The organism is Niveispirillum lacus (assembly GCF_002251795.1).
In the GTDB taxonomy this organism is placed as follows: domain Bacteria; phylum Pseudomonadota; class Alphaproteobacteria; order Azospirillales; family Azospirillaceae; genus Niveispirillum; species Niveispirillum lacus.
The window spans coordinates 115,344-225,764 of record NZ_NOXU01000024.1 but is presented as its reverse complement, the minus strand read 5'-3'; the positions used below and the strand labels follow the sequence as shown (position 1 = coordinate 225,764).

At 63.0% G+C, this 110,421-nt stretch carries 114 protein-coding genes and 6 tRNA genes (2 of these 120 running past the window's edge); 59 read left to right on the top strand and 61 right to left on the bottom strand.

The genetic code is table 11. The features are described from left to right. Together phhA and CHU95_RS06790 are read right to left on the bottom strand one after the other, a co-directional pair. On the bottom strand, positions 1 to 538 hold the 5' portion of the coding sequence (gene phhA, locus CHU95_RS06795; protein WP_094455008.1) for a phenylalanine 4-monooxygenase. It extends 374 nt beyond the left edge of the window; only the first 538 of its 912 coding nucleotides appear in the window; its start codon is at positions 536 to 538; its stop codon lies off the left edge, out of view. A gap of 147 nt (positions 539 to 685) precedes the next feature. Then, positions 686 to 1,162, bottom strand: coding sequence for an Lrp/AsnC family transcriptional regulator (locus CHU95_RS06790; RefSeq protein ID WP_094455006.1), 477 nt, complete (start codon positions 1,160 to 1,162; stop codon positions 686 to 688). Positions 1,163 to 1,303: 141 nt separating this feature from the next. On the opposite strand from CHU95_RS06790, the gene hppD reads away from it, so the two are divergent. Beyond that, positions 1,304 to 2,419, top strand: coding sequence for a 4-hydroxyphenylpyruvate dioxygenase (gene hppD, locus CHU95_RS06785; protein WP_094455004.1), 1,116 nt, complete (start codon positions 1,304 to 1,306; stop codon positions 2,417 to 2,419). 151 nt (positions 2,420 to 2,570) lie between these two features. On the opposite strand, the gene CHU95_RS06780 is transcribed toward hppD, so the two are convergent. After that, complete coding sequence (locus tag CHU95_RS06780; protein WP_094455002.1) at positions 2,571 to 4,397, bottom strand: ABCB family ABC transporter ATP-binding protein/permease; 1,827 nt, start codon at positions 4,395 to 4,397, stop codon at positions 2,571 to 2,573. 166 nt (positions 4,398 to 4,563) lie between these two features. Between CHU95_RS06780 and CHU95_RS06775 the strand changes: the two genes are divergently transcribed. From CHU95_RS06775 to CHU95_RS06760, 4 genes are read left to right on the top strand one after another with little or no spacing between them, the layout of a single operon-like run. Further along, on the top strand, positions 4,564 to 5,556 hold the full coding sequence (locus tag CHU95_RS06775; protein ID WP_094455000.1) for a zinc-dependent alcohol dehydrogenase: 993 nt from the start codon (positions 4,564 to 4,566) through the stop codon (positions 5,554 to 5,556). Positions 5,557 to 5,568: 12 nt separating this feature from the next. Continuing rightward, a complete protein-coding gene (locus tag CHU95_RS06770; RefSeq protein ID WP_094454998.1) occupies positions 5,569 to 5,982 on the top strand; it encodes a 6-pyruvoyl trahydropterin synthase family protein in 414 nt (137 codons plus the stop codon). After that, a complete protein-coding gene (locus CHU95_RS06765; protein ID WP_094454996.1) occupies positions 5,982 to 7,067 on the top strand; it encodes a glycosyltransferase family 4 protein in 1,086 nt (361 codons plus the stop codon). The genes CHU95_RS06770 and CHU95_RS06765 overlap by 1 nt, the downstream gene beginning before the upstream one ends. Then, the gene (locus tag CHU95_RS06760) at positions 7,064 to 7,933 is read left to right on the top strand and encodes a hypothetical protein (RefSeq protein ID WP_094454994.1); all 870 of its coding nucleotides are present in this window, start codon (positions 7,064 to 7,066) and stop codon (positions 7,931 to 7,933) included. Before CHU95_RS06765 ends, CHU95_RS06760 begins: the two co-directional genes overlap by 4 nt. Before the next feature lie 142 nt (positions 7,934 to 8,075). Here CHU95_RS06760 and truB read toward each other — a convergent pair whose 3' ends face one another. From truB to CHU95_RS06745, 3 genes are all read right to left on the bottom strand, one after another. After that, positions 8,076 to 9,014 carry a tRNA pseudouridine(55) synthase TruB gene (truB, locus tag CHU95_RS06755; protein ID WP_094454992.1) on the bottom strand — a complete coding sequence of 313 codons (939 nt, stop codon included), beginning with the start codon at positions 9,012 to 9,014 and terminating at the stop codon, positions 8,076 to 8,078. Next, complete coding sequence (gene rbfA, locus CHU95_RS06750; RefSeq protein WP_094454991.1) at positions 9,004 to 9,468, bottom strand: 30S ribosome-binding factor RbfA; 465 nt, start codon at positions 9,466 to 9,468, stop codon at positions 9,004 to 9,006. Before rbfA ends, truB begins: the two co-directional genes overlap by 11 nt. 200 nt (positions 9,469 to 9,668) lie before the next feature. After that, positions 9,669 to 10,718, bottom strand: coding sequence for a hypothetical protein (locus CHU95_RS06745; protein WP_094454989.1), 1,050 nt, complete (start codon positions 10,716 to 10,718; stop codon positions 9,669 to 9,671). Positions 10,719 to 11,041: 323 nt separating this feature from the next. Here CHU95_RS06745 and CHU95_RS06740 point away from each other — a divergent pair, with 323 nt between their 5' ends. Further along, positions 11,042 to 11,926 (top strand): prephenate/arogenate dehydrogenase family protein, encoded by an 885-nt coding sequence (locus CHU95_RS06740; protein WP_094454987.1) that lies wholly within the window; start codon positions 11,042 to 11,044, stop codon positions 11,924 to 11,926. A gap of 69 nt (positions 11,927 to 11,995) precedes the next feature. Here the strand turns inward: CHU95_RS06740 and CHU95_RS06735 are convergent, their stop codons facing one another. Genes CHU95_RS06735 through trxA form a run of 4 tightly spaced genes read right to left on the bottom strand, consistent with a single transcriptional unit; the run spans position 11,996 to position 14,219 of the window. Continuing rightward, entirely contained in the window at positions 11,996 to 12,385 is a 390-nt protein-coding gene (locus CHU95_RS06735) for a gamma-butyrobetaine hydroxylase family protein (RefSeq protein ID WP_094454985.1), read from the bottom strand. A 1-nt stretch (position 12,386) separates the two neighbouring features. Next, positions 12,387 to 12,596 carry a Trm112 family protein gene (locus CHU95_RS06730; RefSeq protein WP_094454983.1) on the bottom strand — a complete coding sequence of 70 codons (210 nt, stop codon included), beginning with the start codon at positions 12,594 to 12,596 and terminating at the stop codon, positions 12,387 to 12,389. A 43-nt stretch (positions 12,597 to 12,639) separates the two neighbouring features. After that, entirely contained in the window at positions 12,640 to 13,302 is a 663-nt protein-coding gene (locus CHU95_RS06725) for an LON peptidase substrate-binding domain-containing protein (RefSeq protein WP_094454981.1), read from the bottom strand. Next, positions 13,299 to 14,219 (bottom strand): thioredoxin, encoded by a 921-nt coding sequence (trxA, locus tag CHU95_RS06720; RefSeq protein ID WP_094454979.1) that lies wholly within the window; start codon positions 14,217 to 14,219, stop codon positions 13,299 to 13,301. The genes CHU95_RS06725 and trxA overlap by 4 nt, the downstream gene beginning before the upstream one ends. Positions 14,220 to 14,461: 242 nt before the next feature. Between trxA and CHU95_RS06715 the strand changes: the two genes are divergently transcribed. From CHU95_RS06715 to CHU95_RS06700, 4 genes are all read left to right on the top strand, one after another. Further along, positions 14,462 to 14,536, top strand: a tRNA-Gly gene (locus CHU95_RS06715). Positions 14,537 to 14,578: 42 nt separating this feature from the next. Continuing rightward, positions 14,579 to 14,653 (top strand) — tRNA-Gly (locus CHU95_RS06710). 42 nt (positions 14,654 to 14,695) lie between these two features. Then, positions 14,696 to 14,770 (top strand) — tRNA-Gly (locus CHU95_RS06705). 42 nt (positions 14,771 to 14,812) lie between these two features. Then, positions 14,813 to 14,887: transfer RNA gene (locus CHU95_RS06700), tRNA-Gly, on the top strand. Between the two features lie 257 nt (positions 14,888 to 15,144). Here CHU95_RS06700 and rpmG read toward each other — a convergent pair. Both rpmG and CHU95_RS06690 read right to left on the bottom strand, forming a co-directional pair. Then, on the bottom strand, positions 15,145 to 15,312 hold the full coding sequence (gene rpmG / locus CHU95_RS06695; protein ID WP_029012212.1) for a 50S ribosomal protein L33: 168 nt from the start codon (positions 15,310 to 15,312) through the stop codon (positions 15,145 to 15,147). A 140-nt stretch (positions 15,313 to 15,452) separates the two neighbouring features. Then, the gene (locus CHU95_RS06690) at positions 15,453 to 17,006 is read right to left on the bottom strand and encodes a S41 family peptidase (RefSeq protein ID WP_165772052.1); all 1,554 of its coding nucleotides are present in this window, start codon (positions 17,004 to 17,006) and stop codon (positions 15,453 to 15,455) included. A 268-nt stretch (positions 17,007 to 17,274) separates the two neighbouring features. Here CHU95_RS06690 and CHU95_RS06685 point away from each other — a divergent pair, with 268 nt between their 5' ends. Genes CHU95_RS06685 through panD form a run of 3 tightly spaced genes read left to right on the top strand, consistent with a single transcriptional unit; the run spans position 17,275 to position 20,097 of the window. Further along, complete coding sequence (locus CHU95_RS06685; protein ID WP_165772051.1) at positions 17,275 to 18,273, top strand: TAXI family TRAP transporter solute-binding subunit; 999 nt, start codon at positions 17,275 to 17,277, stop codon at positions 18,271 to 18,273. Next, entirely contained in the window at positions 18,274 to 19,611 is a 1,338-nt protein-coding gene (gene deoA / locus CHU95_RS06680) for a thymidine phosphorylase (RefSeq protein ID WP_245837925.1), read from the top strand. Between the two features lie 27 nt (positions 19,612 to 19,638). Next, positions 19,639 to 20,097, top strand: coding sequence for an aspartate 1-decarboxylase (panD, locus tag CHU95_RS06675; RefSeq protein WP_094454971.1), 459 nt, complete (start codon positions 19,639 to 19,641; stop codon positions 20,095 to 20,097). Positions 20,098 to 20,102: 5 nt separating this feature from the next. On the opposite strand, the gene CHU95_RS06670 is transcribed toward panD, so the two are convergent. The 9 genes from CHU95_RS06670 to CHU95_RS06635 all read right to left on the bottom strand — a co-directional run bounded on the left by CHU95_RS06670 (position 20,103) and on the right by CHU95_RS06635 (position 25,593). After that, on the bottom strand, positions 20,103 to 20,795 hold the full coding sequence (locus CHU95_RS06670; protein ID WP_094454969.1) for a hypothetical protein: 693 nt from the start codon (positions 20,793 to 20,795) through the stop codon (positions 20,103 to 20,105). After that, on the bottom strand, positions 20,792 to 21,373 hold the full coding sequence (locus CHU95_RS06665) for a YcbK family protein (RefSeq protein ID WP_094454967.1): 582 nt from the start codon (positions 21,371 to 21,373) through the stop codon (positions 20,792 to 20,794). Before CHU95_RS06665 ends, CHU95_RS06670 begins: the two co-directional genes overlap by 4 nt. Further along, positions 21,370 to 22,050 carry a response regulator transcription factor gene (locus CHU95_RS06660; protein ID WP_094454965.1) on the bottom strand — a complete coding sequence of 227 codons (681 nt, stop codon included), beginning with the start codon at positions 22,048 to 22,050 and terminating at the stop codon, positions 21,370 to 21,372. Before CHU95_RS06660 ends, CHU95_RS06665 begins: the two co-directional genes overlap by 4 nt. 11 nt (positions 22,051 to 22,061) lie before the next feature. Then, positions 22,062 to 22,364, bottom strand: a complete 303-nt coding sequence (gene fliN, locus CHU95_RS06655) for a flagellar motor switch protein FliN (protein WP_094454963.1) — start codon at positions 22,362 to 22,364, stop codon at positions 22,062 to 22,064. Between the two features lie 85 nt (positions 22,365 to 22,449). Beyond that, positions 22,450 to 23,187 (bottom strand): trypsin-like serine peptidase, encoded by a 738-nt coding sequence (locus CHU95_RS06650; RefSeq protein ID WP_094454961.1) that lies wholly within the window; start codon positions 23,185 to 23,187, stop codon positions 22,450 to 22,452. A 10-nt stretch (positions 23,188 to 23,197) separates the two neighbouring features. Further along, positions 23,198 to 23,323, bottom strand: coding sequence for a hypothetical protein (locus CHU95_RS23030; protein ID WP_281255150.1), 126 nt, complete (start codon positions 23,321 to 23,323; stop codon positions 23,198 to 23,200). A gap of 132 nt (positions 23,324 to 23,455) precedes the next feature. After that, the gene (locus CHU95_RS06645) at positions 23,456 to 24,571 is read right to left on the bottom strand and encodes a calcium-binding protein (RefSeq protein ID WP_165772050.1); all 1,116 of its coding nucleotides are present in this window, start codon (positions 24,569 to 24,571) and stop codon (positions 23,456 to 23,458) included. Between the two features lie 357 nt (positions 24,572 to 24,928). Beyond that, positions 24,929 to 25,004: transfer RNA gene (locus CHU95_RS06640), tRNA-Ala, on the bottom strand. A 127-nt stretch (positions 25,005 to 25,131) separates the two neighbouring features. Then, the gene (locus tag CHU95_RS06635; protein ID WP_245837923.1) at positions 25,132 to 25,593 is read right to left on the bottom strand and encodes a TIGR02300 family protein; all 462 of its coding nucleotides are present in this window, start codon (positions 25,591 to 25,593) and stop codon (positions 25,132 to 25,134) included. Between the two features lie 135 nt (positions 25,594 to 25,728). Between CHU95_RS06635 and CHU95_RS06630 the strand changes: the two genes are divergently transcribed. After that, positions 25,729 to 26,379, top strand: coding sequence for a 3-phosphoshikimate 1-carboxyvinyltransferase (locus CHU95_RS06630; protein ID WP_094454957.1), 651 nt, complete (start codon positions 25,729 to 25,731; stop codon positions 26,377 to 26,379). Positions 26,380 to 26,409: 30 nt separating this feature from the next. On the opposite strand, the gene CHU95_RS06625 is transcribed toward CHU95_RS06630, so the two are convergent. The 7 genes from CHU95_RS06625 to CHU95_RS06595 form a co-directional block, all read right to left on the bottom strand. Then, complete coding sequence (locus tag CHU95_RS06625) at positions 26,410 to 27,165, bottom strand: SDR family NAD(P)-dependent oxidoreductase (protein ID WP_165772049.1); 756 nt, start codon at positions 27,163 to 27,165, stop codon at positions 26,410 to 26,412. Between the two features lie 89 nt (positions 27,166 to 27,254). Beyond that, a complete protein-coding gene (locus tag CHU95_RS22690) occupies positions 27,255 to 28,235 on the bottom strand; it encodes a GNAT family N-acetyltransferase (protein WP_094454953.1) in 981 nt (326 codons plus the stop codon). Positions 28,236 to 28,245: 10 nt separating this feature from the next. Next, positions 28,246 to 28,806 (bottom strand): helix-turn-helix domain-containing protein, encoded by a 561-nt coding sequence (locus CHU95_RS06615; RefSeq protein WP_094454951.1) that lies wholly within the window; start codon positions 28,804 to 28,806, stop codon positions 28,246 to 28,248. A 109-nt stretch (positions 28,807 to 28,915) separates the two neighbouring features. After that, positions 28,916 to 29,452 (bottom strand): hypothetical protein, encoded by a 537-nt coding sequence (locus tag CHU95_RS06610; protein WP_094454949.1) that lies wholly within the window; start codon positions 29,450 to 29,452, stop codon positions 28,916 to 28,918. A gap of 142 nt (positions 29,453 to 29,594) precedes the next feature. Next, the gene (purS, locus tag CHU95_RS06605) at positions 29,595 to 29,837 is read right to left on the bottom strand and encodes a phosphoribosylformylglycinamidine synthase subunit PurS (protein WP_054167928.1); all 243 of its coding nucleotides are present in this window, start codon (positions 29,835 to 29,837) and stop codon (positions 29,595 to 29,597) included. A 34-nt stretch (positions 29,838 to 29,871) separates the two neighbouring features. Further along, entirely contained in the window at positions 29,872 to 30,636 is a 765-nt protein-coding gene (purC, locus tag CHU95_RS06600) for a phosphoribosylaminoimidazolesuccinocarboxamide synthase (RefSeq protein ID WP_094454947.1), read from the bottom strand. 148 nt (positions 30,637 to 30,784) lie between these two features. Beyond that, positions 30,785 to 31,537 (bottom strand): NRDE family protein, encoded by a 753-nt coding sequence (locus tag CHU95_RS06595; RefSeq protein ID WP_094454945.1) that lies wholly within the window; start codon positions 31,535 to 31,537, stop codon positions 30,785 to 30,787. A gap of 141 nt (positions 31,538 to 31,678) precedes the next feature. Between CHU95_RS06595 and CHU95_RS06590 the strand changes: the two genes are divergently transcribed. After that, complete coding sequence (locus CHU95_RS06590; protein WP_094454943.1) at positions 31,679 to 31,999, top strand: DUF1476 domain-containing protein; 321 nt, start codon at positions 31,679 to 31,681, stop codon at positions 31,997 to 31,999. A gap of 35 nt (positions 32,000 to 32,034) precedes the next feature. On the opposite strand, the gene CHU95_RS06585 is transcribed toward CHU95_RS06590, so the two are convergent. After that, the gene (locus CHU95_RS06585; protein ID WP_094454941.1) at positions 32,035 to 32,613 is read right to left on the bottom strand and encodes a regulatory protein RecX; all 579 of its coding nucleotides are present in this window, start codon (positions 32,611 to 32,613) and stop codon (positions 32,035 to 32,037) included. A gap of 100 nt (positions 32,614 to 32,713) precedes the next feature. Between CHU95_RS06585 and CHU95_RS06580 the strand changes: the two genes are divergently transcribed. The 4 genes from CHU95_RS06580 (at position 32,714) to CHU95_RS06565 (ending at position 36,075) form a co-directional block, all read left to right on the top strand. Further along, a complete protein-coding gene (locus CHU95_RS06580) occupies positions 32,714 to 33,517 on the top strand; it encodes an ABC transporter permease (protein WP_094454939.1) in 804 nt (267 codons plus the stop codon). A 79-nt stretch (positions 33,518 to 33,596) separates the two neighbouring features. Next, positions 33,597 to 34,415: an ABC transporter permease gene (locus CHU95_RS06575; RefSeq protein WP_165772048.1), complete on the top strand. Its 819-nt coding sequence runs from the start codon at positions 33,597 to 33,599 to the stop codon at positions 34,413 to 34,415. A gap of 140 nt (positions 34,416 to 34,555) precedes the next feature. Continuing rightward, a complete protein-coding gene (locus tag CHU95_RS06570) occupies positions 34,556 to 35,842 on the top strand; it encodes a GIN domain-containing protein (RefSeq protein ID WP_094454935.1) in 1,287 nt (428 codons plus the stop codon). A gap of 11 nt (positions 35,843 to 35,853) precedes the next feature. Beyond that, complete coding sequence (locus CHU95_RS06565) at positions 35,854 to 36,075, top strand: hypothetical protein (RefSeq protein WP_094454933.1); 222 nt, start codon at positions 35,854 to 35,856, stop codon at positions 36,073 to 36,075. Between the two features lie 52 nt (positions 36,076 to 36,127). Here CHU95_RS06565 and CHU95_RS06560 read toward each other — a convergent pair whose 3' ends face one another. Continuing rightward, positions 36,128 to 37,630 carry a PAS domain-containing sensor histidine kinase gene (locus CHU95_RS06560; protein WP_094454931.1) on the bottom strand — a complete coding sequence of 501 codons (1,503 nt, stop codon included), beginning with the start codon at positions 37,628 to 37,630 and terminating at the stop codon, positions 36,128 to 36,130. Between the two features lie 163 nt (positions 37,631 to 37,793). Between CHU95_RS06560 and CHU95_RS06555 the strand changes: the two genes are divergently transcribed. The 5 genes from CHU95_RS06555 (at position 37,794) to CHU95_RS06535 (ending at position 41,601) form a co-directional block, all read left to right on the top strand. Further along, complete coding sequence (locus tag CHU95_RS06555; RefSeq protein ID WP_133065455.1) at positions 37,794 to 38,807, top strand: NAD(P)/FAD-dependent oxidoreductase; 1,014 nt, start codon at positions 37,794 to 37,796, stop codon at positions 38,805 to 38,807. Beyond that, on the top strand, positions 38,804 to 38,998 hold the full coding sequence (locus tag CHU95_RS06550; protein WP_342744703.1) for a DUF1289 domain-containing protein: 195 nt from the start codon (positions 38,804 to 38,806) through the stop codon (positions 38,996 to 38,998). The genes CHU95_RS06555 and CHU95_RS06550 overlap by 4 nt, the downstream gene beginning before the upstream one ends. Positions 38,999 to 39,166: 168 nt before the next feature. After that, positions 39,167 to 40,186, top strand: coding sequence for a hypothetical protein (locus CHU95_RS06545; RefSeq protein WP_094454925.1), 1,020 nt, complete (start codon positions 39,167 to 39,169; stop codon positions 40,184 to 40,186). Positions 40,187 to 40,357: 171 nt separating this feature from the next. After that, positions 40,358 to 40,942: a sigma-70 family RNA polymerase sigma factor gene (locus tag CHU95_RS06540; RefSeq protein ID WP_094454923.1), complete on the top strand. Its 585-nt coding sequence runs from the start codon at positions 40,358 to 40,360 to the stop codon at positions 40,940 to 40,942. Continuing rightward, positions 40,939 to 41,601, top strand: a complete 663-nt coding sequence (locus tag CHU95_RS06535) for a ChrR family anti-sigma-E factor (protein WP_094454921.1) — start codon at positions 40,939 to 40,941, stop codon at positions 41,599 to 41,601. Before CHU95_RS06540 ends, CHU95_RS06535 begins: the two co-directional genes overlap by 4 nt. A 123-nt stretch (positions 41,602 to 41,724) precedes the next feature. On the opposite strand, the gene odhB is transcribed toward CHU95_RS06535, so the two are convergent. Together odhB and CHU95_RS06525 are read right to left on the bottom strand one after the other, a co-directional pair. Then, complete coding sequence (gene odhB / locus CHU95_RS06530; protein ID WP_094454919.1) at positions 41,725 to 42,951, bottom strand: 2-oxoglutarate dehydrogenase complex dihydrolipoyllysine-residue succinyltransferase; 1,227 nt, start codon at positions 42,949 to 42,951, stop codon at positions 41,725 to 41,727. A gap of 55 nt (positions 42,952 to 43,006) precedes the next feature. After that, entirely contained in the window at positions 43,007 to 45,946 is a 2,940-nt protein-coding gene (locus CHU95_RS06525) for a 2-oxoglutarate dehydrogenase E1 component (protein WP_094454917.1), read from the bottom strand. A gap of 245 nt (positions 45,947 to 46,191) precedes the next feature. Here CHU95_RS06525 and CHU95_RS06520 point away from each other — a divergent pair, with 245 nt between their 5' ends. From CHU95_RS06520 to CHU95_RS06500, 5 genes are read left to right on the top strand one after another with little or no spacing between them, the layout of a single operon-like run. Then, positions 46,192 to 46,800 carry a TetR/AcrR family transcriptional regulator gene (locus CHU95_RS06520; RefSeq protein WP_094454915.1) on the top strand — a complete coding sequence of 203 codons (609 nt, stop codon included), beginning with the start codon at positions 46,192 to 46,194 and terminating at the stop codon, positions 46,798 to 46,800. 36 nt (positions 46,801 to 46,836) lie between these two features. Next, positions 46,837 to 47,097 carry a type II toxin-antitoxin system RelE family toxin gene (locus tag CHU95_RS06515; RefSeq protein ID WP_245837913.1) on the top strand — a complete coding sequence of 87 codons (261 nt, stop codon included), beginning with the start codon at positions 46,837 to 46,839 and terminating at the stop codon, positions 47,095 to 47,097. After that, on the top strand, positions 47,094 to 47,486 hold the full coding sequence (locus CHU95_RS06510; RefSeq protein WP_094454911.1) for a helix-turn-helix domain-containing protein: 393 nt from the start codon (positions 47,094 to 47,096) through the stop codon (positions 47,484 to 47,486). The genes CHU95_RS06515 and CHU95_RS06510 overlap by 4 nt, the downstream gene beginning before the upstream one ends. Continuing rightward, positions 47,483 to 48,760: a hypothetical protein gene (locus CHU95_RS06505; RefSeq protein WP_094454909.1), complete on the top strand. Its 1,278-nt coding sequence runs from the start codon at positions 47,483 to 47,485 to the stop codon at positions 48,758 to 48,760. The genes CHU95_RS06510 and CHU95_RS06505 overlap by 4 nt, the downstream gene beginning before the upstream one ends. A 58-nt stretch (positions 48,761 to 48,818) precedes the next feature. After that, on the top strand, positions 48,819 to 49,721 hold the full coding sequence (locus tag CHU95_RS06500) for a peptidylprolyl isomerase (protein WP_094454907.1): 903 nt from the start codon (positions 48,819 to 48,821) through the stop codon (positions 49,719 to 49,721). Between the two features lie 153 nt (positions 49,722 to 49,874). Here CHU95_RS06500 and CHU95_RS06495 read toward each other — a convergent pair whose 3' ends face one another. Together CHU95_RS06495 and CHU95_RS06490 are read right to left on the bottom strand one after the other, a co-directional pair. Beyond that, entirely contained in the window at positions 49,875 to 50,168 is a 294-nt protein-coding gene (locus CHU95_RS06495; RefSeq protein WP_094454905.1) for a hypothetical protein, read from the bottom strand. 46 nt (positions 50,169 to 50,214) lie between these two features. Beyond that, positions 50,215 to 50,991, bottom strand: a complete 777-nt coding sequence (locus tag CHU95_RS06490) for a class I SAM-dependent methyltransferase (RefSeq protein ID WP_207762401.1) — start codon at positions 50,989 to 50,991, stop codon at positions 50,215 to 50,217. A 79-nt stretch (positions 50,992 to 51,070) separates the two neighbouring features. On the opposite strand from CHU95_RS06490, the gene CHU95_RS06485 reads away from it, so the two are divergent. After that, positions 51,071 to 51,889 carry a helix-turn-helix transcriptional regulator gene (locus CHU95_RS06485; protein WP_094454903.1) on the top strand — a complete coding sequence of 273 codons (819 nt, stop codon included), beginning with the start codon at positions 51,071 to 51,073 and terminating at the stop codon, positions 51,887 to 51,889. Here CHU95_RS06485 and CHU95_RS06480 read toward each other — a convergent pair whose 3' ends face one another. Beyond that, positions 51,890 to 52,363 (bottom strand): Lrp/AsnC family transcriptional regulator, encoded by a 474-nt coding sequence (locus tag CHU95_RS06480; protein ID WP_094454901.1) that lies wholly within the window; start codon positions 52,361 to 52,363, stop codon positions 51,890 to 51,892. It abuts the gene before it with no gap. A 143-nt stretch (positions 52,364 to 52,506) separates the two neighbouring features. Between CHU95_RS06480 and CHU95_RS06475 the strand changes: the two genes are divergently transcribed. Then, positions 52,507 to 52,863, top strand: coding sequence for a hypothetical protein (locus CHU95_RS06475; RefSeq protein ID WP_094454899.1), 357 nt, complete (start codon positions 52,507 to 52,509; stop codon positions 52,861 to 52,863). 5 nt (positions 52,864 to 52,868) lie between these two features. After that, positions 52,869 to 53,219, top strand: a complete 351-nt coding sequence (locus tag CHU95_RS06470; RefSeq protein WP_245837911.1) for a hypothetical protein — start codon at positions 52,869 to 52,871, stop codon at positions 53,217 to 53,219. Positions 53,220 to 53,253: 34 nt separating this feature from the next. Here the strand turns inward: CHU95_RS06470 and ugpQ are convergent, their stop codons facing one another. Continuing rightward, a complete protein-coding gene (gene ugpQ, locus CHU95_RS06465; RefSeq protein WP_094454897.1) occupies positions 53,254 to 54,054 on the bottom strand; it encodes a glycerophosphodiester phosphodiesterase in 801 nt (266 codons plus the stop codon). Between the two features lie 94 nt (positions 54,055 to 54,148). Between ugpQ and CHU95_RS06460 the strand changes: the two genes are divergently transcribed. Together CHU95_RS06460 and CHU95_RS06455 are read left to right on the top strand one after the other, a co-directional pair. Further along, on the top strand, positions 54,149 to 54,475 hold the full coding sequence (locus CHU95_RS06460; RefSeq protein ID WP_094454895.1) for an ArsR/SmtB family transcription factor: 327 nt from the start codon (positions 54,149 to 54,151) through the stop codon (positions 54,473 to 54,475). Beyond that, on the top strand, positions 54,472 to 54,951 hold the full coding sequence (locus tag CHU95_RS06455) for an SRPBCC family protein (protein ID WP_094454893.1): 480 nt from the start codon (positions 54,472 to 54,474) through the stop codon (positions 54,949 to 54,951). The genes CHU95_RS06460 and CHU95_RS06455 overlap by 4 nt, the downstream gene beginning before the upstream one ends. Here CHU95_RS06455 and CHU95_RS06450 read toward each other — a convergent pair whose 3' ends face one another. The 5 genes from CHU95_RS06450 to rpsT all read right to left on the bottom strand — a co-directional run bounded on the left by CHU95_RS06450 (position 54,952) and on the right by rpsT (position 61,249). Then, complete coding sequence (locus CHU95_RS06450; RefSeq protein ID WP_094454891.1) at positions 54,952 to 56,016, bottom strand: BsuBI/PstI family type II restriction endonuclease; 1,065 nt, start codon at positions 56,014 to 56,016, stop codon at positions 54,952 to 54,954. Next, complete coding sequence (locus CHU95_RS06445; RefSeq protein ID WP_207762400.1) at positions 56,016 to 57,728, bottom strand: HsdM family class I SAM-dependent methyltransferase; 1,713 nt, start codon at positions 57,726 to 57,728, stop codon at positions 56,016 to 56,018. The genes CHU95_RS06450 and CHU95_RS06445 overlap by 1 nt, the downstream gene beginning before the upstream one ends. A 150-nt stretch (positions 57,729 to 57,878) precedes the next feature. Further along, positions 57,879 to 58,784: a substrate-binding periplasmic protein gene (locus CHU95_RS06440; RefSeq protein WP_165772047.1), complete on the bottom strand. Its 906-nt coding sequence runs from the start codon at positions 58,782 to 58,784 to the stop codon at positions 57,879 to 57,881. A 93-nt stretch (positions 58,785 to 58,877) separates the two neighbouring features. Further along, positions 58,878 to 60,302 (bottom strand): chromosomal replication initiator protein DnaA, encoded by a 1,425-nt coding sequence (gene dnaA / locus CHU95_RS06435; protein WP_094454885.1) that lies wholly within the window; start codon positions 60,300 to 60,302, stop codon positions 58,878 to 58,880. A gap of 683 nt (positions 60,303 to 60,985) precedes the next feature. Next, positions 60,986 to 61,249, bottom strand: coding sequence for a 30S ribosomal protein S20 (gene rpsT / locus CHU95_RS06430; RefSeq protein ID WP_094454883.1), 264 nt, complete (start codon positions 61,247 to 61,249; stop codon positions 60,986 to 60,988). 341 nt (positions 61,250 to 61,590) lie between these two features. Between rpsT and CHU95_RS06425 the strand changes: the two genes are divergently transcribed. The 3 genes from CHU95_RS06425 (at position 61,591) to CHU95_RS06415 (ending at position 64,560) form a co-directional block, all read left to right on the top strand. Further along, positions 61,591 to 62,445 carry a sterol desaturase family protein gene (locus tag CHU95_RS06425; RefSeq protein ID WP_094454881.1) on the top strand — a complete coding sequence of 285 codons (855 nt, stop codon included), beginning with the start codon at positions 61,591 to 61,593 and terminating at the stop codon, positions 62,443 to 62,445. Positions 62,446 to 62,544: 99 nt separating this feature from the next. Continuing rightward, the gene (locus tag CHU95_RS06420) at positions 62,545 to 64,125 is read left to right on the top strand and encodes a lysine--tRNA ligase (RefSeq protein WP_094454879.1); all 1,581 of its coding nucleotides are present in this window, start codon (positions 62,545 to 62,547) and stop codon (positions 64,123 to 64,125) included. A 192-nt stretch (positions 64,126 to 64,317) separates the two neighbouring features. Further along, on the top strand, positions 64,318 to 64,560 hold the full coding sequence (locus CHU95_RS06415; RefSeq protein WP_094454877.1) for a hypothetical protein: 243 nt from the start codon (positions 64,318 to 64,320) through the stop codon (positions 64,558 to 64,560). A gap of 7 nt (positions 64,561 to 64,567) precedes the next feature. Here CHU95_RS06415 and rnr read toward each other — a convergent pair whose 3' ends face one another. Together rnr and CHU95_RS06405 are read right to left on the bottom strand one after the other, a co-directional pair. Further along, the gene (gene rnr, locus CHU95_RS06410) at positions 64,568 to 66,859 is read right to left on the bottom strand and encodes a ribonuclease R (RefSeq protein WP_094455144.1); all 2,292 of its coding nucleotides are present in this window, start codon (positions 66,857 to 66,859) and stop codon (positions 64,568 to 64,570) included. Positions 66,860 to 67,194: 335 nt separating this feature from the next. Continuing rightward, positions 67,195 to 67,857 (bottom strand): sulfite oxidase-like oxidoreductase, encoded by a 663-nt coding sequence (locus CHU95_RS06405; protein WP_094454875.1) that lies wholly within the window; start codon positions 67,855 to 67,857, stop codon positions 67,195 to 67,197. Positions 67,858 to 68,025: 168 nt separating this feature from the next. Between CHU95_RS06405 and CHU95_RS06400 the strand changes: the two genes are divergently transcribed. The 10 genes from CHU95_RS06400 (at position 68,026) to CHU95_RS06355 (ending at position 80,573) form a co-directional block, all read left to right on the top strand. Then, positions 68,026 to 70,323 (top strand): mechanosensitive ion channel domain-containing protein, encoded by a 2,298-nt coding sequence (locus CHU95_RS06400; RefSeq protein ID WP_245837910.1) that lies wholly within the window; start codon positions 68,026 to 68,028, stop codon positions 70,321 to 70,323. Then, positions 70,320 to 70,964 carry a LysE family translocator gene (locus tag CHU95_RS06395; RefSeq protein WP_245837909.1) on the top strand — a complete coding sequence of 215 codons (645 nt, stop codon included), beginning with the start codon at positions 70,320 to 70,322 and terminating at the stop codon, positions 70,962 to 70,964. Before CHU95_RS06400 ends, CHU95_RS06395 begins: the two co-directional genes overlap by 4 nt. 18 nt (positions 70,965 to 70,982) lie before the next feature. Next, positions 70,983 to 74,129: a ligand-binding sensor domain-containing protein gene (locus CHU95_RS06390; protein WP_094454873.1), complete on the top strand. Its 3,147-nt coding sequence runs from the start codon at positions 70,983 to 70,985 to the stop codon at positions 74,127 to 74,129. A gap of 138 nt (positions 74,130 to 74,267) precedes the next feature. Continuing rightward, positions 74,268 to 74,978 (top strand): carbonic anhydrase, encoded by a 711-nt coding sequence (locus tag CHU95_RS06385; protein WP_094455138.1) that lies wholly within the window; start codon positions 74,268 to 74,270, stop codon positions 74,976 to 74,978. Positions 74,979 to 75,008: 30 nt separating this feature from the next. Further along, positions 75,009 to 75,650, top strand: a complete 642-nt coding sequence (locus tag CHU95_RS06380; protein WP_094454871.1) for a LolA family protein — start codon at positions 75,009 to 75,011, stop codon at positions 75,648 to 75,650. A gap of 22 nt (positions 75,651 to 75,672) precedes the next feature. Then, positions 75,673 to 76,446: a gamma-glutamyl-gamma-aminobutyrate hydrolase family protein gene (locus CHU95_RS06375; RefSeq protein WP_245837908.1), complete on the top strand. Its 774-nt coding sequence runs from the start codon at positions 75,673 to 75,675 to the stop codon at positions 76,444 to 76,446. Between the two features lie 103 nt (positions 76,447 to 76,549). Further along, the gene (locus CHU95_RS06370) at positions 76,550 to 77,791 is read left to right on the top strand and encodes a metal-dependent hydrolase family protein (protein WP_165772046.1); all 1,242 of its coding nucleotides are present in this window, start codon (positions 76,550 to 76,552) and stop codon (positions 77,789 to 77,791) included. A gap of 107 nt (positions 77,792 to 77,898) precedes the next feature. Then, entirely contained in the window at positions 77,899 to 79,170 is a 1,272-nt protein-coding gene (locus tag CHU95_RS06365; protein ID WP_245837906.1) for a 3-phosphoshikimate 1-carboxyvinyltransferase, read from the top strand. 151 nt (positions 79,171 to 79,321) lie between these two features. Further along, on the top strand, positions 79,322 to 80,164 hold the full coding sequence (gene mutM / locus CHU95_RS06360) for a bifunctional DNA-formamidopyrimidine glycosylase/DNA-(apurinic or apyrimidinic site) lyase (RefSeq protein WP_094454865.1): 843 nt from the start codon (positions 79,322 to 79,324) through the stop codon (positions 80,162 to 80,164). A gap of 22 nt (positions 80,165 to 80,186) precedes the next feature. After that, positions 80,187 to 80,573: a hypothetical protein gene (locus tag CHU95_RS06355; RefSeq protein ID WP_094454863.1), complete on the top strand. Its 387-nt coding sequence runs from the start codon at positions 80,187 to 80,189 to the stop codon at positions 80,571 to 80,573. A gap of 40 nt (positions 80,574 to 80,613) precedes the next feature. Here CHU95_RS06355 and CHU95_RS06350 read toward each other — a convergent pair whose 3' ends face one another. From CHU95_RS06350 to CHU95_RS06335, 4 genes are all read right to left on the bottom strand, one after another. Then, complete coding sequence (locus CHU95_RS06350) at positions 80,614 to 81,042, bottom strand: DUF4167 domain-containing protein (RefSeq protein WP_094454861.1); 429 nt, start codon at positions 81,040 to 81,042, stop codon at positions 80,614 to 80,616. A gap of 279 nt (positions 81,043 to 81,321) precedes the next feature. Beyond that, entirely contained in the window at positions 81,322 to 81,705 is a 384-nt protein-coding gene (locus CHU95_RS06345; protein ID WP_094454859.1) for a VOC family protein, read from the bottom strand. A 79-nt stretch (positions 81,706 to 81,784) separates the two neighbouring features. Then, positions 81,785 to 82,645 (bottom strand): peptide chain release factor N(5)-glutamine methyltransferase, encoded by an 861-nt coding sequence (gene prmC, locus CHU95_RS06340; protein ID WP_425435950.1) that lies wholly within the window; start codon positions 82,643 to 82,645, stop codon positions 81,785 to 81,787. After that, the gene (locus CHU95_RS06335) at positions 82,642 to 85,248 is read right to left on the bottom strand and encodes a helicase-related protein (protein WP_245837904.1); all 2,607 of its coding nucleotides are present in this window, start codon (positions 85,246 to 85,248) and stop codon (positions 82,642 to 82,644) included. Before CHU95_RS06335 ends, prmC begins: the two co-directional genes overlap by 4 nt. Before the next feature lie 81 nt (positions 85,249 to 85,329). Between CHU95_RS06335 and CHU95_RS06330 the strand changes: the two genes are divergently transcribed. From CHU95_RS06330 to CHU95_RS06310, 5 genes are all read left to right on the top strand, one after another. Continuing rightward, a complete protein-coding gene (locus CHU95_RS06330) occupies positions 85,330 to 86,679 on the top strand; it encodes a hypothetical protein (protein ID WP_133065454.1) in 1,350 nt (449 codons plus the stop codon). A gap of 395 nt (positions 86,680 to 87,074) precedes the next feature. Then, positions 87,075 to 88,088: a quinolinate synthase NadA gene (gene nadA, locus CHU95_RS06325; protein WP_094454853.1), complete on the top strand. Its 1,014-nt coding sequence runs from the start codon at positions 87,075 to 87,077 to the stop codon at positions 88,086 to 88,088. 46 nt (positions 88,089 to 88,134) lie between these two features. After that, positions 88,135 to 89,745, top strand: a complete 1,611-nt coding sequence (locus CHU95_RS06320) for an L-aspartate oxidase (protein WP_094454851.1) — start codon at positions 88,135 to 88,137, stop codon at positions 89,743 to 89,745. Further along, positions 89,745 to 90,596 (top strand): carboxylating nicotinate-nucleotide diphosphorylase, encoded by an 852-nt coding sequence (gene nadC, locus CHU95_RS06315; protein ID WP_094454849.1) that lies wholly within the window; start codon positions 89,745 to 89,747, stop codon positions 90,594 to 90,596. The genes CHU95_RS06320 and nadC overlap by 1 nt, the downstream gene beginning before the upstream one ends. Positions 90,597 to 90,677: 81 nt before the next feature. Next, the gene (locus CHU95_RS06310; protein ID WP_165772045.1) at positions 90,678 to 91,130 is read left to right on the top strand and encodes a nuclear transport factor 2 family protein; all 453 of its coding nucleotides are present in this window, start codon (positions 90,678 to 90,680) and stop codon (positions 91,128 to 91,130) included. Positions 91,131 to 91,345: 215 nt separating this feature from the next. Here CHU95_RS06310 and CHU95_RS06305 read toward each other — a convergent pair whose 3' ends face one another. The 4 genes from CHU95_RS06305 to aceA all read right to left on the bottom strand — a co-directional run bounded on the left by CHU95_RS06305 (position 91,346) and on the right by aceA (position 96,989). After that, positions 91,346 to 93,070 (bottom strand): alpha-keto acid decarboxylase family protein, encoded by a 1,725-nt coding sequence (locus CHU95_RS06305; RefSeq protein WP_165772044.1) that lies wholly within the window; start codon positions 93,068 to 93,070, stop codon positions 91,346 to 91,348. Positions 93,071 to 93,157: 87 nt separating this feature from the next. Continuing rightward, complete coding sequence (locus CHU95_RS06300; RefSeq protein ID WP_094454843.1) at positions 93,158 to 94,867, bottom strand: flavin monoamine oxidase family protein; 1,710 nt, start codon at positions 94,865 to 94,867, stop codon at positions 93,158 to 93,160. Between the two features lie 272 nt (positions 94,868 to 95,139). Further along, the gene (locus CHU95_RS22360; RefSeq protein ID WP_165772043.1) at positions 95,140 to 95,277 is read right to left on the bottom strand and encodes a hypothetical protein; all 138 of its coding nucleotides are present in this window, start codon (positions 95,275 to 95,277) and stop codon (positions 95,140 to 95,142) included. A 425-nt stretch (positions 95,278 to 95,702) separates the two neighbouring features. After that, positions 95,703 to 96,989 (bottom strand): isocitrate lyase, encoded by a 1,287-nt coding sequence (gene aceA / locus CHU95_RS06295; RefSeq protein ID WP_094454841.1) that lies wholly within the window; start codon positions 96,987 to 96,989, stop codon positions 95,703 to 95,705. A gap of 284 nt (positions 96,990 to 97,273) precedes the next feature. Between aceA and CHU95_RS06290 the strand changes: the two genes are divergently transcribed. Both CHU95_RS06290 and CHU95_RS06285 read left to right on the top strand, forming a co-directional pair. Continuing rightward, on the top strand, positions 97,274 to 97,615 hold the full coding sequence (locus CHU95_RS06290) for a hypothetical protein (protein WP_133065453.1): 342 nt from the start codon (positions 97,274 to 97,276) through the stop codon (positions 97,613 to 97,615). A gap of 4 nt (positions 97,616 to 97,619) precedes the next feature. After that, a complete protein-coding gene (locus tag CHU95_RS06285; protein WP_094454837.1) occupies positions 97,620 to 99,062 on the top strand; it encodes a helix-turn-helix domain-containing protein in 1,443 nt (480 codons plus the stop codon). Between the two features lie 37 nt (positions 99,063 to 99,099). On the opposite strand, the gene CHU95_RS06280 is transcribed toward CHU95_RS06285, so the two are convergent. Genes CHU95_RS06280 through CHU95_RS06260 form a run of 5 tightly spaced genes read right to left on the bottom strand, consistent with a single transcriptional unit; the run spans position 99,100 to position 102,643 of the window. Next, positions 99,100 to 99,828 (bottom strand): capsid assembly protein, encoded by a 729-nt coding sequence (locus CHU95_RS06280; RefSeq protein WP_342744701.1) that lies wholly within the window; start codon positions 99,826 to 99,828, stop codon positions 99,100 to 99,102. Between the two features lie 10 nt (positions 99,829 to 99,838). Further along, on the bottom strand, positions 99,839 to 100,105 hold the full coding sequence (locus CHU95_RS06275; RefSeq protein WP_094454835.1) for a Bbp19 family protein: 267 nt from the start codon (positions 100,103 to 100,105) through the stop codon (positions 99,839 to 99,841). Continuing rightward, on the bottom strand, positions 100,098 to 101,603 hold the full coding sequence (locus CHU95_RS06270) for a portal protein (RefSeq protein WP_094454833.1): 1,506 nt from the start codon (positions 101,601 to 101,603) through the stop codon (positions 100,098 to 100,100). The genes CHU95_RS06275 and CHU95_RS06270 overlap by 8 nt, the downstream gene beginning before the upstream one ends. 3 nt (positions 101,604 to 101,606) lie before the next feature. After that, positions 101,607 to 102,260: a hypothetical protein gene (locus tag CHU95_RS22685; RefSeq protein WP_207762399.1), complete on the bottom strand. Its 654-nt coding sequence runs from the start codon at positions 102,258 to 102,260 to the stop codon at positions 101,607 to 101,609. Next, complete coding sequence (locus tag CHU95_RS06260; RefSeq protein WP_245837901.1) at positions 102,257 to 102,643, bottom strand: hypothetical protein; 387 nt, start codon at positions 102,641 to 102,643, stop codon at positions 102,257 to 102,259. Before CHU95_RS06260 ends, CHU95_RS22685 begins: the two co-directional genes overlap by 4 nt. A 137-nt stretch (positions 102,644 to 102,780) precedes the next feature. Between CHU95_RS06260 and CHU95_RS06255 the strand changes: the two genes are divergently transcribed. Further along, positions 102,781 to 103,437 (top strand): S24 family peptidase, encoded by a 657-nt coding sequence (locus tag CHU95_RS06255; protein ID WP_094454831.1) that lies wholly within the window; start codon positions 102,781 to 102,783, stop codon positions 103,435 to 103,437. 514 nt (positions 103,438 to 103,951) lie between these two features. Here the strand turns inward: CHU95_RS06255 and CHU95_RS06245 are convergent. The 3 genes from CHU95_RS06245 to CHU95_RS06235 form a co-directional block, all read right to left on the bottom strand. Further along, positions 103,952 to 104,395 carry a hypothetical protein gene (locus CHU95_RS06245; RefSeq protein WP_133065452.1) on the bottom strand — a complete coding sequence of 148 codons (444 nt, stop codon included), beginning with the start codon at positions 104,393 to 104,395 and terminating at the stop codon, positions 103,952 to 103,954. A 219-nt stretch (positions 104,396 to 104,614) separates the two neighbouring features. Continuing rightward, on the bottom strand, positions 104,615 to 104,968 hold the full coding sequence (locus CHU95_RS06240; RefSeq protein WP_094454826.1) for a hypothetical protein: 354 nt from the start codon (positions 104,966 to 104,968) through the stop codon (positions 104,615 to 104,617). 115 nt (positions 104,969 to 105,083) lie between these two features. Beyond that, positions 105,084 to 105,159, bottom strand: a tRNA-Ala gene (locus CHU95_RS06235). A gap of 230 nt (positions 105,160 to 105,389) precedes the next feature. Between CHU95_RS06235 and CHU95_RS06230 the strand changes: the two genes are divergently transcribed. From CHU95_RS06230 to CHU95_RS06215, 4 genes are read left to right on the top strand one after another with little or no spacing between them, the layout of a single operon-like run. Further along, complete coding sequence (locus CHU95_RS06230) at positions 105,390 to 105,683, top strand: YggT family protein (RefSeq protein ID WP_094454824.1); 294 nt, start codon at positions 105,390 to 105,392, stop codon at positions 105,681 to 105,683. Then, complete coding sequence (locus CHU95_RS06225; RefSeq protein WP_094454822.1) at positions 105,683 to 106,006, top strand: DUF167 domain-containing protein; 324 nt, start codon at positions 105,683 to 105,685, stop codon at positions 106,004 to 106,006. The genes CHU95_RS06230 and CHU95_RS06225 overlap by 1 nt, the downstream gene beginning before the upstream one ends. Positions 106,007 to 106,041: 35 nt before the next feature. Then, positions 106,042 to 106,956, top strand: coding sequence for a bifunctional methylenetetrahydrofolate dehydrogenase/methenyltetrahydrofolate cyclohydrolase FolD (folD, locus tag CHU95_RS06220; RefSeq protein ID WP_094454821.1), 915 nt, complete (start codon positions 106,042 to 106,044; stop codon positions 106,954 to 106,956). Continuing rightward, positions 106,953 to 108,008, top strand: a complete 1,056-nt coding sequence (locus CHU95_RS06215; protein ID WP_094454819.1) for a magnesium transporter CorA family protein — start codon at positions 106,953 to 106,955, stop codon at positions 108,006 to 108,008. Before folD ends, CHU95_RS06215 begins: the two co-directional genes overlap by 4 nt. A 52-nt stretch (positions 108,009 to 108,060) precedes the next feature. Here CHU95_RS06215 and CHU95_RS06210 read toward each other — a convergent pair whose 3' ends face one another. Then, positions 108,061 to 108,696, bottom strand: a complete 636-nt coding sequence (locus CHU95_RS06210) for a MarC family protein (RefSeq protein WP_165772042.1) — start codon at positions 108,694 to 108,696, stop codon at positions 108,061 to 108,063. A 155-nt stretch (positions 108,697 to 108,851) separates the two neighbouring features. After that, on the bottom strand, positions 108,852 to 110,421 hold the 3' portion of the coding sequence (gene secA, locus CHU95_RS06205; RefSeq protein WP_094454816.1) for a preprotein translocase subunit SecA. The gene runs 1,178 nt beyond the window's last position; the window shows 1,570 of its 2,748 coding nt (coding positions 1,179–2,748); its start codon lies beyond the right edge, outside the window; it ends in the stop codon at positions 108,852 to 108,854.

Sequence of the window (110,421 nt, the reverse complement as noted above, 5' to 3'; positions counted from 1 at the left end):
GCCCGTTGAGCGCGATGGCCTTGGCCCCACCAATGCCATAGGCCTGCAGATAGTCCGCGAAGACCGGGTGGGTCAGCAACGGCACATGGCCGAAGAAATCATGAAACACGTCGGGTTCGACGAGATAATCCATCTCTTCCGGCTTGCGGATCCAGTTGGTGACCGGGAACCGCCGGGCGGCCAGATGTTCAAAAAATTCCCGCTCCGGGATCAGGCCCGGCACGGCGACCAGTATCCAGCCGGTGGCGCGGTCCAGCACGTCCGACGCGCGCCGGAAATCGGGAATGCCGTCGCGCACATCCAGTCGGGTCAGACCTTCCAGGAATTCCCGGGCAGCATAGCGCGGCAATAGTGCCGATTGCCGGTCATACAGCGTGCGCCAGAGGGCGTGATCGGCGCTGCTATAGGCGTCCCAGCCCTGGTCGATGGTGAAGTCCGGCTGCACATGGCGGTAATCGCCGCGCAGGGCCGTGTCGGTCTTGCCGCTGTCGGTGACGCGGGTGGCAAAGTCGCTGGCCGGTGCGTTGGTCTGGTTCATGGCTTCCTCCCCAAATCATGTGGGAATTGTTGGAAACCATGATAGCGCCAGGGGCGGGGCATTTCCTTGCGGATGTGCTGGGGTAGTGGGGTGCTTTCGCAATTCCTGCGGCAATATTGACCAGTATTGCGCCATATTCTGCTTTGTTCAGGTTGGTTTCGGCAATGGCACGGCGGTGGAGTGTTTGACCACATCCAGCACGAAGCTGGACCGCACCTCCTTCACGCCCTTGATCGACAGGAGTTTGCGCATCGACAGGTCGGCGAAACTGTCCAGATCCTCCACGATCACCTGCAACAGGTAATCCATGGTGCCGGTCATCACGAAGCAGGAGATAACTTCTGGCAACAGCAGGATGCCGCGTCGGAAATCGGCGTCGCCCTCCGCATTCTGGTCGATCTTCACCTCAACAAAGGCAACCACCCCCATGCCCAGCTTCTTGCGGTCCAGGATGGCGGTATAGCCCTGGATATAGCCCTGTTCCTCCAAGTCGCGTACCCGGCGCAGGCAGGGGCTGGGTGACAGGCCTACCTGATCAGCCAGATCGACATTGGAGAGGCGGCCATTGCGCTGCAATGCAGCAAGTATGCGGATATCTGCCGCGTCTAAACTGCTGTTGCCCATATTCTGCCTCTGATCTCTGGATCGGCGCAATTTCCCACCGAACACTGCCAGAATCCGGGGGCAGTTCGCAAGGACATGCCCCTGGCTTCGGCCCTATCATGCCAACAATTCCCCAACCGATAGATTATCAGGGAGATCAAGATGGCGGACGGCGGCACGGCGCGCGTGGAAAACGGCCAGATCGTGGGCGATCTGTGGGACAATCCCATGGGCACCAACGGCTTTGAATTCGTGGAATACACGGCCGAAGATACGGCAGCACTGGACAGCCTGTTCACTGTCCTGGGCTTTACCAAGGTGGCCCGCCACCGCTCCAAGAATGTCACGCTGTATCGTCAGGGCGGCATTAACTTCATCGTCAATGGCGAGAAGGACAGCATGGCGCAGCAGTTCGCGCGCGACCATGGGCCCAGCGCCTGTGCCATGGCCTTCCGTGTCAAGGATGCTGCCTTTGCCCACCGGCGTGCCCTGGAACTGGGGGCCAAGGATGTGAAGGGTTCTGTCGGCCCGATGGAACTGAACATCCCCGCCATCGAAGGTATCGGCGGCAGCCTGATTTATCTGGTGGACCGCTACAAGGCCCCGACCTCCATCTATGATATCGACTTCGTGCCTGTCGACGGTGCCGATCAGAACCCCGTGGGCTGCGGCCTGGTGGAGGTTGACCACCTGACCCACAATGTCCATCGCGGCCGCATGGACCATTGGTACGATTTCTATGCCAAGCTGTTCAGCTTCCGGCAGATCCGTTACTTCGACATCGAAGGCAAGCTGACGGGTCTGAAGAGCCGGGCGCTGACGGCGCCGTGCGGCAAGATCCGTATTCCCATCAATGAGAGCGCGGGTGTCGAGGGCCGTGTCGATCAGATCGAGGAATATCTGCGCGAATACAAGGGCGAAGGCATCCAGCATATCGCGCTCTCCACCAACGACATCATCAAGACTTTCGACGCGCTGAAGGCCAATGGCGTCACCTTCATGACCCCACCGCCCGGCACCTATTACGACATGCTGGAAGAGCGTCTGCCTGGCCATGGTCAGCCGACCGAAGAGCTGCGCAAGCGCGGCATCCTGCTGGACGGTGCGCCCGGCGGCGGTCTGCTGTTGCAGATCTTCACCAGCACCGTGATCGGCCCGATCTTCTTTGAGATCATTCAGCGCAAGGGCGATGACGGCTTTGGCGAGGGCAATTTCCGCGCCCTGTTCGAGAGTATTGAACGCGATCAGGTCGAGCGCGGCGTGCTGACGGCGGAGTAATGCCCATCCGTCGAAGGTTTGACCTATGGCCGCCCGGCGTTTTGGGGAAAAACGAAATCTCCCTTGATCGGTCACGATGAAGAGAGATTGGCATAGGGTAAAAATCGGCCCGGGCAGCGCATGATGACGCGCTGTCCGGGCTTCTGATTGATTACACGGCCTCCTGCTGCTTGGCCCACAGGGCCGCATACGCGCCCCCCATGGCCAGCAGAGCCCCGTGACTGCCGCGTTCGGCGATGCGCCCGGCTTCCAGCACAATGATTTCGTCCGCATCCACGACGGTAGACAGGCGATGGGCGATGACAAGCGTGGTACGACCGCGGGCGGCATCGCGCAGGGCCGCCTGGATCTCCCGTTCCGTATGGGTGTCCAGGGCCGACGTCGCCTCATCCAGGATCAGAATCGGTGGGTCTTTCAAAAGGGTTCGGGCAATGGCCACCCGTTGCTTCTCCCCGCCCGACAGTTTCAGGCCACGTTCACCCACCATCGTGTCCCAACCATCCGGCAGCGCCTTGATAAAATCCAGAATCTGCGCGGCTTCGGCCACACGATCCAGGTCTTCCTGCACAGCACCGGGACGGCCATAGGCGATGTTGTAGCGGATTGTATCATTGAACAGGACCGTGTCCTGCGGGACGATCCCGATGGCGGCGCGCAAGCTTTCCTGTGTGACGTCCCGTACATCCTGACCGTCGATGCGGATGCTGCCCGCCGTTGTATCGTAAAACCGGTAAAGCAGGCGGGAGAGGGTGGATTTGCCGGCCCCGGTTGGCCCGACCACGGCCACCGTATGGCCGGCCTGGATCGTGAAATCCAATCCTTTCAGGATGGGGCGGCGAGGGTCATAGGCAAATTCCACGCCGTTGAACCGCACTTCCCCGCCGCGTGGAGCCAGGGCGGGCGCAGCAGGGGCATCCTGCACCTCCCGGTTCACGGACAGCAGTTCAAACATCCGCTCCATCTCATTCAGGGATTCCTTAATCCCGCGATAGACGAAGCCAAAAATATTCAATGGCTGGTAGAGTTGCAGCAGATAGGTATTGACCAGTACAAAATCGCCGATGGAAAGCTGGCCTTGCACGATCCCATCGGCCGCCATCCACATCACAGCCACAACACCCACAGCAATGATGATGCCCTGGCCTACATTCAGCAGTGACAGGGAAGATTGGGTGCGTACTGCGGCATCTTCATAGGCGCGCAACGCCTTGTCATAACGACGAGCTTCAAACGCCTCATTGCCGAAATATTTGACGGTTTCAAAATTCAGCAGACTGTCGATGGCCTTGGCGCTGGCACGGGTATCGGCGTCCAGCATGTCGCGGCGGATGCGCGTACGCCAGTTGGTGACGGCAATCGTGTACCAGATATAACCCGCAACAGTCCCGAAGGTGACGGCGGCAAAACGCACATCGAACAGATGCCAGAGAATACCCGTCACCAGGGCAATTTCCAGCAGGGTGGGAAGGATATTGAACAGCGATGTACTCAGCAGGCTGTCGATGGCCTTGGTCCCGCGTTCGACGACCCGCGACAATCCACCCGTCTGCCGTTCCAGATGGAAGCGCAGTGACAAGGCATGCAGATGCTGGAAGACATTCAGGGCGGCCACCCGCATGGCCCGTTGGCTGACACGCTCAAAAATGGCGTCGCGCAGTTCTCCGAACGCCAAGCTGAGGACGCGTGCCAGACCATAAGCCAGGATAAAGCCCAACGGGATGACCAGCATTGGGTTGCTGGCGGCGTCCACACCTTTGGTCAGCGTATCGACCGCCCCCTTGTACCAGATGGGGACGGAAACATTGGCTCCCTTCGCCGCCGCCAGGAACAGCAGGGCGGTGACCACCCGTGCCTTGATACCCACCTGTCCCGCTGGCCACAGATAGGGCAGCAATTGACGCAGGACCTGGCCATCGGACAGGCGTGGAGACTTGGTCTGTGACGGGTCGTGGCCGGAAGGGCGGTCGTGGCGGCGCATGGGGGTCCGGGGATCGGGTCGCGAAGGCGGTCAGATGATATGGCCGGAGCGGGGGCGATTGACAGCGCGGTGACATCTCATGGCTGCCATCCGTGCGTGACCGGACTTTATTCCGACATGCGTTCTACCTTATGTTCCCCTAGCCCATTACGGAGGTCGCCCGCGCATGCCGCTCCTGCCCGACCGTGCTACTGCCTTCTGGACCCTTGCCCCTGGCAAGGGGGCGCTTTGTCAGCAGGAACTGCCGGAACCGCTGGCCGGTGATGTGCTGGTCCGCACCTTAGTCACGGGTATCAGTCGGGGGACCGAATCCTTGGTCTTTCGGGGTGGGGTTCCGCCCGACCTTTACCCGATCATGCGCTGCCCATTCCAGGATGGCGATTTTCCAGGGCCGGTGAAATATGGATATGCCCTGGTTGGTATCGCCGATTACGGCCCTGCCAATCTGGCTGGTCGGCGTGTTTTTTCCCTGCACCCACATCAGAATGTGGCGGTGATCCCGGTGGAGGGCTGCCGGCCTGTACCGGATAATGTGCCTACCGAACGCGCCGTCCTGGCCGCCAATATGGAAACGGCCTTGAACATCCTTTGGGATGGCGGCGCGGCACCGGGCCAACATATTGCGATTGTCGGCGGCGGTCTGGTCGGTGGACTGGTCACCTATCTGGCGGCCCGCATGCCCGGGGCCGATGTGACCATGGTTGATATTGATCCGACCCGTGCCTCCATCGCCCATGCCTTTGGCGCCCGTTTCGCCACGCCAGACACGGTCGACGCTCTGGAGTGCGATCTGGTGATCCATGCCAGCGCCACGGGCGAGGGGTTGGAGACAGCCCTGCGTCTGGCAGGCATGGAGGCAATAGTGGTGGAAGCCTCTTGGTATGGCGACCGGCCCGTTACCGTGGCGCTGGGCGGTGGGTTTCATCCCAACCGCCAGCGCATCATTTCTTCGCAGGTAGGCAAGGTGTCACCGGCGTTCCGTCCACGATGGACCCTGTCCCGCCGACTAGACAAAGCGTTGTCACTGTTGGCCGATCCGGTGCTGGACCTTCTGCTGGGGCCGCGTATCGATTTCGCTGATCTACCGCAGGCAATGGTCGACCTGTCCAGCCTGCCGTTCGGTTGCCCCATTGTCCGTTATCAGCGCTCCGTTCCTTGAAAGGTCCGCCCAATGTATTTCCTGTCGGTGCGAGAGCACATCATGATCGCGCACAGTTTTGTCGGCGCCATTTTTGGCCCGGCCCAGGCGCTGCATGGCGCCACCTTTGTGGTCGATGCGGAATTCCGGCGGCGGCAGTTATCGCCAGAGGGATTGGTGGTGGATATCGGGGCGGCATCGGTGCTGCTGAAGCAGGTGCTGGCGCCCCTGAATTACAAGAACCTGGATGAACTTCCGGAATATCGCGGACGTAACACGACCACCGAATTCCTGGCAGGCGACATCCATCGCAAGCTGGCGGCGGGTATCCGGGCCGGCGCTCTGGGGGCGGACGGGCCGGCACTGGACAGTCTGCGTGTCACCTTGTCAGAAAGCCATGTGGCCTGGGGCGCCTTTGAGGCGCCACTGACCGGGGACGGCGCCTGATGCCTGATCGGAGCCTGCATATTATCTGCCCCGGCGATATCAACCAGTTGACCGGCGGTTATGGCTATCTGCGCCAACTCGTGGACGGCCTACGAAAACTGGGCGAAACGGTCGAGTTGCATGAACTGCCGGGGCCGCATCCGTTTGTAGATGATCCATCCCGTAATGCTGCCGACGCGATGATGGCCGCCATCCCGGATGGGGCCCGCGTCCTGATCGACGGTTTGGCCCTGCCCGTCGCGGCACATGCCGTCTGGGTCGACCGGTACCGGCTGCGCTTTGCCGCGCTGGTACATCATCCGCTGCATCTGGAAAATGGTCTGTCGCCGGAACAGGCTGACACCCTGTTTCGTATCGAACGCGACGCCCTGGCCCATATGTGCCACGTCATCGTACCATCACGGACCACAATGCAGGGAGTGATCGACCTGTCGGTCCCGGCTGGCCGTATCACTATCGCCAATCCTGGCACCGACGCGGCCAAACCGGCCACAGGGGGGAACGGGGGCAATGGCCCTACCATCCTGTGTGTGGCTACCCTCACCCCGCGCAAGGGGCATCTGGTGCTGATAGAGGCGTTGGCGCGCCTTAAACACCTGCCCTGGCGCCTGCATCTGGTGGGCAGCGATGCCCGCCATCCTGGACAGGCCGCCGCCATTGCTCAGGCTGTATCGGTACATGGTTTATCTGACCGTGTCCGCCTGATGGGTGAATTGTCGGGGCCCGCGCTGGACGCGCAATGGCAGATCGCTGATCTGTTCACCCTGGTCAGTTACCATGAAGGATATGGCATGGTGGCGGCTGATGCGTTGAAACGTGGCCTGCCCTGTATTGTCACCGATGCCGGCGGATTGGCGGAGGTGGTGCCGCCCGCCGCCGGGGCCGTTGTTCCGCCAGGCGACGTCGATGCTCTGGCGACAGCATTTGACCGGCTGCTGTCCGATCCTGCCAACCTGGAAACGGCCCGCCGAGCGGCATTGAAGGCGGGTGAACAGTTGCCGACATGGCAACATTCTGTGTCGTTGATACGCAACGCCCTCTCCGGCATGGTAGTTTCCGGGGAAAGTGATCGGATACGGGCATGACTCTGGAATTCGATGCCGACTGGCTGCGTCTGCGTGAACCACTGGACGAAGCGGCGCGGGCTGTAGGGTTGGCCTGGGCCTTTGGCCGGTTGCTGCCCGCGCAGCCGATGATCATTGATCTGGGGGCGGGGACTGGCAGCAATGTCCGTCAACTGGCCATGAAGCTGGGCCGGCCGGTTCAGGATTGGACCCTGATCGAGAAGGACCGTAAGCTTCTTTCCAAGGCACCGGGAGAGATCGGACGCTGGGCTGACCGTAATGGCTGGGAACATAAGGAACAGCGCCGGGCCTATATGATCACCTGCGACGACATGGCCGTACGGGTGGAGATGCGCAGTTTCGATCTGGCCCAAGACCCATCCGATCTTGGTCTTGACCAGTATGACGGGGTGACGGCCAAGGCGCTGTTTGATCTGGTATCGCTCACTTGGCTGGAGCGGTTTGTGAAGGAACTGACCAATTGCGGGTATCCCCCGGTCCTGGTCACGCTGACCGTCGATGGTCGGGTCGATTTCTCCATGTCCGACCCGGATGACGGGTGGGTGCTAGACCTGTTCCATGCCCATATGAACCGGGCCAAGGGGCTGGGCGGCCCGGCCTTGGGGACAGTGGCACCGCAGGCGCTGATCACGGCCCTCACCGGGGCAGGCTACAAGGTCGAGACCGCACAGTCTGACTGGAAGATCGGACCGAAACAGATTGCCGCCCATCTGGCCATGATCAGCGGTTACGAAAGGGCGGCCATTGAACAGGACCCTGTCAGCGCACCGCGTATCCAGGCATGGGCTGAACGCCGCCGGCTTCTGGCCAGCGAAAAGGGCGCGCGTCTGACGGTGGGGCATCAGGATCTACTGGCCCGGCGCTAACCCCAACAGCCAACTTCCTGACCGCCGGGGAGGCGGTAACCGCCGCCGCTTTTATCCGATTGGCCTGGCTTAAGCCTGTGGATGCCAGTGGCATAAGATCAGGACAGGCCCCGTTAGGACGCAGGTTGGTTGTTTGGGACGCCTACAGGTTCAAGACACGGGCGGGCCGAACCTCGGCCCCGTCCAAGCGTACCAGAGCCACGGGATGGCCAGCGCAAAGCGCCAGCGCCGTTCCCTCTTCCCCGGCCGCACCGCGCAGCGCTTCCAAGCGCTCCTGGTCGGTTCGGCGCAGCAACGACACGCCCTGCCCATGGCGCAAACGGTCCGCCTCCAACGGGGTCAGATCAATGGCCGGCAGTCGGTTCAGCGGTGCTGCGACCGGCATCAGTAGCCGATCCGGATCGCCTTCCGCCACGATCTTTTCCAACTGTTCCAGCGTCACTGCATTGGCCAGCGTGAAGGGCCCCACCGACAGTCGGCGCAGCACGGTGATATGACCCACAGTGCCCACTGCCAGTGCCAGATCGCGGGCCAGCGAGCGCATGTAAGTGCCCTTGCCGCATTCCACCTCGAACTCGGCATGGTCGGTGTCGGGCCGACCCGTCAGATGGAACCCGTCGATCCGCACGGTACGGGCGGCCAGTTCCACCGCTTCCCCCTCACGGGCCAGATCATAGGCACGCTCACCATCCACCTTGATGGCGGAATATTGCGGCGGCACCTGGCTGATCAGACCCTGAAAGGTCTCCAGCGCCGTTTCGATCTGTTCATCTGTGGGACGCACATCGCTGGTGGCGATGACTTGGCCGGCGCGGTCGTCGGTATCGGTCGCTTCGCCGAATTTCATCACGAAACGGTATGTCTTATGTCCGTCCATGGCGTACTGGACGGTCTTGGTTGCCTCCCCAAAGGCGATGGGCAGGATGCCGGTGGCGATAGGGTCCAGCGTACCACCATGGCCCGCCTTTTCCGCATTCATCATCCAACGCACTTTTGCCATGGCCTGGGTGCTGGTCATGGTGCCGGGTTTGTCCAGCACCAGCCAGCCGTGACGGGGCACGCCCTTGCGCTTACGCGCCATGGTTCTGATCCCCGTCCTCTTCCTTGTCCTTCTCGACATGCTTGCCGGTATCAACGATGCCGGTCATATCACGCGCGACATGCGGATCGTGCAGGATCCGATCGATCTTTTCCGCGTAATCGAAGCTGGTATCCAGTTGGAATGACAGGCGCGGGGCATAAGGCAGACGGATTTCATGCGCCACCTGGGTACGCAGGAAGGCCGACGCACGGTTCAAGGCGGCCACCAGTTCCGGCTTGGACCCACCCAACGGCATCACAAAGGCGGTGGCGTTTTTCAAGTCGGGGCTGATGCGCACTTCCGACACGGTGACGTTAAGGTCCATCAGTTCCGGGTCGCGGAATTCCCCGCGGCGGAAGATATCGGCCAGGGTGTGGCGGATTTCCTCGCCTACGCGCAATTGGCGCTGGCTGGGCCCTTTGGCGGCATGGCCGCTGTCACGTCGTTTGTTCATCACGTCAATCCTTTGCCCTGGCGGGGGATGGGACCCCGGACCGGGCGTTGCTGCGCTTGGTCAAGGGACCGTGCGTAGCATAGCGCCATGGCGGTGAGGCAAGGAAGTTACGCATGGAAGGGGTGGGCGCCCTCGCGGTATCCCGGATGCCGGCCCCCGGCATCCGGTGGCCAGGTTATGGCCACCGGACTTGGTTGTGTTCACCGTGCGACGGGCAGCATGTCCCGCATGCTACCCGGCAGTTGCGGGATCAGCAGGCGCCGGGCCGCTTCCCAACGGGTGGACAGCAGCAGCAGGCCCGATCCAATGACCAGAGCTGCCAGGGCCATGTTCATTTCCTTGGCCGTACCGGCCATGGAAAAAAGCTGCCCCATGGCGTACAGCACATAGACCAGCGCGGAGACCAGCATCGCGCGGCGGTCGATCGCCAGGGAAACCAGGGCGATCACCAGATAGGTGGCGATGCAGGTGGCCAGCGCCAGGCCGGGGCTGACCATCTGTACCGCCCCATTGGCGCCCACCCAGGAGAAGACCGGGTGGATGATCATCGGTGAGGCTGACAGGTGCAGCCAGAAAGCAACATCCGACCGGCGGGTGCTGCGTTCGCGGTCCTGGCTATCCCAATGCATGGCAATGGCAAACATCACCAACCCGCCGATCAGAACCAGCACCCGGATACTGTCGCGCAGCGACGGTATGGCCAGCACTAACAGGGCGAAGGCGGCAACCAGGGCAATGGCGGAACCCGCCGCCACCGTAATCGGCACCATGAAGCGTCGCCAATGGGCATAGGCACCAGCACCCGCCAGAAGGGTGGCGCCGGCCACTGCCCCTGCGGCGTCGGCCGGGTCCTGGATGTTGGCCCCATCCAGCCCCATCAGATCGACCAGCCCCGTCAGACCTGCCAGAAGCGTGCCCCCGGCAAAGCCGATCAGCAGCACGATACTGGACAGGGAAAGGCGCAGACGCCGGGTGAAATATTCGGCCAGTCCCCAACTGACCGCCGCTGCCGCCAATCCGCCCACCATTGGATGCAGCCGCCCGCCCAGATAGGCGGCGGCGGCCAGGATCAAACCGCAGCAGACAGCGACAAACACGTCATTGAAGCCGGTCAGCAGCCGGAAACGTTCATGTTCCGTCGCATCAATCTGTCCCCTTCGTGCCGCCACGAAATGACGAAAGTCCACGACATTCTGGTCGGGCAAGATACCTGCCGCCGCAGCGGCATCGAGTTCTTCGTCTGTGTACATGGTTCCCCCCTCCCTATTTGGTGGGACAAGTATGTGGGGGGATGGTAGTCCCCGCAATCACTGGTACTAATTGTTTCGGTGCAGACAAGAAACAGTCACCAACGATACGGATCTGTTGCAATCTGGAACTTCCAACTGGCGTTCCCACGCTGCCAGGCCTTTTCTGCAAGGGGCAGTCGGCCACGGGCAGGGTTCTACAAAGCTCGCTCATCCGCATCGCCGGTCACCGATGATGCGCCTCGCCAACTCGGCTCTACACGTAACCGGGGTTCGCATGATAGTGAACGCCCGTCTTGTCTTTTCCGGATACAAGGTTTCGTCCCATGACCGCCCCGCTGTTCAACAAGGTTGCCATCGTCGGCTTCGGCCTGATCGGTTCCTCGATCGCGCGGTGCGTGGCCGAATATCCCGGCTTGGCCAATGGTGTGATATGCGTGGACCGGTCGCAGGCTGTTTGTGATCGGGTACTGGCTTTAGGGCTCGCACAGCAGGCTGGAACCGACCCGGCCCTGGTGTCGCAATGCGATCTGGTGGTGTTGGCCACACCCATTGGCGCCTTCGCCGATCTTGGCGCCGTGATCGGCCCCCATCTGCGGGAAGGTACGATCCTGACCGATGTTGGGTCGGTTAAACAGTCGGTGATCCGTGATATTGCCCCGCATGTCCCCGACGGGGTGCATTTTATTCCAGGCCACCCGCTGGCCGGTACCGAACATTCCGGTCCCGACAGCGGTTTCGCGCTGCTGTTTAAGGGCCGCTGGTGCATCCTGACACCCACACCCGGCACCAACCAGGCGGCGGTTGATAGGCTGTCCGCTTTTTGGAGCGGATGCGGCAGCATGATAGAGGTGATGGAGCCCGGTCATCATGACCGGGTGCTGGCCATTACCAGCCATCTGCCCCACCTGATTGCCTATACAATCGTTGGGACCGCCACGGATCTGGAAGACCATCTGCAGTCCGAAGTGATCCGGTTCAGTGCTACCGGTTTCCGGGATTTCACCCGTATTGCTGCATCCGACCCCACCATGTGGCGGGACATCTTCTTGAACAACCGCGAAGCGGTTTTGGAGGTTATCCAGCGTTTTACCGAAGACCTTACGGCCTTGCAGCGGGCCATCCGCTGGGGAGAGGGCGACAAGCTGCACGAATTGTTCACCCGCACCCGTGCCGTCCGCCGCTCCATCATCGACGCCAAGCAGGCTTAAGGCTGTTCGGTTGCCTGCAAACGGTTCTAGCAGCCTCTGCTGCCGTGCGCGCCAGAGATGCCAGGGTAATCAGCCGCGCTCCAAGCCGCGTGCAGCCAGGGCGGCTAAGTAGCTCTGCCACAGGCTGTCATGGTCCCGTCCTAGCCGGTGCAGCAAGGTCCAGCTGTAGATGCCGCTATCATGGCCATCGTCAAAGGTCAGGCGCACTGCGTAATTGCCGACGGGGTCAACGCCGGTAATGGCCACCCGTCGTTTGCCATGCACCAGTTGCTTTTGCGCCGGTGTATGACCCTGCACCTCTGCTGAGGGGCTTTCCACCCGCAGGAATTCCGCCGGCAAATCGAAATGGCTACCATCGTCAAAGCGGACGGTGAGCACCTGCGCCGCCCGGTTCAGGCGCAGTTCGGTGGGCCAGTAACGTGACCCTGTCGCCTCGCTGGCAAAGCGTTCGTCCGCCATGTCAGGCGGCATCGTCCAGGCGGCGCGCCTCATCCACCAGCATGATGGGGATGCCGTCACGAATCGGATAGGCCAGTTTCGCCTGATCGGAAATCAGCTCCTGCGCGGCGGCATCATAGCGCAACGGCCCCTTGGTCAACGGGCAGACCAGGATTTCCAGCAAGCGGGGATCAACGCGGGCGCCGTCGGTCGGGCTGGTAGCATCGGTCATTGCAGGGTCCTTTTTGAGTCAAGTCTCAAGGTCAATAACAGGCTCAATGGCGGGCCGTGCCGCCACTGTCGCCATCCTGATGCACCGCCATCTCAACCAGCGCCAGCAGTAACTGGGCACGGCTGTTCAGGTCAGGGCTTTCCAGCAGGGCCTGCTTTTCCGGGGCATCAAAGGGGCAGATCATGGCCAAAGAAGTGACCAGGCGGTCCAAAGGCGCCTGGGCGACGGATTCCCAGTTGGCACTGATGCCTTGCTGCTTGAAATAGGCGCGCAGCACACCATCCAGGCGACCCCGGTCCATTTCACAGGGGGTGTCATCCTCCAGATCGACGGCAAACCCGGACCAGTCGGCAACAACCCGCCGATAGCCGCGCGTGGTTGCCACTTCCTGCATGATATGAAACCGGCTGACCCCTGTCAGGGTAATCAGGAAACGGCCATCCTCCGTCTCGCTGAAGCTGGTGATCCGACCGGCACAGCCGATCTCATAGAGCGGCGGATTATGCCCGGCCCCGCCATCGCGTGGCTGGATCATACCGATCATCCGGTTCGTCGCCAGGGCGTCCTGCACCATGTTCAGATAGCGTGGCTCAAAGATGTTGAGCGGCAACTTTCCACGCGGCAGAAGCAGCACCCCCGTCAGGGGAAAGACGGGGATGGTCTCCGGCAACTGGTCATAGGGCAGGTCGAATGGATTCTGGCTCATGCGAACAGCAGAGATGACAGTTTGCGACGGGCCTGGATGACCAGCTTGTCCATGGGGCCCAGGGCCTCGAACATTTTCAGCAACTGGGTGCGGGCCGCCTTGTCATTCCACTCCCGGTCGCGTTTCACGATCTCCAGCAGGGCTTCAATCGCCTCCTCATTGCGGCCAGCGGCGTAGAGGGCGACCGCGTAATCGTAGCGGATCTGATGGTTTGCCGGGTCGGCGGTGACGGCCGCCTTCAGATCGTCCAGGGGGCCAGCCTTGGCGGCCTGTTCCGCCAGCTCGATTTGTGACTTCACCGCCGCCAGTTCCGCCGACTTGGCAATCCCGGCCGGCGCATCGGCAATCATGCCCTTGGCGGCCTCGGCTTCGCCGACGGCCAGCAGACAACGGATGACACCGGCATAGGCCGCCGCGCTCTCCGGTTCTTCGGCCAGCACCTCTTGATAGATGGCGGCGGCTTCCTGGGCATTGCCTTCATCCAGCATGGCCTTGGCTTCGGCCAGGATGGCGGCGATGTCGATGGCGCCGGTACCGCCCGACAGTTTCACCAGCCGTTCGATGAAAGCTTTGATCTGGCTTTCTGGCAGGGCACCCTGGAACCCATCAACGGGGCGGCCCTGGAAAAAGGCATAGACTGTGGGGATCGACTGTACCCGCAACTGGCCGGCGATGGCCGGGTGTTTGTCAGTATCGATCTTCACCAGTTTCACCGCGCCCTTGGCAGCGGTGACAGCCTTTTCAAGAATGGGACCCAACGTCTTGCAGGGTCCGCACCAGGTAGCCCAGAAATCGACGATGACGGGGACCTTTTGCGACGCCTCGATGACATCGGTCATGAAACCAGAGTCGCTACCATCCTTGATCAGGTCGCTTGCGGCAGGCTTGGGCTGGGGCGAAGGCGTGGGCGAGAACATGGGTTTCGTGTTCCTGGATCGGGTGATCAATCATCAACCCCGTCACGCGGGGATCATCATTGGCTTATATAGAGCGCCCATGGCCCCGCGGCAAACCTCCCGATAGGGTGCGCCCCCTGCATTCGAGAACCCTTTCGGGAAAAACCCGGCAGGTGGGCAAAAAAAGTCCTTGCATGGCAAAGTTTGATGGCTATATTCCGCGCTCACCGCCGGGGACGACCCGGATGGTCATTCGGAAATGGGCGGGCGTAGCTCAGGGGTAGAGCACAACCTTGCCAAGGTTGGGGTCGAGGGTTCGAATCCCTTCGCCCGCTCCAGTTCCGAAATACCCACTGCCGGAAGGCAGGCCTGTCTGGCAGGCGGGCGTAGCTCAGGGGTAGAGCACAACCTTGCCAAGGTTGGGGTCGAGGGTTCGAATCCCTTCGCCCGCTCCAGTTCCGAAATACCCACTGCCGGAAGGCAGGCCTGTCTGGCAGGCGGGCGTAGCTCAGGGGTAGAGCACAACCTTGCCAAGGTTGGGGTCGAGGGTTCGAATCCCTTCGCCCGCTCCAGTTCCGAAATACCCACTGCCGGAAGGCAGGCCTGTCTGGCATGCGGGCGTAGCTCAGGGGTAGAGCACAACCTTGCCAAGGTTGGGGTCGAGGGTTCGAATCCCTTCGCCCGCTCCAGACAAAGTCACGTCATGCATCAAAGGCCGCCTTAAGGGCGGCCTTTTGCATTTCTGCGCTTTACGACATGCCAAAGGACACAGAGCCAGGGCTGGCATTACTGTCACCGCGTCCCGTGACGCCGACCACAGACCCCCGTCCACGATGCATCCCGGCTACAGGCCTAAAAGCAAAACCCCCGCCGGCGGGCCAGCGGGGGTTTTGTTGATGCCGGAACCAAGGTCCCGATCCAAAAGAGGATCATCCCAGAAGGGAGATCACTTCATCTTGGATTCCTTGAAAGCGACATGCTTGCGAGCAACCGGATCATACTTGTTGAATTCCAGCTTCTCGGTGGTCTTACGGGGGTTCTTCTTCTTCACATAGAAGTAGCCCGTGTCAGCGGTGCTCACCAACTTGATCAGCACGGTGTTCTGCTTAGCCATGATACCCTACCTGCGTCTGACTTGCGGCCACCGCAAGGACGCGCGGCCGATCCATATAAACCAGTTCCGCCGGAAGAAGACCCCCGGCGGCACAGCGGCGGAATCTACGCATCCGCCCCCGTCTGTCAAGGACAAAGACCCTACCTCTCCGCAACGTTGATGTGACGGGATGCGAGGGCTTGGCGGTACAGCGCCCCGTCTTCCAAGAGCGCGCGTGCCAGAGAAACGGTGGCGGCAGCCGATGCGACACTGTCTGCGGGTTTGGCGGGGCAGGCTGCGCGCAGCGCGGCCATGGCCTCTGTATCATCAGGTGCCGCCAGCCGGTAGCGTGCCAACAAGGCTTGTTCCCCGCGGTCCCCCCGCGCAGCTTCCGCCAGAAGCGACGGAACAGTAATGCCCGGCAAGGCGGTGCAAAGGCTCGGCTGCACGCCCTGGCCATCGAAACTATAGCCACTGGGTGCGTAAATCCGGCTCCAGGTGATGAAAAGTTCCCCGCCATTGGGTAGTTGCGTCACATGCTGCACACTGCCCTTGCCATAGGTGGAGGACCCGACCAGCAGAGCGCGGCCTGCATCTTGTAACGCCGCAGCGACGATTTCGCCGCTCGACGCGGTCTGTCCGTCGATCATCACGACCAGAGGCAGGTCAGGAAAGGCGGTTGTGGGTTTCTGGGCTTCAAACCATTGGATCGAACTGGGATTGCGGCCGCGTGTGGTGATGATTCGGCCCTGCGGCACGAACAGGTTGACCACCCCCACCGCCTGCACCATCACCCCACCGGGATTGCCACGCAGGTCCAGGATGACGCCGCGCACCGGTCCCTTGTCCAGATAACGCTGGATGGCCTGGCGAACATTATCCTGGGTAGCATTGTTGAACCGTTCGATGCGGATGGTCGCAACGCCATCGGTCAGGCTGGCCTGCACGGTATTGGGTACCAGATGCCGGCGGCGGACGGTCAGTGCCCGCACGCGCTGTTCGGACGGTCCTACCTTCATTTCCACCCAGCTACCCTCCGGCCCTTGGATCAGAGCCGAGAGGCGGTCATAGGGCAGGCCGTGTGTCCGGACCCCGGCCACTTCAAAAATGCGGTCACCAACCCGCAGACCGGCCGTGGCCGCCGGACCATCCACCACCATGTCGCTAATCTCGAAGTAGCCGTCGATGGTGCGGATGCCAACGCCAATACCATCATACCCTTCACGCTGAGTTCGCTCACCCTGGGCGCGATTCGGCTCGGCATAGCGGGAATAGGGATCAAGATCGCCCATCATGCCGTCGAACATGTCCCGCCACATCTGTTCGCGCCCGCGTTGGGCGATCACCGGGGATGCGGCCACAATGGCGCGCAGCATATCCGCCGTGACATTGGCCCAGCGTTCCGGGATCATGTCGGTGGGCAGGGCCACCCGCGACAGTTCCACCCCTTCCCGTGTCAATAGCAAATGCCCCGGCACGCTAACGATGCCCAGGGTGCGGTCACTGGCCGCCACACGCCGCAACCCATCACCCAGCAGATCCGGCATAGAGGGCGGCTTTAGGGCATTATCAATGATGGGACGGAAGGCAACGGCGAAAAGCTGCTCGGCTGTCAGATTGGCGATGGCAGGCAATACCTGCTGTTCGGCCCGGACAGCGGCGGCGCCGCCCAGAAGGCTAAAAACCACCAGCATCGACCCGAGCCGTGATGCCATGCGCATTTCCCCCGTCGGGCACCGTCTCACTGGCGGCGCTTCCTCTGACGATAGAGTGCCGCAGGCGCACTGACGCGTAAAGCCCCGGAACAAGCCAAAAGGCTAGGCTGGTACCCATCCCAAAGGCATGAATCCGGCCAGCAACAGCCGTAACTTATCAGCCTGCCATCGCCAGGGCGCATTTGACAGACACGCTGGAAAGGCGTGAATAAGTCCAAACTTGGTAGGCGTCGGTGCCATGTCCCCCAGATATTGGTTAATTCCGCTCATGGCCGTGCCCTTGCTGGCACTGGTCGCTTTTGGGCGTGCGCCGGCGGACACGGGACCTTCCGCGCGCTACCTGCGTATCGCGGCCGATCCGTCGGGGGAGCGGGGCTTTGATGTCGGGGCCGCGCTGGCATCGATCCTCTCCCGCCCGCCCGGCATGCCGGCCTGCGGTGAGGACCGTGCCTGTGGTGTGCCGGGGCTGATTGCCGTCGCTCAAAGCCTGCCCAATCGCCGCGATATCGTCGAGGCGGTGGCTTCCGGGGCGGTGGAAACCGGTCTGGCCCCTGCCGACCGCATCTACGCTGCCCGCTGCTTCCCCGCCCCCGGGGCCAAGCCAACCGATCTCACCATCCTGGGGGAGATTTACAGTGAAGCACTGCATGTACTGGTCCGCGCCGAAACCGGTCTGACCGATATCAGCCAGTTGAAAGGTCGTCGTGTCGCCATCGGGGCTGCCGGATCAGATGAACGTCGGTTGGCCGACCGTATCCTGTCGGCCTATGGCCTGCGCCGTCAGCAGGTACGCGGTGTCGAGATCGGGGGTGAACAAGCCGCCCTGGCGCTGGCCGATGGCCGAATCGATGCCCTGTTCCGCATTGCCGCCATGCCCGACCCCGTCACGGCGATGACGGTATCATCGGGTGCCCGTCTGCTGCCGGTTACGGGGGATGCGGCAGGGCGCCTGTCGGGACTTCATCCGTTCGGAGTGCCCGGCGCCATCGCCGCCGGTACTTATGACGAGAACCAGGTGGCGGTGGCAACCATGATGCAGCCCGTGGCCTGGATCGCGGGCCCGGCCCTGGACCCGGCCCTGGCGGCGCAGTTGACGGCGGCGCTGGCCAGCGGGCCGAATCGGGAAGCGCTGCATCGGCAGGACCCTGACATGCTTTTGCTGCGCCCTGCGGCATTTCGCATGTCGGCCCCTCTGCACCCGGCGGCGGGAACACGCTATGGTGTGGATCCCATCGCCATGGCCTGTCCAGGCCAGAAGCCCCGGTGAGTGTCTTTTCCCATGTTCCTGCCACAGGAAATCATCCGCCTTAAACGTGACGGGTACGCCCTGTCCACCGCCGACATCGGGTCCTTTGTTGCCGGCCTGACCGATGGATCGGTGTCGGAAGGTCAGGCGGCGGCCTTTGCCATGGCTGTCTATTTTAAGGGTATGGATCAGACTGAACGCGTGGCCCTGCTGCGTGCCATGACCGGCTCGGGCGCCATTCTGGATTGGTCGCGGGAAGGGCTGGGCGGGCCGGTGCTGGATAAACACTCCACCGGTGGCGTGGGTGATAAGGTCAGCCTGCTTCTGGCTCCGATCATCGCCGCCTGCGGTGGCTATGTGCCGATGATTTCGGGCCGGGGGCTTGGCCATACCGGCGGCACCCTCGACAAGATGGAAGCGATCCCCGGTTATGACGGCCGACCCGACCTACATCGGCTGAAGAACATGGTACGCCGGGTCGGCTGCGCCATTGTCGGCGCAACGGATGAAATCGCGCCCGCCGACCGTCGGCTTTATGCGATTCGTGATGTTACCGCGACCGTGGAAAGCATCGACCTGATCACCGCTTCCATCCTGTCCAAAAAGCTGGCCGCTGGATTGAATGCCCTGGTTTTGGATGTGAAGTTCGGGTCCGGTGCCTTCATGGAAAGTCGGGATCAGGCGCGCCGGCTGGCCGAGATGTTGGTTCAGACCGCCGGCGATGCCGGGCTGCCTGCCCGCGCCCTGCTGACCGATATGGAACAGGTGCTGGGCCATAGCGCGGGTAATGCACTGGAAGTGCGCGAATGCCTGTCGATCCTGGCGGGTGGTGTCGCGGAAAGCCGGCTGTGGCGGGTGACCAGGGCCTTGTGTGAAGAAATGCTGGTCCTGTCGGGATTGGCCAGTGATGGGGTGGTGGCGGCGCGGCTGGTGGATCAGGCCATTGATACGGGGGCAGCGGCCGAGCGATTTGCCCGCATGGTGGCGGTCCTGGGCGGACCACCCGATCTGATTGAACGGCCCGAACGGCACCTACCCACCGCCCCGGTGGTTGTGCCGGTCTTTGCTGACCATTCTGGCCATGTCGTGGCCCAGGATGCCCGCGCCCTCGGTCTGGCCGTGGTGGCGCTGGGCGGCGGCCGCACCCGCCCCCAGGATGGGGTTGATCCACGGGTTGGGCTGGATCAGGTGGTCCCCATTGGAACCCTGGTCGGACCGGATCGGCCGCTCTGTCTTGTGCATGCGGCGGACAGGGCTGCGGCGGATGCGGTGGTATGCAGCGTCCGGAACGCTTATGTCATTGGCGAAACCGCCGACGCGGCCGCTGATCCGGTGGCCGAAAGGGTTGGCGGGCCCTGATGTCAGTGCCACCCGACCGGAGACAGAATGATCACCATCGTCCGCGCCAAGTTCCACGGTATCCGCGTCACGGGGGCGGATCTGAATTACCATGGCTCCATCACGCTGGACCCGGAACAGTGTGCGCTGGCCGGCATCTATCCGCTGGAATTCGTTGAGATCTGGAACAAGAACAGCGGTGCGCGTATCTCCACTTACGTCATTTATGGCGAGCCGGGGTCCAAGGCCTGTGTCTTGAACGGAGCGGCTGCCCGAACCTGTCAGAAGGGGGACGAGGTGATCATTGCTGCGTCCGCCAGCATCACACCTGACCAGCTCTATGCCATCAAGCCTAAGGTTCTGACCTTCAAGCCCGACAATTCCGTCGACCGTGTCCTGGAATATGATGTCTTCAAAGGACCGGAAAGGGCATTCGATTTTCGTACCCTGGACATCACCGATGGTCGCGATGCAGCCGTGGCGCTACAGGTCCCCATCCGGACCTGACGGCGCTAAAGATCGGGTAGTTGCAACGGCAGGTCGGCGCGGCAATCGCCCTTGGCGACGGCATCCCGCAGGGCGCTGACCAGAACAGACAGGGCCAAGTCGCGGTTGGGCAGGCGGACCAGATCGCCATCCGCCGCCAGTTTCAGCCCTTGCCGTGCCGCCTGGAGCCGAACGGCGGCCGCGATGGGTTCCTGCCCGCCATGGCTGGGCCCGCATTGAACCAGCGCCAAACGTGGTGCATCAGTGCCTTGACGCATCACGGCGAAGAAGCCGAACAGATAGCGTTCTTCTGCATCGCCCTCGCCAGCGATCAGGGTACGCGCCAGATCCTCGGCATGACGCGTACCGCTTAACAGCCGCTCCAGCCCGGTCTGTGTTACCCTCCCTTGGGCCAGGTACAGCGCCCGTACTTCACCACCTGGTACCAGGATCGACGATAGCGGCACATCTGGCACCGGCTTAAACGCGATGGAACCGACGCGGCCGCCCGGTGCGCTGACCACATACCGGACCCCTACCCGCATTTTTTCTTCCATCACGGTCAATGTGTCGCCGGTGCCGGTGGGCAGGTCCCGAGGCATGGTCCCGGCGGGAACCGCCTCTCCCGTTGGCAGGACGGGTATCCGCGACGTCAACACGGGCTTGCAGCCGGAAAGCAGCAGGCCGATGAGCAGAAGCGGTAAGGCCATGTTCCTCATCGTGTTTTCCAGGTGCGGTTCGGCCCCGTATCGATATGGGTATGGCCGGTAGACGGGTAATAAGCCGCCCCACCCCGTTGCATGGTTTTGGCGATTTCGGCCAATGCCGGTCCCGGCAGCAACGGTACCTTGAAATCTATGGCCCGGCCCTGCAGGTGATAGCTTTCCCGTGCGGCGTTCGGATTATTGCGTACCAGATCCTCGTTGGTCCGTGCGGAACGGAAACCGTCGGTGACCTGCACCACGGTGGTCGGCGGCAGGCCCGTTCGTTGCAGCAGATCGAACATGAAATCCATCAGCAGCGGGTCAATGCGCCCCACCTGCCCTGTCCGCCGGTCGCGCAACAGATGCTCGATCCGCTGCATGGCGCGGGGATCATAGGCATTGTTGTGGAAATAGATCACATCCACCATCTCCCCGCTTCTAACATGCGTCAGCACGATGCGGCGGACGGCAGGCAGCGGCGGCAGGTCGGGGGGCGGTCCCTCCTCCTCTGCCACCGGTGGACGAGTGGAGCAGGCGGCCAATGGCGCCAGGATCAGGCAGGCCAGCAGCCCGCGGCGGGATGTCGGGGTCATGCGGGCACCGGTGCTGTCGCCAAGCGGTAACCGCCTTCGATCCGCATCACCAGCGGCTGTCCGGCGGCCAGTTTACGGCGCAGGCGGTAGATATGGGTCTCCAATGTATGGGTGTTGATCCCGGCGCCATACCCCCACACGCCATCCAGGATATCCTCACGCGGGGCGGTTCCTCCCCGACGGCAGAGATGGTTCAGGATCTGTGTCTCCTTTTCGGTCAGTCGGATGCGGGTGCCGTCCAGTGTCTCCAGCCGTTTCGCTGCGGGCAGGAACCGATAGGGTCCGAGGGACAGAATATCGTCCATCCCTGCCGACGCCGACTGGGTGTCGGTCTGGTTCAAAAGCGCCTTCAGCCGGGTCAGCAATGTTCCAAGACGGATCGGCTTGGTCAGATGGTCATCGCCACCGATCGGCACCCCCATGCCCACCGGCAAAAGCAGCAGCAGCGGCCCCGACAGCCCGCCCGCCCGTAAAGCCGGTATCAGCCCCTGTGCGGCCAGAGTAGCGTCTAGCAGTGCTGCGTCGGCCCCATGCATTGCCAAATGTGCCAGGGCTTCTTCCCCGCTGGCCACAGGAAACGGGCGCAGACCGTCCTGGGCCGACAATTGTTCGGCCAGGGTGCGGCGAAGGATATCGTCCATGTCGATCAGAAGGATGCGCTTGGGCGCGGTGTCCATGGCGCCCCCGGTTACTCGCCAGGGCCGGGGCCCAGAGGTTCGCGGCCGCGCGTGGCCTGTGGCATCAGTTCCACGATGGTCAGGCCCAGACGCCCATCCACCACCACCAGTTCGCCGCGCGCCACCATACGATCATTTACATAGACATCAACGGGATCGCCCACGACCCGTTCCAGATCGACAATATCCCCTGGTCCCATCCGCAGAAGCTGGCTGATACGCAGCCGCCGCCGGCCCAGACGGACCGACACCTGTACCGGCACGGACAGGATGGAGGAACGGTCGATATCGTCGCCGGACATAGGGTCGGCCATGTGGATCTGTTCTTTCCACGCCAGGGGGAAAAGGGACTGCGGCGACTATAGGGATTTCCGTGCCGCAGGAAAAGAGTCCCCACCGTCAGGGGCCTGAAAGCTTCGCGATGGCGGCGCTCAGCCCCTCGGGCCAAAGCGCCATATTGGTTTCCTGCTGTACTACGGCAATATTCACCCCGCCCAGGCGCCATTGCGTGCCCACCCGTACCAGCAGCGGGCCGCCACTGGTGCCCCGGCTGGCTGAACAATTATGGAAGACCAGGACCATGCCGGCGCCCGGATGTGTGGCTTGCGCGACGACGGCACAATCCTGGTCGGCCATCAGTAGATGCTGACGGTCCTGGCTGAACCCGGCCACAGCCACAACATCCCCTTGTGCTGCCGGTCGCGCGGCCGGTGCCAGCGCCGGGACGGGGGACTGGCCGGACAGACGCAGCAGCGCCCAGTCAAACCGGGCGCTGTAACCCGGCCTGGTCCCGTCATACTCCGCCGGGACATGCAACCGCTCAACCGTCAGGTGGGTTTTGTAATCCCCCCGCTCATATCCCAGCAGCACATGCAGGGAACCAGCTTCCAGCAAGCGACGGGTGCCGGGATTAAACAGGCAATGCGCAGCGGTCAACACCAGCCGGGGCGCAATCACCGTACCGCTGCATTTGCCACCAATAGTGGTCTGCACCCGCGCCACGCTGTTCCAGGGTGGGGTTGCGATATCGACGACTTGGCGGTTGTCCTGCAACGCCACGCCGGGCGCCCGTAATTCCTGGGCCCAGGCCGGTCCGATCAGCAGAGGGAGCAGAAGGACAATTGCCAGTAGGCGCATGAAGAGCCGGTCAGAAGGGGCTGCTGTCACCGCCACCCGGATCGCCACCGGTCAGCAGTGTCCAGATGGCGTAATAGAAAACGCTGGCAAAGGGCAGGCCGACAAGCATACCCAGCAGCATATAAACAACATACATGACGCACCTTCATCGAAGCGGCTGCGCGAAACGGAGAAAGGACGCCCGGTCACCGGCGCGTCCTTCCCTCACTGCTACGCCGGTCCGCAGCCCTTGTCATCGGGCAAATGGACGCGCTTGCCGTATGGCGCGTCACCCGATCCAGTCCAGCGTGTTGTTGGACAATTGGGCCATACGGCCATCATGCGACCCGATATGCAGGAAGTGCAGCAGCGGATTGAGGCCGCTGGCCGCCATATCGGCATTGGTATCCATGTACGCACGGGTGTTAAAGAACGCCGATGGGTCGCGCCCTTCCCTCCAGCCATGATTGGTATAATGGCTCCAGGCTGTGACCTCACCCCGCGCCACGGCGGCGGCCACGTCCCGGTTATTGGCCAGGTAGTAATCGGCATCGAACAGGGCGTTAGGGTCGCGTCCTTCGCGTTCCCCGAATTGACGGAAATGGTCCCATCCGCTGGGCAGTGCACCGTTACGAACCGCACTGGCCACGTCTGCATTACGGGAGAGATACAGCGCCTCGTCAAAGCCGTTGCGGACCGCGCCTGTGGGCCGACTGTTCAGCACAACGTTCAGACCGAAGGTGACAATCTCGATTCCCTTCAGGATGTCGACACCGTCACCATTGAGATTGGTGATGGTCATCGTACCTTCGGCATCGCGCACAAAGTAATGGTCGCCGCCAATGACACCCAGGCGCCCGTCGTAACGGACAATATCCAGCCCGTCATTGCCGAAAATGCGGTCATCCCCGGTGCCACCGACAAAAATGTCGTCGCCCGGCCCCCCGGCCAGATCATCATTACCGGCCCCACCCAACAGCATGTCATTGCCCGATCCGCCGGTCAGCAGATCATTGCCATCGCCGCCATCCAGGCTGTCATGGCCGGCATTGCCCAGCAGGGTGTCGTTTCCGGCCATCCCTTTGATGATATTGTCCAGACTATTGCCAGCAATGGCATTGTCCAGGCGGTTGCCGATGCCGATCAAGGCGCCGGCCGTGGGTGGGTTGGGAATGTGACCGCGCCCGGCATAGCCCATGCTCATATCTTCCACGAAATCGGGCAGGGCATAGTCAATGTGGGTCACAATCACATCGTGACCGCCACCTGCCTCTTCGCGGATCACCACCCCGTAATGCGCGATGTCATAGATGTCGTCGCCGGCACCGCCCGCGAGCGTGTCGCGTGGCGCCTGGGAGAGCAGCGTATCGTCATTGGGCGTTCCCGCCCGCAAGGTACCAGACATGTTTTTCGATCCGAAAGGATGGTTGCCGCCCCTGACCATTTATTCTACGCCCGATCATGGCCGTTCCATGTCCGATAAGGGGCCGATCCATGAATTCATGGACATCTCGGACATGGAGTATTTGAAACATTTGAAACAAATTGTAATATAAATCCAGGACGGCCTTATAAATTCTGATCGTTCACAGCAAAATGCCAAATATATATCTACTGATGTAGCCAATTTTGATGAGAATTTATTTTCTATCGCACAGTTTTAGCGAAAAACATCGCAAGCTATTAGGCGGATCGCCGCTTGTACTGGTCGGCAGACTGGAAAATACAAAAGGCCCCGCTGTTGCCAGCGGAGCCTTTGTTTTGGTGGAGCCAAGCGGGATCGAACCGCTGACCTCTACAATGCCATTGTAGCGCTCTCCCAGCTGAGCTATGGCCCCGAAACTGTCTGGTGATGCCTGGGTTGCCAGCACCGTGCGCGGGTTTATCTAGAAACTCGGGCATGGATGCAAGCGGAAAATTCGGGCCGGCAACGGATTCTTGCCCCTGCTGGCCCGAAAGGTCCGATCAAACCTCTTCCTCGCCTTCAACATCGACGACTTCACCCATGTCGTCGCCATCATCCAGCTCATCGGCATCTTCGAGCAGGACATCTTCGTCCTCGCCCACGCCGTCATCAACCTCGTCAGCTTCCAACTCGTCGGCGACGTCGACGTCATCGGTGACGTCGGCGGCATCGTCCAACTCTTCCTCGACTTCCGTATCCAGCGCTTCGTCGTCACGGGCAACGACCGCCTTCTTGGTGTCTTCCACTGGCAGAGGACGGGCGCGACGCGACTTCAGCAGCGCCTCGGGATCGAACACGGTACCGCAGGACGGGCAGACCGGCGGGTCCTTCTTCATGTCATAATAACGTCCGCCGCAGTTCGGGCAGATGCGCTTGATACCCCATTCGGGCTTGGCCACGGCAATACCTCCGTCAATCACGCGCGCCTGAACATGCGCCGCGGTTGAGGCCGCATCTGCCATGGCTGGCGCCACCTGTCAAACGGAAGTGTAACGGTTTGCGCGGGTTACCGCCATGCGGATGCAAGGGGGCCGGCTTCCCGGCTTCCCGCAACCATGCTATGCCCGGCAGGCACCCTTGTCAGACAAGGCCGAAAAATGGCGCAGATCAACCTCCCTTACCTGGCCCTGATCCTGGCCGCTGCTGCCCGTGGTACCACGCACCTGACCGGTATCGGGGGGGCTGGTGTCCTGCCATTGGTCACCGCCCTGACGGCACTGGGCGCGCGGTTGGAGGAGGGAGCAGTGGCAGGCCGATGGACCGTCTGCGGTACCGGTGTCGGCGGCTGGCGGGAACCGGGGTGTGTCCTGGAACTGGGGCCCGCGCCGGGCGCAGTGCCGCTGCTGGCAGGAATGCTTGCTACCCTGCCCTTGCTTTGTGTGCTGTCGGCCGACTCGGAAGAAGGCAGGACCAGCCTCCGGCCTTTACGCGCCGCGTTGGAACGGGTGGGGGCAGGTTTCATGCTGGGGGGTGGTGATCGCTTGCCAGGATGCCTTATCGGCACCGGGTGGCCCCTGCCTGCCCACCATGGGGACGTGTCAGGCGCTGCGGCCCTGGCACTGTTGCTGGCCGGGCTGAACAGTCCGGGGAGAACCGGTGTCGACGCCCATCCCGACCTGGACCGCGCGCTCGATCTGCTGCGTCGCTTCGGGGCAGAGATCCAGACAGTGAACGGGGTGGCCTGGATCACCGGCTACCCCGATCTGGTGGGCACCGAGGTGACCTTTATGCCCGGTTGCGATGCGTAGAATTCACGGCCACCTTGTATTCGACCGTGATCACAGCATCACGGCCCCACCACACGGGCTGATACACTGTCCAATCATATGGCGGGCGTCGTCGGATGCCAGAAACAGATAGGCGGGCGTGACATCATCCACGCTGCCCAGACGCTGGCTGGGCAGGGCACGGCGTACCGCATCCACCCCAGCTTGGGCCACCGGGGTCAGCGCCTTGGGGTCGATGGCGCCGGGGGCGACACAATTGGCGGTCACGTCGCGCGGGCCGATATCATGGACCAGGCTGCGGGTGAAGCCCAGCAGGGCACCGGCCGCCGCCCCATACAGAGTGTATCCCGGCGCACCATGATAGGCGACATCGGACACGGTGGTGACGATGCGCCCATAATTCTGTGCAAACATCAATGGCAGGACCATGCGCGTCGCCATGAAGGCGGAGCGAACATTGGCTGCCATCACCATATCGAACTGTTCAGCCGTTGTATCAACGAAGGAGATGGCAGGCCGCAGCCCGGCATTGTTGACCAGCACATCCACCCGGCCCAAGCCTGTCACCGCCGTCTCGACCAGACCATAGGCGCCATCAGCATTGGTGATGTCGGCCCTTAGCGACAGGGCGCGACGCCCCAGTCGCTCCACCTCCCGTGTCAGGTCGGCAACGGCTGAACGTTGAGCCTCTTCCTCGAAGTGCAGGACCAGATCAGCCCCCTCGCGGGCGAAAGCCAGGGCCACCGCCCGGCCGATGCTGTTCCCGGCCCCCGTGATCAGGGCCACACGATCCTTCAGCCGCGGCATTTCCCACTCCCCCCGCTGGATGTTGATATGGCGCATCCTGACCATCGTGGGCGTCAGCGTCAACCTGTACGGGCGGCAGGGGGAAAGGCCTACAATATCTTGCTCAGGCAGGCTGATTCGGGCCGATTTGCATAGGGTCCGTAATTGGCGGTGATGCGGTACCCGTGCCGCCGGTAGAAGGCCACTGCGCGCTCATTGGCCCAACGGGTTTCCAATAGCAGCCGGCGATACCCCAAATGCCGCGCCCCCGCTTCCAGGAAGGCCAGAATGCTTGCGCCCACGCCAGCACTGCCAGGGACCGCATACATGCGCTTGATCTCCGCCACCTCCCCGTCGAAGGGGCGCACGGCGCCGCAGCCCACGGCCACCCCATCCAGGCGCGCCAGGGCGAACAGGGACCTGTCCGCCACCGCGTCCCATCCTGCCAGCCCGCCGCGCCCGTCACTGCCGAACCGTGCCGCCAGATCGGCGGACAGGGCATTGATCAGGGGAATGGCGTCGGGGGTATCGGGTTGTGCCGGTTCGATGGTCAGGCCGGTGGGAGGCGGCGGCAATTGCCGGTACATGACATGGGTCGTGTGGCTGGTGCCGTCGCCATTCAGGGCATAATCCGGGATAGTGCCGCAGCTTTGCCAGCCAAGGCGGGCATAAAGACGTTCGGCATCATCGCCTTCGCGCGTATCCAGCACCAGCAGCCGGCGGCCCTTGGACCGTGCTACCTCCTCCGCGCGCTTCAGCAGGCTGGCCGCCACCCCCTGCCGCCGTGCATCGGGATGCACCAGCATCTTGGCAATCTCGGCCCGGTGCGTACCATTCACCTGTGGCGCCAGGGCCAGGGTGACGGTGCCGATGAGGCGGCCCGCCTCCGTCACGGCCAGCAGGATGTGCTTCTCCCCCGTCCGCACGGCCCCTTCCTGCCCGTGCCAGAAGGCGGCGGCGCTGTCCAGGTCCAGCGGCGGGAGGAAGCCGACGGCGGCCCCGTTGGCAACGCAAGCGGCCAAAACCAAGGCAAGGTCCGGTATCGCCGCCGCGAAATCCTCCGCACCAGCCGTGATAATGTCGTAACGCATGGATGCACCTTCAGGGTCGGGTGATGGCGATGATGTAGCGGCAGGGCGCGTCGCCCAGTGCGTGGAAGCGCGAGGCGCCATAAAGCCGGAAGCGCAGAACGTCGCCCGGTTCCAGCACATGGGCCACCCCGTCCAGCCGATATTCCAGCCGGCCTTCCAGCAGCCAGATATGCTGTTCCAGGCCCGGCACGGGTGGGGCGTCATAATCGATGATGGTACCGGGCGGCAGGGTGCCGTGGATTATCTCCGTCTCCAGCCCCGATGCGGGCGGCGACAGGGACCGGCGCACGAAGCCGTTGGTGGGATCGGTCCAGACGGGCTGGTCCGCCGCCCGGATCAACAGGGCCGGTTCCGCCTCCACCTCGGCCAGCAGCCGGGACATGGGGCGGCCATGGGCGGCGCAGAGTTTGCCCAGAAGGCTGGCTGTGGGGCTGGTCTCACCACGTTCCAGCCGGGAAAGCGTGGCTTTGGGGATGCTGCTGCGCGCGGCCAGCTCATCCAGCGACCATCCGGCATCGCGGCGCAGTTGGGCCAACCTTGCAGCCAGGCGTGTGTCGATATCGTATTCCATAAATGAGATTTAATCCCAGTTATGGAACATTGTCAATAAAAACGGGTCAGTGCCTGTTGCTGCTATGGGCGGTCTAACGCCGAGGGGCGAATATACGCGCCACCAACCCCTACTTCACACGCCGCACCTTGATGATGCCGCTGACCCCGTCGATGGTCATCGTGAAGCTCCCGACGATCCCTTTCTCGATCTTCACCATCTTGCCGGGCTTGGCGTTGGCGATGGAGCGCGCAACAACCTGAGTCCAGATCTGACCGTTATCCAGGGTGAAGCTGTACCGGTCGATGGTTTGCTGGCTGATCGAAACCAGCTTCGCCGTGATGGCCTCCGCTTCTTGTGGGCGGGCGGCCACGGCGGGGTTGGATTTGTCGGTAATCCGTTCGGCACCAAAGGATTGTTCTTTGGCAACTGGCGGCAGCACGGCGGGTGCGGTCGGCGCGGCTGGTGCCGCAGGGGCACCCGGCGGGGAATTGCGCAGTGCCGGCACGGTGCGATCATAGCAGGCCAGACGGGCGCCATTATCCAGGATGCCCAGGCATTTCAGGACATCATCCTGACCGGCGGCCAGGACCGGCAGGGTCAATGATGCGGGGGCCGCCAGGATCAGAGCAGCGGCAAGCAGGCGGGGCAGGGGGCGTTCACGCATCGGGGCAGGTTCCCAAGCTAAGGATGTTTTCCCGAACCCTGGCCGCAAACATCCCCCCAGGACAAGCAAAAAGGGACGCCCGAAGACGTCCCTTTCCATTCGCACCGCTGCCGGTACCCACCTGGGTGGCCGATAAGCCGGATCAGGCCACCAGTTCGATCGAGTAATTCTCGATGACGGTATTGGCCAACAGCTTGCGGCACATTTCCTCGATCTGGGCCTTGGCTTTGGCCGGGTCGGTCTCCGCGACCTCCAGCTCGATCAGCTTGCCCTGACGGACTTCGCCGACGCCATCGAAACCCAGATTGGTCAGGGCATGGCCGATGGCCTTGCCCTGCGGGTCCAGCACGCCGTTCTTCAGCGTCACAACGACCTTGGCCTTCATGGGAGAACCCTTTTCAGCAATGGAAGATCAAAACTTACTGCACCAGCTTGGGTGCGGTATGGTCGCCGGGACCTGCCTCGGGCAGGATGCCCAGGCGGCGGGCCACTTCCTGATAGGCCTCGGCAACATTACCCAGGTCCTGACGGAAACGGTCCTTGTCCAGCTTCTCGTTGGTCTTGGCGTCCCACAGACGGCAATTATCCGGGCTGATCTCGTCGGCCAGGATGATGCGCATCTCTTCATTTTCCCATAGCCGGCCAAACTCCACCTTGAAGTCCACCAGCTTCAGGCCAATGCCCAGGAACAGACCGTTGAGGTAGTCGTTGATGCGCAGCGCCAGCGACAGCATGTCGTCCAGGTCCTGCGGGGCCGCCCAGCCGAAGGCCGTGATATGTTCTTCGGAGACCATCGGATCGCCCAACTCGTCGTTCTTGAAATAATATTCGACGATGGAGCGGGGCAGCGGCGTGCCTTCGGGAATGCCGAAACGCTTGGTCAGGGACCCGGCGGCGATGTTGCGGACCACCACCTCGATAGGGATGATCTCCACCTCACGCACCAATTGTTCGCGCATGTTCAGGCGTCGCACAAAATGGTTCGGGATACCGATTTCGCCCAGCTTCTGCATCAGATACTCGCTGATGCGGTTATTCAGGACGCCCTTGCCCGTGATCGTGCCCTTCTTCTGGGCGTTGAAAGCGGTCGCGTCGTCCTTGAAATACTGGACCAGGGTACCAGGCTCAGGGCCTTCATACAGGATCTTGGCCTTGCCTTCGTAGATGCGCCGGCGTCGCGTCATGGGTCTGGTGTCCAGCAATCGTTCCAGCCAAAGGGATACGGACCCGCATGGCAAAACCATCGGGTCCGATATCCCACCCTATAGCAAGCAACGCAGCCCGGCACAACGAAACCAGCGATGCGGGCGGGTCAGTGCTGGGTGGCTTGGATCAGAGGGCGACCGGTTCAAAACCTGTCTGGTCCGGCCGCCCTGCTGCAAACAGGAACTGCGGCCGGGTCCCCAGCCGGTCAATCGAGGGGAGTGCCACCAGGGCTGAACTGCCGGTTTCAAAACCGCTGGGCGTCACGATGCACATGGCCCCGCGCGGGCCGGCATCGCCATCCCAGATACGGCAACCCATCAGGTCCGGCCAACCGCCCCAATGGCCTGCCGTCGGATCGGGAAGCGGACTATTCTCGAACAGCGGACGAAAGAAGCGGATGCGGGGATGGTGCAGGTCATTCAGGTCGGATGCGGTCAGCATCGACAGACCCTCTTGGATGGGGGTGGCCTGCACCCTGGCCCCCTCCGCCGGTAATGATAGCCAGAAGGCGTCACGGTTATCGGCCACAACAAGATTGAAGGGCCGGTAGGCACGGCCATCCAGATGGCGCAGCATCTCCATCGCGCTGGCAGCATCGGCATGGTCCAGCGCCTCCAGCACCAGTTCGCCCCGCGACCGTTTGCCTCGCATCGGGCCCAGCGTGCCCTCGCGGTTCAGGACGGTCGCGACGACGCCATGGTCGTTCAGACCCAGCCAGGACCCGCCCGCCGTCTCGTCCAGGCCGGCGACTACTTCCGGCCGGTCGGGCCAATGCCGGGCTGGCGGCTTCCAGGGTCGGCCCTTCATTTCGTCCCGGTTACCCGCCAGCAGCAAGGGCCAGTCATGGCCGGGTCGGCGCAGGATCACGACGGTACACATTGTGGATTTGACCTTCAAAAAGCGATAAAGGCTCCCCATCCTAAAGGATGAGACCGGGACGTCAGTGAGGTGGCTTATGTCACATCTGCCGTATATAAGGACCAAGGCATATCGGTTCGACCCGCCTGCAGAGGATGAGAAATGACGACGTTCGACGAACGCGAACAGGCATTCGAAAACAAGTTCAAGCATGACCAGGAACTGCTGTTCCGCATCTACGCCCGCCGCGCCAAGCTGGCCGGGCTGTGGGCTGCGGACCTCTTGGGCCTGAGCGGCGACGATGCGGCCGCCTATGCCAAGCAGATTGTCTCCGTCGATTTTGAGGAGCCTGGCCACAAGGACATCGTCCGCCGCATCCTGTCCGATTTCCAGGCCAAGGGCGTGGACGTGTCCGAACACCGGATCGAAAAGGAACTTGACGGCCTGCTGGAAACGGCCCGTCAACAGATCCAGAGCGAATAGGCTCCCGGTTCCCTAACGAGGTGCGCGGGGGGATGTTATTCTCCCTCCGTCCCCTCCATATCGATGATGCGCCGGGCCGTTTCCAGGTCGAACCCGGCCCGCGCCATCGCTGCAATATCCTTGTCCCGGCGTACCCGCGCCTCCTCGGCTGACAGGCCCCTGTCAGGCCGGAAACCGCCCAGTCGGCGACGGCGGGCATAGGCTAGGGCTGCGTTCCATTCCGCCTGTCCCTCCTCGGCCCCTTCCAGGCTGGACAGGGCCTTGTCTACCTGGTCGCCGTTCAGGCCCTTCGCCATCAGTTTCTGGCGAATGACGCGGGTTGATCCACCGCGCCGTTGCAGGCCCGATGCTTTCATTTCCGCATAAAGCCCGTCATTGAGCAGGCCAGCGCGGATATAGCGCGCAATCAGTGCTTCCACCCAATCGCGCCCTTCCTGTGGATCAGTGCCATGGGCTTTGGCGCTGGCATCGACCCGGCGCAGAAGCAACCGGCGAAGATTGGCCGACGAACTGGCAAACCGTTCCAGATAATGCAGGGCGGCCCGGTCCAGATAGGCAGGCGTAACCCGCTTGACCGTGCGTGCCGCGCGCGCGGGCCCCGTGTCATCCGTCACTGCCAACCCCTTGTGCGTGCGCGATCATTGCCCATCACCTTATGCCCGTATAGTGTCGGGTGCCAAAATGCCGCTGCCCCGGACAGGTCCAAGAACACCCATGTCACAACCCATTCTCCCCATGCCCCGCGCCGTTGGCGCCGTCAACTGGATCGGGCTTGCCACCCTGATTCGCAAGGAAGTTCACCGATTCCTGAAGGTCTGGGTCCAGACCATCGCCGCACCCGTGGTCACGACCCTGCTATTCTACGCCGTCTTTGCCTTGGCGTTGGGTGGGGTGGTGCGGATGGTGGGGGATGTGCCCTTCCTCCTGTTCCTGGCACCCGGCCTGATCATGATGGCCATCGCGCAGAACGCCTTTGCCAATTCCTCTTCGTCCGTCCTGGTCGCAAAGGTGCAGGGCAATATCGTTGACGTGCTGATGCCACCCATTTCGCCGCTGGAACTCACCAGCGCCTATGTGATCGGCGGGGTGGTACGCGGGGCTCTGGTCGGGTTGGTGACGGCACTGGCCATCGCTTTGTTCATCCCGTTACAAGTGCATTCCGTCGGTTTCATTTTGTTCCACGGGGTGGCGGCGGCCTCGCTTCTGGCGCTGCTGGGCCTGATCGGCGGCATTTGGGCCGACAAGTTCGACCATATGGCCGTGGTCACGAATTTTATTGTGACTCCGCTGTCGTTTCTCTCAGGTACGTTCTATTCGATCGAAAGTGTCCCGCCCACCTTCCGCTTCATCGCTCACCTGAACCCGTTCTTCTATTTTATTGACGGGTTTCGGTACGGTTTTATCGGCCAGACGGACGGCACCTTGGTTACCGGCATCATTGTGATGCTGGCCACCAACCTGATTCTGGGCATCATCGCTTGGCGTATGATTGCCAAAGGTTACAAGCTAAAGGCTTGAATGATTGGGCGTCAATCGACGCTGTCGGGGTCACGGTGGCCCGGACACGCAGCGATCTGCGGGAGTGCAGGCAATGAGCATGGAACAGACGCGTAGCCCTGCTGGCGCCTTCAATCCCTTGATCAGCCGTCAGGTGCCCGGTTTCCACTGGGTGGCGTTCCTGACGCTGTGCCGGCGCGAGCTGCGGCGCATGGTGAAGATGGCCGCAGCCTTCCTGATTGCCCCCGCCCTGATGGCGGCCATCTATTTTGTCTGTTTTCTGTTCGGCTTGGGTCCACAGCGGGGCACGCCGGAAGGTGATGCGGTGCTGACTTATCTGGTGCCGGGTCTGATCATGCTGTCGATCCTGCTGCGCTCGGCGGAGAATGGCGGCTTCATGCTGCTCTACAGCAAGATCGAGGGCCATATCATTGATGAGCTGATGGCCCCCATCGGCGCGCGCGAGGCGGTGCCGGCCTATCTTCTGGCTGGTGTTGTGGCCGGCATGGGTAGTGGCCTTGTCGTCTGGATCGCGTCGCTGTTCTTCTGGCCGCTGCCGGTGGCCAACCCGCTGTCGGCGCTGGGCTTTGCGCTGACCGGATCGCTGTTCATGGCCCTGTGCGGTCTGCTCTGCGGTATGGCCAGCACCAAATGGGACCATATCTCCGCTTATTTCACCTTCCTGTTCACCCCACTCTCCTTCCTGTCAGGCCTGTTCGCACCGGTGGAGACGATGCCGGCGACGGTGGCGGCCATTGTCCGGCTGAACCCGCTTTACCATGCGATGGAAGGCTTTCGTCACGGCATGCTGGGCGGGCCCATGCCCTGGGGTTCTGCCTTGTTCCTTGGGCTTTCCGTCGTGCTTTTATATGCCCTGGCCGCACGGCTTTACGCGTCGGGCTGGCGTATGAAAAGTTAAGCCTTGGTAACAGGCACGCTATCATCGGTTAATGGCGATTGATTTTTGTAACCCTCCTGCAAATGCGGCGGACAGGTGGGTAGTGTAGCCGCATTATCCAAGGCGAGATCACGGAACCGATGAAGTACAGGAACCGACCCATGGATGGCGCCCTCTCCAACCCCCTGCCTGCAAGCCTGTCGAACCGGCCGCGCCTGACGCCGGGGGTTCCAGCGGGCGGGATTGCCGCCATCCTCTTGGCCCTCGGCATTGTCGGCTGGGGACTGGCGGTCGGCGATAGTGACGGCCCTCAGGAACGCCATGGGTCGCATTTCGACATCCGCGAACCGCCGGCGCCCCCTGAGCCGCCCGAAGCCCCGGATATGCGGGTGAATCCCGATGTGAACCCGCAGATGGTGGAACGCGCTGTGCGCGATGCCATGCGTGGCGTCGAGGTCGATGCAACCCGGATGGAGGCACTGCGGGAGGCACAGGTTGGTCTGGCCGAGGCGCAGCGTGAACTGGCGGCGGCGCGCGAGGAATTGCAGCGCCAAGGGGCCGATGCCCCTGCCATTGCCGAAGGCGCGCTGCGCCTTGCGGAAATGGGCGTGGCCGCCGCTGCCGGGGCAGCCAAGGGCGCCCAGGATCAGGTGGGCATGGCGGAAGGCAGTGTCATGCAGTCCTTCGATGCGCCTAAGGGGGTGCAACTGGTCAATATTGGCGGTGATATCAGCATCGAACGGTCAAGCCGGGCCGACAAGGTCAAGGTGGAGATTGACAATGGCGCCAACGGCCTGGACCTGGATGTAACGGATGGTGTGCTGACGCTGCGCGGTCGCAATGATCCCCAGACTGGCCATGCCAGCATCCGCATGACCTTGCCGTCCGACACCGACCTGACAGTGGCGGGTCTGGCCGGTGACCTCTCCATCGGTGGCCGTTCCGGTGCCAAGCTTTCGGTGCAACTGCTGCGCGGCGATGTGTCTGCCGAACGGGTGGGGGCATTGTCGGTCGATATCCTGGAGTCCGGCACGGTGTCGGTTGAACGGGTCGATGGGCCGCTGAACTTCAGGGTGCAAGGGGCGGGTGAATTGTCTGTCGAGCGGGCAGAAACGGCCAAGCTGGAGGTCAGCGGCCATGCCACTGTCTCCGTGGGTCGGGTCAATGACAGCTTGGCCGTATCCATTCCTGGTCATGCCGAAATGGATATCGGCCGGGTCAATGGTCCTATCCGTGTCGACTTCCCCGGCGCTGGCCGTATCAGCATCGGCGAGGGTGAAGGGGAACTGGAAGCCCAGGTTACCGGCGCCGGCAGCCTGGAATTCAACGGGACGGCCATCAACCCGACCGTCCTGGCCTCTGGTGCCGGCAATGTCCATATCGCCCGGCATCAGGGTATGGCCAACATCCGTAACACCGGTACTGGCAAAACCTATGTCGGTGACTGAGGCCTAGGGCGATGGCCCGCCGTCCCCCCCAAAAGCCGCCCGCCGTCACGACGACCGCGCCGCAGGCCGGTGAACTGGACGGGCGTATTCGGCAGGGGGAGATCGAGCGCATGCGGCGTCAGGCTGTTGACCACGGTTTCAAGGAACAGGTACAGCGCGCCGCGAAGGCCAGGGGTGAAGATCCCTATCAACTTCTCGCTGAAGCGATAAGACGCTTACTACGCGGCGAATAGGGTGCGGCCCCGCTACAGCCGTGCGAGGGCGCTTCTGCCGGTTGTGGGGTGGTTACCCGCCGGCAACTGTGCGCAAGAATGCCATGGGCATGGACTGCACCCGTGTCGGTGGCAGCGTTACGGTCGCCACTGTGCCGTGATCCAAACGGCTTTCCAGCCGCGCGTCGCCATCATGCAGCCGGGCCAGTGCCAGGACCAGCGGTAACCCCAGGCCGACCCCACCGGCACTGCGCGCGTGGCCGCCTTCGACCTGGCGGAACGGTTCCATCGCCGTCACCAGATCCTCTTCCCTAATACCGATCCCTGTATCCCGGACATAGAGCGACAGGGAGCCATCCGGTTCCAGACGGGCACCACAGGTGACTTTGCCACCCTGGGGGGTGAACTTTACGGCATTGGTCAGCAGGTTGTTCAAAATCTGCTTCAGCGCCACCTCGTCGGCGCGCACTGGTGGCAGCTCCGCTTCCATCTCGGTTTCCAGCAGCACACCGCCCTTGTCGGCCCGTTCGGCCACCAGGCGCAGGCTGGACCGGATCAGGCGTGGCACATCGACCAGCTTTTCAAGCAACTCTTTTTTGCCTGCCTGGATCTTGGACAGGTCCAGGATGTCGTTGATCAGGGTCAGCAGCATCTGGCCGCTATCATGAATGTCGTGGGCATATTCACGATAGGCAGGCTGGGCAATCGGCCCCATCGCCTCTGTTGCGATAATTTCCGAAAAGCCGATGACGGCATTCAACGGTGTCCGGAGTTCATGCGTCATGTTGGCCAGGAATTCGGATTTGGCGCGGTTGGCCATCTCCGCTGCGTCCAGCGCCTGTTCCAGGGCCAAACGGTCGCGCCGCCATTGGGTGATGTCACGCACGCTGCCTTGGAAGGCAATAGCCCGTCCTTCTGCATTGCGGATGATGCGGGCGGAAATGGCAACCCAAAACCGATCCCCATCCCGCCGACGTAACTCGACAGGTACGCTGCCGACCTCTTCTTGGGTCAGCAGGGCCTGGGTGATGGCTTGGCGATTGTCCTGGTCGGCATAGAAGCTGACGGTGGCGTCTGCGACCTCGGCTTGTAACTGTTCCAGGCTGCCATAGCGCAACATGGTTAGCAGGGCCGGATTGGCAGACAGGAAACGGCCGGTAACGTCGATGGTGAACATGCCCTCCATCGCCGTTTCGTAGATCTCACGATATTTGCGTTCCGACTGGCCCAGCCGATCCAGGGCCGTCTGTTGCCGTGCCACCTGGGCAACCAGAGCGACATTGATCTCCTGCAACTCGCCAAGCTCACGCAGCGCATCGGCACGGTGCTGTCGGATTGCCTGTCCGATCACGGCCAGTAGCAGCAGCATCGCGATACCGGCGCAGGCCAAGGCTGCCGGTTGCCAAGGGTCGATACCGGCTGGCAGAACCGCTTCCGGACGGACCAGGGCCACGGCAAGCGCTGCCACCCCGGCCAGGGCCAGTGGCAAGGCCAGCCAGGGGGACAGGACGGGTGTCGACGCCCGTGGGCGTTCCCGTCTATGTGGTGGCCGTTCTGCGCCGGTCGTACCGTCCATCGCCTGCTCGCGGCCAAATCATGAAACAGACTCTACCACTACCGCTTTCTGGTGTCATGGCGCACAAGCATAGTATTGGCAGGGATCAGGCTGGTGGGGGGCTGGACAGGGCAGCGATACGGCCCATTTGGCACCCGGCGGCACCGCAAACCAGGGCATCTCCATGACAAACGGCTCCCCCTACCCCACCGCCATCATCGGCGCCGGCTTGGCCGGACTGTCTGCGGCCCTGTCGCTGACAACGCTCGGCCTGCCGGTAACCCTGTTCGACAAGGGGCGGGGGCCCGGCGGCCGGCTGTCATCACGCCGTTCCGGGGATTGGCGTTTCGACCATGGCGGGCAGTTCGTGACAGTGCGCGATGATGGTTTCAAGGCAGTGATGGACAAGCTGCGGGCCAGTGGACAGGCGGCCCCTTGGGACGGCCGGATCGTGCGCCTGCATCCCGATGGCAGCACAGTGCCGCACGGGGTCGAACGCTATGTCGGCGTGCCCGGTATGAACGGCATAATCCAGGGCCTGATTGCCCTTCTGCCGGAAGCAGCCCGTCCGCATTTCAGTACCCGCATCGTCCATATCGCCGGGGCGCCGGGGCGCTGGTTGTTGCAGATGGAGGACGGGACCAGCGCGGGGCCGTTCGCCCGGCTGGTGTTGGCCATGCCGTCGGTGCAGGCGTCCGACCTGCTGCGCCCGGTGGCACCCGCCCTGGCTGTCCGGGCCGATGCCGCCGTAATGGCGCCCTGCTGGGCCTTGATGCTGGGATTTGATCAGCCCCTATCCCTGTCGTGGGATGCGGCTTTTGTCGCAGGGGCCGGGGGCGATGACCGGCCCCTGTCCTGGATCGCCCATGACGGGACCAAGCCCGGGCGGGGGCAGCGCGCCACCTTTGTGGCCCATGCGTCCCCGGACTGGTCCATCCGTCACCTGGAACAGGATGCCGACCAGGTGGGGGCGACCCTGTTGTCCGCTTTCCGGGCGGCAACGGGGATTACGGGTGATCCGGCCTTTTCGGCAGCCCACCGCTGGCGATATGCTCTGCCGACGCTCCCTTTGGCCGACGGGTTCCTGTGGGATGCAGCACTTTGCATCGGGGTCTGTGGCGACTGGTGTCTGGATGCGCGGGCTGAAGCCGCCTTTGTCAGCGGTGCCCGGCTGGCTGCCGCCATGGGGGTGGGATGATGGAAACATCCGAACCGCAGGATTATGTCCCCAGCCCCTGCATCCGTCGTTGCGACCTGGACCGTAAGCGCCAATCTTGCTTGGGCTGCAAACGGCTGCTGGAGGAGATCATGCGGTGGGGCGTGATGACCCCTGACGAACGTCGGGCCGTCTGGGCCCGCTTGGGCCGGCCAATCCCCGACAGACCGTGAGCCAGGGCAGAATCCACCCGGCAAAAAGCGCCGTGTTCCTGGCAAAGGGCAAGGGGACTTGCAGGATGCAACGCGCGGCTATCCGCTAACCCTCTGAAACGCCTATAACCACCTTCTCTGGCCCGCCCCTTGCTTTGCTACCCCCGTGTTCAGCAGCGGGGGGCCACCATGGACGGCGGCGCACATATCCATTTTCTCTCTTCCGGTGACGGCCAAACGGAAGTCGATGGCAGCTTCGCCCAGCAATACCGGCTGGCCCATGTCCGGGCCGGACTGTCCCGCCTGGGCGTGGGGGCGATCCTGGATTGGCTCACCCGGCGTGGTGGCGATGCCCAGGGTATCGACACGCTGCTGGAAGACGGAACACCGCTGACGTCGGATAACCGTGACAGGGTGAAGGGCAATCTGTTCCTGTCTTTCTTGTTTCACGATCTGCGCGACCGGTTGCAGGGCCATATGCAGGCCGCCCGCCTCGCCGGCACCGGTCCCTTCGCCGCCTTGCCCGCTGGCCTGTCACAGCAGCAGAAACTGAACTGGCTGCGCGCCCAGGCCTGTATCAGCCTGAACCAGGTGTTGGATGAATGGGCCCTCAGCCTGGTTGACAAGCCCCTACCGACCTGTCCGTTTGCCCGCATGGCCCGGTTTGCCCAGGGCTTCTTCAAAGGCTCGGCCCTCTACGCCCGTGCTGACCATGACATGGTCTCCATCTCCAAGACTGGCAGCAATACAGCCCTGCATATGTGTTTCAGCCTCGTGGAGGCTTCACTGCATCTGGGGCTGGACCTGCCGGTCCAGCCCTGGCGTGATGCGATGTGGCGCAGCCGCAAGGAGTTGAAAACGCTCGCCGCCGGCAGTTTGGGCATGATTGTCACCTTCCTGCACGCGTCCAAATTGGAGCCGGAGGGCGAAAGTGCGGTGAACCCCACAACGGGCGAAGCCTGTGCGTTCCGTATCGAACACGCGCCCGAGGGTATCCGCTTGCGTCTGGACGGGCGGTCGATTACGCCGTTCAGCACGGGGAATGACCGACTCTATACGGGTTGCCCCGCATTCCATGTCGCCGGCATGATCGAGATGTATCTCGATTGGGTGCTGGATCTGGCCATTCATCATGGGCTGCATGCGCCAGAACGCCCACTTTATGACCGGCCCTGGCCACCACGGTGGACGGGTGTGGCGGCGGATTAAAAAAATCTTCTTCCCGCGCTCTTGCCGGTGATCCAGGCAGCCCCATCCTTCGTATCCATTGGCATGGAACAAGGTGGCCTCTATAGTCCGGGCGTGCTCGGGCAGTCCAGGCGCGGTGGAACGGCCACCGCGCGGACTGTTCTTGCCGCCAGCAGGATCAGACCGCCGGATATGCAAGCCGACGACAGAGCCGAGGTAGACCGGCTGAATGACCTGTTACTGCGTGTTGCGCGGCAACGGGATCGTCAAGCCTTCGTCACCCTGTTCCATCACTTCGCCCCTCGGCTGAAATCGTTCCTGCTGCGTGCAGGTATGGAAGCAGGGGCGGCGGAGGAGACAATCCAGGACGTGATGGTCACGGTCTGGCAGCGGGCCGAGACCTTCGACCCGCGGCTGGCTGCGGCTGGGACCTGGATTTTTGCGATCGCCCGTAACCGGCGTATTGATCGGTTGCGGCGCGATCGGCGTCCGACATTCGATCCGAATGACCCGGCCCTGGTGCCGGACGAGGCAGACGGATCAATGGACACGATGCTGGCAGAGGAACAGACGGCGGCATTGCACCGGGCAATCCGGTCCCTGCCGCCCGAGCAGGCGGATTTGTTGAAGATGGCCTATTTCGAGGACAAGGCGCACAGCGCCATCGCGGAAGAACGGCGGCTACCGCTGGGCACCGTGAAATCGCGGCTGCGCCTGGCGCTGGCCCGCCTACGCAAGGCCATGGCCGGCGATGACCCCGCGGGGGAAACACTATGAACCACATCCCACATCATCACCCCGGTCCGGATCTGTTGTTGGCCTACGCCGCGGGCACATTGGCGGAAGCCCCGAGCCTCGTGGTTGCTACCCACCTGGCCCTGTGCCCACGGTGCCGCGCAGAAGTGGCGGGGATGGAAGCCATCGGCGGTGCCCTGCTGTCTGACAGCAGCGCTGCCACACCGGTCAGCACTGGTCTGCTGGCCGATGTGCTGGCCCGTCTCGATGGTCCGCCGCTGGCTGAGGCGCCCCGCCGTCGTCAGGTACCTCCAGGCCATAACCCTGTGCTGCCGGAACCGTTACGCTCCTATATTGGTGGCGATGTCGACACGATCCGCTGGCGGCGCACCATCCCTGGCCTGCATGAATGCGAGCTCTCCTGTTCTGGTGGGGCGGTGCGCATGATGCGCATTCGATCTGGCATGGGCATGCCGCAGCACACCCATCATGGCGATGAATTCACTCTGGTGCTGCAAGGGGGGTTCACCGACGGTAGCGGTCATTACTTGCGCGGTGATTTCGCCTCTACCGACACCAGCGTTGATCATCGTCCGATTGCGGATGATGATGGTGATTGTATCTGCCTGGCCTTCACCGATGCACCTCTGCGTCTGACCGGCCGCTTTATGCGCTGGCTGAACCCGTTTATCCGGGCCTGACAGAACCAGTGCACGTCGTCGTGCGTTGACCCGCCGTCATGAAAAAGGCCGCCCTGGGTGGGGCGGCCTTTTCCATGATGCTGGTTTTGCTCGGCTGAAGGCTGAGCCCTCAACCGACCATGATCAGACATCCAGCAGGATGCGTTCCGGATTCTCGATGCATTCTTTGACGCGGACCAGGAAGGTCACGGCCTCGCGGCCATCGATGATGCGGTGATCGTAGGACAAAGCCAAATACATCATCGGGCGGACCTCGACCTTGCCATTCACAACCACGGCACGGTCCATGGTCTTATGCATGCCCAAAATGCCCGACTGCGGGGTGTTCAGGATCGGGGTCGACATCAGCGAACCATAGACACCACCGTTGGAGATGGTGAAGGTGCCGCCCGACAAATCTTCCATCGACAGCTTGCCGTCGCGGGCCTTCTTGCCCAGGTCGGCAATAGTCTTTTCCACGCCGGCGAAGGACAGCTTGTCGGCATCACGGACGACGGGAACCACCAGACCCTGCGGCGTGCCCACGGCGACACCGATATCGTAATAGTTCTTGTAGACCAGATCCGTGCCGTCGATCTCCGCGTTAACGGCGGGCAGTTCCTTCAGCGCGACAAGGCAAGCCTTCACGAAGAACGACATGAAGCCCAGCTTCACCCCATGCTTCTTCTCGAACGCGTCCTTCAACTGGTTGCGCATGGCGATCACGTTCGTCATGTCCACCTCGTTGAAGGTGGTCAGCATGGCGGCAGTGTTCTGCGCTTCCTTCAGACGCTCGGCAATGCGCTGACGCAGGCGGGTCATCCGCACCCGCTCTTCGCGGTCGGCCTTGGCGCGCGGGCCCGACGGGGCCGGGGCAGCCTTGGGTGCCGGAGCGGCGACCGGGGCCGACGCGGCCTTCGGTGTTTCGATGGCGGCCAGGACATCGCCCTTGGTCACGCGGCCATCCTTGCCGGTGCCGGCGATGGCGCCGGTATCGATGCCGTTATCAGCGGCGATCTTCGCGGCGGCCGGCATCACCGGGGCAGAAACAACCGCCGCCGGGGCAGGGGCAGCGGCCGCCACCGGGGCAACCGGGGCAACCGGCGCGGCGGCCGGAGCGGTGGCAGCGCCCGCGCCCTCACCGATCACACCCAGCAGGGCGCCGACAGCAACATTCGCACCTTCGGCGGCCACGATTTCGGCCAGCGTACCGGCCGCGGAGGCATTAACCTCTAGGGTGACCTTGTCGGTTTCCAATTCCACCAGGGCGTCATCGACATTGATCGCGTCGCCGACCTTCTTGAGCCAGCGGGCAACCGTCGCTTCCGAGACCGATTCGCCCAGCGTGGGCACCTTGATTTCCGTCGCCATAATCTGTGGCCTTCGTGTTTGGATGATCTTTGTCGAGGAGGGAGGGCAGCGCGGGTCAGACTGTCAGCGCTTCGTCCAGCAGCTTTGCCTGCTCCTGGTTGTGGCGCTTCAGCATGCCGGTGGCGGGAGCGGCCGAATCCGGACGGCCCGCATATTTCGGACGGCCCGCCTTGTGGCCGATGCTGGTCAGCACCTTCTCGATCCGGCGGTCGACGAACAGCCAGCCACCCTGATTCTCCGATTCCTCCTGACACCAGACGATATCGGCATTCGGGTACTTGGCCAGTTCCAAAGCCAGCGCGTCGCCGGGGAACGGATAAAGCTGTTCCAGACGGACGATGGCAATGTCCTTGATGCCCCGGTTCTCCCGCTCCTGATACAGGTCGTAATAGACCTTACCGGAGCAGATGACGACGCGGCGGATCTTGTCATTGGCGACCAGATCGACGCCGGTTTCATAGAGAACACGGTGGAAGGTCTGATCAGCGGAGAACATGTCCAGCGGCGAGACGCACAGCTTGTGACGCAGCAGCGACTTCGGCGACATCACGATCAGCGGCTTGCGGAAGTCGCGGCGAATTTGCCGGCGCAGCGCGTGGAAGTAATTGGCCGGCGTCGTGATGTTGCAGACCTGCCAGTTATCCTCCGCCGAACCCTGCAGGAAGCGCTCCAGGCGGGCGGAGCTGTGTTCCGGACCCTGGCCTTCCATGCCATGCGGCAACAGCATGACCAGACCGGACATGCGCAGCCACTTCGATTCGGCAGAGCTGATGAACTGGTCGATGATAACCTGGGCCCCGTTCACGAAGTCGCCGAACTGCGCTTCCCAGATGGTCAGCGCATGCGGTTCGGTCAGCGAGAAGCCATATTCAAAGCCGAGAACGGCGGCTTCGGACAGCGGGCTGTCATGGACTTCAAAGCTGGCCTGATTGCCCGGACGGACATGATTCAGGGGAACAAACTTGTTCTCGTTCACCTGATCGACCAGCACGCAGTGGCGGTGCGAGAAGGTGCCGCGGCCCACATCCTGACCCGACAGACGGACCGGATTGCCCTCAACCAGAAGGGTACCGAAAGCCAGGGCTTCCGCCGTGGCCCAATCGATGCCCTGACCCGTCAAGATGGCTTCCTGTTTGGCCTTGAGCTGGCGTGCGACCTTGGAATTGACACTGAAGTCATCCGGCGTCTTGCACAGCGCCAGCCCCACTTCCTTCAGCACATCCAGGCCAACGGCCGTGCTGCCGCGCGCCACATCGGCAGGGGCCGGGGTCAGGCCAGACCATTTGCCTTCCAGCCAGTCTGCCTTGTTCGGTTTGTAAGAGGTGGCGGCCTGGAATTCCTGCTCCATCTGGGCATTGAATTCCGCGACATAGGCATCGCCTTCCGCCTGGGTGATCACGCCCTCCTTCACCAACTGCTGCGCATAAAGCGCGCGGGTGGTGGTCTGCTTGGCGATGGTCTTGTACATCAGCGGCTGGGTGAATGCCGGCTCGTCGCCTTCATTGTGGCCCTGGCGGCGGTAACAGACGATATCGACCACGACATCCTTCAGGAACTTCTGTCGGAATTCGATGGCGATGCGGCTGACATGGATAACGGCTTCGGGATCGTCGCCATTCACATGGAAGATCGGGGCCTGGATCGATTTAGCCACTTCCGTCGGGTACGGGCCGGAACGGCTGTACTGCGGGGCGGTGGTGAAACCGATCTGGTTGTTGATGATGAAATGGATGATGCCGCCGGTGCGGTACCCCTTCAGTTCGGATAGCAGCAGCGTTTCCGGCACCAGACCCTGGCCCGCGAAGGCCGCGTCACCATGCAGCAGCACGCCCAGCACGTTGGAGCGGCTTTCGTCCGAGGGCGGCACCTGACCGGAGATCTGGCACTGCTTGGCGCGCACGCGGCCACAGACAACCGGGTTCACGACTTCCAGATGCGACGGGTTGGGCGACAGGGACAGGTGGATGGTGTTGCCATCAAAGTCACGGTCGCTGGAGGTACCCATATGGTACTTCACGTCGCCGGACCCCTGCACGTCTTCGGGGTTGGCGGGATTGCCCTGGAACTCGCTGAAGATGGCCTTGAAGGGCTTGCCCATGACATTGGCCAGCACGTTCAGGCGACCGCGATGGGCCATGCCCAGCACAATTTCCCTCAGGCCCATCTGGCCGCCGCGCTTCATGACCTGTTCGATGGCGGGGACCAGCACTTCGCCGCCTTCCAGGCCGAATCGCTTGGTGCCCGTCCACTTCACCTGACAGAAGCGCTCAAACCCTTCGGCGGCCGTCAGGCGCTGCAGGATGGCCTTCTTGCCATTGACGGTGAAGTCGGTCTGGTTGCGGATGCCCTCGATCCGCTCCTGAATCCAGGCCTTCTGCTCGGGGTCCTGGATATGCATGAACTCGACGCCGATCGAGCCGCAATAGGTCCGCTGAAGGGCATCGACAATCTGCCTCAGGGTGGCGGTCTCCATCCCCAGCACATTGTTGATGAAGATCGGACGATCCAGATCGGCCTCGGTGAAGCCGTAATGGCGGTAATCGAGCTCGGCATGCTCGGCCCGCTTGTCCATGCCCAGCGGGTCCAGCTTGGCCAGCAGATGACCGCGTACGCGATAGTTCCGGATCAGCATCAGGGCGCGCAGGCTGTCCAACTGGGCAGCGCGGACCTGGTCGGCGGTGAAGCCCTGCACGACGGGGGCGGCAGCCGCCGGAGTCGGCGCGGCCTTGTCACCCTTGCCCGGCTTAGCCGGCGGAGGGGCGTCCGGGTCAGCGGCCCCAATCACCTTGGCGGTGGCCTTCGCCCATGAGGCGCCGTTCAGTTCGGCCAGGATGGCGTGGCCGTCATCGCCCATCTCGGCGAAGAAGGACTGCCAACTGGCATCGACCGAATTCGGGTCCTGCCGGTAACGGGCGTAAAGTTCCGCGATGAAGGTGCCGTTGGCGCCGAAGAGGAAGGACAGGCGCTCGCTCGGGGCTTGATCGTAGGGGGCCATTTGGGGTTCCGGTCGGAAAGGCCGCGACGTTGGATCGCCGGGGCCGGGTGCAAAGGCTTGAAAATCCGCGACGGTTTTACGTCAGTGCAGCGGTGTCATCAACATGCAGGTCTGCCGTGGCAGCCTTTTGCCGTGAGCACGGGTAGCATGACCATCCGGACAAAGGTCGATTGAAAACAAGACATCCGTGCTAAACATAGTGGCGACCGGTGTCAAATCCAGGGAAAGTCAGGGAAAAATCGCCGATGAGCCGTCAGCCCCGCGCCGAACTCGCCAAAGCCGTCCTGCATGAGGCGCGCAAGTTGGTCGCCGACCATGGTTTGGCCGCGCTGACAGCCAGGACTTTGGCCCAGGCTGTGGGTTGTTCTGTCGGGACGCTTTACAATCTCTATCCCAATCTCGATACGGTGCGCCTGCACCTGAATGCGGAGTTGCTGGACCGGTTGCAGGTGGTGATGAAGGCAGCAGATGATGCCGTACCCCCTGACGCTGCGGTTGAAACCCGTCTTCTGGCTCTGGCCAATGCCTATCTGACCTTCGCGCGCTCTAACCTGAATCTGTTCCAGACCCTAATCGATAACCGCCCGCCGGTCCTGACCGAACCCCTGCCCGACTGGCTGCTGGAGCGCATCGTGCGCCTGCGCCGGGGGATTGAGATGGCGGTAACGCCCCTGATTCCCAACGCCAGCCCCGACCGGCTGGAACGCGCCGCTGCCACCACCTGGGCCGCCGTGAACGGCTTGGTCGAAGGTATCGTGTCCGGCAACCTGGCCCCGGTCAGCAGTGCCGACCCGGAAGTGATGATGGCCGAACTGGTGGAAACGCTGGCGGCAGGGCTGCGCGTGCGGGGTTAGTTTTGTCGCTTGCCACCATATTCGCTATTGGCGAAGATGGTGGTGATGAAGCTGATTATCCTGTCAGGCGCGCAAAAGACCCTGCGGAGCATGCCGAAGCACGATGCGATGGCAATGCTGGGTAAATTGCACCTGTTCGCCGCCGATCCCTATGCTCGGCATGCATGGGCCAAGTCGTTCGGCGATGGTGACGGTCGCATCCGGCATGGGGATTGGCGCGCGCTGTATCAGATCGACAATGGCGTGATGACGGTCACGATCACCAGGGTCGGCAACCGTCGGGAGATATATCGATGAATGCCATCATATTGCGCCCGGTACGGGAAGATGCGGATACCGTCACCTTAAATCGCAGCGACTTCGAAGCGCTGATGGAGGCGTTGGAAGATGCGCAGGACCTGGCTGAAAGCCGGGAGGCCCTTGCCCGGCTGCAACGTGGCGAGGAAGAAGCGTTCCCGATAGAGTTGATTGAACATATCCTGGACGGTATGTCGCCGGTACGCGCCTATCGACAATATCGCGGCCTGACGCAGCAGGCGCTGGCGCAAGCTGCCGGCGTCTCCCCCTCTTACCTCAGCGAGATTGAGGCAGGACGTAAGCCCGGCAGCGTTGATGCCATGGTCAGAATCGCAACGGTCCTGCGCGTGGCTGTCGATGACCTGCTACCCCCCCGGCCCAGCGAATGATGCGCGTTCTTTTCACTCCCCTGCTGGCCGCGATACTGACCCTGCCAGCACCTGCAGGGGCGCAAGCGGAGCGACAGCCTTCTGCCGTGTCGGCCGCCACCCTGCTGGAAAGTCGGCTGTGTGGGTCGTTGACGGTGGCCATCGACTCGGTGCCGGGTAAGGGTCCGGCTTTCTTGCGCAGTTTCGACCACCCCTCCGGTGCCGGGGCGCCGGTGGAGGATGCGCTTAAGAATGCGGCCTTCACCTATGACAATGCGCTGGCCGCCATCGCCCTGGTCGCCTGCGGGCGTGCCACAAAGGCACGGCGCATCGGTGATGCGCTGTTGTCGGCGGTGGAGAATGACCGGGCGGGGCCGCAGGGTCGGCTGCGCACCACCTACCGCGCCGGGCCGCAACAGGAATTCCCCATCCCGCCCAATGGCTGGTGGAACCAGAAGGCCCAGCGCTGGGAAGAGGATGCCTATCAGGTCGGGACAGCCACCGGCAATGTTGCCTGGGCAGGTCTGGCCCTGCTGACACTCGCCGATGCGCTGAATGAGCCGAAATACCGGGCGGGAGCCGCCAAACTGGGCGCCTGGGTCCTGGCCCATATGCGCGATACCAAAGGGCCGGGCGGCTTTACCGGCGGCATCCATGGCGATGGAATGGGGACACAGGCCCTGACCTGGAAATCAGTGGAGCATAATACCGACCTGGTTGCCCTGTTCGGCTGGCTGGAACGCGCGGGCGTGCCCGGTGGTGACTGGGCGGCGGGCAAGGCGGCGGCTTTGGGCTTCCTGAACGCGCTCTGGCGGGCTGATGCGGGGTACTTCCCCACCGGCACCCTACCCGATGGCGTGACGGTCAATGACGGTAATTCCGGCCTGGACGCCCTGCTCTGGCCGCTGCTGCTGCCCGAGTCGCCGCACGACTGGCGCCGGGCACTGGACCGCGCGGATCAGGTGCATGGCGTCGCCGGCGGTTATGATTTCAACGGCGACCGTGATGGCGTCTGGGTAGAGGGGACGGCGCAGGCGGCCCTGTCCTGGGCCGCTGTACGGGATCAGGAGCGGTCTGTGAGACTATTGTCGGGCTTGGTTGGCGATATCAGCCCTGGCGGTTATCTCTGGGCCACGCGCGGGGACAAGGTCTCGACCGGCTTTGCCATCGGGCCGGACAGCAAAGGGGCTGACTTCTTCTATTACCGGCAGCCGCATCTGGGGGCCACGGCCTGGGCCGTGCTGGCAGCCACGGGCTGGAACCCATTCACCGGTAGGGTGGTCACCGCCCCTTGATGGGGTCGGGGGCTTCTGGGATGCTGCGGCCATCGGCAATCCATAAAGAAGAAGCCCCATGCGCCTGACACTGCTTGCCACGGCCGCCCTGCTGGCCCTGTCCCTGCCTGCCACCGCTCAGGAGGCCCCGAAGCGCCAGACCCCGGCGGAGGTGCTGGCGGCGTCGCCGGCCAGTGACTGGCGCGCACCGGTGCCTGAGAACACTTTCTATATCGATCTGCCCGGCGGGCGCGTGGTCATTGAACTGGCCCCCGCCTTTGCCCCCATCCATGTGGAAAACATGCGCAAGCTAGCGCGGGAGAACTGGTACGAGGGGACTTTCATCGTCCGCGTCCAGGATAACTATGTCACGCAATGGGGCATGCCGGACGAAACCCCCAAGCCGATGAAGACAGCCTTGGACAAGCTGGCGCCGGAATTCACCATCAAGGACGGTGCCAAGACCCTGCCCTTTGCCAAGCTGCCGGACCCGGACGCCTATGCGCCGGAGGTCGGCATCTCCGACATTTTCCCCGCTGCCCGTGATCCCAAGACGGGGGAAGCCTGGATGACCCATTGCTATGGCATTGTCGGGGTTGGACGCGGTTTGGCCCTGGATAGCGGCAGCGGGGCAGAACTCTACACCGTCATTGGCCACTCACCGCGCCCGCTGGACAAGGTCATCACCCTGGTGGGCCGTGTCCTGAAGGGCATGGAACTGCTGACGGCCCTGCCGCGCGGCACCGGTACTTTGGGTTTCTATGAAAAGGCGGAACAGCGGGTGCCCATCAATGCTGTTCGTCTGGCTGCCGATGTGCCAGAGGCGGAACAGGAAAAGATCGAGGTTCTGTCTGGCCAGAGCGAGACCTACACCAAATGGCGCGATGCCCGCCGCTTTCGCCAGGATGATTTCTTCATCCGCGCGTCCGGCCATATTGATGTCTGCAACGCCATGCCGCCGGTGCGAGCCATCAAGGGGTAAGGATGGGCGGGCTCCTGCAACCGTTTAGTGTAACATGGTGGGCTTGCGGTCGGCGGGCGGATAGAAATCCCTATGTCGACCGGCCTATGGTCGAGATAGCGGTCCAAGCCCACCAAAGTTCATACCAACAGGGGTTAAAAACCGGTCCGATCCTTAAACACTGACATCCAAACGGTCACCGCGGCCACGGGGCGGGGGACTGTTCGTGCGGGCCTCCACGGCGGCGGCCTCGCTGTCAAAGGCGCGTCCGACAAAACGGCTGTCGGTTGTTTCCCGCGATGCGTCGCCTTGGGCTACGGCCGATGGGGCCCGTTTGGTTTGGGTCTGGGTCGGCTTGGCGATTTTCTGCGCAGCCACAGCAGCCGTTGCCAGCGCCGCATTATTCTGCGGCGTGGTCGATGCAGGCTGCACGGCAGGCAGCGGCGGTGGTTGCGGCGGAATGATCATGCAGTATCACATGGCCATTACCGCCGGTGAGTCAAGAGCCGTTCCGTCAGCTTTCTTTTGTGGCAACCATCAGCATCGTATCGATCGTGAAGCTGCCATCCGTCTCCACAGCGAAATGTCGTTTCACCTCCGCCGCTGCCCCGGCCAGCAGGGACCGCAGGGCGGGGCGGTGACTTTCCGGGCTGCCGATCCGATCCACCCAGCTTTGGAATTCCAAGCGAAGTCGATAGGTGGTCACGGTGCCGGGCGCCAGTCCGGCATCGTGCAGCAGGCTTCGCCACTCATGAAGCGAATAGTCGCGGACATGGCTGGGGTCACGGACCATTTCCACCGTTTGCAGGAATGTATCCAGCAACGGGTCAGCCGGAGCGAAGACATCCATCATCAGCAACTGTCCACCGGGTCGCAGCACACGGACTGTCTCTGCCAGGGCTGCTGGCAGGTGACGCCAGTGATGGGCGCTGTAACGGCTGGCGACCATATCGAAGTGCCCATCGGGGAAGGGCAGATGTTCAGCCCGACCCGGCTGTGTGCGGATGTTGGTCAGGCCCCGCAACGCCGCACCGGCTGCCACCATGTCCAGCATATCCGTAGACAGGTCATAGGCCAGCACCTCACTGGCATAAGGGGAGGCGTGAAAACTGACATGCCCCCCGCCACTGCCCAGGTCCAGAAGGCGCATCACCGGTGCGGCCTGCAGCAGGGATTGGAACGCGGTCAGATCAGGACCGGCCGCGTGGGTGGGGCTGCTCGCATAGGCGGCGGCGCGGGGGGCGAATTGCTGCACTACAAGGTCGTGCTGGCTGTCCATGGGCGGGGTCATGGCGATGTCTTCCGAGGGAGGGGTGGCCCCTGGTTTATGTCTCTGGCCAAGCCGGTACAAGATAGGCAATTATCCTGGTATGAACACCACCATCATGCCCGTCGATACTGTGATGAATCAGCGCCGTCTGCTGGGCATCTTTCTACGCGAACGGCGTGGAAGGCTGGACCCGGCGGCGCTGGGCCTGTCCGTTACCGGCCGCCGCCGCACCGCGGGGCTGCGGCGGGAGGAGGTGGCGATGCTGGCGGGGATCAGCGCGACTTGGCTGACCTGGCTGGAACAAGGCCGCGATATCCAGGCTTCCCCTCAGGCTCTCGACCGTTTGGCTCGCACCTTGCGCCTGAACACTGCCGAACGGGCCTATCTGTTCCAACTGTCGGGCCGCCGCGATCCGCGGCAGCCCGACACGGTGGATGATCCCGCCGCCCAGCATGACCGGCTGCGAGCGGCCGTGTCCGCCCTCTCGGTGCCGGCTTATGCGTTGGACCATCGCCAGGATCTATTGGCCTGGAACCGCCCGGCCGAATCCCTGTTCACAGGCTGGCTTGACCGACCCGGCCCTCACAATCTGCTGCGTTATCTGTTCCTGGATGACGGGGCACGTCGCCTGCTGGTCGATTGGCCGGCACGCGCTGCCCGGGTGCTGGCCGAATTCCGTGCCGATCATGGGCGCTACCTGCAAGACCCGGGCTTGGCTGCCCTGATCGCCGAACTGCGGACCGGCAGCCGTGATTTCGCCAGCCGCTGGGCCGGCGCCGACATCAGGGGGCGCGAGGGTGGCGAAAGGCTGTTCCAGCATCCGGTACAGGGCCTGCTTCGCTTCCGCCAGATGACCCTGTCAGTGGAGACGCGGCCCGACCTGAGACTGGTCATGCTGCTGCCCGACCTGGAGGGTTGATCAAAGCCCGGGCAGTGGCAGTTCCGTTGTCTCCTTGACGGTGGAGACGGCGATCATGCTGTTGAGTTCCCGTACCCCTGGCAGCTTCGATAGCTTTTCAAAGAACAAGGCCTCGTAGGCCTCCACATCCCTGGTCACGATACGCAGCAGGAAATCCACCTGCCCCATCAGCACAAAACATTCCTGAACCTCCGGGATGCGACGGATTGCCTCCCGGAAATCGGTCAGCAGGTCGCCACTATGGGCTTCCAGCTTCACGTGGCTGAAGATCAGCACGTTCAAGCCCACGGCCTTGCGGTCCAGCAGGGCGACGCGCCGTTTAATGATGCCATCTTCTTCCAGTCGCTGGATGCGGCGCCAACAGGGACTCTGGCTCAACCCAACCTGATCGGCCACTTCCGCTGCCGTGGCAGACCCGTCCTTCTGCAGGTAATCCAGAATGCGCCAGTCCAGCCCATCCAGTGGCTTTTGCATGATTCATCCCCATGTTCGTCGTTGAACGCATTACATTTGCGCAAAATAAGCCATAGGGACAAAAATTGCAAAGAAATGCCCCGGCGCCTGGCCTATGTTTACTGCACCGCACAAGCGGGAACCCATGCAGTTCGGAGCCGGAGATGAGCACCCAGGAACACCCCGCCAGTCTGACCGTCTATCGCGACCCTTCGACCGGCGCCCAGATTGCGCTGGCGGTGCATCGTGCGGCGGGCGGTGTGATTACCCCGGTGCCCTGGCAGCGGCTGCCGGGTGTCGGGCTGGACGAGGCGGTGGAAGCGGCCATGCGTGCCGCCCGTGCCAACCGTGCCTTTGCCATGCTGGTACCGGCGGCCCCGGATGACAGCATGACAGACCCTATTGGTGTCCTGTCTCGCTGTTTCCAGCGGGCGGACCTGGACCGACTGTCGGTCGGGCCGGAGATGCGCGGTGCCAGCAAGCTGGCCCATCCGGTTCATACTACCGTCGCGGCGGAGTAATGATCATGTCTGCTGCAACCGCCCCCGCCGGCATGCCTGTTCTGGCCCCACCCCCGGCGGAAGCCCGCCCTACCGACCCCAACCGCACCGCCTGTTTTGCTGTCCTGGCCGACCCTGATCCGGGTAGTTTGCCGCGTGTGCTGGAGTTCTTCGCCAAACGCGGTCTGGTCCCGGCATCGGTTCAGGCCCGGCATTTCGAGGCGGAGGAATGTCTGCATGTCGATGTGCAGGTCCGAACCCTGACCCGCGATGAAAGCGACTATATTGCTCGCTGTCTGCGGGCTCAGCCGCTGGTGCGCCAGGTGCTGACCTCGGAACGGCACCGGGCACTGGAGGCAGATGCCCTGTCTGCCTGACGGGAGGCACTGTTGGATCGATCCCGATGCTGTGTCACGCAGGCGGATCGGGTTCGGTGGTAACCATCGCCGCACGACCCGCGCCGCCGCTTCCTTTGCCGATCAGCCCTTCGTAAAGGCCCTTGGGTGTATCGGTGAACAATCCCGCCACGCCCCACTGAAACAGTTGTCGGGCTTGGTCGGCGTCATTGACCGTGTAGGCCAGTATGGGACGGCCCGTGGCGCGGAAGGCCTGTATACTCTCGGCCGTCTGCTTCTTTGCATCAATATTGATGGTTGCAGCCTGAAGGCGGTCCGCAATGTCGGCCCAATCGGCCGGCTCCTCATCCATCAGAAATCCGCGTGGCCATTGCGGAGCGACCACCTTCGCCATGGAGAGCGCTTCGATCGAGAAGCTGGAAATCAGCGGTGGCGGTCGGTCGGTCGGCCACAGGTTCAGCGCCATGGAAAGGGCGATGCCCGCCGTCTGCTCCTCCCGGCCTGGGCAGGGTTTGATCTCCAGGTTCAGGTTGATGTCCAGCAACTGCGCCGCCTGGATTGCCTCTGCCAGGGTGGGAACAGGCTCACCCCGGAATTCCGCTGCGAACCATGACCCGGCATCCAGGCGGCGGATATCGGCGAAATCCATTGCCGCCACCGGGCCATGGCCTGTGGTGGTGCGGTCCAGATCATCGTCATGCATCAAGATGGGCACGCCGTCGCGCGTGATCTTCACGTCCACCTCTACCCACAAGGCGCCCTGCAAGGCCCCCACCCGCATGCCAGACAGGGTGTTTTCAGGTGCGTGGCGGGCGGCCCCGCGATGGCCGATCAAACGGGGGATGGAAAGCGACATGGGATGGGTCCGGTGGTGGCTTCTGCGCAATCATAGCGATTTCGTCCCGATGCGACAGGCTTGACAATATGTAAGTATATAATTACCGTAAGTCATGACTAACATAAATCTTGCTCTCATCGCCCTTTCCGACCCGACCCGACGCCAGATCTTCGAAAGGCTGGCGGCCGGCCCCTCGCCGGTGGGGGTGCTGGCCGATGGCCTGCCGGTCAGTCGGCCCGCCGTGTCGCAGCATCTGAAGGTGCTGAAGGAGGCGGGGTTGGTCAGCGATGAAAGCCAGGGAACGCGGCGGATCTACCGTATCGACCCGGCTGGACTGGGCGCGATCCGGCAATGGCTGGACCGGTTCTGGGAAGTGGCGCTGACCGCGTTCCAGGCCGAGGTGGCACGCGACAATGAACGAAGGAAGGATCAGGGATGAGTGGGCAGATCAAGCCGGCGCCCGTGCGCCGGTCGGTGCTGGTGGCGGCCGACCCGGCCCGTGCCTTCACCCTTTTCACCGGCCGCATGGGTGCTTGGTGGCCCAAGACCCATTCGGTGGGTCAGGGCAGCCCGCAGGTGGATGTGGTTGTGGAACCGCAGGCGGGCGGCCGCTGGTATGAGCGGACGGCCGATGGCGGGGAATGCCCCTGGGGCCATGTCATCGCCTGGGACCCACCCGGCAGACTGCTGTTGGCTTGGCAAGTGGATGGCACCTGGCGTTTTAATCCCGACCTGCTGACAGAGGTGGAGGTGACCTTCACCCTGGAAGGGGAAGGCCAGACGCGGGTGCTCCTGGAACATCGCCATATCGAACGGTTCGGTGATCTGGCTGCGGCAACGCGCGACAGCCTGGATTCGGCGGGTGGCTGGCAGGGAATCCTCAACCTTTACGCCGGTCTGGTGGCGGCGGGGTGATCAGGCCATCCCCGCCAGCCGGCCGGGTTGGGCCACAAGGTGCAGCAACCGGCCGGGCTCAGAGGCGAACCAGACCTGCCCGCCCCAGGCCAGCGACGGCAAGGCCTTCTTCACCTCCGGCCGGTCGCGGTCCAGGAAGGCGGTAATACAGGCTACCCGCGACGCATCGAACCCGCCTTCTGCCGCGATTTCCAGGAAGGCGCGGGCGCGCTGTTCTGTGACGGGGCCGTCGGTCGCCACCACCTCCACGAAGACCAGCATCAGGTCGGCGGCACTCTTGCCCCGGTCGAGCAGGATGAGGTCGGGCAGGGTGCGGTCGGGCGTGATGCGCAGGCGTAACCGCTTGATCCATCCCTCATCCCTGGCGGCCACCTTGGCCGCACTTTCCGATAGCCACAGGACCACGGGGTCGGACAGGAACCGCGGCGCGAACTGTTCCACCACGGCCTGGGCGATGCGGCTGCTGGGACCGGGGGCCAGCAACCGCGTCTCTCCATTCGGAAAACGGACCAGCACATCGGCCCCGTCGCGGTCGGTAGAACCGCGCAGGGACACGATGCGGGCCAGCGCCATCGGGTTCAGGGTCGCGGCGGCCCATGCCTTTGCCGATGTGGCCAGGGCATCACCCTGCAAGGTCGGATCGAACAGGGCCGCAAACGGGGCGGCCAGGGCATAGCGCGGCTTGGAGGACGTGGTGGGGATGCCCGACCGCTCGATGACAGCACCGTTGGGGATCAACCCTTGGCGGATGACCTCGTCACGCACCTGCTCGCGGCTGTTATCCTGGTACCAGCGTTCTCCTGTGGCGCGCGGTGCCTGGGCATAATCGGCGCGTGATGCAGCATCGGCGTTGAACAGCATCCTGGTGTCGCCCAACCGCACCACATGCACCGGGTTCAGCCAGATGTCCGTGCCCTCGATGGCGCCGATATATAGAAATGCCGCAACCGTCGCGGCGGCAGCATCGCGCACGCATTTATCGCGCTCCGGCGTGCCGTCCGGGAAAATCAGACGGAGGCGGCGGGCCACCTCTGCGCGGTCCAGCAACGGCGGCAGGGTGGACATCAGGCTATCCCATAGAGGCGGTCGGCAGCCTGATCCAGCCGTTCGCGCGACGCACCGGCCGCCACCAGGGATGTCAGTTCCTTCAGCGCCGCTGGATGGGGCAGGGGCATGGCCTCCAACTCATAAGCGGAGACAGCAACAGAGCCGGAAATGCAGCGAAAGGCGCGGTCGGCGGCTCGGCTGTTCAGGAAGGCGGCCAGGACGGCGGGCGGCACCAAGGGCGGACTGTCATCCAATGGCAGCAGCATGTTCAGGTGGTTTTCCACTGTCACGCCGCGCGGATGCTTGGCCAGGAAGGAAAGGGGCATTTCGGCGGCGATCAGGCGGCGGGCCTGTTCCTTAGCGGTTGTCCGCTGCAACAGCACGCAAGGCCGGCGGGTCAGCAGCCAGTCATCACCCGTCAGGGCCGGGTGGAACCAGGGTTTGTGGTTGGCCTTCTCACAGCGATAGGTGAAGCGGCCATCGGGCGTGACGGATTCGGCCCAGACCAGAGGGACGGCTCCCTTACCCGGCTTTTCCCCGATCTGCGGCTTGTACCGATTCCAGACCAGGGGGCCGGTGGCGACACGGTAGCCCCAGTCGCGCAGCCGGCTGTCCAGGCTGCGCAGGCGCGTGGCCAGACCCGTCTCGCTGGCATGCCGGGGCAGAATCCAGGGGGCAGTCGGTTCATCGGGCAGGGTGAAGGAACCCGACGGCAGGATGGTCAGTCCATCGCCACTGCTGCCGGCCCGGATCATGTTGACCAGGGCGCGGTCGGGCCGCTTTCTCTTCGGCCCCATCCGGCGATATGTGGCCAGCACCGTCTCCTGCAGGACATTGTCGAACACGCCCTTGCGTTCATCGACGAAGTCCAGCGACAGGGGCGGGGCCAGATCAGACAGGGTGCGGCGCAGATGCTTGAAATAATCCCCGGCCAGGAAGGAGGACGGGGTCAGGAAGGCGATGAGGCCCCCCGGCACAGTCCAGCGCACAGCCTGGTCCATGAACAGGGCATAGAGATTGGCATGGCCATAGAGGCTGCGCGCGAACCGTGCCCGCATGTCGGGCACCAGGGTCAGGCGACCATAGGGTGGGTTGCCGATCACTAGATCAAATTCTGCCGCCGCTGACACCGACAGCGCGTCGGCGTGCCGGCAGGGTGATAGCCGCTTGCCCCCCGCCCGGATCAGCGGGGCCAGCGCCGCCTCCACCATCACACAGGATATCCAGGCGGCGACAGGGTCCAGTTCCAGCCCACGCAGGCGGTGGGCGATGGAGCGCAGAGCCAGTGCCGGCTCCACCCCCTTCAGGGCTTTGGCCATGCGCAATGCGATGGGCACCAGGAAAGCACCGCAGCCGGCGGCAGGGTCCAGCACGCGGGCGTCGGCCCAATTGACCTTACCGCCCTCGGCCAGATCCACCAGCCGGGTGGCCAACGCCGGCGGCGTGTAGTAGACGCCATGGCGGGCCCGTTCATCAGACGGCATTAGGCCGGCATGCAGGGCACCGATGCGGTCGGCCACCGCCGCCACGGGCAGCGGTGCCAGACTTTCGCCATAGGCGCGAGCGGCGGCAGCCACTTCCGCCCCCAGGCTGGGCGGTATTTTGGTGACGGGCGGGGGGGCGAGGTCCAGGCCCGTCTCCAGCGCCTGCCACCAGCCGCGCACCACCAGTTGCACCAGGGCCGCCTCCTGATGGCGCTGCTGTGCCGACAGTGACGCAACGGCAGCCAACAGCAACGCCCCCGGTTCGGGGGCGCTGGGGATGGCCGGCTTCGTCGCGGCGGGCGGGATCGGACGGCGGGGCAAGATGGCGATGGGACGATTAAAGTTCCAGATGTTCCATGATCGTTCAGGGTCCGGGCCGACGCAAGCGTGATCCCGTTAAGAGGGGCCCCCGTCATGCCTGCCCACGCTTAGCCACAAACGGGGATCGGACAACGGTGTTTCGGGCGGCAGGGTCGGATTAGGGAGTTGAATGACCGTGGCATCATTGAACCGTTCCAGCGGGAAGGCGCCGCGGGTGGACGGATGGGTGGACAGCATGCGCTTTAACTCCCCATTGGCCAGTAAGGTTTGCAACCCCTCTTCCAGCCGTCGGGCAAGGTCATGCCGGCCCGGCGCCACAAAAAAATAGATTGGCATCGGATAGGCGATGATCAGCCCGTTAAAGATCCGGAGGTCAGGTCCGCCATATGTTAGCGCCTCCGCCGCCACCTCCCCCACACCGCGGGCGAAATAGTCACACCGGTGGGCGCGTAGCATGGCGTAGAGCAAATCGATATGAACACCGGTGATCTGCTGCAAGCCACTGGCCGCAGAGATATCAAAGTCAGGCCATTGTGCACCCTGACAAGCCTTGAAGCGCTTGAGATCCTCCACCGTGCGGATCGCTTCAAAAGCCGCAGCGTCGCTGGCCCGGATCACCGGCACCCTTTGACCGATCAGGCCCATATCGATGGGGATGCGTATGGGATGGCTTTCCCGCTCCCGCTCGATGCTGGTCGCGGTCCAGGAGACATCAATACGTCCGGTCTTCAGTTCGGCCAGCAGCCGGTTCTGGGTAAACTTATCGCGAACCTGACTGATCGTGGCGGGACCGTATCGGGGCGTCGTTTCGTCGATCAGGCGCTGGAACAGATCATAGAAATAATCGACGCGCGTGTTGTCACCTTGAAACTGCCCGTCGGAGACGCGGATCACTGGAAGATCAGCGGCCAAAACAGGTGCGGCCACCAGCATCCAGACTGACAACAGCACTGAACGGCAACGCCCCCCACGGCCTAGCATCCCACGCCCTCCTGGTGCCACTCCGCTGCGATCTCTACAGGGAAGCACCCGGTTGCCTGGATAGCAAGCAACCATTGGGTCGGGCTGAGGGCCTTATCCCTCCAGCATGCGGCGCAGCAGTTCGACATCCTCGGCGAAAGCCGGGTCGGTGCCGCAGAGTTCGTCCACTTTGCGGACGGCATGCATGACGGTGGTGTGGTCGCGGTCACCGAATTTACGGCCGATTTCTGGCAGGGACCGCTGGGTCAACTGCTTGGCCAGATACATGGCCACCTGGCGCGGGCGGGCCACGGCGCGGGCGCGGCGCGCGCTGCTCATGTCAGCCAAGCGAATGTTGAAATGTTCCGCGACCTTCTTTTGGATCTCTTCGATGGTCACGCGGCGGTTGCTGGCGCGCAGCAGGTCGTGCAGCACGTCCTGCGCCGATTCCAGGGTGATGGCGCGGCCAACCAGTTCAGCATGGGCGACGATGCGGTTCAGCGCCCCTTCCAGCTCGCGCACATTGCTGGTGATTTTATGGGCCAGGAATTCCAGGACCTTGGGCGGCACCTTGGCGCCGATACGGTCGGCCTTCTGGCCCAGGATGCCCAGGCGCAGCTCATAGGTGGTCGGGTGGATATCGGCCACCAGGCCCCAGCCCAGACGCGAGCGCAGCCGCTCCTCCATCCCTTCCAGATCCGACGGACTTTTGTCGGCGCTGATGATGACCTGACGGTTCTGGTCCACCAGCGCATTGAAGGTGTGGAAGAATTCTTCCTGGGTGCTGTCCTTGCCGCTGATGAACTGCACATCGTCGATCATCAGCACATCGACCGACCGGAACTGCTCCTTAAAGGCCATTGTGTCCTTGAAGCGCAGTGCCCGGATGAACTGGTACATGAACTTTTCGGCCGACAGATAGATGACGCGGCGCGACGGGTCCTTTTTACGGATGGCCCAGGCGATGGCGTGCATCAGATGCGTCTTGCCCAGACCCACGCCGCCATATAGGAACAGCGGGTTGAAAGGCACGGCCTGGGCATCGGCCACGCGCCGGGCGGCGGCAAAGGCCAACTCGTTGGGCTTGCCCACCACAAAATTCTCGAACGTGAAGCGCGGATCCAGTGGCGCCGACATCTCGTCGGTCCGGTCTTCCACGACCACCAGCGAGGGACTGGGTTCGATAACCAGTTCGGTCACGGGTTCCGGGTTCGCGGCGACCGGCACAGGCGGGGTCGCGGTGGGCATATCATTGGCGGGTGGCGCCGTTTCCGGCCGAGCGGCACTGGCCACCACGATCTCTACCGTCTGAACGCCCGGATTCTCCCCCGAAAACAGCGCGCGGATGCGATCGGCATAATGAGTGCGGATCCAGTCACGCATGAAACGTGTGGGCACAAGAATGCGCAGTTGCCCACCATCCAGCGAACCGACGGTGAGCGGCTTCAGCCAGGAACGATAAGCGGTTTCACCCACCTCGTCCTTCAAGCGGCCCCGCACGCGCGCCCACTGTTGGTCCAGCGAACCCTGCACTGACATTCGACCGTTGCTCCCCGCCCCAAGGCCCCACTTCACTGAAGGCCGCACCCTGCGCCCGCAGCAGCACGCCACCTGCACCCATGAAAAATCAGCGATCCACAAACCGCCCCATCAAGCGACCTGCCCGACCGCCCTTTTGCACCGTCCCGCCAACGCTTCCCGGCGGGTTGGTGTCGTTTGCAACACCCTTAGGTCAATGTTGCCATTGGCCCCACCCCATTTGGTCGCCGGTCTAACCATCCTTGATATCGGTTCACCCTTATTGTGGGTAATGCGGATGGTCGCCGAAACACAAAACCGTAACAACGGGCGTTCCCTTGCGGAATACCCCCTTCGTACAGGTCAGAATTTTCAAGAAATAGCAGCCTACCGGCGGGGCCGGAACTGAGATGCTTCTTGGCATCCACTATCCAATGCGCCGACTTGGATTGCAATCCAACGGCAACACACACCCGTCTGCATCGCTTCCATTGTCACACCGAATGGCGGAGCAGCGATGCTAGAGGGGTGGCGGCAGAGTCGCAACGGGACCGAAAAGGGAACAGCAAAAAAAGCAAAAATCGTTCGCTACACATGACGCGACGATGGCTGTTTGCTGCTGGCCTGCCTGTGGCAGGAGGCCGACAAAGAAAACCGCGCGGGCGAGACGCACCGCGCGGGTTCTCCTTACGGCAAGCCAGGGATCAGCCCAGGGCCTTGATGCGGCCCGACAGGCGCGACAGCTTGCGCGAGACGGTGTTGGCGTGCAGAACGCCCTTGCTGACACCACGCATCAGCTCCGGCTGGGCCTGCTTGAAGGCTTCGGAAGCGACGCTCTTGTCGCCAGAGGCGATGGCAGTCTCAACCTTCTTCAGGAAGGTACGGATACGGCTGACGCGGGCGCGATTGACCTCAGTCCGGGTGGCGGTCTGACGGATGCGCTTCTCAGCGGACTTATGATTGGCCATAGGAAACCTTTACGCGGGACATGGATGTGCCGTAGGAAGCGGCGCTTATACAGGCGCCCTACCGCCCCGTCAAGCGGGTGCGGGCAAAGCGCCCATACGAAACTTGCTTGTCTGGCAATCGCCCTGCGGGTTCCGCCAGAGTCCTGCCCGAGTCGTCATGGGCTGTTGTCCAAGACGCCCTGCAGTAATCCCATGTATATGGCGTCCGGCTTGATTTGGATACCCTATCCCTTGTTTGGTCTGGGTTGCATCCTGGTGCCGGACGCGGTGGCTGACTGGTCGCTTTGCCAGCCTGCCGCAATCTGCCATCCTGACGGCAGTGTTGACAGGGTGCAGATCGCATGGCGGAGAAAGCGGTAGGCTGGGGTCCGGCAGTGGAGGACTGGCTTTCCTCTTGGACCGATCTGTTGACCGCGCCGGAATCGGTCCTGTGGTGGCCGGGACTGGTCATCGGGCTGATTGGGGTTGCCTGGTTCTGGCGCGAACGCCGGACCTGGGGGTCGGCCACCGATTACTGGCGTGAATTACCGATTGATGCTGGTTGCTTTCTGGCCAATTCCGCCTTGCCCTTTCTGCTGGCCCCTTGGCTGTTGACCCTGTCCCTGATCGGCAACCGCGTGGGGGCTGCGCTGGCCGGTGCCGTCAGTGGCCTGTCGCACACGGGCGAACCGGGCTGGCCACTGTTGCTGGCTTCGGCGCTGGCGGCATTTGTGGTGGGGGATTTTGCCCTTTACTGGACCCACCGGCTGTTCCATGCCGTCCCATGGCTGTGGCGTACCCATCGGCTGCACCATGCGCCGCCAGTTCTGACACCGCTGACGGCCTTTCGTTTCTGGCCTTGGGAACAGGGGGTGCATCTCTCAGGTAACATGCTGGGACAGGGCTTGGGCCTGGGTCTTGTTGCCGGTCTGGCCGGGGCACAGGTGCCGGCCCTCACGGTGCTGGGTGTCAATGCCTTCATGCTGGTTTGGGGATTGGCCTTTGCGCATTTGCGCCATAGCCCCATTCCTTTGGCCTTCCCGGCATGGCTGTCGCGCTGGCTGATCTCCCCGCACATGCATCAGCTTCACCATTCCCTGGCCGATGAGCATCGTGACCGGAACTTTGGCACAGCGCTGGCCCTCTGGGACCGGATGTTCGGGACCTATGCGCGGCCCGACCACAATGAACGATTCCGGTTCGGTGCCGGCGGGTAACGCCCCCCGCATGCCCGTCCTGGCTTGGCTGTGCGTTGACCGCGCCAAGGCGCAAGCCTAGTTTTGCCGCCTTGTTTTTCTCTATCTGGTGATGATGCGATGAGCAGCGAACAGGAACTGGCGCTTGGGGCGAAGGCTTGGCCGTTTGAGGAGGCACGCAAGCTGGTGGCGCGCCTTGGCGGCAAAGCTCCGCCCAAAGGCTACGTCCTGTTCGAGACAGGGTATGGTCCATCGGGTCTGCCGCATATCGGCACCTTTGGTGAGGTGGCGCGCACCACCATGGTCCGTCGCGCGTTCGAGATGATGATGCCGGGCGTACCCACCCGCCTGTTCGCCTTCTCCGACGATATGGACGGCCTACGCAAGGTGCCGGACAATGTGCCTAACCGCGATCTGTTGGCGGCCAATCTGCACAAGCCGTTGACCCAGGTGCCTGATCCGTTCGGCAAGTTTGAAAGTTTTGGCCACCATAACAACGCAATGTTGAGAAATTTTCTGGATCGTTTCGGTTTCCAGTATGAATTTCAGTCAGCCAGCGACTGGTATAAGTCAGGTCGTTTCGATGCTGCACTAATGGCTGTTCTGCGTCATTATGAAGAGATAATGGCCGTGATGCTGCCCACCTTAGGGGCCGAGCGTCAGGCCACCTACAGCCCATTCCTGCCCATCAGCCCCACGTCGGGCCGGGTTCTGCAGGTGCCGATCCTGGAACGCAATGTCGATACCGGCACCATTGTTTATGAGGACGAGGACGGGAAGAAGGTCGAGACCCTTGTCACCGGGGGCAATGTCAAGCTGCAATGGAAGCCTGATTGGGCCATGCGCTGGTTCGCCCTGGGCGTGGATTATGAGATGGCGGGCAAGGACCTGATCCCGTCGGTGGAACTGGCGGCCAAGATCGTGAAGATCCTGGGCGGTACCCCGCCTGATGGCTTTAACTACGAACTGTTCCTGGACGAAAAGGGCCAGAAGATCTCCAAGTCAAAGGGCAATGGCCTGACGATGGAAGAATGGCTGCGCTATGCCCCGCCGGAAAGCCTGGCGCTCTACATGTTCAATAAGCCGCGCGCCGCTAAGAAGCTCTATTTTGATGTCATCCCGCGCGCCGTGGACGAATATCTGTCCTTTGTGGAAAAGTTCGATGCACTGGACTCGGCGCAGAAGCTGGAAACCCCTGTTCATCATATCCATGGCGGGGCCATCCCGGCGGATGTGAAGGGCACGGCGGGCCTGTCCTTTGGTCTGCTGCTGAACCTGGCGGGCGCCGCCAATGCCGAAAGTGCGGATGTGATGTGGGGCTTCATCCGCCGCTACGCGCCTGGTGCGTCGCCGGAAACGGTTCCGTTCCTCGACAAGCTGGTTGGCTATGCCGTGACCTATTATCAGGACTTCGTGAAGCCAACGAAGCAATATCGCAGCCCCAGCGACCAGGAACGCGCGGCGATTTCGGATCTGCGCACCGTGCTGGACGGGCTGGCCACCGACACCCCGGCGGACCAGTTGCAAAACCAGGTCTTCGAAGTGGGCAAGAAACATGGCTTCACCGAGCTGCGCACGTGGTTCCAAGCCCTGTATGAAGTGCTGCTGGGCCAGACCACCGGCCCACGGATGGGCAGCTTTGTCGCGCTTTATGGTGTGAAAGAGACGGTGGCGATGATTGACTGGGCCTTGTCGCGCTGATCCTGGGTCAAGACAGAGCGTGTGGAGGGGGGCGGGCTGGAAACGGCCCGCCCGATTTTTTTGCCAACCCTGCCCCCAAATGGCCCTAATCCCGACCCATGGCCGCCTTGCGTGGTTGGTGTTCTCAGTCCGTCGCCCGCCGTGTTCCCGCCCCGAACCGGTTTGGCGACTTCCTGTTGGAGGACGACCGCCATGACCAGCCGCACCTTGGAACGCTCCCTTTCCCGCATCGACCGTCAGAGACTGTCGGCATTGGGTCTGGTGTTCACCACGGCCCTGCTGCTGGTCATGGCGGGCGTTGCCGCCAGCAGTGACAAGGCTGAGCGTAGCCGTATCGCCAGCACCGGCATCGACACCGCGACCGTGAAGGCGGAGATGCTGGAACGGGCCCTGGTCGTTGGTGGCAGCACCAGCGAGGGCCACCAACGGCTCTGATCCAGAGCTACCGCCGCCGACGTGGTGGCTTGGGGGCATCCAGGCCCGATGGCTCCGCTTCCGCCCGCTCCCGCCGCCGTTCGGGACGGCCACGGCGGGAAGCGCCCGTCCCCGACCCACGCCCGCCCGGCATTTCCGATCCGTCTATGTTCAGCAGGCGGAAGACCATGGAGCCGGTCATGGCGTCGGCCTCGATCAATCGGGTCTTCACCCGCTCGCCCAGCTTGAATACCCGGCGGTGACGACGGCCAAGCAGGCAATGATGAACTTGGTCATGGTCATAAAAATCGTCGGGCAGGGTCGAAACGGGTACGATTCCATCCGCTCCAGTTTCGTCCAGCGTAACGAACAGGCCGAAATTGGACACTCCGCTGATTCTGCCGCTGAACGTGGCCCCCACTCTATCGGCCAGGTATGAAGCGACATAGCGGTCCAGCGCGTCACGTTCCGCGTCTGCCGCCCGACGTTCGGTACCGGAGATTTGTTCCCCGATCTTGTCCAGTTTGCCCATCTCTTCATCGCTGAGGCCACCATCACCGAGATGGTAGGCCCGCACCAGAGCACGATGCACGACCAGATCGGCATAGCGGCGGATGGGGCTGGTGAAATGGGCATAGCGGTCCAGCGCGAGACCGAAATGGCCGATATTGTCGGGCTGGTACACGGCCTGGGCCTGCGAACGCAGGATGACCATGCTGATGAGTTCGGATTCAGGCGTGTCCTTCGCCTTGTCCAGGATGTTGGTGAAGGCGGCCGGCCGCATCACCGTTCCTTTGGCCAAGTTGTATCCCATGGATTTCAGGAACTCGCGCAGCGGTTCCAGCTTGTCCAGGGCCGGTTCGGCATGGACACGGTAGAGCAGGGGCGTGTCGCGCGCTTCCAGCGCTTCTGCCGCCGCAACATTGGCGGCGATCATGAATTCCTCGATCAGGCGGTGGCTGTCCAGGCGGGTGCGAACCCCGATTTCCGCCACCTTGCCATCCTCCCCGATCCGCACCTTGCGTTCGGGCAGGTCCAGTTCAAGCGTGCCGCGCCGTGACCGTGCATGGGCCAGTACCGCATAGGCCCCGTAAAGCGGGCGGATTACCCTGTCCAGCAGCGGGCCCGTCAGATCGTCGGGCGCACCGTCAAACGCGTCCTGCACCTGTTCATAGGTCAGTCTTGCTGCAGAACGCATCAGGCCGCGCACGAACCGATGCCGCTTGATCCGGCCCGTCGCGTCGATCCAGATATGGACAGCCAGGCAGGCGCGGTTCACACCGGGCTTCAGGCTGCACAGCTCATTCGACAGCGCTTCGGGCAGCATGGGCACGACGCGGTCGGGGAAATAGCAGCTATTGCCGCGATCCAGTGCTGCCTTGTCCAGCGGGCTGCCCGGCGTGACATAGGCCGACACATCAGCAATGGCCACGATCAGGTGCCAGCCGCCCGCATTGTCGGGGTTCGTGTCTGGCTCCGCGAACACGGCATCGTCGAAATCGCGCGCATCGGCCCCGTCGATGGTAACCAGCGGGATATCGCGCAGGTCGGTGCGGCCGGCCAGGGTCGGTTCCAGTGCCGCCTCCGCCTGCTCAATGGCGGCGGGCGGAAAATGCACGGGAATGCCATGCTGGTGGATGGCGATCAGGCTGATGGCCTTGGGCTGGTCGATACCGCCCAGCACTTCCACCACACGCGCCTGTTTCAGGCCATGGCGGGAGGCGGGCAGAACCTCGGCCACCACCAGATCGCCCGGTGCTGCGTCCATCGCGTTCTGCGGCAGGATGACGAATTCCGCCTTGGCTCGCCGGTCGGCGGGGCGCAGACGGCCACCATCAGGCCCCAGTTCATAGAGGCCGACGATCTGCGCCGTTTGATCGCCACCCAGCTTCTTGATGGTCCGGCCCTCATAAAGGTCATCGCGGATGCGGGCCAGCCGGGCCAGAGCCCGATCCCCCTCGCCAAGGGTCGGGCTGCCCCTGCGTTCCGGTTTCATCAGGATGCGCGGCGGTTCCCGGTCCGGATCGGACCAGTTCAAGGGGCGGGCGATCACCTCCCCGTCCATATCCACACCGGTCACGACGATCACGCCCACGGGCGGCAGGCTGGCCGGCGGGGCCAGGCGGCGGCGGCCGCCCTTTTCAATAGCCCCGTCCCCTTCCAGATCGCGCAGCAGTTCCTTCAGCGCCACACGGTCATCGCCGCTGATATGGAAGGCGCGCGCAATCTCCCGTTTGCCCACCGGGTACGGGCTTTCCCGGATGAATTCCAGGACCTGTTCCTTGGTGGGGAAGGGTGCTTCTTTCTTGGGATTTTTCAAGGGGATGATGTCCGCGTGTGCAAGATGAACAGAGGGCAAAAAAATAGGCGAGACGCCGATAGGTTCCTTCAAGAGGAATCAGCGTTCGCCTGTTCTATTCCTCGTGGTGTAACAGGGGGCGGATAGGCCACCCCCGCCACACAGGAGCGAGAAGGATGCTTAGCGAGAATAAGCATCCCCGTTCCGTAGAACTGGTGTTCAAAGGCTTCGGCATCAGCCTGCACCTGATGATCCGGTTCTAAGGGGGAGCCGGGGTGTTAGCAGCACCCCGGCAACCTTCTTGAATATAAGCCCGCCGCCGCTCTCTGACAACCGACCGAATCGGTTACCATGCTTCAGCTATAGCGCTGTTCGGTCCAGGGATCGCCCTCGTTATGGTAACCGCGTTCCTCCCAGAAACCGGGCCGGTCCTCGGCCACGAATTCGATGCGATTCACCCATTTGGCCGATTTCCAGAAATAAAATTTCGGGATGATCACCCGCACCGGCCCGCCATGCTCGGTCGTGATCGGCTTGCCTTCCCAGCTATGGGCCAGCAGGACATCGGCATCGTCGAAAACCGACAGCGCCACATTGGTCGTGTAGCCATCATAGGAATGAAAGACGATGTGCTTTGCTTCCGGCAGTGGCTTGACCGTCTCGAGGATATGCCGGGCCGACACACCTTCCCAATGATTGTCATAGCGTGACCAGGCCGTGACGCAGTGGATGTCCGACACATCGGTAAAGGGCGGTTGGCTTTTGAACTGCGCCCAGCCCCAGGTGGTGGGGTGGGCCACAAGCCCGTCAATGGTCAGCTCCCACTGATCCAGCGCAATTTCCGGCTGGATACCCAGATCCAGCACGGGCCAATTCTTCACCTCCCGCTGACCAGGGGGCAGACGGTCGGCGCGTGGAGCGGCGACACCTGTCAACAGGCGGCCTTCCTCGGCCCATTTCTGTTTGCTTTCAACCAGCTTGGCGTTGGGCGGGTTATCGGGCGTATCGGCGGAGGGCATGGTCTGTCCGTTAGACGTTGGATTGCTTTGTCAGATACATAGCGCGACATGGGGGCGGGGACGAGAGGTGTTGAGCACATGGCCAATACCCATGGAACAACCGGCCAAGATCGCTATGTTGGGAGGCGAAACCTGTTCAGTTCCCGGAACAAAAGGCCCGACCTGCCCATGCAGCCTCGCCCGATCCGCGCAATGCTCGCCCTCCTGCTGCTGGCCTTCGCATTTGCGCTGACCAGCCCCACCCTGGCGCAGGCGCCTCCGCCGCCGGACAAGCCCAGCGCTGCGGAGGTGGACCGGCTGATCAAGACGTTGGAGGACCCGGCCCAGCGCGACGTGCTGCTCGCACAGTTAAAGGCATTGAAGGCCGTGGAGAAGCAGACGGCCACGCCGGAGACCATGGGCAGCCGGGTGTTGAACACTCTGTCGGACCGTATCGACCTGTTCAGCCAGCAGGTCGCCGCCGCCAGCCGGGCCGTCATTGACACCCCCCACGCCCTGCGTTGGGTGAACCAACAGATTGTGGACCCGGTGAAGCGTGATGCCTGGGTCCTGCTGGCCCTGCATCTGGCCGGTATCATCGGCGGCGGCTATGCCGCGCGTTTTGCGCTGATCTGGTTGCTGTCGCGACCCCGGTCGGCATTGGGGGCGCGGGTGCCCGGCGGCCTGGCGGCGAAGCTGGTTTTGCTGCTGGCCCGGTTGGGGTTGGATTTGCTGCCCATGGCAGGGTTTGCCTTGGTGGGGTTTGGTCTTTTATCCGCAACGGAACCGCCACGCGCTGTGCGGCTGGCGTCCCTGATCATTCTGAATGCCAGCCTGATCGTGCAGGGGGTGCTCGTGGTCAGTCGTGTCCTGCTGTCCCCTGCATCCGCCAATTTACGGTTGGCCTTGGTGAGCGACGAGACGGCGCACTACCTGCTGATCTGGACCCGCCGCATCACCATTATTGGTGTCTATGGCTATTTCGCGGGCGAGGCCATGCGGGTGCTGGGCCTGCCCGCCACCCCCCATGCAGCTTGGCTGAAGCTGGTGGGCCTGCTGGTCACGACCATGCTGATCGTGTTGATCCTGCAAAACCGTGAACCGGTGGCACAGGCTCTGCGGGGCCGGCCCGAACCGACCCCGGATGATAGCGAGGAACGCCTGCGCGCCGTCATGGCGGGAGAGGCGTCGGGTGATGAGCCGGCCGTTGAACCCCCGCCATCGCGGCGGCGCCGCGATGCCGCCCTGTCACTGGTTCGCCATCGGCTGGGCGATGTGTGGCATATTCTGGCTATCCTTTACCTGGGTGCTGTTTACCTGATCTGGGCGCTGGAAATTGCGGGCGGGTTCGATTTTGTGCTGCGCGCCACACTGGTCACCGGTGCCATCCTGATCATCTCCCGGTTGCTGTCCGAAGGGCTGGACCGACTGGTAGAACGGGGGCTGAAGGTGCCAGCCGATTTGCGCACTGCCTATCCGGGGTTGGAGGAACGGGCAAACCGCTATCTGCCCTTCCTGCGCCGGGTGGCGCAGGTGGTGCTGGGCCTGTTCACCCTGCTGTTGCTGTTACAGGCCTGGGGGGCGGATGCGCTTTCCTGGCTGGGGTCAGACCTGGGACAAAGGGTGGCGTCCAGTGCGGTCACCATTCTGGTGGTGCTGACCCTGGCTTTGGTCATCTGGGAAATGATCAATGGCGCCATCCTGCGTTATCTGAACGCCACTGATGACCAAGGGGTACGACTGGTGCGCAGTGCGCGGATGCGGACCCTGCTGCCGCTGTTGCGCAATGCCCTGACCATCTTTTTGGTCACCATGGCCGGGCTGATCGTGCTGTCGGAAATGGGGGTGAATATCGCGCCCTTGCTGGCCGGTGCCGGCGTTATTGGTCTGGCCGTCGGCTTTGGGGCGCAGACCCTGGTCAAGGATGTGATCACCGGCCTGTTCATCCTGATCGAGGATACGATCAGTGTTGGCGACATTGTCACTGTGGGCGGACTGTCGGGCGGGGTGGAGGCCATGTCCATCCGGTCCATCCGTCTGCGCGGCTATGATGGGGCCGTCCATACGATCCCGTTCAGTTCCGTCACCACCATCACCAACTCCACCAAGGAGTTCAGCTTCTATGTCCTCAATGTCACCGTTGATTACGCGGTGGATACGGACAAGGTGGTGGGCGTTCTGAAGGATATCGGGGCACAGATGCAGGCCGACCCGGACTATGCGGCCCTCATCCTGGGTCCAGTCGAGATCGCCGGCGTCGATGCCTTCCAGGACAGCGCCGTCCTGGTCAAGGGCCGGATCAAGACCCGGGCAGGCCAGCAATGGGCCGTGGGTCGGGAATTCAACCGTCGTATGAAAAAGCGGTTTGACGCCGACGGCATCACCATTCCCTTCCCGCAGCAGGTGCTGCATATCAGCTCCGGTTCAAGCGCCACCACCCATCCTTTCAAGGCTGGCACTGATGACGCCCCGCGAACGGATGCATGATGATCTCTACCCAGACCCTGGTCATTTTCCTCACCACCTGCTTTTTCCTGTCGGCCACGCCGGGTCCAAACATGCTCTCGGCCCTGTCGATGGGCATGCGTCACGGGCTGGTGGGGGCCGCCTGGGGCGGGATCGGCATGTGCCTGTCGCTGGGCCTGCTGGCCGGCCTGTCAGCGCTGGGGGTCGGGGTGCTGCTGAAAACCTCAACCCTGGCCTTCACCCTCTTCAAATGGGCGGGGGTCGCCTATCTCACCTGGCTGGGCATCCAGGCCTGGCGGGCGCCGATCCGCGAGGAGGCCGGGGAGGTGGAGGCAGCGATGAGTGCGGGCCCCGATCGGCGCGGACAGGTGGGGCTGCTGGGGCAGGGGTTGCTCATCACGCTGTCCAATCCCAAGGCTTTGGTCTTCATGGCGGCATTCTTCCCGCAATTCATTGATCCGCAGCGGCCCATGGCGCCACAATTGACCATCCTGGTGGTCACTATGCTGATGATCGAATTTGGCTGGATCATGACTTATGCTGTGGGGGGCCGGGGGCTGGCCCTGCGCCTGACGGGGCCGGCGGCGCAACGTTGGCTGAACCGGATGACCGGGGCATTGTTGATCGCTGCCGGCCTGCTGCTGGCCATGGCGTCCTTGTGAACCCAGCCTTTTGGTCAGGTGACCGCCCTTTCCGGATCGGAATTGGCCGGGCATATTGATCACGGTGTCGCGGTATCGAACCTGTCAATGTTCCGACTTCTGACGTTGCGTACCGGGCTATTTTCCCTGGTTCGCCTCATCTTCCTGATCGCCATGCTTCCGATGCCGGCAACGGCACTTGGGGCAGGGGCGGAGCCATGGGGAGATTTTCCCGTCCTCAACTTCCGTGACCTGACAACGGACGACGGGCTGCCGAACGATACGATCAGTGCCGTTGCCCAGGACAAATCCGGATTGATCTGGATCGGCACGTTCGCGGGTCTGGCCCGGTATGACGGGTACCGCCTGCACCAATGGGAAAGTGACCCGGACGATTCCGACCGCCTGCCAGAAATCTATGTTCGGGCCCTGCTGCCATTGACGGATGGCGGCATGCTGATCGGGATGGGAGCGGCTGGTCTGGTCCGATATGATGCACAGTCAGACCGGTTCTACCGACTCACTGCCGCCAATGGGCCGGCTGCGCGTACCTATGCCGTTGTCGCGGCGCGTGATCCGCTGGGCGATGCGGCCTGGGTCGCGGCCGATGACGGCCTTTTCCTATGGCGCGCGGCTGATAACAGTGTGCGGCCGGTCCCTTTACGTGATGCCCAGGGCCAGCCCCTTCGCTCCCGCCTGTTCACAGTGCTGGAAGAGGCGAATGGCGACCTGTGGGTCGGTGGCATGGGTGGCCTCATGCGGCGCCGGGCGGGACAGGATCATTTCGAATTGATCCGGGCAACCGGTCCCGCTGGCGATACCGTGAACAGCGAGATATGGGTCATCCACCGCGATCCGGAGGGGCGGTTGTGGCTGGGGTCGGGTGATTCAGGCGTCGCCTTCCTGATGCCCGATGGCAGTGCGCAGGCGGTTCCCGGCCTCACTGGGGGCGATGGCCTGGCCGGGCGTCGCACGATCCGTGCGATGGTGGATGTACCGGGCCGGGGCCTTTGGATCGCCACCGATGGGGCTGGCCTGATCATCCTGGACCCTGAGACCGGCCATCTGCGCCAGATTCGCCACGACCCAGTGTTGCCGGGCAGTCTGAATGGTGACCGACTGCGCCATCTGATGCGCGACCGTGCCGGCAATGTCTGGCTTTCCACTGACCAGGGGGTGGAACGGTTCGATCCCTACGCTACCCGCCTGCGGGTGGTTCCAGCCACGCCCCTGTCGCCGCTCGGCCTGACCAACCCGGAGATATATGTCGCCCACACCGATGCGCAGTCCCGCGTCTGGCTGGGTCTGGCCAATGGCGATGTCGATGTGCTGGATCTTAAGGCTGGACGGGTGGACAGGCTGCGCATGCCGGCGCCGAATAACGGACGTGATGTGCGGGCCTTGGTGCCGACAGCGGACGGGCGGTTATTGGCGGCAACACGCGGCGTCGCTGCCATCGACATGAAAACCATGACGGCAACGCCGTCGGCGATCCCGTGCCTGGACGGACAGGTCATCAATGTGATGATCGCTGATGGCGATGTGGTGATTGCAGGCAGTTTTGAGGGCGTGACCCGGTTTGACAGCAGCACTGGCGAATGTCAGCGGTTCCGCCATAACCCGGCTGATCCGGCCAGCCTGCCCAACGACAATGTCCGCTCGCTCCTGGTGCTGGGCAATGGACGGCTGGTTGTGGGCACGGCGGCGGGATTGGCTTTATATGACGGCCGTGGTGGCTTCCGCAGTCACCGGCCCGACAGTTCCGATCCGAGCAGCCTGCCGCATGGCTACATCACGGGTCTGGCCGAGGATCAGCACGGTCGATTATGGCTGTCCACCGCCGGTGGCGGTCTGGTGGTGACCGATGTGGAAGACCTGGCTGGCAAACCGCAATTTCGGACCATTCGGCGGCGTAACGGCCTGCCGCATGATAATGTTGGTGGGATCGGCATTGATGAGGCGGGGCGGGTCTGGTTCACCACCCCCTCCCGTGTTGGGATGCTGAACCCGCAGAACAGCCGGTTTACCCTTCTGGGTGAAAGGGAAGGGGCGAACCTCAAATTCTACATCCTGAACAAGGTGGTCAGGGGCCCCGGCGGGCACATGCTGCTGGGGGGGCTGGGGGGCCTTGCCATCCTGGACATGGAAGGGGGCGGCCCGCCGCCACCGGTCGCCGCACTGCGGATCACAGGTATGGAGATCAACCACCAGTCGGTCGCACCTGGCCGACTTCCCGGTCCCAATGGGGCTCTGGTCATGGCCGACGGGCAGCGAAATCTCGCCCTGTCCTTTGCCCTGCTGGATTACCGGTCTTCCGGTGACCTGCGCTATCGCCACCGTCTGGAAGGGTTTGATCAGGGATGGCTGGACAGTAATGGGCGGGCACCGGGTGCCAGCTACACCAACCTGCCCACCGGGCGATATGTGCTGCATGCGGAGGTCTATCAGGCGGGACAGGAAGGGCCGTTGGCCACCCTGTCCCTTCCCATCCTTGTTGATCCCTTCTGGTATGAAACCTTGTGGGCACGGCTGGGTGGGCTGGTCCTGGCCATTCTGGCGGTGGCCGCGATTGTCCAGGCACGGACCAGCGCGTTGCAGCGGCAGCGCCGCCGGCTGGAAGCAGAGGTGGCAGACCGCACCCGTGATCTGCTGTCCGCCAATGCCCGGCTGGACATGCTGGCCAGCACCGATCCGCTGACCGGTCTTCTGAACCGCCGTCGTTTCATGGAACTGGCGGCTGCCGAACAATTGCGTGCAGGCCGTCACCAGCGGCCCCTCTCATTGTTGTTGATCGACCTGGACCATTTCAAACGGGTGAATGACGAACATGGACATCGCATGGGCGATGCTGTGCTGCGTACCGCGGCGGCCGTCGTTGCCGGTGCGATCCGCGGGTCGGATCTGGCTGCCCGTTTCGGGGGCGAAGAACTGGTCTTGCTGTTACCCGAAACCGATCTGACCGGGGCCGCCGGCATGGCCGAACGGCTCCGCCAAGCCTTTGCCACCGCCGTCACCAGCCTGGATGGTGTCGATGTGCGGGTGACGGCAAGCCTGGGTGTGGCGGCATGGCGTGGCCCGACTGAAAGCCTGGACAACCTGATCCACCGCGCGGACCAGGCATTGTATGCGGCAAAACATGCGGGTCGGGACAGGGTCATGGTGGCGGCCGGGTCGCCAGTGTCCTGAACAGGCCCTGTCATGGGGGGCCCCGCAGCCCGCCCATGACAGGGAAACCGCACACCGGTCTAGACAGCACCAGTGCGGACGGTCATGTTGCGCACGCACATTCCGGTCTGCGGACCTTCCGTACATGCGGGGCGCACCATGCCGAAGGATCTGATCAAAGGGTTCCGGGAATTCCGGCGCACCAGTTTCAAGCAGCAGCGGGGCCTCTTCCGCACTCTTGCCTGGGCGGGGCAGAAACCCAAGGCCGCCCTGATCACCTGCTGCGACAGCCGTGTTGACCCAACCCTGATTTTTGCGTCACAGCCCGGCGACCTGTTTGTTGTTCGCAACGTGGCCAATCTGGTGCCGCCTTATACACCCAACAAGGATTATCATGGCACTTCTGCCGCCCTTGAATTCGCCGTGCGCGAATTGGGGGTGCAGCTTCTTGTTGTCATGGGGCACAGCCAGTGCGGCGGTGTTGCGGCGCTGCCCAAGGATCGCAGCGACCAGAAATCGGACTTCGTCGATCACTGGATGTCGATTGCGGAACCCGCACTGGCCGCACTGCGCGACGATTTGCCGGCTGGCACTGATCCTGACCTGTCAGAACTGGAACGTGCTGTTGTCCGCCTGTCACTGACCAATCTGCGCACCTTCCCCTGGATTGCGGAGGCGGAAAAGGCGGGAAAGCTCCGGCTCTGTGGGATGTTGTTCGATGTGGCGGGCGCAGAATTGCACGTGCTGGACAATACCAGTGGGCAGTTCCAGCCAGTATCGCCGCCGCGCCCGCGCTTCCATTCCACTTTGTCGGCCACCACGACGGCCGCTGTGAGCGACCGCCCCGAAGATGGCGCAGGCCCTACATAATCCGGCCATGATCGGCGGCTAAAAGAAACCATGCGCAAGATCATCCTGGGCCTTCTGGCCGTCGCCACCCTCTGTTTGCCCGTCGCCGCCCAGACCAAGGGCAAAGCGCCGCCGCCACCAGCCCTGACTTCGGAGCAGCAGGCACGCCTGCCGGCGATTGAGGCCTACCTCAACGATATTCGCAGTCTGAAATCGCAATTCATTCAGTCCAGTGATGACGGCGCCCCCCTGGCCACCGGCACGTTTCAGATGCTGCGCCCCGGCCGCATGCGCATCGATTATGATGGCAATGGCAACTACATCGTGGCTGATGGCCGTTTCGTCTATTTCTGGGATGCAGAGGTCAAGGAACAGCAGAACGCCCCTATCGGCAGCACGCTGGCCGATTTTCTGCTGCGGGACAAAATCACTCTGGCGGGTGATGTCACGGTGGCGCGGGTTGGCGACGACGATGGCCTGCTGGAAATCACGCTGGTCCAGACCAAAGAACCCGGCCAGGGCAGCCTGACCCTGGTGTTTGAGGAGCGGCCCTTCTCGTTGCGCAAATGGCGGGTGCTGGATGCGCAGGGGCGGACCACGGAAGTAGCCTTGCAGAACCCTCAATTCGGCGTCAGCCTGGATAAGGAACAGTTTTACTTCCGTGAACCTGGTCGCCAACGGGAACGAGACTGAGCCATTGGGAGACTGTGCCAAGATGACCAACCCCGTCTCCATCGTTCGCAGACCGTTGGTCGGGCTGCCCTGTGATGCACGGGATCTGGGGCCGCATCCGTTCCATGTGGTGGGCGATAAGTATATCCGGGCCGTCAGCCACGGGGCCGACTGTCAGCCGCTGCTGATCCCGGCCCTGGGGGATTGGTGGGACATTGACGGGTTGCTGGACCGGCTGGATGGACTGTTCCTGACCGGCAGTCCCAGCAACCTGCACACCAGCCATTATGGCCTGCCCGAGGCGATGCTGACACCACCGTTGGACCCCGCCCGTGATGCCACCACCCTGCCGTTGCTGACGGCGGCGTTGGCGCGCGGCACGCCTGTCTTTGCCGTCTGCCGGGGGTTTCAGGAACTGAATGTGGCCCTGGGTGGCACGCTCTATCCCCGTATTCAGGAGGTTCCGGGCCGCATGGATCACCGGGAACCAAAAGACGCACCCCTAGACGTGCAATATGCTCCTGTCCACCCTGTCTCCCTCACCCCTGGCGGCCAGTTTGCCCGCATCACTGGCGTGGGAGAAATGATGGTGAATTCCCTGCATCAGCAGGGGATCGATCGCCTGGCCGACAGCTTGGCGGTGGAGGCCGTCGCGCCCGATGGCCAGATTGAAGGTGTCTGGTACACGGGCGGGCCTGGTTTCGCCCTGGGTGTGCAATGGCATCCGGAATGGCGCTTCTGGGAAAACCCGCCTTATGCGTCCCTCTTGTCCGCCTTTGCGGCAGCCGTGCGGGACTATGCGGCGACGCGGGCCTAGCGTTCACGTCCCCAACCGGCCGGCCTTTTTCCTGTCATCCGTGATTTCGCCAGGACCCCTTGCTATGCTGACGGCCGGTTTTCCTGGCGGAGAAGACGCTTCCATGTCCGACCAATTGCTTCTGTCCGGTGGTCTGCTGTTCGATGGGCTGTCGGCTCCGCAACCGGGGATGGGTGTACTGGTCAGCGACGGGCGCATCGCATCGGTAGCACCTGTGGGTGAATTCGACGGTTATGCGGGCCCGCGCCAGGATACGGCCGGTGGAACCCTCATGCCGGGTCTGGTGGATGCGCATGTGCATTTGGCATTGGAAGCGACAGGTGATGTTGTCACCACCCTTCGCCAGCGCCCGATGGGCGACCTCACCCTGCGCCTGCTTGAAAACGCCCAGGTGACCCTGGCTGGTGGCATCACGTCCATCCGTGACCTGGGTGGTGTTGAATGGTTAGAAATCGCCGTGCGTGATGCTATCCGCGCGGGGCGGCATGTCGGGCCGTCCATGCGCTGTGCCGGCAAGGCTCTGACCATCACCGGGGGGCACGGGGCCTGGATTGGTATCGAATGCGACGGTCCGAATGACTGGCTTCGCGGCGTGCGCACCAATGTCAAGCATGGGGCTGACTGTATCAAGCTGATCGCCACCGGCGGGGTGCTGACCGGCGGTGTTGACCCGCTTGCCCCGCATCCGGCAGAAGCCGAATTGGCGGCTGCCGTCACCATGGCCCATGATTTCGGGCTGAAGATCACCGCCCATGCCCAGGGCGCGCGGGGCATTGCACGGGCCGTGGCGGCGGGAGTCGACTCGGTCGAACACGGGTTCGAACTGACGGATGCCCAGATCGCCATTATGATCGACAAGGGGGTGCGGCTGGTGCCAACGCTGGCCGCCATGATGTCCTTGCTGGAAATGAAGGACCGGCTGCCCGCCTTTGTCCGGGCCAAGGCAGAACGGTTCGGTACTATGCATTTCGACAGTTTCCGCCGCTTTGTTGCGGCGGGTGGTGTCGTGGCCATGGGCACCGATGCGGGCACCCCTGGCAACCGCCATGGGGAGAATGCGCAGGAACTTCGGCACATGGTAGCGCTGGGCATGGACCCGCTGGCTGCCTTGAAGGCGGGCACTTCTGTCGCCGCCGATCTGCTGGATTTTCACGACAGGGGACGGGTAACGGCGGGGGCAGCGGCGGACCTGCTGCTGGTGTCGGGTGACCCCGTGGCCGATATCGCGGCGGCGGCGGATGCGTCGCGTCATCTGGCCGTGTGGAAGGACGGTGTCCGGGTTAGCCTGCCACGCCAACCCGCGTTGCAGGGTTTCTTCACGCCGGCATCGGCTGCCGGCTTCTGACGCAAAGCGCCCCTGTGGCAAATGGCATGGCAAAAGGGTTTTCCGCCTGCCCGCCCGCTTGCTAGGGTCGCGACCTGTTTCGTGGGTGGCAAGCAGGGGGATTGGTGATGGCGATGGTGACGGGCAAGGCGGCATTGACAGTCATCCCGCCGACCCATGCCCTGATGGGCCGGGTTACCCCGCCAGGGTCAAAGTCCATTACCAACCGTGCCCTGCTGCTGGCCGCCTTGGCTGCTGGCACCAGCCGTCTGACCGGTGCCCTGAAAAGCGACGATACGCGGCATATGGCCAATGCCCTGCGCCAAATGGGCGTGACCGTCGATGAACCCGACGCCACAACCTTCATCGTGACCAGCAATGGCCAACTTATGGCCCCGGCCGGTCCGTTGTTTCTGGGCAACGCCGGTACCGCGACACGCTTCCTGACGGCCGCCGTTGCCAGTGTGAACGGTACGGTTGTTGTCGATGGCGATGAACATATGCGCAAGCGGCCCATCGCCCCCCTGGTCAAGGCGTTGGCGGCCTTGGGTGTCGATCTGGCGGCGCCGACCGGCTGTCCGCCCGTAACGGTGCATGGTCGTGGTGCCCTGGCGGGGGGGCGGGTGGAGATTGATGCCGGCCTGTCCAGCCAATATGTCAGCGCCATCCTGATGGCCGCCGCCTGTTCGACCGGCCCCATTGATATCGCGCTGACCGGCAGCGATATCGGGGCGCGGGGCTATATCGACCTGACGGTTGCCGCCATGCGCGCATTCGGGGCCGCAGTGGAACAGAAAGATGCTGCCACCTGGCGGGTCTTGCCCACCGGTTATCGTGCGGCCGATTACAGTATCGAACCCGACGCCTCCGCGGCGACATATCTGTGGGCGGCGGAGGTGCTGACCGGTGGCCGAATCGATCTGGGCGTGCCAGCGGATGCCTTTACCCAACCTGATGCCTGTGCGCAGATGGTAATTGCACAGTTCCCCGATATGCCCGCCATCATCGATGGGTCGCAGATGCAGGATGCGGTGCCGACGCTGGCCGTGCTGGCGGCTTTCAACAACAGCCCCGTCCGGTTTACTGGCATTTCTAACTTGCGGGTCAAGGAATGCGACCGCACCCGCGCCCTGTCCACAGAACTGTCCAGGATCCGGTCTGGTCTGGCCTGGGAAGAGGGGGACGACCTGATCGTGGCCGCCGACCCCGCCCTGGCTGGCCAGACCCTCCCCACCGATATCCACACCTATGCCGACCATCGCATTGCCATGTGTTTTGCCCTGGCGGGGCTGAAAATTCATGGCATCACCATTCTGGATCCAGGCTGTGTGGCAAAGACCTATCCGGGATATTGGGATGCGCTGCGGTCGCTGGGGGTGGACTTGCGGGATGGCGCCTGACCATGGTTCAGCGACCAGCTTTCCCGGTTTCACCCAACATCACGGCATAAATCCAGGATTTAGGCCAAATCCAAGGCTTTACGGGCCATCTCGCACAAGGGACCGGTCCCATGCTATCAGGGCCGGGTCCTTCGCGTTACCGAGCCTGCCCATGCCTGAATTGCCCGAGGTGGAGACCGTCCGAAATGGCCTTGCCCTGAAATTGCAGGGCCGACGACTGGTACGCGTCGACCAGCACCGCCCGGACCTACGCTTTCCCCTGCCAATCGATTTTGCCCAGCGCCTTACGGGGCGGCAGGTTCAGTCACTGGATCGGCGGGCCAAATACATCCTGATCCGGGTCGAGGGCGGTCTGGTCTGGATGATCCATCTGGGCATGTCGGGCAGCATGGTGGTGAAGCCGGGACCGGCTGGCCGACCGGCTGCCCACGACCATCTGGTCTTTCACACCGATGATGGCTGGGTCGTCACCTATAATGACACGCGGCGCTTCGGCTTCATGGATCTGTTTGATGAGGCGGCGATGGACAGCCATCCCATGCTGGCCGGTCTGGGGCCGGAACCGCTGGGCAATGGGTTCCATGCGGATGGCCTGTCGGGCCGGTTGCGCGGACGGGCTGCCCCAATCAAATCCATGCTGCTGGATCAGAAGGTGGTGGCGGGCTTGGGCAACATTTATGTCTGCGAGGCGCTGTTCCGCGCCGGCATCGACCCGACCCGCAGCGCTGACAGCGTGGCAGGCGCGGATGCTGAGCGTCTGGTCCCCATCATTCGTGACGTGCTGAGTGAGGCCATCGCGGCCGGCGGGTCGACCCTGCGCGACTTTGTGCAGTCGGATGGGGAACTGGGTTATTTCCAGCACAGTTTCCAGGTCTATGGCCGTGAAGGAGAGGGATGCGGTCGATGTGACTGCGACCCCGCGGCCACCGGTGGCGTAAAACGTATCACGCAGTCTGGCCGATCCACCTTTTTCTGCCCCCGGTATCAGCATTGACGCCTTGGAGGACGTAACGACCATGCCGCTTCTGTTCCGGCGCCTGACCCCCTTGCTTCCCGCCCTGCTGGTTCTTTTGGCCATCATCATGGCGCAGTCGGCCAAGGCCGACTTTGTTCCTGGAACAGAGGATGTACCATTGGCGCCCGGTCTGACGGCCATGGCGGACGATGCGCTGGTTTTCGATAATCCGACCGGCCGCATTGTGCAGGCCACGGCCACCGGCAGTACCAATGCCGATGCGGTCACCCGCTATTACACGGACACGCTTCCTCAACTGGGCTGGGTGCGCGGCAGCGACGGTCGTTGGACGCGGTCGGGTGAAGTCCTGGATATTGCCATCGCCACAGATGCTACGACCCGGCGCCTGACGGTGCGGTTCCAGTTGTCGCCGCGCGCGGAACGCTGATCGTTCCGCACGCCACCACCGAGGGATTACCGGCAGCCCGTCAGGCCGCCGGTTGGTCGCTTTCGGCATCGGACGCATCAGGCCCGCCATCATCCTGGCCATCGGCCTCGTCGCCTTCATACCCGCCATCATGGCGGGGAACAGGCTGCCGGGCGCGGCCTTCCTGTTCATTGATCTGGCAGATGATGCGGTAATAATGTTCGGCGTGCTGCAGATAGTTTTCCGCAGCTACCCGGTCACCGGATGTATGAGCATCACGCGCCAGCGCCTGATACTTCTCATAGACCTGGAAGGCATTGCCACGGATACGCACGTCCGGGCCGCTGCTGTCGAAATTTTGGTGACGCAGCGGGACATTCTGACGGCGGTTGCCGCCGTTATTGCCCCCGCCATTGTTACCGCCACCGTTCCCGCCGCCGCCATTACCGCCGCGACCACGACCACGCCGCTGATTGGGTCCCTGTCTCATTCGCTATATGCTCGGCCCCTGGTTTTTTCGAGCCCCCGGACACCCTGTCGTCCCGTCTTATCCGTTTTTATCGGCCTTGACCTTCTCGGCTGGCGAAAAATCGCCCTGCCCTGGGACGCAAAAGCCCCGGTCCGAGGGCTTTGCCACGGCAGGCGCCCCACGCGCTGCTACCGTCCGAAGCGGACCCTAGCGATAGTCGCTTTGCATTCCAAGGGTTTTTTATCGGGCCGTTACAGACGGGCGTTAAATTCCCCCGCCTGTAACGCCAATTGCCGGTGTTTAAGCCGGCAGCCTGTGCAGGGCACAGAGCTTGTTGCCCGCCGGATCGCGCAGATACGCAAGATAAAGCCTGATATCCCCCATGCTGCGTTCACCGGGCGGGTCTTCACAGGGGGTGCCACCGGCCGCGATGCCCGCGGCATGCCACGCTTCAACCAGTTCGGGGGAAGCCGCCGCGAACCCGATGGTGCCGCCATTGGCGCCCGTTGCCGGTTCGCCATTGATGGGTTTGGTAATGCCCAGAATGCCGGTCGACGTGCGGTAGAAAACCCGCCCCTTCGCATCAATGGTGCCAGGCGGGATGCCAAGGGCGGCCAGAATCGCATCATAGAAAGCCTTGGATGCGTCGATATCATTGGCACCAAGAATGACGTGGCTGAACATCTCACTCTCCTTCAAGGGCATGGCGAACGCCCGCCGGCCTGTCTAGGCCGGGAAGGATAGGGAGAGGACAACAGCGCCGTCAACCGGGGTGCGTCCCCAGTGCCACACGGTCGCGCCCGCCCAGATCGCACAAGGTGACGACATCCCGGAACCCGGCCGCCCGCAAAAGGGTCGCCACGGCCGGTCCCTGGTCAGCCCCATGTTCAAATCCGACCAATCCGCCCTGAGACAATAGCAGGGGCAAAGCCTGTGCCAGATGGCGGTAAGGGTCCAGGCCGTCCACCCCGCCCGCCAGTGCCCGCCAGGGCTCGAACCGCGCCACTTCCGGGGCCAGGGCAGCGATATCGGCATCGGGGATATAGGGCGGGTTCGACACAATGATATCAAACGGGCCTGCCAAGGCATCTGCCCAGGAACCGGCCAGGAACGATGCGCGGTCGGCGAGACCGAGTGACCGCGCATTGTGAAGGGCCACGGCGGCAGCATCGGGCGACAGATCCACCCCCACACCAAAGGCCTGTGGATACTCAGACAACAGCGCCAGCACAATTGCCCCGGTACCCGTGCCCAGATCCAGGATTCGCCAGGGCCGATGCCGCTCGGCCCGCCGCTTCAACACCGCTTCGACCAACGTCTCGGTATCGGCCCGGGGGATCAGGGTCTCCGGACCCAGGGCCAGGGTGAGGCCCCAGAACTCCCAGTCGCCCAGGATACGCTGTACCGGTTCCCGTGTCGCCCGGCGGTCAACAAGGGCTTGGAAATCGGCGATAGCGGATTGGGGAACCGATACTCCATCCGCCCGGCGCAGACGGCTCAAAGTAATGCCAAAGGCGCGTTCGGCCAGATAGAGCAGGTCCAACCGCGCCTCTTCCACGCCCAGGGCCGTCAATCGTTCTTCCGCCGCGCGCAGCAAGGGTGCCAGATCGGCCATTGCGGTCATTTCTTCCTCCGGCGCCGGGGCTTACGTTCCGCGGGGGCGGGCGGGGTTGCCAGTTTCTCCGCCAGACCGGCCAGGGCGGCAAAGGGATTGTCGGCATCCACCACCACGCGCGCCGGTCCCCGTTGTGCCCCGTCCAGAGCCGATGTCTCCTCCGGCCGGCGCCGAACCCAGATATCGGGTGGTGTCTGCTGCCCTTCCAGCACTGGCGGCTTCTTGCGCAGGCGCCAGCCCAGGGCGGCCAGTATAGCCGGCATCTCCGCATTGCTGCCGGCGACCAGGGCAGCCAAGCCCGACAGGTCCGTCAGGCGCCCGTCCCCCGCACGATCGGCGATGGCCTGCTGCAACCGGTCAGCCATGTCGACCCGCACCGCGCGCGGTCCCAGCGGCAGATAGCCGGCGGCGCGCAGCAGACCGTCATCTGCCCCGTTGCGCAAAACCGAGATGCGGCCCGGCGGCGGCAGCGGGGCCGGCAGTGGCAGGCCGGCGCGCACCGACCAGAGCAGCCCCAGCATAGCGGCCGCTCTTGGTTTAATCAGGGCGGGCAGATAGAGATGTGCCGCCCCGAACCGCACGCCCAGTCGTTCCAGAGCGGTCATCATCTTCCTGTCGATCCCGGACAAAAGGCTGGCCACATCGCCGCGCGGCAGGAGGCCCGCTGCCTCGGCCAGTTGAAACGCCACTCCCCGCGCCGGGCCGGTCAGATCGGCGGTCGACAGGCGAACCAGGGGGGCGAGATCGGCGGCAACACGTTTTTGCACATAGGATAGCAGCCTTGTGCGTACCCGATCGCGCTGCGCCCCCTCCAACAATTCATCCCGCAACAGCCGGACACCAGGGAACAGCAGTCGTTCCCCCGGGATCAGCCGGGCCAGTTCCACCCCGTCCCAGCGGATGATCCCGTCGGCATCCAGGCTGAACTGGTCATCCGCCGCCCCTTCCACCCCGACCACCCGACGGGCGATCTCCTCGCGCAGGGCGCGGCGGGCGGCAGTCATCAAGGTGGGGTGATCATCCTCCCCCACATCGGCCTGCATGTCGAAGGCCAGACCTTTCAGCGCACCGACCGGGTGGCCTTCGACCACAACCGTGCCATCGGCTGCCACAAACCCGGTCAGGTCACGCCCGTCGCGCAGCGATTTCACCAGGCCGGCCGACCGTTTATCGACAAAACGCTGGGTCAGCCGTTCATGCAGGGCATCGGACAACCGGTCCTCAATCCCACGGGTGAGCGCCTGCCAGTGCTTGGGATCGGTCACCCAGTCGGGCCGGTGACTGATATAGGTCCAGGTGCGGACATGGGCGATGCGCGACACCAGCGTGTCGATATCACCGGTCAGATTATCCAGCCGCTGCACCTGGCCCGCGATGAAATCAGTGGGCAGTCGACCGCCCGGTGCCATCAGGTGGCGATAAAGCTGACCCAGCAGGCGGGTATGAGCATCCGTCATGGTCTTGCGGAAGTCCGGAACCTGACAGACCTCCCAAAGCATCTTCACCCCGCGCGGCCGGCGGGTAAGGCCCATGACCTCCCCATCGCCCGATAGGGCCTTTAACGCTTCCACATCGTCGGCCGGCCGCGCCCGGATCAGCAAGGGTGACGGCGGCCGTGCCTCCAGGGTGCGCAGCAGCCCCTCGACACTGCGCGTATCAAGGTCGCTGTTGCGCCAGACCAACTGCTGTAGCGGCGGGAACTCATGGTTCTCCACCGCTTGCACAATATCATCATCCAAGGGCGCGCAGTCCCAGGTGGTGCCGAAGGTGCCATCCGTCTGGTGCCGGCCCGCCCGCCCGCCGATCTGCGCCACTTCCGGGGCGGTCAGGCGGCGGGGCCGCTGCCCATCAAACTTGGTCATGCGGGCGAACCAGACATGGTCGACATCCATGTTCAGGCCCATGCCGATGGCGTCGGTCGCCACCAGATAATCAACATCGCCCGCCTGATACATGGCCACCTGGGCATTGCGGGTGCGGGGGCTGAGTGCACCCATCACCACGGCCGTGCCCCCGCGCGACCGACGCACCATCTCAGCCAGTTGATAAACCTCTGTCACCGAAAAGGCGGTGACGGCGCTGCGCGGCGGCAATTTGGTCAGTTTCTTGTGCCCGCCATAGGACAACCTGGAAAAGCGCGGGCGAGTGATGATCTCCACCTTGGGGATCAGTTTCTGGATCAAGGGGCGGATCATGTCCGAGCCCAGGAACATCGTCTCTTCGCTGCCGCGCGCATGCAGCAGTCGGTCGGTGAAAATGTGGCCGCGTTCATCGTCGGCACAAAGCTGGATTTCATCGACGCAGAGGAAGGCCACCTGCCGGTCCAACGGCATGCTTTCCACTGTACAGACCCAATAGCGCGGGGCCGGCGGGATGATCTTTTCCTCACCCGTCACCAGGGCCACCACATTGGCCCCTTTCATCCGCACCATCTTGTCATAATTTTCCCGCGCCAGCAGGCGCAGCGGAAAGCCGATCATGCCCGTGGCATGGGCCGCCATGCGTTCCATGGCCAGATAGGTCTTACCGGTGTTGGTGGGGCCCAGAACCGCCAGCACCCGGCCGGTGCCGACCGTCGCCAGCCCCGATGCCGAGGATGATTGCGCACACATGATGCTTATCCATGGGCGGAAGCCTGTGATAATGCAAGCCCGGCCATGGAAAAGCCATCTGTTGGCGACAGAAGATGGGCCATGAGAAAAGCGCTCCTCCTCCTCGCCACTTTGGCCCTCACCCTCGCCGCGCCTGCCGGGGCCAGCCCGGAACAGGCAGCCGCCCTGAAGGACATGCTGTCCCGGCGTCTGGCGGAATCAGCCATCAGCCGTGACCGGCTGCATGTGGAGCGCGTGCCCGATGTGGCCGTGACGGCAAAGGCGGGGATTTATCACCTGCGCATCCCCATGCTGCGCCTGGCCGCCAATGACGGTTGGATGGTGGAGGCACCGTTGGTGGAGGGCGACGCCACCCCCCGGCCCGACGGTTCCTGGCAGTTGAAACTGCGCGTGCCGCAGGGCTTGACGCTCTATGGCGGCAATGGCTTCCGGTTGGGCGATATCGCTTTGGGCCGACAGGCCCTGAACCTTGCCATCAGCGGCGATGGCCGCTCCCTGCTCTCTGCCGATCTGGATATCGGCAATGTGAGTTTCAAACCCGCTCTGGGGGCCGGCACCGGTTCCCTGTCGGCCCTGCGCCTGGTCCTGACGCCCAAGGCCATGAAGGATGGGGTGTGGAGCGGGCGCGTGTCGCTGACGCTCGATGCCCTGACGCTGAAGGACCCGATGGGCATCGACCGACTGGCGATGCAGCGTCTGCGCCTGGAGGGCGGGGCCGATGGTCTGGACATGCGCCGCATGGGCAACCTGCTGGCCAGCGGCGACCGCACCCACCTGGACCGCATCGCCCGCACCGCAGACCTGTCCGCCGATATTGCCGGATTTCGACAGGTGCGTGACGACGGCACGCGCAGTGCGCTGGAGATGGGCAAGGGTAAGCTGACGCTGTCCGGCCTGTCCTCGGCCAAGGCGGCCCTGTCGCTGGACTGGACGCATGAGGGGCTGAACCATACCGGTAACCGCCTGTCCCCTGACCTGTTGCCCGTCCGCGCCAGTATCAACCTGACCGGCACATCCCTGCCCAAGGCGTTGTTGACCGGGGCCAAACCGGCCGATGGCTGGACCCCTTCCCTGGCGGCGGCGGGCAGTGCCATCAAACTGTCCAAACTGACCCTCTGGAACCCCAACGTCACCATCCTGGGCCAGGGCGATTTCCGCTTCAGCCCCGGCAATACCAGCGGCGTGGCTGGGAATGCTGCCCTGTCGCTGCGCGGCGTGGACAAGATCATCACCGGCATCAATCAATCGATGGGCGCGAAGGGCGCCGCCCTGTCCATCGGCCTCTACGCCCTGCAGGGCCTGGGCCGCCTGGAATCCGGGCCCATGGGCACCACCCACCAATACACGCTGGCCATCACGCCGCAAGGTCAGGTCACCCTGAACGGCACCGACGCCACCAGCTTGTTCCGGGGTCTGGTGGCGGTGAATTGAGGGGCCATCGCACCCGCTTGCACGCTTCCATCGTCTTTAAGTATTCAGCCTCCTCTACCGCCTCCCCGGCGAAGGCCGGGACCCAGGGGCCAAGCGCCTGACCCCACCGCCCGCCGCGTGGCCCACGCCCGCTGGCTTGCGACGAAAGGCAAGCATCGCGACGACTGAAACCCGCAAACACACCCGTTGCCCATGTTTCACAGGGTTAACGCCATCGATCCCATCCCGACCCGCCCGTAACGATGTTGCGTCGCACACATGCGAATCCCACCGGTCCGAACTGTGACGGATGCGTGACGCCACGCTGACACGGGCTTGACACCCCTTATACTCTGCGCGAGCATAAGGGAGAGTAATGCTCAATTCGAGCATAAGTCCCTGTCGGAGCCGCCGCCATGTCCGCCCCCCTCGACCTGTCCTACAGCCCTGAAGTGGCAGAGGCCACCAAGCCGATCTATGACCGGGTCAAGGGCGTGATCCCGGCGTTGGAATGGCCCTTCCATGCTCCGTTGGTGGCCGCCATCAACCGGCTGAAGAAGGAGCGGAATGCCGTCATCCTGGCGCATAATTATCAGGCGCCGGAGATTTTCCACACCGTGGCCGATATCGTGGGCGACAGTTTGCTGCTGGCCCGCAAGGCGGCGGAGACGGATGCAGACGTCATCGTCCTGGCCGGCGTGCATTTCATGGCGGAGACGGCGAAGATCCTGTCGCCGGAAAAGACGGTGCTGATGCCGGCCATGGATGCCGGCTGCTCGCTGGCCGACAGCATCACGGCGGCGGATGTTCGCCTGCTGCGCGAACGCTATCCGGGTGTGCCGATTGCCACCTATGTCAACACATCCGCCGCTGTGAAGGCGGAAAGCGATGTCTGCATTACCTCGGGCAACGCGGTGGAGGTGATCAATTCCCTGCCCGGTGACGAGGTCCTGTGTATTCCTGACGAATATCTGGCCAAGTGGGTGGCGACCCAGACGACCAAGAAGGTCATCGCCTGGAAGGGCCATTGTGAGGTGCATGAGCGCTTTACGGGTGAGCAGTTGCGCGCCTACCGGACCCAGTTCAAGGGCGATATCACCATCATCGCCCACCCTGAATGCCCGCCCGATGTGCTGGCAGAGGCAGATTTTGTCGGCTCCACCGCCAAGATGCAGGATTATGTCGAGGGCCAGCAGCCCAAGCGCGTGTTGCTGATCACCGAATGCTCGATGGCCGACAATCTGGCCGCCACCAACCCGGCGGTGGAGTTCGTCCGCCCCTGCAATCTCTGCCCCCATATGCGCCGCATCACCCTGTCGAACATCCTGGAAAGCCTGCAAACCATGCAGCCCCAGGTGCATGTCGATCCCGCCATCGCCGGTCGCGCCCGCCAAGCGGTAGAGCGGATGCTGGCCGTGGGGAAGAAGTAAGCCAAGCCGCCGGACGCCGGCGCCCGGCGCCCGAGGGAGCACCAACATGCAGCTTCATGACAGTGACGTGATCGTCATCGGGTCCGGCATGGCCGGGCTGGTGGGTGCCCTGTCGCTGGCCCCGCTGCGTGTGACCTTGCTGACCAAGACCGCTGACCTGCCGGGCGGTTCGTCCAACTGGGCACAGGGCGGTATTGCGGCGGCCCTTGATCCTGCTGACGATCCCATTGAACATGCAGCCGATACAGTTGCCGCCGGGGCAGGTCTGACCGATCCGGAGATGGCTTCGCTGCTGACGGCGGAGGGGGCGTGGCGCCTGACCCGCTGGATTAATCGCGGCCTGCCCTTTGACCGCAAGCCGGATGGTCGCCTGTGCCTGGGGCGGGAAGCGGCACATGGGGCGCCGCGTGTCTTGCATGCCGGCGGTGATGCGACCGGCCGCACCCTGATGGCGGATCTGTCGGCCCGCGTGCGTGCTGCCAACCATGTCACGGTCAAGACCCGGTGCTTTGTCTGGGATCTGGTTACCGGTCGCCAGGGTGTGACGGGTGTCCTGGCCCATCATGCCGACACGGGCTGGGTGTTCCATCGTGCCGGGGCTGTGCTGCTGGCCTGCGGTGGGGTAGGCCAACTCTACCGCCATACCACCAATCCGACAGAGGCGACCGGTGATGGTATAGCACTGGCCGCCCGGGCCGGGGCCGAACTGGCCGATCTGGAATTTGTACAGTTTCATCCGACCGCCCTGGCCGGCACACGCACAGGGCAGGTGCCGTTGCTGACCGAGGCGCTGCGCGGGGCGGGCGCCCATCTGCTGGATGAACATGGTGGGCGCTTCATGCTGAAGGCACATCCGCTGGCCGAACTGGCGCCGCGCGATGTGGTGGCCAAGGCTATCGGTGCCCGCACCGCCGCTGGCCTGCCCGTCTATCTGGATCTGCGCACGCTGTGGGCCGAGGGCGGGGCGGCGCAATTCCCGACTGTGGCAGGCATCTGCGCGGCGGCGAAGCTGGACCCCGCCCGCTTGCCCATCCCGGTGGCGCCGGCTGCGCATTACCATATGGGCGGGGTGATCAGCGATGCTGATGGCCGCACCAGCGTCACGGGTCTTTATGCTGCGGGCGAGGTGGCCTGTACCGGCGTGCATGGCGCCAACCGCCTGGCCAGCAATTCCCTGTTGGAAGCTCTGGTCTTTGCGGAACGCGCAGCCGACGCCATTCTGGCGGCAACCCCTGTCCGTCTTGGCCCTGTGGCCCTGCCGTCGCTTCCTTTCATCCTGACCCCGATGCCACAGGCGGCAGCGGTTGCGGTACAGGCAGCGGATATCATGGCGGAAGCTGTCGGCCTGTTGCGCGACGGTATCGGCTTGTCCTGCGCCATCGCGGCGTTGGAGGCGCTGGAAACCGGCCTGGATCAGGTGCCGGTGCGTGAGGATCATGCTGCCATCCGGCTGTCAGGCGAACTGCGCAACCGTCTATTGACCTCCACCCTGATTGCGCGTTCGGCCTTGGCCCGGCAGGAAAGCCGGGGTGCGCATCAACGCTCGGACTGCCCGGACGCCCGTGCCGAATGGCGCCACCGTCAACGTGTGACCCTGACAGGTCCTGCCCCACAAATCCGCGTGGCTTCGCCCCGTTCCCCCTTGCCGGTGATGTAATGACCCTGCCGCTCTACCCGATCCAGTATGAGACCCTGATTCGCACCGCATTGGCGGAGGATTTGGGCATGGCGGGAGACCTGACCACCGATGCCTGTGTGCCCGCAGACGCCACCGCCACAGCGCTGTTCAATGCCCGCCACGATGGAGTGTGCGCTGGCCTGGATGCCGCCCTTCATACTTTCACCCTGCTAGATCCCGGTCTGTCCATCATCCGGCACGTGCGCGATGGCGATCGTCTTGTCAGGGGAACGACTCTGGCAACGGTACGGGGCGGGGCGCGGCCGATCCTGTCGGGCGAACGGACGGCCTTGAACCTGCTGGGACGGTTGTGCGGTATCGCTACCGAGACGCGGCGTCTGGTCGACCGCATCGACGGGACGGGCGCCCAGATTGTCTGTACCCGCAAGACCACCCCCGGTCTGCGTGCGTTGGAGAAATATGCGGTCCGCGTCGGCGGCGGCGGCAATCACCGTTTCGCGCTCGATGATGCCGTCCTGATCAAAGACAACCATCTGGTGGCCGCCGGCGGCTTGCGCGCCGCCGTGGAGCGTGCGCGGGCCCGCGCCGGCCATATGGTGAAGATCGAGGTGGAGGTGGATAATCTCGATCAGTTGGCGGAGCTGATCGAGTTGAAGGTCGATGCGGTCCTACTGGACAATATGGACCCCACCACCCTGCGCCGCGCTGTCGAAATGGTGGGTGGTCGTATGGTCACCGAGGCCTCGGGCGGTGTCACGCCGGAGACCATCCGGACCATCGCAGAGACAGGGGTCACCCTCATCAGCCTGGGCTGGCTGACGCATTCGGTGAAGAATTTCGATATCGGCCTGGATTTTGTTGTGCGCTGATAAAGGCCAGAAAATCTGTGGACATTTGCCGCGCACGGGTTAATATTCCTACGCCTTATACGGGTAGGAATGGAGTGAATTGTGCGTCTTCTGCGCGGTGTTCTGTTCGGTTTTATCCTGTCGGGCCTTACGGCGCCAACCGCCCTGGCGCAGAACACCCTCAGCGCGACCGATGTTGCATCCTTCATCACGCAGTTTCAAAAGGCGTTCCAGACCTGCGATGTCCCGTTCATGCGTGGCCTGATGGGCGATCAGATCACAGCAATGGGCATACGGGGCGGTCTGGCCAAGGGGCCGGATGTCGATGATTTTCAGAGACAATGCGCCCAGGGTGTTAAATTCGCTCTGAATTTCGAACGGCTGCATGATGAGGCGCTGGGGCCCGTGCATCATCTGATCGTCGGCAAGGCCACCGGTACGATGACGGGCCCGAATGGCAAGACGATCCCTACAAGCATAAAGTTTACCTGGGTGCTGACGCGACAGGGCGAACGGGTGGTGATGCAGCACTCCCACCTGTCGGCGCTGATGTAAATGCGTCACCCTCATCAGCCTGGGCTGGCTGACGCATTCGGTGAAGAATTTCGATATCGGCCTGGATTTTGTTGTGGGCTGAGCGCCGTTTTAGTCGCTGAAAGGGCGATAATGGACCACGGGCCATCCTGGATGACCCGTGGCAGCACGTGAGGGGAAAACCGAAATCTCGCCGGTTCGGTTACGGCTACACAAACATGTCCTGACCTGGGCTGTCAGATCGTTTCCGGTGGCGTCGGCCCGACATTGGTGGCCAGACGCAGGATTTCCTGTGGGATGTCGTCCTTGGGCAGATTGACCTGTACCAGCCAGACGGCACCCGTATCTGCCTTCACCATCGACAGAGCGTTCTCCAACTCCGCCAAGGTCGTCACCGCAACGCCCTTGGCCCCCAGCGCAACCGCCATCCCGGCATAGTCCCAGGCGGGGATGACGTTAAACGGGTTGAAAGGCTGGCCCTCGGTATAGGCCTTGTCGTTGGTCAGGGCCTGTTCGATGCCATAGATGGTGTTGGCCATCACGAAAATGATGGGATTGCGCTGATAGACGGCCATGGTGCTGACCGTCTGCGCCACCATCTGAAACCCGCCATCGCCGGCAAACACCACCGGCCGGGCATTGGGAGCCGCCACTGACAGGCCCAGTGCGGCGGCTGAGGCATAACCGATGCTGCCCCAGGCTGCTTCTGACACAAAGCCATTGGCGCGGTTCACGGGGATGTTGCAACTGACATACATGCTGCTGCTTTCATCGGGCACCAGGGTCATGTCGGCTTCGACCCAGGTCAGCATGCGCTGGAAGAAGCGGGCATAAGTGATGACATCCGGCGGGAAGGGCTTGAAATCCGGATCAATGACGGCGGGACCCTTCACGGCCCAGGGTTCGCGCTTGCCCGCGCCCTTCAGCGCGATGGACAGCGCCTCAATGAAGGCCGACAGCGGTACCTGGAAATAATAGGCCTCGCCCACCCGCACCGTGCTGTCATAGGCCACCACCATCTGGCGGAAATCCTTACCCACGAAGCCTTCATAATCATCGGTCAGCAGATCACCCGTCACAATCACCAGGTCGGACAGATCGACGGTGTTGTAGGTGGAATAGTCCGACGATGGCCCTGTATAGGTGCCGATAAAGCCTGGATGGGTTTCGGCCAGCACACTTTTGGCCAGCAGGCTGGTGACATAGGGGATGCCCGTCTGATCCACCAGACCGGCAAACCCGTCTTGCAGACCATAGCGCTGCACCTCGATCCCGCCCCAGAACAGGGGCTTGGCCGCAGCCTTGATCAGGCTGGCCACATGGGCGGCGGCGGCGTCCACGGCATCCTGATCGACGGGCAAGGCCGGAATGACCAAGGGATTCTCCGGCTTGGCGCAAGGCGCGTCCCACAATTGCCGCCAGATTTCGATATAGACCGGGCGCTTTTCCGACAGGGCGGCGCCTAGCGCGCCGTCGATCATCGCCGGAGCCTCGACGGCGTCGCTGATGATGATGGCTTCCGCCGTGATATCCTCATAGGCGTCGCGGTCGGCCCCGTAATTGCCCGTCGCGTGATGCAGCAGGATCTTGTAGGTGCGGGCAAAGGGCCGGTCGGCGGGACCGGTGCCGGGGCTGCCGGAAATGGCGACCGTCGGCACCCGTTCCACATAGGACCCGGCCACGGGATTGATCAGGGAGAAGGCGCCGACACCATAGGTGACGGCAGCACAGGAAATTCCGTTGATACGGCCATAGGCATCGGCGGCATAGCCCGCCTCCAGCTCTGACCGGCAGCCCAGGCGGTTGAGCTGTGACCCGAGATTACGGGCCTTGTCATCGATATAGTCGAACCAGCGGGCGACATAATCGCCCGGCACGGTGAAGACATCGCGCAGCCCCGCCTCATGCAGGCGGTGGATCAGATAGTCGGAAACGGTGAATTCAGCGGTAAGTCCAGACATGGGCGCCATCTCCCGTGGGCAAGCAATGCGGATGGATCGGATCAGGCGGGGCGCCCGTGCAAGCGGGCGCCCCTATCGCGCGACGGCTTACGGCCCCAGGACGGCGGCCTTCTGGTCCTTCAGGTGCGCCAGATAGGCGGGCCAGGGCAGGTCGAACTTCTCCAGCAGCACATGCTCTGCCGTCTGCAAGCAGCCCTCGACCCAGCCCTGATTGTTGGAATAGGCCTCGCCACAGATGAAGACGCGGTCCTTCGGCACCGGCTGGCGGATGGCGGGCATCAGCTTGTCGTAACGGAAACCGGCCTTCCATTCGTGCCAGCCGCCGCCATACGGGTCGCCGGACCAGTCATGATAGATGGCGGAATAGGGCTTATCGACATCGACCAGACCATGAACAGCCAGGATCTGCGCATGCGCGCTGGCCACCATGGCGTCGGTGGCAATGCATTCGGCCAGCGGCACAGGCGTGCCTTCCTCGCCCGATCCGGATTTCTCCTTGGCGACACCCTTCACCCCTTCGGGCAGGCGGCCCAGGAAGGGCGCACCCTTTTCCAGACCCTTCCAGAAAGGAACAGTGGTGATGTCATTGTAAGACGCCATTAGCAGGGAACGGGTGTTGCCCTTCTCCCCATGCGGCTGATCCTCCTCCGTTCCGAAATAATAGATCTGGCGCACGGGAAGGTCGGTGATGGAGCGACCGGCCACCAGGCCCTGCGCCTCCCACCAGGGATAATCATAGGCCAGCAGCAGCTTGAACGCGTCCTGGATCAGCACCGAATCGACCATGGCCTTCACGTCGGGCTGTTTCCATTCCACCCATTCGATCAGTTCCAGCGACCGGCGCGGCAGGGCCAGGATGATGTCCTTGGCCTTCACGATGCTGGGCTCCACCCCTTCCTTGTCGCGCGTCACCTCCCGCAGGCCGCCCAGGTCGGCATAGACAAGCTGGGTTTCCGTTTCGACCACGGTAAGGCTGTAAACGCCGTCCTCTCCACGTTCGATGCGCGAAATGCGGCGATTCATGCGGATATCGGTGCCCTGGGCCGCCGCCTTTTCCGCCAGCGTCAGGGGCAGGCGCTGATAGCCGCCCGTGATGGCCTTGAACCCGCTGGTATTGGCATATTCGGTGGCCGGCAACTGCGCCACGGCATTGGCGTTGGCGACATTGGCATCATAGCCGCCGGCATCCTTCATGAACTGATAGGCCTCCGACGACAGGGTCTGGCTCATCAGGTTCCAGAAACCGTAAGTGTAGAGCGGATGCCCGAACACGGTTGTGTCCATCAGCGCATCCAGCGAGTTCCGCCGGTTCTTCGGCACCAGCAGATCGAAGGCGAAGACCTGCAGGTCATTCACGCTCTTGCCGCGTTCATTCCAGGACAGGTTGTAGGGCACCTTGTCCGGGTCGGACTGCTCCTTCATCTTCAGGTGCTTGCCGCGCAGGAAGAAGATGTTGTCCTTCTCGCCGATGGGCTGCCCGTCGGGACCCGGCTTGGGGTTGCCCATCAGGAAGACATGCGAGGGCAGGCCCAGCGCGTCGATCAGATTGCTGACCATCGGCTGGTTGGAGGCGTCGTCCTCCTCGCTGGGCGGGATATAGCGCATGCCGCCCAGTTCGGCGGCGATGTTGGGCATGCCGGGAATGGTCTTGGTGTAAAGCCGGCCGCCGATGCGGTCGCTATATTCGAACATCGCCACCTTGGCGCCCGTGATCCCCTGATCGCCCGTCAGACGCCAAGCACAATAGGTGCCGGTGACGCCGCCGCCGACGATCGCGATATCCAATATGTCGCTCATTCCGTTGGTCTCCCCACTGGCGGGCTTTGGGGGCTGCCCGCCTGTCCGGTTCGCCCCAACCCTGCTGGTATGGCGAGAGACTAACGTTTGGTCGTATGACCAGCAAATTATTTACTCGTTAATATTGTACTGGTCATATTTTCCAGGTCTGAAATGGCGGTCCCCGGTGATGGACGCCAGGGCGTTTGTCAGAGCGGGTCAGAAAGGGGCGGTGTCCGTCCGCAGACTTCCCCCATGCCACTGGGCGCTGATCTTACCTGTGAGGCTGAGGGTCACTTTTCAGTCGGGAACCAGATCATCAGGGCATTGTCACCGGCCCGAACGGCCACCCATTCGCCGGATTCCGTCGGCGGAGGTGCCGTTGTCAGCCTCTGATCCTCCGTCAGGACGAGGGGGGTAGAACCATCCATCAATGGGTCTCCTCTTGGTTGGAGAATCTGCGGCGAAGAGCAGGCACATGAAGACGCACCGCCCAACCCTGTCGCCGGGTGGAGCGGTGCGCCTTCATCCTGGGATCGAAGTCCGGGGCCCGGGTGCGGGCCGGACCCCGGAAGGGGCTATGGGGGAGAGCGCTTACCATCGCCCGGTAGTGCCAGTCTGAAAGGGCCCCGTAACCGGTACGATCCGGTGCAGTCGGCGATCCATCGCGCCGTCCACCGGCTCTCCGCCGCATCCTCCCATCCAGCGCGGAAGCGAAGCGGAAAGGTTCCAGCCTGGGGGGCCAAGAGCCAGAGAAAGGATGCAGCCCCTTCCTCCGGCGGACCCGCCCTCCCGTTCAGGAAGAAGGGCGGATCAAAGCTGTTAACGGTTGCTCACCAACCGACCCTTGTCCGACTCAATGGAACTGATCGGTTTCGGTACTGTCTTTCATGGCCGTCGTGGAAGACGTGCCGCCCGAAATGGCCACGGCCACTGCGTCGAAGTAACCGGTACCCACTTCACGCTGGTGCTTCACGGCCGTGAAACCCTGTTCAACAGCGGCGAATTCGCGCTGCTGCATTTCGGAGTAGGCGGCCATTCCGCGTTCTTTGTAACCCTTGGCCAGCTCGAAGGTGGCCAGGTTCAGGCTGTGGAAACCAGCCAGGGTCACGAACTGGTACTTGTAGCCCATCGCACCCAGCTCTGCCTGATATTTGGCGATGGTGGCATCGTCCAGGTTGGCCTTCCAATTGAAGGAGGGCGAGCAATTATAGGCCAGCATCTTGCCGGGGAACTTCTTATGGACGGCCTCGGCGAAGCGGCGGGCCTCGTCCAGGTTCGGCTTGCTGGTTTCCCACCACATCAGGTCGGAATAGGGGGCATATTCCAGAGCGCGGGCGATACAGTAATCGACGCCAACCCCCTTCTTGATACGGAAGAAGCCTTCCGGGGTGCGGTCGTTGCGATCAATGAAGGGATGATCGCGTTCATCGATATCGCTGGTGATCAACTGGGCCGACTCGGCGTCGGTACGGGCGACAACCAGGGTGCTGGTACCGCAGACATCGGCGGCCAGGCGACCAGCATTCAGGGTACGGATGAACTGCTGAATGGGGATCAGCACCTTGCCGCCCAGATGGCCGCACTTCTTTTCCGACGCGAGCTGGTCTTCGAAGTGGACCGCCGCAGCACCAGCCTCAATCATGCCCTTCATCAGCTCGAAGGCGTTCAGCGGTCCACCAAACCCGGCCTCGGCATCGGCGATGATCGGTGCAAACCAATAGGTGTCGCCCTTGCCTTCGGCTGTCTGGATCTGGTCGGCGCGCTGGAACGCATTGTTGATGCGCTTCACAACGGCGGGAACGGAGTTGGCGGGATAGAGCGACTGATCGGGATACATCTGACCGGCCAGATTGGCGTCGGCCGCCACCTGCCAGCCCGAGAGATAGATGGCTTCCAGGCCGGCCTTGACATGCTGCAGGGCCTGATTGCCGGTGAAGGCACCCAGCGTGTGGACATAAGGACGGGTGTGCAGCAGTTCCCACAGGCGCCGTGCGCCCATTTCAGCCAGCGTATATTCGATCTTTACCGACCCGGACAGGCGGCGCACATCCTCGGCCGTGAAGTCACGCTTGATCCCGTCATAGCGCTTGGCATGGATGGCGGCGATATCGATGCTCTGGGTCTGGTCCAACGGGGACATGCTCTCAACTCCTGGCCTGGTGGGGCTCTCTGGTGTCTCATGCGGGCTGCTATTGTCTTTGCACCGTTTAGTGTGCAGTGCAGCGCCGTTGAGCTGAAGATGGACCTCAGACATAAAATTATCAATACAGTGATTTTCGTAAAATAGTATTGCTGTCACACTCTGTAATGCCGGTTGCTGTGATGTTGTAAATTCTGTAAATTGAGGGGGTGAGGCGGCTGGGTGGTTGAGCAATGAAGACCATTGCGGAAAAGCTTGGGTTCAAACCGGGGAAACGGGCCTGGATGTTGGATGTCCCTGAAAAACTTCAGCAGATCATTGGTTTGCCAGCCAAACGGCCTGAGGGCGATATTGACCTTCTACTGGGCTTCGCGGCCAATGTTACGGCGTTGGGGCCGCTCACTGACCGTATGCTGCCGCTTTACAAAGGTGGCGGCGCCTTCTGGGTGGCCCATCCCAAAAAAAGCGGGTCACTCCGCAGCGATCTTTCCCGCGATGCGGGATGGGGCCGGCTGACCGGTGAGGGCATGATCCCGGTGTCCCAGATCGCGATTGATGATGACTGGTCCGCCCTGCGGTTCCGATATCGGGACGAGGTGAAGGTGATCACGCGGAAGGGAGGCTGACCCCATGTCCGACAAGAAGGCCATGCTGGGCCACAAGGTTCGCCGTCTGCGCCGTGACCTGAAAATGACCCAGGCGCAGATGGCGGATGAAATCGGCATTTCGCCCAGTTATCTGAACCTGATTGAAGCCAACCAACGTCCCCTGACCGTTCCCCTGTTGCTCAAGATCGCGTCGGTCTATGGCATTGATATGGCGAGCTTTGCCGAGGATGACGAAACACGGCTGGTGGCGTCCCTGCGCGAGGTGTTTGCCGACCCGCTGTTTGAGGCGGGTGATATCAAGGCCCAGGATATGAAGGAGGTCGCGGCTGCCGCGCCCAATCTGGGCCATGCCATCATCTCCATGTATCGCGCCTATCGGGAGGCGCGCGAAGATCTGGGAGCCTTGGCCGAAAAGGTCGCCGACCGAGACAAATTGCAGGTCATGGGGGCCCAGGCCTTCCCGCAGGAGGAAGTGTCGGAGTTTTTTCAGGCCGAGCAGAATCATTTTCCTGATCTGGAGATCGCGTCGGAAAGCCTTTGGATTGATGGTGACCTGGATAGTGGCAATCTCTACGGCACACTGGCCGCGCATTTGCAGAAAAGGCACGGGGTGCGTGTGCGCTTGATGCCCAATGACGTGATGGGGGGGGCCGTCTGTCGCTATGACCGGCATTCCAAGCGGGTGCTGATCTCCGAGATGCTGGACCCTGCGGGCCGCACCTTTCAACTGGCCAGCCAGGCGGCGTTGCTGGGTCAAGCCGCACTTCTGGACGCTGCGGTGGCACGCGGCACGTTCAGCCATGATGAATCGCGCCGGCTGGCGCGGGTGGGGCTAGCCAACTATGTCGCCTCGGCCATCATGATGCCCTATGGCCGGTTTCTGACCGCCGCCAAGGAGGTGCGGTATGATATCGAGATCCTGTCCCGCCGTTTTGTGGCCAGTTACGAACAGGTCTGTCACCGGCTGACGGCCCTGCAACGGCCTGGAGCAAAGGGGGTTCCTTTCTTTTTTGCCCGCGTCGATCCGGCGGGCAATATGTCGAAACGCTTCAGCGCCACCCCCGGTTTCCATTTTGCCCGCTTCGGGGGGGCTTGCCCGCGTTGGAACCTTCATGATGCCTTCCGTCGACCAGGGGAAATCCAGACACAGTTGGCCCGTATGCCGGATGGTACAGCCTTCCTTTCTGTTGTGCGGTCGGTGGAAAAGCCGGGTGGCGGCTGGAAACAGCCGGCCCGGCAATTTGCGGTGGCCATCGGCTGTGACCTGGCCCATGCGGGACAGTTGGTTTATGCCGATGGCCTGGACCTGTCGAATGTCGAGTCCGCCACGCCGATCGGCGTCAATTGTCGTATCTGTCCGCGTCTGGATTGCACCCAGCGCGCCTTCCCGCCCCTGTCGCACCGGCTGGCGGTGGATGAGCATATCCGCGGTGTTTCCAGCTATGTCAGCGTTGGTACTGTGTGACCCTTCTCTGTTCAGTCACCATTCGCCGCCGCTCTGGTCACCCATAGGCCCGGCGGAACCCTTCCGTGACCTTGGCGATGAAGGTAGGGTCGCGGTCGCGCCAGTAACGGGGATCCGCGATCATGCGGTTGAGGTCGCCTGCAACCTCCGTATCGGTCTGGCCCTCACTGCGCAGGGGTTTGGGCTCACCGCTGCCTTCCGCCATCAACCGGTGCAGTGCCATCACCCCGTCAGCCGTGCCCGACAGCGCCTCCAGTAGCGGGGCTGGCAGGTTACGCTGCCCCCAGGCCAGGAGCTGACCCGACAGTTCCAGCCATTTTTCGGTACCCCCGAAATGGCTGGCCAGTTTCTCCAGTTCCGCTTCCGCCTGATAGCCAGCCGCCATCTCTCCCAGCAGTGGCAGCATACGTTCGGCCGCCAGATCATATAGCAGTTGGGCTTGTTCTGGTGTGAACCCGGCGCCATGCAAGCGGTTATTGATCTCCGCATCCGGCTCGAACAGTCCGTGGTCGCAGCGGATGCAGTAACCGTCCGGTTTTTCCGGCACCCCCAGAAGCGACAGGAGACGGGACTTCTCCGCCACGGGATCGGCGGGCGTGGACATTCGCCGTTCCAACTCCAGATAGGATTTCAGTAAGGCCTCGACCCGGATGCTGCCGGTTGCCGGGTCCCAGAACTTCGCCGGTACCTGCTCTGGCCGGGTGGGAATAGCGCTGGCGGCATCTGCGGGGTTGATGGTTGTGTCATCGGTCTTTGTCATGTCCATGGGGTGCACCTCAGGCAAGGATGGGGGGTAAGGATAGGCCGCCGCGCACGGCCATATGGCGAAGGGTCAGGACCAGGGCGCGCTGGCCCTCCAGATGACGTAGCCGCGCCTCCGTCACATCAGGGCCAGGGCTGCTGCCCAGAAAGGTTCGGGTCAGGTGCGACAGCAGAAGCTGCCCATCGGCCCCGGCGAACAACCGGGCACAGGCAGCAGCCAGTTGATTTTCGGCTGCCGACGGGATGTCTGGCTCGGCCCAGGGCCAGCCGGGATCAGCCATCGACCGCCTCCATCGGTCTGGCGGTGGGCAGGGGGCGGATCAAGACCGGCGGTACCCCCGCTGCATCGGCCAGAAAACGGGCGCAGGCCGGCAGGTCCACCACCGACAGAGCGTCGGCTCCCAGGGCCGATACGCTCTCCAGCCAGCGCAGCGTTGCTTCTGCGTCGCGCTGTGCCTGGGCACGGGCCAGGGGAGACAGGATGCGGATCATCACCTGCCGCCCATCGGCGGCGAAATCGGGCACCAGACCGCGTCGACGCAGGATGGACAGGCTCCGCCGGACCAGGGGCACCAGCAGCTCCGATTGCAGCCGGCCGAAGGTTGCCCCCAGGATACGCGCCATCTCCGCGCCCCGCGCCAGCACCTCAGTCGCGGTCATGCGCGGTCCATCCACGGGTGCCAACCGATCGGCCAGCAAAGCATGGCGGATACGGGCGCGCAGATCATCCAGCACAAGTTGGCTGACATCGAACCGCCCCGGACTGGCCAGCGGCGTCAACCCTGCCGATCCCACTGCCTTGGGGATAATGGTTCCGGGCACAAGCCGGATGGCCCCCGGGTTCAACACCCCGTCATCATCCGCCTGCCAGATGCCGGTGACGGCGATGGAGGCATTTTTCAGGACCAGTTCGACCACCTTGTTGGCGGTCTTGATGTCCGGCAGTGCCTTCATCACCGGGCTGCGGCCGTAGGTTTCGCCTGGCGCCTTCAACCAACGGAACGCGATGAACGGCATATCGGCAAAATGGCCATCGGCCAGCGTCACCGGTCCATCTCCCTCTGCCAGTACCAAACGCCAGCGCCAGGCCGTCCCTTCTGCCATTACCGATTCGACCAAGGCGAAGCGTCTGGTCGGGTCGGCGGCCCCGTCGCGTTTCACCCCGTCGGGGATGCGGTCCACCGGCACGCGTGCCGCTAACTCGGCCAGGGAAAGACGCTGGCGACGATACAAATGATCCAGCCGCCCCTCCTCCCCCTCTTCCAGAACCAGATCAGACAGGGGCACGGCGGTAAAACGCAGGGCCGACGGCGCACCGGGGACGGCCTCTTCCACCAGCAGGCACCCGGTGCCGCCCGTCACCACATCCAGAAAGGCCTGATGGGCTTCCACCGCAAAGTTGGACCGTTCAATCTGAACATGGAACGTCTCCGATGCTTCCAGCAGCAGGGGTGCCAGCCGGGTTGCCAGATCATCAGCCAGCACCGGCCCTGGCGTTAGGCCCATCCAGCGTGACCAGGGCGGGGTCAACTGGGCCAGCAGCGATGCCGCCAACTGGTCGACCGCATCGGCAGCAGTGGCATCATAAAGCCGGTCGCCGCGCCGCGCGCCATCTGCGGCACCGGGATCAAAGCCGGCATGCTGAGGCAGGGCATGTTCATAACATTCCCGCCACAAGGGTTCCCATACCGCGCGGCGGGCGGCGGCACGGGCATGGCGGTCCAGAAGACTGGCCGCAAGCAGATCGGGCAGGGCCGGGCTCTTGTCGGGCGGGGCCATGGCTTACTCCCCCAACAGGGTCTTGCGGGTCGGCGCCAGTGCCCCGGGAGCCAGCACCCCGCGCCACCCGGTCAGCACGGTGCCGGCCCGGCCGGCGGACCGACGCAGGAGGCTCTGTTCTCCGGCGGTGGGGGCCGCGGCCTTGCCGGCCGTAACGGCCTGTACGGCGCTGACCAGCGGTGCTGGCGCTGGGCTTGGCGTGGGGCTGTTGGGTGCAACCGCACTGGTACGCGGTTTGGGTGAAGAGACGAGGCGGGCCAAGATCGGGCACTCCTTCTTGTCGGCAGGGACGGATTGTGGGCCGCCCAGATGGCAGTAGAGTTGCCAGGGTGTCTGTACCCAGGGCGCTCGGATACCCAGAACCCGTTTGACCAGGGTCACGCAGGTAAAGGGTGCCAACGGCCATTGCGCAGGGACCGGGGGGGATTGTGAGGCCGCCAGCACTTGGTGGCCGCGCGCCCGAAACCAGGCCGCCAGATCGGTACCGGCTGGCAGCGGGTGATACTCGGCTTCCAGCCGGGTCGATAAGGGGTCGAGCGTGATCCAGCCGCCAGCGACGGGCAGGGCAATGAAGACATGCCGGAATCCGGGACGCAGACAGCGCAGCCAGGCGATCTCGGTTTCGTGGCAGAAGACCAGAAGAGCCGGCCCCCTCATCGCACGATCCCCTTGGCGCGCAGCACGGGCGTCAGGATCGACAGGGCTTCGACCCATAGGGTGTGGTCACGCATTTCGCGCGGCCGTCCGGCCTCGGGCGCCATCTGACGACGCCCATAATGGGCCAGCACCAGCAGATGCTCCCGCAGCAGCCTGCGCTGCCGGTAAAGCCTGTCCACGGTGTGCAGGATGTCCGCCGGTTCACAGGGGCGCGGCACCAGCCCCTGGCCCGCTCGGATACGCGCGCCCGCTAGCTTGGCTTCCTGTGCGCAGATGAACCAGAACCAGGCCTCTGTGGTCGTATCGAACGGTGTACTGGGCGTTGTGGGCAGAGGGGGCAGAAGGCGGGGGCGCGGGCCAGGCAGAATGGGGGGCGGGGTCATCGTGAGGGTCCTTCACAGGCGCCAATGGCGATTGATAGGTCGATTTACCTCAAGACGCCATGTTTATAATCCTATGTCAACGGATAAAAGAAAATTATCCTAGGGACAGGAATTTTAGATTCTGGGATAAGACTCCCATGTTGAAGCATGCAGACATATGGCGGGCCATCGATCGGCTGGCGCAGCGACATGGCCTCTCCGCTTCCGGGCTTGCCAAGCGCGGAGGCTTGGACCCGACCACCTTCAATAAATCCAAGCGCATGACGCCCGATGGCAAGCTGCGGTGGCCATCGACTGAAAGCATTGCCAAAGTGCTGGAAGCGACGGGCAGCAGCTTCACCGACTTTGTTGGCATGACGGGCGAGGGGGGTGGGGCCGGTGATGCGCCCCCGCCACCACCGCCCAGCCTGCGAAGGGTGCCGGTCATTGGCTATGCTCAGGCCGGTAATGACGGCTATTTTGACGATGCAGGCTATCCCGCTGGCAATGGCTGGGACGAACTGGAATTTCCCCATGTTACCGACGACCATGCCTACGCGCTGGAAGTGTCGGGCGACAGTATGGAGCCAGTCTATCGTGACGGTGATATCATCATCATCTCGCCGGCGGCATCTGTGCGCCGGGGAGATCGGGTGGTGGTGCGCACCCGTGATGGAGAGGTGATGGCAAAACAACTGGCGCGGCAGACGGCCAACCGGCTGGAACTGACCTCTCTGAACCGCACCCACCCCGACCGGTCGCTGTCCATGGCGGATGTCGCCTGGATCGCCCGTATCATGTGGGCCAGCCAGTAGTTGGGGGTCGGGTCCGACCGACCCCCAAGCGCTGGTACACGCCCGTCGCCGATTCCCATAATCACGACTCGAGTCGCAGAACAGGTTGAGAGTCGGATTGTTGGGTGAGATTGTCCTAGGATTTTATTCATTGACAATCCATGCTGCCCGACTTTAGGCTGACTCCGTCGTGAATTTCTGACCGGAGTCGCGTCTATGCCCCCCTCAGATGCCCTGTCTGGACCGGATGCACTCATCTTTTTGGACGATCTTCATACCCGTTATGACGGGCGTCCCCCGCGACAGCAGCGGCTTGCGGCCTTGGTGGCCGGGAATGATGTCCTGGAATTGATGGCGGACCAGGCCTTGCAGCAACGGTTGCAGGACCAGGTGGCGGCGGCCCGCTTGGGTGTGTCACGCCGCCGGGGGCATCTGCCGGCAGACCGGGTAATGGAAGATCCCTGGCTTGTCCGTCTGACCGGTGCCCTTGAGGACGCGCGCAACGCAATGCAGGCGCCGCAAGGGAAAGGGCGCCCTATGTCAAAAGCGCTTCCTGTTCGATGCTGAGGCGCATGTCATCCACCTCCCAGAACCGGGGCAGCCGCTCATCAAACCGGATGGCGCCCAGGACGCGGGCGTCGCCATCAGCGCAACAGAAGGGCAGCAGCAGTCGATCATAGCGTATCTTCTCCCCGCCTGGCAGATCAACGCGTACCCGACTCCAATAGGGGCGGCCGCTGTCGCGGGCGGTGATGTAGGAGGCGGCCGTGATGGTGAATCCTGGGGATTTGCTGGCATCCCGCAGGCCACGACCGGTCAGGTCACAACCGGTAAACTCCACCAATGCCGACCCGTACAGCGTATAGCGCGCATCTAAGCCATCGCGCGCAAACCGTACCATCAACAGATGGCTGAGCCAGGGTTTCAGATCGAAGACCAGATCACCCGCCCATAGTGGCAGACCCCCTTCGCGCGGCAAGGCCCGCCACCAGGGCAACAAGGGTTGCAATAAGGCAGGTGGATGATCTGCGGTAACCATAGTTGGCGGCTGCGACGGACTGTCCGTACCGGAGGTCATCGGGGCAGACCATCAGGTTGCAAGGAGAAACGGCATGGTGCGCTGCTGCCCGTTCCCTGTCCATCCCCACCGCACCGCACAAGCCGATAAATCAGAGATCACCCGCCAGTCAGTCAACCGTCAGGCAACGCGCGCCCCACCCCGATCGGTTTGGGCATTCTTATGGACAACCAGGGTCACTTTCTCATTCATCATATGAAGCTGCTTGGCCGATTTGGTCGGCAACGGGATGCGTTGATTGATGCAATAGAAGATCAGGCAGGCGGCCAGCGTGGGGTTATCGATCCAGCTGACCTGACGGGTGCCGTCATCCGCCCCGATATGCAGGGCACAGCGGACTTGGGGTTCCGTCTGCACTTCCAGACGGATGATGCTGCCCGACGGCAGGGGATTACCGGCACGGCGGTGGTAATCCACAACGGCGCGGATCACTTCCTCATTGGTAAAGATGATATGCCTAATCTCAGTGGGCATATGCTCCCTTTCCCGCCCAATGGCACAAGGGACAGCATATCAGGTCGGCCATGCCGGAACAGCGATGCATCTGCCGAACCCGAAAATCAAATCTGCTTGTTAATACTGGAGGGAATGGTGGAGCCGAGGAGGATCGAACTCCCGACCTACGCATTGCGAACGCGTCGCTCTCCCAGCTGAGCTACGGCCCCGCACCATCGAACCCGCCAGGTCGGCAGGCCCCCGAAGTGGCGCGGATAATGCTGATCCGTCCCCTGCCTGTCAAGCATGCTCATGACTGAGTCCTGCTTTCCGCACATGGCCCTTGGCACTGCGACGATCGCGGACCTGCGCGGGGGTGGACAGGGCGGAGCCGCGACATTACGTTCCTGCACAGACGCGGGCCGGTATCCGCCGCCCGCCCACCGGACATGGGATGAACATGGACCCGCTGCTGCGCACCATTGCCGAGATCCTCTATGTGGCACTGGATCTTTATGTCTGGGTGCTGATCATTTCGGCCATCCTGTCCTGGCTGATCGCCTTCAATGTGGTGAACACCCGCAATCGCGCCGTTTATATGATCTCTGACGTGCTGTACCGGTTGACGGAACCGGCTCTGCGCCCCATCCGCAATGTGCTGCCCAATTTGGGTGGGGTGGACTTGTCGCCGGTGGTGCTGATTTTGATCGTCATGTTCGTCCAGCGCCTGATCCTCAATTATGGGATCATTTAATGGGCGTTAAGCCGCCGCTGGAACCGGTCCGGGGGGGCGTGCGTCTGTTTGTCCGTGCCACCCCGCGCGCTAGCCGCAATGCGGTGCAAGGCGTGGCGGACGGGGGGGATGGTCGCCAACAGGTGAAGATCGCGGTCACCGCCGTACCGGAGGATGGCAAGGCCAATGCTGCCATCATTGAATTGCTGGCCAAAGCGTGGCGGATTCCGAAAAGCAGCATCGGCGTCGTCGCGGGTGGCACAGACCGGTCAAAGATATTATTCGTTGCCGGCGACACAACGGCTCTGATGCCCCGTCTGACAGACTGGCTGGGCGGGCTGTAGGCACCTTATTGATCGAGAGAACGGGGAGACCGGATATGGCCGAGGCACGCATCATTGATGGCAAGGGCTTCGCCGCCGGCCTGCGGGCGCGTATCGGCGATGCAGTCGTACAGTTGCGCACCACCCATGCCCTGATCCCCGGTCTGGCGGTGGTGTTGGTCGGCGAAGACCCGGCTAGCGCCATCTATGTCCGCAACAAGGGTGAACAAACCCGCGAAGCGGGCATGCATTCCGTCACCCACCGTCTTGAGGCATCCACCAGCCAGGAAGAACTGCTGCGACTGGTAAACCAGTTGAACCATGATCCGTCGATCCATGGCATCCTTGTGCAATTACCGCTGCCAAGCCATATCGATAGTCAGGCGGTGCTGGCGGCCATCGATCCAGCCAAGGACGTAGACGGGTTCCATGTGGTCAATACCGGGCGGCTGTCGGTGGGGTTGCCGTCTTTGGTGCCCTGTACGCCGCTGGGCTGTATGATGCTGCTGAAGGATGCGGTAAAGGACCTGCGCGGTCTGCATGCGGTGGTCGTCGGCCGGTCCAACATTGTCGGCAAGCCGATGGCGCAACTCCTCTTACAAGCTGATTGCACTGTGGCCATTGCTCATTCCCGCACCCGCGACTTGCCCGCCCTCTGCCGCGAGGCTGATATTCTGGTCGCCGCCGTGGGCCGTCCGGAAATGGTCAAGGGCGACTGGATCAAAGAAGGGGCCGTGGTCATTGATGTCGGTATCAACCGCGTGCCCGCCCGCGACCCCGCTGCTGCGGCAGCCGGCAAGACCCGCATCGTCGGTGACGTCTGTTATGCTGAGGCGGCGTCAGTGGCCGGCGCCATCACGCCGGTGCCGGGTGGCGTGGGGCCGATGACCATTGCCTGCCTGCTGGCCAATACCGTGACCGCTGCGTGCCGCAGTGCCGGTGTACCGGTTCCAGCCGGGATCGGCCTGTGATCACGGCCTATGTCCGGGATAAGGCGGGGCTGACTGCCCAGGCGCTGGGACCGGGGGATGCGATCCCCCTGGGTACCGTTTGGTTAGACCTGCTGCACCCGGACGAGATTGAACGGCTGACTGTGTCCAGCCGCCTTTTGACCGATCTGCCGACCCTGGAAGATATTGTTGAGATCGAAACCTCTTCACGCCTCTACACCGAGGGTGAGGTGGCTTTCATGACGACGCCGGTTATCGTGCGATCTTCCACGGGACCGCTGGAACGGGGTCTGCTGACCTTCGCGCTGGGCCCGGATCTGCTGGTCACCATCCGGCATACAGAGCCGCTGTGGTTTGCCATCTTTGCTACCCGTGCCCTTAAACAGGCCGACCTTGTGACCAGCCCGCTGGAAGCCTTTCTCGGCCTGCTGGAGGCCGTGGTGGATCGTGCCGCTGATGTTTTGGAACGGGTTACGGCTGATCTGGACCGGCTGTCGCACCGTATTTTTGCTGATCACGAAGACCGGACGGTGGAGGCGTTGGCGACGCGCGACGGGGTCAAGGCGCTGCGCCATCAGGTGGTGGACCGTTCCCATGTTCGCCGCCGTCCCCCGACCACGGTCTCAATGCGGGCTGTCATCACCGCTGTGGGCCGTGCGGGTGACCTGACACAGAAGGTGCGCGACAGCTTGGCGGGCCTTGAACGGCTGGTGGCCTTCGCCACCACGGTGGCTGGCCCGCGCATGGGCAAAGATCATAAATCCCGGCTCAAGACCATTGGTCGTGATGTCCATTCCCTGGTTGAACACGCGGCCTTCCAGGCCATGCAGACCAACTTCCTGCTAGATGCCACCCTGGGTGTGATCAATATTCAGCAGACCAATATCATCAAAATGTTCTCGGTCGCGTCCGTCGCGTTCCTGCCGCCAACACTTGTGGCCAGCATCTATGGCATGAATTTTCACCATATGCCGGAACTGGACTGGACCTGGGGCTATCCGCTGGCGCTGGGCCTGATGGTGTTGGCGGCTTTGGGACCGCTCTGGTATTTCCGCAAGCGTGGGTGGCTCTAAGAAAACTCCCGCCACGTGAAGACCGCTCTGCTGCGCCGTCTGCGTCAGGTTGCTAGGTCATCCATCCAGGGAACAGCGACCGCAGCCCGGCAGCAATGATCTCTACGGCAACGGCGGCCAGCAACAGACCGGTCAGGCGGTTCATGATGTTGAGGCCAGTCTGCCCCAGCTTGTTGCCAATGGGCACCGCCAGACGCAGGGTCAACAGCAGGAAGGCGCAGACGATCAGGATGCAGGCCACCAGTACCGCAAAATGTTCCCAGCCGACGCCGCGCTGTACCTCGATGATGACAGCGGAGATGGAACCAGGCCCGGCCAGCAATGGAAGACCCAGCGGCACGACACCGATGGCCTGACGGGTACCGGCTTCATCCGCTTCCTGCGGTGTCTGTTTCACGCCAGAGACAGTGGCATTCAGCAGCGACAGCGCGATCAGCAGCAGAACAATACCACCGCCCACGCGGAAGCTGGCCAAGCTGGTCCCCAGCACCGTCAGGATTGCATCCCCGAGGAAGACGGAACTGATCAGAACGGTGGCCACCGTCATCACAGCAGACAGGGCGATGGCATTACGCTCCTTGGCGCTACGCCCCTCTGTCATGCCCAGGAAGATGGGAATGGCAGCAAAAGGCGTCAGCATGGCAAACAGCGCGATGAGGAAACGCGAGTACTCCGACCAGGCTTCCATGTCTCTGTCCATTTGGCGCCCGGCTTTCAGTCGCGGGCCTTTTGGGTCGATGCTGAACCATACCATGGTTCAGCCAGTGAAGTGGATGGAATGCAACGAAAAAGGGCGACCCGACGGGGTCGCCCCTTCCCGAAAACCATCAATGGTCGAATGGGTCAGCCGGCCGCACCGTGGCAATGCTTGAACTTCTTACCGCTGCCGCAGGGGCAGGGCGCGTTACGGGGGGTATTGACCCAGGCTTCCCCCTCTTTCAGATCTGTTTCCTGGGCCACCGGCAAGGCTGCGGCTCCCATGCCGAAACTGGGGATGGACGGACGGCGGATCATCCCGTCAGGAAGGGCCGCGTCAGCCGGTGGGTGGCCCGCAAAGGCCGGGTCCAGGCGGCTTTCCTGGCCAAATTCCGGCATGGGCATCGGGTCTGGCTCGTTGACGCGAACCTGGATCAACATCAGCATCTGGGTCACCTGCTCACGCAGATTATCCAGCAGGCCAGAAAACAGCTCGAACGCTTCCTTCTTGTATTCGTTCAGCGGATCGCGCTGTGCATAGGCACGCAGGTTGATGCCCTGTCGCAAATGGTCGAGAGACAGCAGATGGTCCTTCCAGACCTGATCCAGAATTTGGAGCAGCAGGCTTTTCTCGATGTTGCGCAGCAGAGCGGCACCGTACGCAGCTTCCTTTTCCGCCATCTTGTCGTCGGCGAACTTCAGCAGACGCTCGCTGATCTCTTCGTCCGCGATGCCTTCTTCCTTCGCCCAGTCGCGGACCGGAAGATCGGCCCCGAGCAGGCGCAGGCATTCCTCGTGGAGCAGATTGACGTTCCACTGCTCAGCATAAGCGTTTTCTGGAATAGACCGGCGCACCATGTCGGTGATTACTTCATGGCGCATGGACGTCACCATTTCCTGGACGTCTTCAGCCTCCATGATTTCCTTGCGCTGTTCATAAATGACCTTGCGCTGGTCATTCATAACATTGTCGTATTTCAGCAAATTCTTGCGGATTTCGAAGTTATGGGCTTCGACACGCTGCTGGGCCTTTTCCAGGGCCTTGTTGATCCAAGGATGGATGATGGCCTCACCATCCTGGAGGCCCAGTTTCTGGAGCATGCCGTCCAAACGCTGGCTGCCGAAGATGCGCATCAAATCGTCATCCAGGGACAGGAAGAATTTCGATGCTCCAGGATCACCCTGTCGGCCGGAGCGGCCGCGCAACTGGTTGTCGATGCGGCGGCTCTCATGGCGCTCTGTACCGACGACATAAAGACCACCGGCCTTCAGCACGATATCCTTTGCCGCAGCGATCTCATCGCGGATGGTTTGAATGCGGCGCTGGCGCTCTTCGCCTTCCGGCACGTCAGCCAACTCAAACTCAACCCGCATTTCGAAATTACCACCCAATTGGATGTCGGTCCCGCGGCCCGCCATGTTGGTGGCAATCGTTACGGCACCGGGACGACCCGCTTGCGAAACGATATAGGCTTCTTGCTCGTGGTATCGGGCATTCAGCACATTATGTGGGATGCCCTTTTTTTTCAGCGCGGCGGCCAGCGTCTCTGACTTTTCGATCGATACGGTACCGACCAGAACCGGTTGTTGCCGCGCCCGGCATTCCTCAACCAGTTTGACGATGGCGTCGTACTTCTCCGACGCCGTGCGGTAGACCTCGTCATCCTGATCGATACGGGCGACCGGCAGATTGGTGGGGATGTCCACCACTTCCAGC

Bases quoted from the DNA above. Each gene is read 5' to 3' on its own strand.
- CHU95_RS06740 (WP_094454987.1), top strand. From the start codon at position 11,042: ATGACCGCCCCGCTGTTCAACAAGGTTGCCATCGTCGGCTTCGGCCTG.
- CHU95_RS06395 (WP_245837909.1), top strand. From the start codon at position 70,320: ATGATGATCTCTACCCAGACCCTGGTCATTTTCCTCACCACCTGCTTT.
- fliN (WP_094454963.1), bottom strand. From the start codon at position 22,364: ATGGCCGACCCTATGTCCGGCGACGATATCGACCGTTCCTCCATCCTG.
- CHU95_RS06280 (WP_342744701.1), bottom strand. From the start codon at position 99,828: ATGGACATGACAAAGACCGATGACACAACCATCAACCCCGCAGATGCC.
- CHU95_RS06725 (WP_094454981.1), bottom strand. From the start codon at position 13,302: ATGAGCCAGAATCCATTCGACCTGCCCTATGACCAGTTGCCGGAGACC.
- CHU95_RS06630 (WP_094454957.1), top strand. From the start codon at position 25,729: ATGGCGCAGATCAACCTCCCTTACCTGGCCCTGATCCTGGCCGCTGCT.
- CHU95_RS06625 (WP_165772049.1), bottom strand. From the start codon at position 27,165: ATGCCGCGGCTGAAGGATCGTGTGGCCCTGATCACGGGGGCCGGGAAC.
- CHU95_RS06590 (WP_094454943.1), top strand. From the start codon at position 31,679: ATGACGACGTTCGACGAACGCGAACAGGCATTCGAAAACAAGTTCAAG.
- CHU95_RS06230 (WP_094454824.1), top strand. From the start codon at position 105,390: ATGGACCCGCTGCTGCGCACCATTGCCGAGATCCTCTATGTGGCACTG.
- folD (WP_094454821.1), top strand. From the start codon at position 106,042: ATGGCCGAGGCACGCATCATTGATGGCAAGGGCTTCGCCGCCGGCCTG.
- CHU95_RS06735 (WP_094454985.1), bottom strand. From the start codon at position 12,385: ATGGCGGACGAACGCTTTGCCAGCGAGGCGACAGGGTCACGTTACTGG.
- CHU95_RS06490 (WP_207762401.1), bottom strand. From the start codon at position 50,991: ATGACCCCGCCCATGGACAGCCAGCACGACCTTGTAGTGCAGCAATTC.
- CHU95_RS06685 (WP_165772051.1), top strand. From the start codon at position 17,275: ATGGCCGTGCCCTTGCTGGCACTGGTCGCTTTTGGGCGTGCGCCGGCG.
- CHU95_RS06365 (WP_245837906.1), top strand. From the start codon at position 77,899: ATGGCGATGGTGACGGGCAAGGCGGCATTGACAGTCATCCCGCCGACC.
- CHU95_RS06730 (WP_094454983.1), bottom strand. From the start codon at position 12,596: ATGACCGATGCTACCAGCCCGACCGACGGCGCCCGCGTTGATCCCCGC.
- CHU95_RS06455 (WP_094454893.1), top strand. From the start codon at position 54,472: ATGAGTGGGCAGATCAAGCCGGCGCCCGTGCGCCGGTCGGTGCTGGTG.
- CHU95_RS06650 (WP_094454961.1), bottom strand. From the start codon at position 23,187: ATGCGCCTACTGGCAATTGTCCTTCTGCTCCCTCTGCTGATCGGACCG.
- CHU95_RS22690 (WP_094454953.1), bottom strand. From the start codon at position 28,235: ATGCGTTACGACATTATCACGGCTGGTGCGGAGGATTTCGCGGCGGCG.
- CHU95_RS06300 (WP_094454843.1), bottom strand. From the start codon at position 94,867: ATGAGCGACATATTGGATATCGCGATCGTCGGCGGCGGCGTCACCGGC.
- CHU95_RS06225 (WP_094454822.1), top strand. From the start codon at position 105,683: ATGGGCGTTAAGCCGCCGCTGGAACCGGTCCGGGGGGGCGTGCGTCTG.
- CHU95_RS06745 (WP_094454989.1), bottom strand. From the start codon at position 10,718: ATGTACACAGACGAAGAACTCGATGCCGCTGCGGCGGCAGGTATCTTG.
- hppD (WP_094455004.1), top strand. From the start codon at position 1,304: ATGGCGGACGGCGGCACGGCGCGCGTGGAAAACGGCCAGATCGTGGGC.
- CHU95_RS06275 (WP_094454835.1), bottom strand. From the start codon at position 100,105: ATGGCTGATCCCGGCTGGCCCTGGGCCGAGCCAGACATCCCGTCGGCA.
- CHU95_RS06210 (WP_165772042.1), bottom strand. From the start codon at position 108,696: ATGGAAGCCTGGTCGGAGTACTCGCGTTTCCTCATCGCGCTGTTTGCC.
- CHU95_RS06385 (WP_094455138.1), top strand. From the start codon at position 74,268: ATGCCGAAGGATCTGATCAAAGGGTTCCGGGAATTCCGGCGCACCAGT.
- CHU95_RS06320 (WP_094454851.1), top strand. From the start codon at position 88,135: ATGCAGCTTCATGACAGTGACGTGATCGTCATCGGGTCCGGCATGGCC.
- CHU95_RS06775 (WP_094455000.1), top strand. From the start codon at position 4,564: ATGCCGCTCCTGCCCGACCGTGCTACTGCCTTCTGGACCCTTGCCCCT.
- CHU95_RS06690 (WP_165772052.1), bottom strand. From the start codon at position 17,006: ATGGCATCACGGCTCGGGTCGATGCTGGTGGTTTTTAGCCTTCTGGGC.
- CHU95_RS06500 (WP_094454907.1), top strand. From the start codon at position 48,819: ATGCGCCTGACACTGCTTGCCACGGCCGCCCTGCTGGCCCTGTCCCTG.
- CHU95_RS06520 (WP_094454915.1), top strand. From the start codon at position 46,192: ATGAGCCGTCAGCCCCGCGCCGAACTCGCCAAAGCCGTCCTGCATGAG.
- CHU95_RS06510 (WP_094454911.1), top strand. From the start codon at position 47,094: ATGAATGCCATCATATTGCGCCCGGTACGGGAAGATGCGGATACCGTC.
- CHU95_RS06240 (WP_094454826.1), bottom strand. From the start codon at position 104,968: ATGCCCACTGAGATTAGGCATATCATCTTTACCAATGAGGAAGTGATC.
- CHU95_RS06505 (WP_094454909.1), top strand. From the start codon at position 47,483: ATGATGCGCGTTCTTTTCACTCCCCTGCTGGCCGCGATACTGACCCTG.
- CHU95_RS06495 (WP_094454905.1), bottom strand. From the start codon at position 50,168: ATGATCATTCCGCCGCAACCACCGCCGCTGCCTGCCGTGCAGCCTGCA.
- rbfA (WP_094454991.1), bottom strand. From the start codon at position 9,468: ATGAACAAACGACGTGACAGCGGCCATGCCGCCAAAGGGCCCAGCCAG.
- CHU95_RS06475 (WP_094454899.1), top strand. From the start codon at position 52,507: ATGAGCACCCAGGAACACCCCGCCAGTCTGACCGTCTATCGCGACCCT.
- ugpQ (WP_094454897.1), bottom strand. From the start codon at position 54,054: ATGTCGCTTTCCATCCCCCGTTTGATCGGCCATCGCGGGGCCGCCCGC.
- CHU95_RS06335 (WP_245837904.1), bottom strand. From the start codon at position 85,248: ATGTGTGCGCAATCATCCTCGGCATCGGGGCTGGCGACGGTCGGCACC.
- CHU95_RS06330 (WP_133065454.1), top strand. From the start codon at position 85,330: ATGAGAAAAGCGCTCCTCCTCCTCGCCACTTTGGCCCTCACCCTCGCC.
- CHU95_RS06370 (WP_165772046.1), top strand. From the start codon at position 76,550: ATGTCCGACCAATTGCTTCTGTCCGGTGGTCTGCTGTTCGATGGGCTG.
- CHU95_RS06255 (WP_094454831.1), top strand. From the start codon at position 102,781: ATGTTGAAGCATGCAGACATATGGCGGGCCATCGATCGGCTGGCGCAG.
- purS (WP_054167928.1), bottom strand. From the start codon at position 29,837: ATGAAGGCCAAGGTCGTTGTGACGCTGAAGAACGGCGTGCTGGACCCG.
- CHU95_RS06770 (WP_094454998.1), top strand. From the start codon at position 5,569: ATGTATTTCCTGTCGGTGCGAGAGCACATCATGATCGCGCACAGTTTT.
- CHU95_RS06575 (WP_165772048.1), top strand. From the start codon at position 33,597: ATGGAACAGACGCGTAGCCCTGCTGGCGCCTTCAATCCCTTGATCAGC.
- dnaA (WP_094454885.1), bottom strand. From the start codon at position 60,302: ATGTCAGTGCAGGGTTCGCTGGACCAACAGTGGGCGCGCGTGCGGGGC.
- CHU95_RS22685 (WP_207762399.1), bottom strand. From the start codon at position 102,260: ATGAGGGGGCCGGCTCTTCTGGTCTTCTGCCACGAAACCGAGATCGCC.
- aceA (WP_094454841.1), bottom strand. From the start codon at position 96,989: ATGTCCCCGTTGGACCAGACCCAGAGCATCGATATCGCCGCCATCCAT.
- CHU95_RS06765 (WP_094454996.1), top strand. From the start codon at position 5,982: ATGCCTGATCGGAGCCTGCATATTATCTGCCCCGGCGATATCAACCAG.
- nadA (WP_094454853.1), top strand. From the start codon at position 87,075: ATGTCCGCCCCCCTCGACCTGTCCTACAGCCCTGAAGTGGCAGAGGCC.
- CHU95_RS06580 (WP_094454939.1), top strand. From the start codon at position 32,714: ATGTCACAACCCATTCTCCCCATGCCCCGCGCCGTTGGCGCCGTCAAC.
- CHU95_RS06345 (WP_094454859.1), bottom strand. From the start codon at position 81,705: ATGTTCAGCCACGTCATTCTTGGTGCCAATGATATCGACGCATCCAAG.
- CHU95_RS06555 (WP_133065455.1), top strand. From the start codon at position 37,794: ATGACAAACGGCTCCCCCTACCCCACCGCCATCATCGGCGCCGGCTTG.
- CHU95_RS06515 (WP_245837913.1), top strand. From the start codon at position 46,837: ATGGTGGTGATGAAGCTGATTATCCTGTCAGGCGCGCAAAAGACCCTG.
- CHU95_RS06480 (WP_094454901.1), bottom strand. From the start codon at position 52,363: ATGCAAAAGCCACTGGATGGGCTGGACTGGCGCATTCTGGATTACCTG.
- panD (WP_094454971.1), top strand. From the start codon at position 19,639: ATGATCACCATCGTCCGCGCCAAGTTCCACGGTATCCGCGTCACGGGG.
- CHU95_RS06525 (WP_094454917.1), bottom strand. From the start codon at position 45,946: ATGGCCCCCTACGATCAAGCCCCGAGCGAGCGCCTGTCCTTCCTCTTC.
- CHU95_RS06270 (WP_094454833.1), bottom strand. From the start codon at position 101,603: ATGGCCCCGCCCGACAAGAGCCCGGCCCTGCCCGATCTGCTTGCGGCC.
- CHU95_RS06460 (WP_094454895.1), top strand. From the start codon at position 54,149: ATGACTAACATAAATCTTGCTCTCATCGCCCTTTCCGACCCGACCCGA.
- CHU95_RS06595 (WP_094454945.1), bottom strand. From the start codon at position 31,537: ATGTGTACCGTCGTGATCCTGCGCCGACCCGGCCATGACTGGCCCTTG.
- CHU95_RS06780 (WP_094455002.1), bottom strand. From the start codon at position 4,397: ATGCGCCGCCACGACCGCCCTTCCGGCCACGACCCGTCACAGACCAAG.
- nadC (WP_094454849.1), top strand. From the start codon at position 89,745: ATGACCCTGCCGCTCTACCCGATCCAGTATGAGACCCTGATTCGCACC.
- CHU95_RS06670 (WP_094454969.1), bottom strand. From the start codon at position 20,795: ATGAGGAACATGGCCTTACCGCTTCTGCTCATCGGCCTGCTGCTTTCC.
- CHU95_RS06375 (WP_245837908.1), top strand. From the start codon at position 75,673: ATGACCAACCCCGTCTCCATCGTTCGCAGACCGTTGGTCGGGCTGCCC.
- CHU95_RS06485 (WP_094454903.1), top strand. From the start codon at position 51,071: ATGAACACCACCATCATGCCCGTCGATACTGTGATGAATCAGCGCCGT.
- CHU95_RS06570 (WP_094454935.1), top strand. From the start codon at position 34,556: ATGGATGGCGCCCTCTCCAACCCCCTGCCTGCAAGCCTGTCGAACCGG.
- odhB (WP_094454919.1), bottom strand. From the start codon at position 42,951: ATGGCGACGGAAATCAAGGTGCCCACGCTGGGCGAATCGGTCTCGGAA.
- CHU95_RS06415 (WP_094454877.1), top strand. From the start codon at position 64,318: ATGACCAGCCGCACCTTGGAACGCTCCCTTTCCCGCATCGACCGTCAG.
- CHU95_RS23030 (WP_281255150.1), bottom strand. From the start codon at position 23,323: ATGTATGTTGTTTATATGCTGCTGGGTATGCTTGTCGGCCTGCCCTTT.
- CHU95_RS06545 (WP_094454925.1), top strand. From the start codon at position 39,167: ATGGACGGCGGCGCACATATCCATTTTCTCTCTTCCGGTGACGGCCAA.
- CHU95_RS06285 (WP_094454837.1), top strand. From the start codon at position 97,620: ATGTCCGACAAGAAGGCCATGCTGGGCCACAAGGTTCGCCGTCTGCGC.
- rpsT (WP_094454883.1), bottom strand. From the start codon at position 61,249: ATGGCCAATCATAAGTCCGCTGAGAAGCGCATCCGTCAGACCGCCACC.
- CHU95_RS06550 (WP_342744703.1), top strand. From the start codon at position 38,804: ATGATGGAAACATCCGAACCGCAGGATTATGTCCCCAGCCCCTGCATC.
- CHU95_RS06305 (WP_165772044.1), bottom strand. From the start codon at position 93,070: ATGTCTGGACTTACCGCTGAATTCACCGTTTCCGACTATCTGATCCAC.
- CHU95_RS06660 (WP_094454965.1), bottom strand. From the start codon at position 22,050: ATGGACACCGCGCCCAAGCGCATCCTTCTGATCGACATGGACGATATC.
- prmC (WP_425435950.1), bottom strand. From the start codon at position 82,645: ATGACCGCAATGGCCGATCTGGCACCCTTGCTGCGCGCGGCGGAAGAA.
- CHU95_RS06540 (WP_094454923.1), top strand. From the start codon at position 40,358: ATGCAAGCCGACGACAGAGCCGAGGTAGACCGGCTGAATGACCTGTTA.
- CHU95_RS06405 (WP_094454875.1), bottom strand. From the start codon at position 67,857: ATGCCCTCCGCCGATACGCCCGATAACCCGCCCAACGCCAAGCTGGTT.
- CHU95_RS06470 (WP_245837911.1), top strand. From the start codon at position 52,869: ATGTCTGCTGCAACCGCCCCCGCCGGCATGCCTGTTCTGGCCCCACCC.
- trxA (WP_094454979.1), bottom strand. From the start codon at position 14,219: ATGTTCTCGCCCACGCCTTCGCCCCAGCCCAAGCCTGCCGCAAGCGAC.
- CHU95_RS06355 (WP_094454863.1), top strand. From the start codon at position 80,187: ATGCCGCTTCTGTTCCGGCGCCTGACCCCCTTGCTTCCCGCCCTGCTG.
- truB (WP_094454992.1), bottom strand. From the start codon at position 9,014: ATGGCGCGTAAGCGCAAGGGCGTGCCCCGTCACGGCTGGCTGGTGCTG.
- CHU95_RS06350 (WP_094454861.1), bottom strand. From the start codon at position 81,042: ATGAGACAGGGACCCAATCAGCGGCGTGGTCGTGGTCGCGGCGGTAAT.
- CHU95_RS22360 (WP_165772043.1), bottom strand. From the start codon at position 95,277: ATGGATGGTTCTACCCCCCTCGTCCTGACGGAGGATCAGAGGCTGACA.
- CHU95_RS06400 (WP_245837910.1), top strand. From the start codon at position 68,026: ATGCAGCCTCGCCCGATCCGCGCAATGCTCGCCCTCCTGCTGCTGGCC.
- CHU95_RS06380 (WP_094454871.1), top strand. From the start codon at position 75,009: ATGCGCAAGATCATCCTGGGCCTTCTGGCCGTCGCCACCCTCTGTTTG.
- rpmG (WP_029012212.1), bottom strand. From the start codon at position 15,312: ATGGCTAAGCAGAACACCGTGCTGATCAAGTTGGTGAGCACCGCTGAC.
- purC (WP_094454947.1), bottom strand. From the start codon at position 30,636: ATGACGCGACGCCGGCGCATCTACGAAGGCAAGGCCAAGATCCTGTAT.
- CHU95_RS06610 (WP_094454949.1), bottom strand. From the start codon at position 29,452: ATGCGTGAACGCCCCCTGCCCCGCCTGCTTGCCGCTGCTCTGATCCTG.
- mutM (WP_094454865.1), top strand. From the start codon at position 79,322: ATGCCTGAATTGCCCGAGGTGGAGACCGTCCGAAATGGCCTTGCCCTG.
- CHU95_RS06420 (WP_094454879.1), top strand. From the start codon at position 62,545: ATGAGCAGCGAACAGGAACTGGCGCTTGGGGCGAAGGCTTGGCCGTTT.
- CHU95_RS06635 (WP_245837923.1), bottom strand. From the start codon at position 25,593: ATGGCAGATGCGGCCTCAACCGCGGCGCATGTTCAGGCGCGCGTGATT.
- CHU95_RS06535 (WP_094454921.1), top strand. From the start codon at position 40,939: ATGAACCACATCCCACATCATCACCCCGGTCCGGATCTGTTGTTGGCC.
- CHU95_RS06450 (WP_094454891.1), bottom strand. From the start codon at position 56,016: ATGTCCACCCTGCCGCCGTTGCTGGACCGCGCAGAGGTGGCCCGCCGC.
- CHU95_RS06425 (WP_094454881.1), top strand. From the start codon at position 61,591: ATGGCGGAGAAAGCGGTAGGCTGGGGTCCGGCAGTGGAGGACTGGCTT.
- CHU95_RS06790 (WP_094455006.1), bottom strand. From the start codon at position 1,162: ATGGGCAACAGCAGTTTAGACGCGGCAGATATCCGCATACTTGCTGCA.
- CHU95_RS06645 (WP_165772050.1), bottom strand. From the start codon at position 24,571: ATGTCTGGTACCTTGCGGGCGGGAACGCCCAATGACGATACGCTGCTC.
- CHU95_RS06615 (WP_094454951.1), bottom strand. From the start codon at position 28,806: ATGGAATACGATATCGACACACGCCTGGCTGCAAGGTTGGCCCAACTG.
- CHU95_RS06565 (WP_094454933.1), top strand. From the start codon at position 35,854: ATGGCCCGCCGTCCCCCCCAAAAGCCGCCCGCCGTCACGACGACCGCG.
- CHU95_RS06290 (WP_133065453.1), top strand. From the start codon at position 97,274: ATGTTGGATGTCCCTGAAAAACTTCAGCAGATCATTGGTTTGCCAGCC.
- CHU95_RS06760 (WP_094454994.1), top strand. From the start codon at position 7,064: ATGACTCTGGAATTCGATGCCGACTGGCTGCGTCTGCGTGAACCACTG.
- CHU95_RS06440 (WP_165772047.1), bottom strand. From the start codon at position 58,784: ATGCTAGGCCGTGGGGGGCGTTGCCGTTCAGTGCTGTTGTCAGTCTGG.
- CHU95_RS06560 (WP_094454931.1), bottom strand. From the start codon at position 37,630: ATGGACGGTACGACCGGCGCAGAACGGCCACCACATAGACGGGAACGC.
- CHU95_RS06260 (WP_245837901.1), bottom strand. From the start codon at position 102,643: ATGACCCCGCCCCCCATTCTGCCTGGCCCGCGCCCCCGCCTTCTGCCC.
- CHU95_RS06665 (WP_094454967.1), bottom strand. From the start codon at position 21,373: ATGACCCCGACATCCCGCCGCGGGCTGCTGGCCTGCCTGATCCTGGCG.